Below are 90,977 nucleotides of genomic sequence, written 5' to 3' on the forward strand. Positions count from 1 at the left end.
GCCGAGTGGTGGGGCAAGAGCCCTTTTGGTTACTTTTGGGGCTCTTTTCCAAAAGTGACCCGCTGTAAGAGCGGAACCATAAGTGGCCGTTACCGCAGCAACGGATATGCCCCCAATCAGCCCCCCAATCAAACCAGATGCAGATGGTTATCCCAAAGCCCCGCCGGCAACTCCAGCGGCTTGCCCACCAACGGCACCTGCCGACAATCATAAAACCGGCAACGCCCCTGCCCGGAAGTCACCACAAACCCATCAGCCACCGCACCCACCCCGGCACAATCCGGCAACGGCCCGTCCAGCAGCAACTGCGCGCTGTCCATGTTCCAGATAAAGAATCGATTCCCCCGTGGCGCCGTCAACGCCACCAGCCGCAACTCGCTGTGCACCGCAACGCTGGCCGTGTAATGCCCCATGGCCTGCAACTGCTCATCCGCCACCGGAAACGCCACAAACGCCTGCCCCGGCCGCTTGATCGCCAGCAACTCCGAACGCTCATGGGAAGGCCCCATGAATTGCTGCCCAGCGAGGATCGTCCCGTCGCTGGCAATCCCCATATGCCGCACACTGTTCATCTGCTGGCCCAGGGTCTCCTTGCTCAACAGCGTCCCGTCGCGCTTCATCAGGACCAGGCTCGGCTCCATGGCATTCAGGTTCATCTCCACCCGGCTCTCAGCCTCAGTGCGAATCCCGCCGTTAGCCACCACCAGCGTCTCGCCATCAGGCATCCACGACACCTGGTGCGGCCCGATGCCATGGGTGGAAATCTCCCCGGTGTGCACCAGCCGCTCACCCTCGAACCGGTACACACCCAGCAAACCGCGACCCGGGTCAGACGTGTCGTTCTCTGTGGCATACAACCACTCGCCATCCTTGTGCACCACCGCATGCCCGTAAAAGTGGCGATTGGCCTTGGAGGTGATGGTTTGCAGCAGCGCCCCGTCCCGCAAGTCGATCAGGTAACTCTCGGTGCCCGGCCGGCGGGCGACAAACAGCGCAATCGGCAGCGTCGGGTGGTTGATGATGTCGTGGCAGCGCTGGCCGACCTCGGTGGCAAATACCTGCTTGCCGTCCAGGCGAAAGCCGACGGCGTAGTGCCTGCCATCACTGTCATCCCGCGCCGAGAGCAGCAGCGGGCTTTTGCCCTTCTGCTTGAACAGCGTCCAGCCGCCCAAAGTGATCGCACTGAGCAGCACGCTGCCGAGGGCCAAAGCCTGTCGCCTGAGCATCATCAGTCACCGTCGTTGGCGTTAAAGCCCAGTTGGATGCCCAGCGCCTTGGCCAGCTCGCCTTCGTGCAGGCGGTGGACGACGTTGAGGCTGTCGTAGATATCGTTGAGTTGCTGGCGCCCGGCATCGTCGGCCAGCATTTCATTCAGCGTACGCTGGTTGCTGGCGAAGAGTTTCAGGGAGGCGGCATACGCGGCGTCGATCTTGTCAGCCAGGGGCTTTTGATCGGCAGGCAACAGGCCGCGCAGGCCTTTGTTGTCGACGCCGACCCAGACGGTCTGGGCGGCAGCCAGGCTGGCTTCCAGGCTTTGCAGGGACGACTGGCTGCGCCACGCATCGGCCTGGAACGGTTGCGGTATGCCCTTGGTCTGGCGGCCCATCGGGGTGCCGAGTTTTTTCTTCAGGGTGTCCAGCGCAGTCACTTGTACCCGCAGCAGGTCAGCAATGGCTTCGTGGGAATCGGCGTAGCGCTGGTTAGGAAACTTGGTCATCTGCGCCAGCATGCCGTCGGTGCTGTTCCAGCTCGACAGGATTTCTTCGGCCAGCAGTTTCTGGCGCTCGCCGATGGCTACCAGCAACGGGCAGTAGCGAGCTTTTTGCGTCTCGTCCGCCAGATCGGTCTTGGCGTCGTAGAGGATGTATTCGTAGGCCGACAGGCCCTGCACCACGACGCTGGATTTGGCCAGGGCGGCGGCGTCGATCTGTGGTTGGGCGGTCACCAGTTGCTCGACTTGACGACCCACCAGGTTTTTCTTGTCCGGCCAGAACTGCACCTGCCACGAGCGGTTGCCCTCGGCCAGCGGGCCGATCAGCAGCGGTTGCAACTCGGCCCAGGCTTTTTGCGCATGCAGGAAGTCGGCGCGGGCGGTCTCCAGGCTTTCCTTGCCCTGGCAGTAGGCCAGGGCGCTGACGGCCAGTTGGCGGTCGGCTTCAACCCAGCGGCTGTAGGTCGGCAGGATCACTTGCTTGGCGATGGCCGCCGAGGTCACCGCTTGCGGGTCCTGGGGCGAGCACGCACCGAGGGCGAGGGCGGCCAGGCTGGTGAACAACAACTTGGGACGGAACATGTCGAGCTCCCTTCTGTAATTAGGACAAAGCTTATAAAGAATTCAGAAATGCCAGCAACGCGGCGCGCTGCTCGGCATTGAACGACAACACATGCTGCTGCGCCGCCTGGGCTTCACCGCCGTGCCACAGCACGGCCTCCATCAGGTTGCGGGCGCGGCCGTCATGCAAGAACTGGGTGTGGCCACTGACGGCTTGCGTCAGGCCAATGCCCCACAACGGCGGCGTGCGCCAGTCGCGGCCACTGGCCTTGAATTCGCTGCGGTTGTCGGCCAGGCCGTCGCCCATGTCGTGCAGCAGCAAGTCGCTGTAGGGGCGAATCACCTGGTTAGCCAATTCAGGTTCGGCGGCGGTGGGCGCCGTGGTGAATTGCGGGGTGTGGCAGCCCTGGCAACCGGCCTGGTAGAACAGGTTTTTCCCGGCCAGCACTTGCGGTGCGTTGACGTCGCGGCGGGCGGGGACGGCCAGGTTGCGGGTGTAGAACAGCACCAGGCGCAGGATGTTGTCGCTGACCTCAGGCTCGCCATCCGGGCCATTGCCGTTGGGCGCCTGTTTGCAGGCCACTTGTGCATCGGTGCAGTCATCGAACGGTCTCAGGGAGGTGGTCAGGCCCATATCACCAGAGAACGCGTGAACATTTTGTTGATTGAGGTTCGGTTGCCCGGCTTTCCAGCCAAATCGACCGAGTACGGTCTTGTGTTGCGCGTCGTCCCAGACCCAATTCGCCCGCCCGACGATGGCTTCCTTGTCGGCGGCTTTCGGGTCGGTGTTGCGCAGGATGTCGGCGTCGGGGATCGCTTCGAGCAGCCCCAGGCCGATCATCGGCGGTGCAACCCGCGCCGAGAAGCGCGTGTCGGGGTGCATCGGCCCATAACCGAGCTGGGTGATTTGCAGGGCCGGCTTGCGCAATTCGACCACGGTGCCGTCCTTGAAGCGGACGTTGACCGGCGTGTAGTCGACCCGCACCTTGCCCTCCGGGGCGACGCCGGGCACGGCCATGTCCTGCAATTGCCCACCGTAGACCGGCTCGGGGACTACACCCAGTTGCTCGATGACCTTCGCATAGGGCGGCGCATCGGGAATCGACAGGCGTACCAGCATCGACACCGCGTTGGGCGCATCGGGCAATGGTGGATGCCCACGGCCATCCTTGATATGGCAGTTCTGGCAGGCATTGGTATTGAACAGCGGCCCCAGCCCGTCGCGGGCAGTGGTGGTGGACGGGGCAATCACCCAGGGGCTGCGAAAGAAACTGTTGCCGACGCTGAAGTCCAGGCGCCGGGTGGGCGACAGGTTGGCCGAGGGCAGGGAGAAGGCGTTCTGGTCGGTCTTCCTCACCGTGGTCGCGCCACCGGCACGCGCTTCACCAGGCTCGGCCTTGGTGAATCGCGGGGCGTCATCGCAGGCACTCAGGCTCAAGGCCATCAACAGTGCAGGCAGGCGAAGGGGCGAACGGGACATCAGTCTTCCTGAACGTAGGCTGAAAATAAGGCCGCAAAGTCTAACAGGGCAGGGCGGATTGAATAAGAGCAATTATCGTTTGGTGGTATCCGATTCATTCCCGCTAGAATGACTGCACATTTTTCTCTGGAGGTGGCCAATGCAGGCTCTCGACGCTTTGCTCAACCGTGTTTCCGTGCCGCGACTGCTGGACCCGGCACCGACCCAGGAGCAGCGCGACCTGCTGTTCGCCGCTGCCATGCGCGCGCCCGACCACGGCCAGCTGCGGCCTTGGCGCTTCCTGACGGTGGAAGGTGCGGCACGTGAGCGCATGGGCACCCTGCTGGCCGAAGCCGCCCGCCTGCAGGACGCCGACGCGCCCCAGGCCGCGATCGACAAGGCGCAGAACGGCCCGCTGCGGGCGCCGTTGGTGGTGGTGGTGATTGCCCGCCTGCAGGAACATTTCAAAGTGCCAAAATCCGAGCAGCTGCTGGCGGCGGCCTGTGCGGCCCACGGGATTCTGCTGGCGGCGTACGCCCAGGGGATCGGCGCGGTGTGGCGCACCGGTGAGTTGTCGTACTCGGCCCATGTCGCCAAAGGCCTTGGGCTGAAGGCGGATGAGGAAGTGATTGGCTTCCTCTACCTGGGCACCCCACAAAACCCGCCGCGTACGGCCCCGAAAGAAGACCTGGCGCCGTTTGTGGCAGCCTGGACGGGTCAATAAGGCACCGCGACTCTAAATGTGGACGGGCTTGTGTGGGAGCGGGCTTGCTCGCAAATGCGGTGTGTCAGTCAATACATGTACCGACTGATCCACCGCGTTCGCGAGCAAGCCCGCTCCCACATTGGGTGTTCACTGGTTTCAAGCCCGGGTCAAACCCGAAACTGATCCATCAGCTTCATCTGCTGGCTGGCCAGGGCGTTGAGCTGGCTGCTGATGGCCGCCGATTCGGTGGCCTGGCCGGTCAGGGTTTCGGTCACTGTGCGGATTGCCGAGACATTGCGGTTGACCTCTTCGGCCACCGCACTCTGCTGCTCGGCAGCGCTGGCGATTTGCAGGTTCATGTCGCTGATCACCGTCACTGCATCGCTGATCTTGCCCAGGGCCTGTACTGCCTGATGAATCTGCCCGGCGTTGTTCTGCGCCTGGGTCTGGCTCGAATGCATGGTCGCCACCACTCCACGGGTGCCGGTCTGGATGCGTTCGATCACCAGGCGAATCTCCTCCACTGAATCCTGAGTGCGCTTGGCCAGGTTGCGCACCTCGTCGGCCACCACCGCAAAACCGCGCCCGCTTTCCCCGGCTCGCGCCGCTTCAATCGCAGCGTTCAGGGCCAGCAGGTTGGTCTGTTCGGCAATGCTGCGGATCACTTCCAGTACCGAACCGATCTGCTCGCTGTTCACCGCCAGGGCTTCGACTTCGGTCACGGCCTTGCTCACTTCTTCGGCCAGGGTGGTGATGTCGCGGGTGCTGCGTTCAATGATCTGCATGCCTTCGCGGGCTGACTGGTCGGCACCGCGAGCGGCGTTGGCGGCGTTGGAGGCGCTGTTGGCCACGTCGTGGGCGGTGGCGCTCATTTCATTCGAGGCGGTGGCCACCTGGTCGATCTCACGGAACTGCACCTGCATGCCTTCGCTGGTCTGGCGCGCGATTGCCGAGGACTGGTCGGCGGTGCCACGGGCTTCGGTGATGCTTTGCTTGATCTGCGCGATGGTCGGCTGCAGCTTGTCGAGGAAGCGGTTGAACCAGTTCACCAGTTCCCCCAGTTCATCCTTTTTCGTGTAGGCCAGGCGCTGGGTGAGGTCACCGTCGCCGCTGGCGATTTCCTTGAGCATGGCGGCTACGCTGTTGATTGGCCGGGTCACGCCGGTGGCAGCCAGCCAGATCAGCAACAGTCCCAGCAGGCCGGCGGCTGCGCCTACCAGCAACGCCTTGAAAGTGTCGCTGGCCTGGGCGTTGTCGAGCACGGCCTGGAGTTTGTGGGCGTCTGCCAACAGCACCTGTTTGGGCAGCTTGATTACGATGCCCCAGGATTTGGCGTCGGCAATCGGCTTGACCGGGTACACCGCGCGGATTGTGTTGTCTTCCTCGCGGATCTTGCGGGTATCGCTGGCCAACAGCTGCACGATTTCCTTGCCTTCGGCGCCAAGGGTGTCGATCAGGTTTTTGCCGACTTTGGCGGGTTCACCGCTGTAGCCGGCGATCAGCCCGGTGCTGGAGATGATCTCCAGGTGCCCGGCGCCGTCGAACAGCTCTTTCTGCACCGCGTCGGTCGCGGCTTGCAGGGTGTTGAGGGCGAGGTCGACACCCACCACGCCGATCACTTTGCCGTCGACCAGCAGCGGCAGGGAAATGGTGGTCATCAACACCGGCTTGCCGGCTACGGTGTCTTCATACGGGTCCAGCAGGCAGGTGTTTTTTGTGTCTCGTGGGCAGGTGTACCAGATGTTGTAGGGCGTGCCGCTGAGGTTGAGGGTGGTCTTGGTCAGGTCATCCTCGACCATCACGGTGTTCAGGCCTTCACCGCCGGCGCGGCTCCAGTAGCTGGAAAAGCGGCCTTTTTCGTTGGACACACGGACGGCATCATTGACGAATTCACTGTCTTTGCCATCGAGGGCGTTGGGCTCGAACGACAGCCAGATGCCGAGCACCTTGGTGTTGCGGTCGAAGGCGGTTTTCAGGCTGTGGTTGAGTTCTTCACGCAAGGCCCCGGCATCCAGCGAGCGCTTGCCGGCCAGAGTGCGCAGGTCCTTGATCTGGTCGGCCAGGGCCGTCACCACCAACAGGCTTTCACCGAAGGTCTTTTGCAGTTGTACTGCTTGTTCGGCGGCCTTGGCCTGCAGCAGGTTCTGCACACTGTCGGTGAGCATTCGCGAGCTTGAATCGCTGATGAGTTCGTCGTTCTGGTTGGTCTGGTACAGGTTCATGCCGACCACCAGGGCGATCACCCCCAGCAGGCACAGACCGGACAACAGCACGATTTTCAAGCGAATGGAGAGGGTGTCGAACATAGAAGTACCCGCGAATGGACTTATTAGTATGCAAGCTCACGCGAGTCCATTCGGCGCTATGCCCGGAACATCGGCTTGGGCCGGCAGTTCATGAGCGGGAGCCGATGAGCGGTAGTCAGGGTGTCAGGTGGGTTGCGGGAGACGTTCCGGTCGCGACCAGATCCACAGGTTGCCCATGCTCATTCCGGCGATGGCCAGGTAGATCGGCCAGCCGTGGTCAAGCATCACCAGCATCAGGCCGGCGCACAGCAGCATGCTCACGGTGGCGCTGACTTTGGCCCGGCGGGCGATGATCTTGCCATTGCGCCAATTGAACAGGATCGGCCCGAACAGCCGGTGGTTTTCCAGCCAGGCACTCAGGCGCGGCGAGCTTTTGGTGGCGGCCCAGGCGGCCAGCAGGATGAACTCGGTGGTGGGCAAGCCCGGTACCACAATCGCAATCAAGCCGATGCCCAGGCTGACGTAGGCCAGCAGGCCGAACAGGACGCGGGCGATTTTGGATGAGGATTGGGTTTTGCCGGTCATGGGTGCGGTTTGCATGGATGGATTTACGAAGGATTCAAAGTGAAATCGGATCAAAATGTGGGAGCGGGCTTGCTCGCGAATGCGGTGGTTCAGTCACCAGATATATTGACTGATCCACCGCATTCGCGAGCAAGCCCGCTCCCACATTTGATTGCATTCCAATCAGGGAATCAGGCCAGTTCAGGGGCGCTAGCGTACGCCTGTTCCAGCAACACGGTGAAGCGCACGAACGCATCAATCGCGCCTTTCTCTACTTCGGCTTCTTCTTCGGCACTGAATTCCAGCGCGTCGAGGGTGCGGGTGAAGCGCTTCCAGCCTTCAGCGCGACCACCTGCCGGCTCGCCCAGGTGACGGGCACCGAAGGTTTCGCTCAGGCCCAGGCCCACGGCGCGCTTGATCAGGAACGCGGCGCCCAGCTTGGAACCTTCGGACACGAACAGCCACCCCAGGGCTTCGGCCTTGCTCGGGTTTTTCACCGCGCCGGCCACCGGTGCCGGTACTTCGGTGTCCAGGTCGCCCAGGTCCAGCTTGGCCGCTTCGGCACGGCAGCGTTCAGCGAGGTCAGGGACGATCTTGATCAACTCGGCATCGTTGTACAGCGCCACCAGCTCCGACTGGAACAGGTATTGCGCGACCACGAAGCGGGCGAAGTTGGCCTGGGTTTCAAACGGTGCATGGGCCTTCACCAACGCATCGAGCTTGGTGTGCGGTTCGTTGGTGATCTGGTTCAGGCGCTGGGAGCGCAGGGCTGCACGTTCTGCGGTAGGGGAGGCGGTCATCGGGGAGTCCTTGAGAAGAGAAAGCGTCTGGTTGCCAGGCTGTTATGAACTAGACGAACCAGAAGACGCGTCACAGTAAAAAATCCTCACCCCGGCGCAGATTAAATCGCGCCGGGGTGAGGCTCCATGGATCAGATGTCCCAGATCAGATTGATCGCAAAGTTGCGGCCCGGCTGGGTCAGGCGGTCGAGGTTGGCCGGGCCGGTCACACCGGCTTCGCCGACGCTGTCGTAGCTGCGCACGTCATCCCAGTTCCAGTATTTCTTGTCCGTCAGGTTGTACAGGCCGCCGTTGATGGTCACGTCGTTGGTGACCTTGTAGAAGCCGGTCAGGTCGACGATGCCAAAACCCGGGGTCTTGAACGGGCCGTTGGCGCTGTTGCCGTCAGGGGCGAAGAAGGTGGTGCTGTCGACGCGGTCCTGTTTCTTGACCAGGGTCCAGCTGACCAGGGCACCGTAGTTCTGCTGGTCATAGCCCAGGCCGAACACGCCCTTGAGCGGGTTGACGCTGTTCAACGGTTCGCCGTTGTCGTCATTGCGCCCGTAGGTGTAGGCAATCGAGCCTTGGGTATACAGGCCCTGCGGTGCGCCGAATGCGTCGAGGCTCAAGCGGCCCTTGGCCTCCACGCCCTTGATGGTGGCGTGCTTGATGTTGTTGGCTTCGAACTGCTGGACGGTGCCACCGGCAACCGAGGCATCTTCGTCGATGAAATCACGGTACTTGTTGTAGTACACCGCCACATCAAACGAGCCCGAGTCGAAGTTGCCGCGAATCCCGGTTTCGACGCCCCGGCTGCTTTCCGGCTTGAGGTCCGGGTTGGGTTCGACGGTGTAGCCCTGCTGCAGGTTTTCAAAGCGGCCATACAAGGCCTTGGCCGACGGGGTGCGATAGCCTTCGGCGTATTGGCCGAACCAGGTGTATTGCTCGGTCAGGGCATAAGTGATGCCGAATTTTGGCGTTACACGGTGCCAGTTCTTTTCCGAATCGCTGTGGTCGTAGATGCGTGTCGGGTCAACGGTATTGAGGAATTCCTGGGTCAGCTTGGGTTTGAGCTGGATGTAGTCGTACCGTACGCTGGGCAGGAAGGTCCACTTGTCCCAGGCAATCTGGTCCTGGGCAAACAGCGCGTAGGAGTTGATGGTAGGGTCGGGGAAGTCGCTGGCTTTTTTCACGCTGTCGGCGGCCGACGGGCTTGGTGCACCGATGGCGGTGCAGCCTGCGCCGACCGCCAGGCAGGTCGCGGCGCCTTCACGGGAACCGGTGACTTTCTGCTGTTTGAGGGTGGTGCCGTAGGTCACGACATGGTCGGTTTCGCCGATGCTGAAGGCCTTGTCCAACTGCGCGTCGAATACCCACTGCTTCTCTTCGTACAGGGTCTCGCGGGTGCGCAATACCTTGCGCGATGGCTGGTAGATTTCTGCGGTGGTCTGGTCGGTCTTGGCGATCTGGTAGTTGAGGCTGGTCTTGATGTGATCGGCAATCGGCGAGTCGAGGGCGAACTTGTTTTCGATGCCGAAGCGTTCTCGGGTGATGGTGTCGTTGCCCGTGCGGCCGCGGTAGAAGTTGAAGCCCTGGCCACCGACAAACGGGCCACCCACTGCGTTTTTCAGGTTGGTGTCGCGATCGTCCTTGAACTTCTCGTAGGTCAGGCCCAGGCGGTTGTCTTCGCCGTAGTTCCAGCCCAGTTTGGCCAGCACGTTGGTGGTGCGCGCATCTTCCGGGTTGGCGCCGGTGCGCGCCAGGCCGGTGGCGTTATTCCCGTCGTAGGATTCCATCTCGTGACCGTTGCGCTGGCTCAGGTGCAGCAAGCCGTCGAAGTCCTGCACGCGACCGGCGACGGTGCCGGAGGTCAGCCAGCTCTCGTCGGCGGAGCTGTAGCCGGTCTTCAGGCGTGCGCCGTAGTCCTGGCCGGGCTTGATGATGTCGTTGGGGTCGAGGGTGAAATAGCTCACCGCGCCGCCGATGGCGCTGCTGCCGTACAAGGCCGAGGCCGGGCCGCGCAGGATTTCCACGCGCTTGACGATTTCCGGGTCGACGTAGTTGCGGCGGGTCTTGGCGTAGGGGCCGTTGAAGAAGTTGTCTGGCACCTCGACGCCGTCCACTTGGGTCAGGATGCGGTCGCCGTCGATCCCGCGAATGTTGTAGCCGGCATTGCCGGAGCGGGTGCCGGCACCGCCCACCGAAACACCTGGCTCATAACGCACCAGTTCGCGGATGGTGTTGACGTTCTGGCGGTCCAGTTCTTCGCGGTCGTGCACTGTCACAGTGCTGGGCACGCTGTCCACGGCCTGTTCCTGGCGGGTGGCACTGATGGTCATCTGTTGCAGGGTGATGGCGCCGACGGCGACGCGTTTTTCCAGCACGATGTTGTTGTTGCCCAGTTTGCGATAACCCAGGTTGGTCCCCACCAACAGCCGGTCCAGGGCTTTATCCGCCGGCAATGAGCCGCGCACGCCAGGGGACGACACACCCTGGCCCAGTTCTGCTGGCAGGCCGACTTGCCAGCCGGTCACCGCGGTGAAGGCGTTCAGCGCCGAGACCAGGGATTGCTGCTCGATGCTGAAGCTGTAATTGCCCTGGCTGCGGCTGGCAGGCTCGGCGGCGGTGGCGGCCATGACGGGCGCACCGGCCAACAGGATTGCGGCCGTCAGCAGCGACAAGCCCTGGCGGCGAACGGGCGAAGAGGACCGGCGGTTGAAACGAGACGACATCGAGAGCGCTCCGGAAGGTACGAATCTTATAGTTGCGCACTGAATCAAATAGGAATCAGTTGCATTGGCTATAACGAGACGTATCGTCGCTGGCTATCGAGTAAAAATAATTCTCATTTAGTTCAGGATCACCAGCGCCGGGTATTCCGAGAGCTTGGCCGAGGTGATGTGGGCCAGGGAGCGCACCACGTCGAGCGGCTGGTCGAGCCGGTAATTGCCGGTGACGGCCACGCTGGCCAGCCTGTCGTTGTTGTTGACGATCCAGCCGGGGTAGTAGCGACGCAATTCGGCGAGCACTTCGCTCATCGGGCAGTTTTCGAAGATCAGCCGGCCGTCGACCCAGGCCAGGTCCTTGGTGGTGTCGAGCTTGGCCGGTTGGCCGAAGCCCTTGGGCCCGATGCGGATACTTTCACCGGCGCTCAGGCGCACCCGCGCGTCGTCAAACGTGTTGCTCAGGTCGACATCACCGCGCTGTACCTGAACCTGGGCTTCACCGTTCAAGTAGCGCACCGCGAAAGAGGTGTCCCTCACGCTGGCGCGCACCGGGCCGGCGTCGATTTCCAGGGGCGGGCCACGGCTGGGCAGTACTTCGAAAAACGCCTCGCCCTGATACAGGCGGGCGATGCGCTGGTGGTCCTTGATGCTGCTGGAGAAGGCTGAATTGGTGTTGAGCAACACTTTCGAGCCATCGTCCAGCTGCAGGCGCTGGCGCTCGCCCACCACGGTCAGATGGTCGGCCTGCAGGCGCATAGGCAGGTTGCTGAAGCTGAACAGGCCCAGCAGCAACACGGCGGCAGTGGCCAGGGGCTTCCAGTGCGGTTTGATACGGCGCCAGGCGCTGGGTTTGCGTGGCGCATTCAGGGCGACGGCAGCGCTGTGAACCGGCGCGCCGCCCCAGGCGGTCTGGGCCTTGATAAAGGCTTCGGCGTTTAACGGGTCGTTGGCGAGCCAGGCTTCAAATTCCGCTTGCTGCCCGGGTTGCGGGCACTGCAAGGCGATCAGCCAGTCGAGGGCTTGGTCCATGGCCGCGTCTTGCAACACCTCATGAGCCAGCTCATGGGGGTGCCGTTGATTCGGTTCCGTCACGGTGTTCCTCGGGTCTTCGCCACGTTTTAATCAATAGTCCTACAGACTGTGCCGACAAAGCTTAAGGGCGATCCAGTCTTTCGGCCACACCTATGCAGATGGCCATGATCAGTTTCAGTTCCTTCTGCACGGTGCTCAGGGACACGTCGAGCTTGTCGGCGATCTCCTGATAGCTGCAACCGTGCAGGCGGCTGAGGATGAATATCTGCTGCTGGCGGGCGCTCAACTGGCCGAGGCTGACACTCAGGTGCTCGAGCAATTGCTCGGCCTGTGTCGCGTCTTCGGGGGTGCTGACGGGGGAGGCGACGCTTTGCAGGACGTCCAGCGGGACATCTTCCTGCAGGGTGCGGGCCTGAATCCTGCGGGCTCGCAGGTGGTCCAGCGCCAGGTTGCGCGCCGTCTGGTAGACAAAGGGTTCGAGGTGGTCGATCGGCCGTTCGCTCAGGGCCCGGGTAACGCGCAGGTAGGTTTCCTGCAACAGGTCCTCGGCGGTGCTGTGGTTATTCACCATCCGCTGCAAGGTGCGCAGCAAAATCACCCGCTGGGTGAGGAAGACTTGGTTGAAACGAGATTGGCTCACAGTGATACCAGACCGATTTGCAGCGAATGATAATGCTTATCATCAACGAAAATGGCAAGTGGCACTTTGGATTACTGTAGGAGCGAGCTTGCTCGCGAAGGGCGTCAACGATATCGCTGGCATCCTGAATAAACGCGGTGGTTTTGCGTTTTTCGCGAGCAAGCTCGCTCCTACAGGCCGAGCATTACTCGGCGTTGCACAGCGCCAGGCAGTTATCCAGCATCCGGTTCGAGAAGCCCCACTCATTATCGTACCAGGCCAGCACTTTCAGCAGTTTGCCGCTGACCTTGGTGTGATTGGCGTCGAAGATCGACGAAAGCGGGTTATGGTTGAAGTCACTGGAAACCAGCGGCAGGGTGTTGTAGCCGAGGATTTTCGAGTGCTGGCTGGCTTCTTTCAGCAGCGCGTTGACCTGCTCGGCGCTGGCTTCTTTTTTCAGTTGCACGGTGAGGTCCACCAGCGACACGTTGATCACCGGTACACGCACGGCCATGCCGGTCAGCTTGCCTGCCAGTTCCGGCAGCACCAGGCCCACGGCTTCGGCAGCGCCGGTCTTGCTCGGGATCATGTTCTGGGTGGCCGAGCGCGCGCGGTACGGGTCGGTGTGGTAGACGTCGGTCAGGTTCTGGTCGTTGGTGTAGGCGTGGATGGTGGTCATCAAGCCGCTTTCGATGCCCAGCTCGCGGTGCAGCACCTGGGCCACGGGCGCCAGGCAGTTGGTGGTGCAGGAAGCGTTGGAGATGATCTGGTGGGATTGACGCAAAATGTCATGGTTTACCCCGTACACCACGGTGGCATCGGCGCCCTTGGCCGGGGCCGAGATGATTACCTTGCGCGCGCCGGCGGTAATATGGGCGGCGGCCTTGTCACGGTCGGTGAACAGACCGGTGCATTCGAACACCACGTCCACCTTGTGCGCAGCCCACGGCAGGTCGGCCGGGTTGCGAATGGCACTCACGGCAATCCGGTCACCATTCACGGTCAGGCTTTCCTGATCATGAGCGACCTCTGCGTCGAAAGTACCGTGGACGGTGTCGTATTTAAGCAGGTGGGCATTGATCGAGCTGTCGCCGAGATCGTTGATGGCGACGATCTGCAAATCCTGACGGTAGCCTTGGGTATAAAGTGCGCGCAGGACATTACGGCCAATACGGCCAAAACCATTGATAGCGATACGTAGAGTCATTGGAAGGTGCCTGTCGTCGATTTGTTGTAAGAATTACAAGATTATTCGCATAAAAATAGAAAACAAGCCTTTTTAGTGGCAATATTTTGTTCAATCTACAACGAGTGACCTGAATCAACTGGTCCGATTGGTCAAGCAACACCCTGCCAACCTCTTCGCGGCGGGCTTTTGACCAGCATAGACACTCAGGTCGCCACATCCGTTAGCCTGGAGTTCTATACATGCATCCCCGCGTACTTGAGGTCACCGAACGGCTTATCGCCCGCAGCCGTGCAACCCGTGAGGCATACCTTGCGCTCATTCGCGGCGCTGCCAGCGACGGCCCGATGCGCGGCAAGCTGCAATGCGCCAACTTTGCCCACGGCGTGGCCGGGTGTGGCACCGAAGACAAAAACAGCCTGCGCATGATGAACGCCGCCAACGTGGCAATTGTTTCGTCATATAACGACATGCTGTCGGCCCACCAGCCATACGAACATTTCCCCGAGCAAATCAAAAAGGCCCTGCGTGAAGTCGGTTCTGTTGGCCAGTTCGCCGGCGGTACCCCCGCCATGTGCGACGGCGTGACCCAGGGCGAGCCAGGCATGGAGCTCAGCCTGCTGAGCCGCGAAGTGATCGCCATGTCCACGGCGGTAGCGCTGTCCCATAACATGTTCGACGCCGCGCTGATGCTGGGTATCTGCGACAAGATCGTCCCCGGCCTGATGATGGGCGCCCTGCGCTACGGCCACCTGCCGATGATCTTCGTACCGGGCGGCCCGATGCCGTCGGGGATCTCCAACAAACAGAAAGCCGACGTGCGCCAGCGCTACGCCGAAGGCAAGGCCACCCGCGAAGAGCTGCTGGAATCGGAGATGAAGTCCTACCACAGCCCGGGCACCTGCACCTTCTACGGCACCGCCAACACCAACCAGTTGCTGATGGAAGTCATGGGCCTGCACCTGCCGGGCGCCTCGTTCGTCAACCCGTACACGCCGCTGCGTGACGCCCTGACCCGCGAAGCCGCGCACCAGGTCACGCGCCTGACCAAGGCCAACGGCAGCTTCACGCCGATCGGCGAGATCGTCGACGAGAAATCCATCGTCAACTCCATCATCGCCCTCAACGCCACGGGTGGGTCCACCAACCACACCCTGCACATGCCGGCCATCGCCATGTCGGCGGGCATCATCCTGACTTGGGATGATATGGCCGACCTCTCCGAAGTGGTGCCGACCCTGTCCCACGTGTATCCAAACGGCAAGGCCGACATCAACCACTTCCAGGCGGCGGGAGGCATGTCGTTCCTGATCCGCGAACTGCTGGAAGCCGGCCTGCTGCACAACGACGTCAACACCGTGGCCGGTCATGGCCTGAGCCGCTACACCCAGGAACCGTTCCTGGTGGACGGCGAGCTGGTATGGCGTGAAGGCCCGATCGAAAGCCTCGACGAAACCATCCTGCGTCCCGTGGCCCGTGCGTTCTCTCCGGAAGGCGGCCTGCGGGTAATGGAAGGCAACCTCGGCCGGGGTGTGATGAAGGTCTCCGCCGTGGCCCTCGAACATCAAATCGTCGAAGCCCCGGCCGTGGTGTTCCAGGACCAGCAAGACCTGGCCGACGCGTTCAAGGCCGGTGAGTTGGAAAAAGACTTTGTTGCGGTGATGCGTTTCCAGGGCCCGCGCTCCAACGGCATGCCGGAATTGCACAAGATGACCCCGTTCCTCGGCGTGTTGCAGGATCGTGGCTTCAAAGTGGCGTTGGTAACAGACGGGCGCATGTCCGGCGCCTCGGGTAAGATTCCCGCCGCGATTCACGTCAACCCCGAAGCCCAGAGCGGCGGGCCACTGGCACGTGTGCGCGATGGCGATATCATTCGCGTGGATGGCGTCAAAGGCACCTTGGAGCTTAAGGTGGACGCCGAAGAATTTGCCGCGCGCGCGCCTGCCACGGGCCTTCTGGGCAATAACGTGGGGGCCGGTCGCGAGTTGTTTGCGTTTATGCGTTTGGCTGCAAGCTCCGCAGAGCAGGGCGCCAGCGCCTTTACCTCTGCCTTGGAGACACTTAAGTGAAGCTAGCGCTGGTCGGTGATATCGGTGGTACCAACGCCCGTTTTGCGTTGTGGCGGGATCAGGAGCTGCATTCGATCCGCGTCCATGCGACGGCGGATCATGCCAGCCCGGAGGAGGCGATCCAGGTCTATCTGAAGGAAGAAGGCTTGGCCATCGGCTCGATTGGCGCGGTGTGCCTGTCGGTCGCGGGGCCGGTGAGTGGAGATGAATTTAAATTCACCAACAATCACTGGCGCCTGAGCAAGACTGCGTTCTGCAAGACCTTGCAGGTGGACGAGCTGCTGCTGGTGAATGATTTCTCGGCCATGGCCCTGGGCATGACCCGCCTGAAGCCCGACGAATTCCGCGTGGTGTGCGAAGGCACGCCGGAGCCGTTGCGCCCTGCGGTGGTGATTGGCCCGGGCACTGGCCTGGGCGTGGGCACCTTGCTCGACCTCGGCCATGGCCGTTGGGCGGCATTGCCGGGGGAGGGCGGCCATGTCGACCTGCCCGTGAGCAGCCCGCGTGAAGCCCAGCTGTGGCAGCACATCTACAATGAGATCGGCCATGTCAGCGCTGAAACTGCCTTGAGCGGTGGCGGTTTGCCCAGGTTGTACCGGGCGATCTGCGCGGTGGACGGTCACGAGGCGGTTCTGGAAACTCCCGAGGCCATCACTGCCGCTGGCCTGGCGGGCGACCCGATTGCCCTGGAAGTGCTGGACCAGTTCAGTATCTGGCTGGGCCGCGTCGCCGGTAACAATGTGCTGACCACCGGCGGTCGTGGTGGCGTGTACATCGTGGGTGGGGTGATCCCGCGCTTTGCCGATTTCTTTATCAAGAGTGGTTTTGCCAGGAGTTTTGGCGACAAGGGCTGCATGAGCGACTACTTCAAAGGCATTCCGGTGTGGCTGGTGACGGCACCGTACTCAGGGTTGACAGGTGCTGGTGTGGCGCTTGAGCAGGCATTTGCGTAGGCAGTGATGGCCTCTTCGCGAGCAAGCCCGCTCCCACATTCAATCCCATTCCAACTGGATGAATGAGGTCGAATGTGGGAGCGGGCTTGCTCGCGAAGGCGGCCTCAAGGGCAACAAATGACTTAAGCTTGGCCATAACAACAAGGAGGACCCCGTGAGCGTAATCAGTAAATCCATTCTCCTGGTCGACGACGACCAGGAAATCCGCGAGTTGCTGCAAACCTACCTCAGCCGCGCCGGTTTCCAGGTGCGCGGCGTGCCGGATGGCGCGGGGTTCCGCCAGGCGATGAACGAAGCCCCGTGCGACCTGGTGATCCTTGATGTGATGCTGCCGGACGAAGACGGTTTCAGCCTCTGCCGCTGGATCCGCCAGCACCCGCGCCAGGCCCAGGTGCCGATCATCATGCTCACCGCCAGTTCCGACGAAGCCGACCGCGTCATCGGCCTGGAGCTGGGTGCCGACGATTACATCGGCAAACCCTTCAGCCCCCGTGAGTTGCAGGCCCGTATCAAGGCCTTGTTGCGGCGCTGCCAGTTTGGCCAGGAGCGCAGCGGCGGCGAGGTGCTGGTGTTTGGCGAGTGGCGCCTGGACATGGTCAGCCACCGGCTGTTCCACGTCGACGGCGAGGAAGTGATTCTTTCCGGCGCCGATTTTGCCCTGCTCAAACTGTTCCTCGATCACCCCCAGCAAATCCTCGACCGCGACACCATCGGCAACGCCACCCGTGGCCGCGACCTGATGCCCCTGGACCGGATTGTCGACATGGCCGTCAGCCGTCTGCGCCAACGCCTGCGCGACACCGAAAAACCACCCCGGCTGATCCGCACCGTGCGCGGCAGTGGCTATCAATTGGCAGCCAGCGTGGTTGCCGGCAATGCCCACTGAGCGCCTGCGTGAACTGCGCCGGCGCATCCCGGTACCGCGTTCGCTGCTGGGGCGGATGTTACTGCTGACCCTGTTGGCGGTGCTGTTTGCCCAGGCGTTGTCCAGCGTGATCTGGGTCTCGCAATTGCGCGCTACCCAGCTTGAAGGCCTGGTAACCGCCGCCCGCAGCCTGGCGCATTCGATGACCGCCAGCGTCAGTTATTTCCGCTCGTTGCCGGTGGCCTTCCGGCCGTTGGTACTGGACCAGTTGCGCAGCATGGGCGGTACCCGGTTTGTGGTGACGCTCAACGACAAGCCCCTGGACATGGCGGTATTGCCGGAAACCCCGCGCAAGCATGCAGTGCTCGGTGCTGTCGAAGAAGTGTTGCGCCAGACCCTGGGCAGCGACGTGCATGTTTCGGTGGAGTTCGTCAGCGCCGAAGACCTGCGCATCTTCAACGCCGGCTTGAAACTCGATGAATTGCCGCGCTCCTGGGCGCATTACGCGTTGACCCTGGAACCGGTGAATCCGCCGGTGTTGGTCACCCAGATCCAGCTGGCCCAGGGCGAATGGCTCTACATTGCCTCCTTGCTGCCCGAACCCTATACCAGCCTCGAAGAACAAGGCCTGCCATACCAGCAGGTGTGGTTCATCGTGCTCACCAGCGGCTTCCTGCTGCTGTTTATCGGCCTGCTGGTGCACTGGCAAAGCCGTCCACTCAAGCGCCTGGCGAGGGCGGCGCGGGACATGTCCCTGGGCGCCGACGTGGAGCCGGTGGCCGAAGGCGGCGGCAGCGAAGTGGTGGAAGTAGGCCGCGCGTTCAATGCCATGCGCGAACGCATCAGCCGTTACCTGACCGAACGCAGCCAGCTGTTCAGCGCCATTTCCCACGACCTGCGCACACCCATCACACGCCTGCGGTTGCGGGTGGAATTGCTGGAAGACGAGAACCTGCAAACCAAGTTCGGCCGCGACCTGGATGAACTTGAGTTGCTGGTCAAAGGCGCGCTGCAGTGTGTGAAAGACACCGACATTCACGAAAACATCGAACCGGTGGACCTCAACCACGTACTCGACTGCCTGGTGGAGCCGTACCTGGCGCCCAACGGCAATGGGCGCGTGACCCAACATGGTCGGGCACTTACGACGTACCCGGGCAAGCCGCTGGCGCTCAAGCGCTGTATCGGCAACCTGATCGACAACGCCCTGAAGTACGGGCAGAACGCCCATTTGCATATTGAAGACGATGGCGCGGAATTCATCCTTCACGTCGACGACGAAGGCCCGGGCGTGCCGGAACAGCGCCTGGAGCAGGTCTTCGAACCGCACTTCCGCCTGGCCGGGCAGCAACAGGGTTACGGCCTGGGCCTGGGTATCGCCCGCAACATTGCCCACAGCCATGGCGGTGAAGTGAGTTTGCAGAATCTGCGGGAGGGCGGTTTGCGGGTGACCTTGCAACTGCCTCGTGGCCTCGACTAGACACGCTGACGGCTATCGCTAAATATTCTGGGGTTATTCCAATTTTGTATAAATAACTGTCATTTCTGACAGTGGCCGATTTCGAGTGAGTTCAGCACTATCCGGGTACAGGACGCAGGATGCGTCAGGAGTGTTGTTCATGCGCAATGAAGATGCGGACATCCCCGGTCTATGGTCGGCAGTTGCTAACCCTCCGATGCAGCATCTTGCGGTCATAATGGACGGCAACCGGCGATGGGCCGCGAAGAATAACCTGCCGGTTACAGAAGGTTATCGCCAGGGCGGGGCGGCAGTTGCCACGTTTCTTTCCTGGTGCGACATGCACCATATTCCCCAGGTTACTCTTTGGCCCTTGTCCTTGGAGAACCTCAAGCGCGATGCACAGGAAATCGATGCATTACTGGGCATTATCGTTGACGTGATTGATGGTCTGGCTGCCATACGCCGCTGGCGCCTCAACTTTTTTGGCGAGCTATGTAAGTTACCCGGCGAGGTTGTTCAGTCCATCGAGCGCGCCCAGGCCTTCACTCGGGGAGAGAGCGGGATGTGGGTCAACATTGCCATTGCCTACAGTGGCCGTGATGAGATCGTTTCGGCATTCAGAAAAATTCTGATTGAGCGTGAAGCCACCGGAGAGCTTTCCAATCTGGCCGAAACATTGAGCCTTGAGGATGTGAACGCCCACCTCTACAGCGCTGGCAACCCTGACCCTGACCTGATTATTCGCACTTCCGGCGAGCAAAGGCTGTCAGGCTTCATGCCGTGGCAAAGTGCATTTTCCGAATACTATTTCTCTTCCGTGTGCTGGCCGGAATTCAGCAAGAATGATTTTGACGCAGCCATCAACAGCTATCTGCAAAGACAGCGCCGTTTTGGCGCCTGATTGCACAGTATGAGGGGCAGGCCAATGATTCCGGCAGCCAGGTTAGTGTTTCCTCGCCTGAGTTACCCTTTCGCTGCAACCATCCACCCCGCAGGCCCCCAGATGGAAGCGTCCATGGTTCGCTGGTTGACGAGCGTTGGGCTTTTGACTGATCCCGTGATGGCTCGCTCAGTGAAGTATGGCAATTTTGGAGAGTTCACCAGTCGTGAGTACCCTACCGCGACCGATGAAGGCTTGCAGTTGATCACCGATTTTTTTGGTTGGTTGTTTGCATTGGATGATGCTGTAGGAGACACGGGCATCTTCGGGCACGACGTAGCCAATCTGACCCGCCTGCATCTATGGCTCCGCGAGATCATGGATAATCCCAACGCCCGGGAGCACGACGCTTTGGGGGCAGCGGTTATTGCAGGCTGCTCGGCTCAGCAAGCCAGTCTGTGTAAAAGCATCGGTACCGCGACAATAGACAGTTGGCGGCGATTGCAAATGCTGAGTTCATCGACTCAGTACATGCGCTGCGTTGAGGCGGCTACCTACTATTTTGTTGGAACGCTGTGGGAAGCCGGTTGGCATTCCATGCGCCGCACACCGAGTCCGGTGGAGTACCTCGTGGGGCGCCGGTTAACCACTGCAACGCCATTCGGTTTGGCGTTGCAAGACGTCGCCGCCGGATATGAAGTCCCGCCGACGGAGTACCTGCGTCAAGACATTCGTGACCTGAATGCAGTGGTTACCAGTATCACTGCGCTATGCAACGACATCTTTTCGTTCCCAAAGGAAAGAGATGAGACGCGGGTAGTAGCCCTCAACTATCCAGCCGTACTCATTGCGCATGAAGGACTGAATGAGCAGGATGCGCTGGACGCTACCGCAGCGCTGCATAACCAGTTGATAGACCAGTACCTTGAGTTGGAGACCGCTGCGCGAAAGGGGGCCAGCCCTGAGTTGATACGCTTTCTGTCGTCTATGCGATCTGAGATGAGGGGGCACTACGACTGGGCGCGTCATTCGCCGCGATATCGCCTCGACTACTATTTCACCGGGCTGGATATGACTTAGCGCAGCGCGCTCCATGTGGGTTGGGTTACAGCGACTCTCGGAACGGAGCGTGCTTCCAGCTCCACATTGTCGGTCTGTGGTGCGTCAAATGCTTTGACGCAATCTGGCCAGATCTCTAAGCGGCGGCGCACCAAACAGCCGGCTGTATTCGCGGCTGAACTGCGATGGGCTCTCATAGCCCACCCGATACCCCGCCGCCGAGGCTTCCAGGCCCTCGGCGATCATCAACCGCCGAGCCTCCTGCAAGCGCAACTGTTTTTGGTACTGCAGCGGGCTCATGGCGGTCATCGCCTTGAAGCGGTGGTGCAAGGTCGAGACGCTGAGGTTCACTTCCTTGGCCAGGTCATCAATGCGCAGGGGCTGTTCGTAGTTGCCGTTCAACCAGGTGATCGCCTGGCTCACCCGATGGCTCTGACTGTTGGCGACGGCAATTTCATACAGCCGATAACCCTGCGGACCGCGCAACAGGCGATAGAGAATTTCCCGATTGATCAGCGGCGCGAGCATTGCGATGTCTTTCGGTGCGTCGAGCAATCGGGTCAGGCGCAGCACGGCGTCCAGTAACTGGCTGTCCAGGCGGTCGACATACATCCCTCGGGAGGTCGGGCGCGGGGGCACGCCCATCGGCCCGGCTTCGGCAATCAGTGCGGTGATCTGTGCCGGGTCGATATTCACCCGAATCGACAGGTTGGGGTCTTCCGGCGTGGCATCAAGGATGCGCCCGGCCACCGGCATCGCTACCGAAAACACCAGGTAATTGAGCGGGTCATAGGCGAAGACTTCATCCGCCAAACGCACTTCCTTGCGACCCTGGGCGAGGATGCACAGTGCGGGTTCCACCAGCACCGGCGTGAATTCACGCGGGGAGTTATGACGGTTGAGATACAGCGACGTGATCGCCGTGCCGTAGGAACCATCCTCCCAGGTATGCCGGCGAACGATGCCGGCGAGTTCTGCGCGCTGCTTTTCCATATCGGCGTCGAGGGGGTTGGAGCGAAGTTCGGGCGACGACATGGGACATCCTCTGGTGCTTTGACGATGGGCACAGCTTAAGGGCGGTTTTGCAAAAAGCGGTATTTCGATTCTGCACAATCCTTGCCTGATCCTGCGAAAAATCGTGAATCAGGCAAGCCGGGGCCTGTCATGCCCCTGAAATACGGCAGTCATGCCGGGAATAAACTTCGCAGGCCGATTGCTATACCTACGCATCTCGCAGGATTGTGCAATAAGCCAGCAGGAATTGACTAACCGCATCCACGCCCGCGCCCGTATCTTTGATCCTGTGGCAACACGCCCTCACAGTGCTTGCCGAGCATCACTTCTCAACGGGAGAGTCGAACATGTCCACCCCCATTCCCGCGAGCCATATGGCCTTTATCCGTGCCCGTACCGGGTACAGCACCGAACTGGGTGCACGCTTGAGCAGTTTGATCGAACCGGGCCGCCAGGCTCAGGGTTGCCTGCAATTCTCGTTGCAGCACTCCCTGGCCGACCCGGATGTGTGGTTGGTGTCGGGCTTCTGGAGCAGCGAGCAGGCGATGAGTGCCTACTTCAGCTCGCCAGCGCTGATGGTCTTCACCGAGTTGTTGAATGACATGGTGGTTCGCAGCATGGACTTCCAGACCTTCACCGACGCCTCGGCGGCCAATGCCTATGGCGAGTACCTGCAACTGGCGGGCTAGTGCTTTAGAATGGCCGCCTTTCCCATTGGCCAGGACCTGCAACATGGCACGTAAAGAGTTTGCCCACCACGAAGCCGTTTCCGCCTTGGTGCGTGAAGAAGAGGGTGGCTATAGCGCCGCCATCGCCGTCAAGGCGCTGGATGGCATGGGCGCACCGCGCTTTCACAAGATCCTCGATGGACAGACGTTCAAGACTGCCTCCGACGCCGACGATGCCGCAGCTCTGCAACTGGAGCGCTTGGTCGATGTAGATGAAGACGGTCAGCTCTCTTGGGCAACTTCCGCCAACTAAAAACACCGCTGATCCAAATCTGGGAGCGGGCTTGTGTGGGAGCGGGCTTGCTCGCGAATGCGGTGGATCAGTTGGCATATGCATTGACTGATACGCCCCCTTCGCGAGCAAGCCCGCTCCCACATTTTTATCCCGTTCCAATCAGCGTTGCGCGGCGCCTGGGCGGTACATTTTGAACAGCGCTTCCGGCCCCAACTGAAAATAATCCGCCGGGCCACCTCCACGCAGGATCGGCTGGGCGGCAGCCGTGTCGTACACCCCGTCTTTCAGCAGCCATTTGGCGATATGCACCGCGACCACCTCGCCGAGCACCAACCAGCTTGGCACCAGCTCCTTGTCGGCGCGCTGCAGCTGAATGATCTGCGTCACCTTGCACTCGAACGACACCGGGCTTTCGGCCACGCGAGGCACGGCGATCACCTTTGAAGCCACCGGCGTCAAGCCGGCCAATTCAAACTCGTTGACCTCGGGTGATACCGGCGCGCAACTCTGGTTCATCTGCTCGGCCAGCGGGCGGGTAGCCAGGTTCCACACGAATTCGCCAGTCTGTTCGATGTTGTTCAGGCTGTCTTTGCGCCCGACACTGGAAAACCCAATGATCGGCGGAATGTAGTTGAACGCGTTAAAGAAACTGTAGGGCGCCAGGTTCAGGCGGCCCTGGCTGTCGTGTGACGAAATCCAGCCAATCGGGCGCGGGCCGACGATCGCATTGAACGGGTCATGGGGCAGGCCGTGGCCGTTGGCGGGTTCGTAGAAATGAATATCGTCGGACATGGGCCGGGGTTCCTGCTGGTGGTTCGGGGAAGGGCATCATAGTGCACTCAGGTGGCGTGTTCGCCAATGAAAAAGGGGCTGTGTCATACACTGACACAGCCCCTTTTTTATCCTGGCAGAACCCTTAGTCCGTAGTAATCCGCGAATGCTTGCGGGTGTCCTTCATGGTCACATACACCAACAGCGACACTGCAATACACGCGGTGACGTACCAGTAGTAACCGGTTTCCATGCCAATGCTCTTGAACCACAGCGCGATGTATTCAGCGGTGCCGCCGAAGATCGACACGGTCAGCGCATAGGGCAAGCCAACACCCAGGGCGCGGATTTCGGTGGGGAACAATTCGGCCTTCACCACGGCGTTGATCGAGGTGTAGCCGCTGACGATGATCAGCGCCGCCATGATCAGGAAGAACGCGCCCCACCAGGTCTGGATGGTGTGCAGGGTGGTGAGGATCGGCACGGTGAACAGGGTGCCGAGGACGCCGAAGGCGATCAGGATCGGCCGGCGGCCAACCTTGTCCGACAGCCCGCCGATGATGGGTTGCAGGCACATGAACAGGAACAGCGTGGCCGCCGAAATGGTGGTGGAGTCGGAGATGCTCATGCCGACGGTGTTCACCAGGTATTTCTGCATGTAGGTGGTGTAGGTGTAGAACGCCAGGGTGCCGCCCATGGTCAGGCCAACCACGGTCATCAGTTCCTTGGGGTGGCGCATCAAGGTGCGCATTGCGCTTTCCTTGGCCTTTTCTTTCTTGGTGAACGACTCGGTTTCTTCCATGCCACGACGCAGGTACAGCGCCACTACCGCGCACAGGGCGCCGATGGCGAACGGGATACGCCAGCCCCAGTCGTACAGCTGTTCGGTGGTCAGCAATTGTTGCAGCACGATCAATACCGCCAGGGCGATGAGCTGGCCGGAGATCAGGGTCACGTACTGGAAGCTGGAGTAGAAGCCCCGACGTTCCTTGGTGGCCATTTCGCTGAGGTAAGTGGCGGAGGTGCCGTATTCACCGCCGACCGACAGCCCCTGCAGTAAGCGGGCGAATACCAGCAGGATCGGCGCACCGATACCGATGGCTTCATAGCCCGGGCTCAAGGCAATCAGCAGCGAGCCGAAGCACATCAGGTAGACCGACGCCATCAAGGCCTTTTTACGCCCGACCTTGTCGGCGTACAGGCCCATCAGCCAGCCACCAATCGGGCGCATCAGGAAGCCCACGGCGAAGATCGCGGCGGTGTTCAAGAGCTGGGCGGTGGTGTCGCCTTTCGGGAAAAAGGTCTTGGCGAAATACAGGGAGAAAGCCGCATAGACGTACCAGTCGTACCACTCGACCATGTTGCCGACCGATCCGCTGAAGATCGACCTGATACGGCTGGAGGTGGTGCGTCCTTTTGCCGGCGCAGTCGCCGACCCCAGAGGCAGGGAGTTGGAGTTATCCATTTAAGGATCCTTCATCTAATTGTTTTTGTGGAGCGCGCGGAAGCGCAGCCTGGCTGGGCTATAGCAGGAGCTGTGCCAAGCCGATGAAGGCCCGGTCTAGAAGGGTTTGCGGAAATTTTTGAGCGGAAAATTGCTGATGAATCAAGGGGGATGAGCGGAAATCCGCCGACCAAGATCGCTCCCACGCTCTGCGTGGGCGCGCATCCTGTGACGTTCCGCGTCACGATTTTAAGGGCGGACGCGGAGCGTCCAGAGCTGCATTCCCACGCGGAGCGTGGGAACGATCGGGTTAGAGGAACGTATCCCGCGCCAGGCCATGGCGCTGCATTTTTTCATTGAAGGTGCGCCGTGGCAGCTGCAGCTCGGCCAGCACCGCCTTGATATCGCCTTTGTGCCGGGTCAGCGCGGCTTTCAGGCAATGGGCTTCAAATGCTTCCTGCTGCGCCGCCAACGATTGCCCGGCTTCGATGCCTTCCGGCTCCGGTTCACCCAGCCCCAGCACCTGGCGTTCCGCGGCATTGGCCAGCTCCCGCACATTCCCCGGCCAGTCATGGCTGAGCAGGCGCCCCAGCGCGGGTCCGCTCAGCGGCGCGAAGTTGCGGCCCAGGCGCTCGGCGGCGCTTTGTGCAAAGTGCTCGAACAGCAGGGGAATGTCTTCCCGGCGTTCCCGCAGCGGTGGCAGGCGCAGTTGTGCGACGGTCAGGCGATAGGCCAAGTCCTCGCGAAAACGCCCGGCGCGAGCTTCGTCCAGCAGGTCGGGTTTGGTGGCGGCGATGATCCGCAAGTCCACCTTGATGCTTTGATTGGAACCGAGCCGTTCGAGTTTTTGCTCCTGCAACACCCGCAGCAATTTCACCTGCTGGGCCAGCGGCATGCTTTCGATCTCATCGAGAAACAGCGTGCCGCCATTGGCGTATTCCAGCTTGCCGATGCGCTTGCCCTGGGCGCCGGTAAACGCGCCACTTTCATGGCCGAACAGCTCGGCTTCAAACAGCTGCTCGGGAATCGCCGCGCAGTTCAGCGCCACAAACGGCTTCTTTGCCCGGGGGCCGAAATCATGCAGGCAACGGGCGACCAGTTCCTTGCCGCTGCCGGTTTCGCCGCGAATCAACACATTGACCGGCAAGCCGGCCAGGTCCAGGACTTGCCGGCGCAGGTTCTGCAAACCCCGGGACACCCCCAGCAGGCTCGATTCCAGTTGGGCCCGGTGATCGGCCTGCTGATGCAACCGGCGGTTTTCCAGCACCAGCCCGCGCTTGTCCAGCGCCCGGCGCAGGCTGCTGAGCAGGGCCTCGGGGCTGAAGGGTTTTTCGAGGAAGTCGTAGGCGCCATCACGCATGGCCTCGACGGCCATCGGCACATCGCCGTGACCGGTGAGCAAAATCAACGGCAGGTCGGCATCGCGCCGCTGCACTTCGGCCAGCAACTCCAGGCCATTGAGGCCGGGCATGCGCACGTCACTCAGGATCACCCCGGGAAAGTCCCGGGGCAATTGCGCCAGGCATTCCTCGGCGCGGCTGAACAACTGCACCTCAAAGCCGGACAGGCTCAGCCATTGCTCGACGGCCGTGCGAATGCTGGCTTCGTCGTCGACCACAATCACCGCATTCAACATAGGTCTGGTGTCTCCAGCGCGATGGGCAAGGTCAGGGTAAAGATCGCCCCGTCACCTTGATTGCCGGCGCTCAGGCGCCCGCCAAGTTCGTGGACGATAGCGTACGACACGGCGAGCCCCAAGCCGAGCCCGTCGCTCACCGGCTTGGTGGTGAAGAACGGGTCGAACACGCTGTTGAGGTTTTCCTCGGCGATCCCGCCGCCGCTGTCGCTGACGGTCAGGTGCCATAGCTGCTGATCGGCGTGCAGACGGATCTCCAGGCGCTTGCGTGGCTTGTCGGCCATGGCGTCGAGGGCGTTGCGCAGCAGGTTGATCAGCACCTGTTCGAGGCGGATCGCGTCGCCGCGTACCCAGGCCGGGCGGGTCAGGTCCAGTACGGTGCCGATGGCTTCGTCCCGCAGGCGCGCATCGAGCAAGTGCAGGGACTGGTCCACCACCGTCGCCAGGTCGAGGCGTTCGCGCAGGCCGCTGGGGCTCTTGCGGGCGAAGGTCTTGAGGTGGCCGGTGAGCGCGGCCATGCGTGTGAGCATGTCGTCCAGCGGGGTCAGGGCCTGGTAGGCGTCGTCCACCCGGCCGTGGTCCAGCAGCAGCCGCAGAGTCGCCAACTGCATGCGCTGGGCGGTCAATGGCTGGTTGATTTCGTGAGCGAGGGCAGCAGACATCTGCCCCAGCGCTGCCAGTTTGGCGGATTGCACCAGGCCATCCTGGGCAGTACGCAGGGCGCGGGTGCGTTCTTCCACCAGTTGTTCAAGTTCTTCGCGGCTGCGCTGGCGCAAGCGGGCGAGGCGCCAGCGCTGGGTCAGGAACAGCACCAGGAACACCAGCGCCAGCCACGAGCCGGCGGCGGCGAGGCCGGCGTTGCGTTGGTCTTCAAAGGCAAATTGTGGCTTGCGCAGCAGGTGCAAGGTCCAGCCTTCGGCCTTCAGCGGCAGGGATTCCCAAATGTAATTGGCCTTGCCGTCGGGGCCGTCGACGCGCATCAGGTGGCTGTTTTCGTCAAAGCGTTGCAAGGCTTCGGTGTCCAGCGGCAGCAATTGTTTCTTGTCGTATTGGCGGGTGGCCTTGAGTTCGGCGTGGTCGCTGTCCGACAACGGACGCAGTGCGCGGTAGCGCCAGCCCGGCTGATTGGCGATAAACACAATGCCCCGGGCATCGCTGACCAGCAGCAAGTCATTGCCCTGGGCCCACTCGCGCTCCAGTTCCGGGAACTCCAGCTTGACCACCATGGCACCGAGGAACTGTTCGTTCTCGCCGACCACCGCGCTGGAGAGGAAATACCCCGGAATTCCGGTGGTCACGCCCACTGCATAAAAACGCCCGGTGCCCTGGCTCAGGGTTTGGCTGAAGTAGGGACGAAACGCGTAGTTGTGCCCCACATAACTGCTGGGCAGGTTCCAGTTGCTGGCGGCCACGGCGAGGCCGTTGCGGTCCATCAGTTCCAGGGTCGAGGACTGGGCGGCGCCGTTGATGCGCTCCAGCTTGCGGTTGAGCAAATCCTGGGTGGCGGTGTCCAGCGGGCCCTTCAGGGCGCTGATCATTTCCGAGTCCAGGGCCAGCACGGCGGGCAGGGCGCGGTAACGTTCGATCAGGGTGTGCAGGGAGTTGCCATAAAGCATGAGCTGCTGATTGGCGCGGGCGGCGTCATCCACCAGGGCCAGGCGTTCGGCGTGGCGGGTAGCGAGGGCGGCAGCCAGTACCGCGCCGGCGATGATCAGCAAGGAGTAGAGGGTCAAACGCAGCGGGCGGGGAATCGCAATCATACGAAGATGAACAGTGCAATTGGGGGCGAGCACCATAGCATGAGGCGCATGGCTGTTGTGGCGAGGGAGCTTGCTCCCGCTGGGGCGCGTAGCGGCCCCAAAAAAATGGGAGCGCTGCGCACTGGAGCGGGAGCAAGCTCCCTCGCCACAGTGAGAGGTGCATGAAACAAAAAAAGGCGACCGTAGTGGTCGCCTTTTATCCTTGCAGGGGAAATGCTTACTGCACTTCTACCGCCAGGCTTTCACTGATCTTTTTCTGCCAGATGGCAGGACCGGTGATGTGTACCGACTCGCCCTTGCTATCAACGGCAACGGTGACCGGCATGTCTTTCACGTCGAACTCGTAGATCGCTTCCATGCCCAGCTCGGCGAACGCCACGACGCGGGATTTCTTGATGGCCTGGGCCACCAGGTAAGCCGCGCCGCCCACTGCCATCAGGTAAACCGCCTTGTGGTCCTTGATCGCTTCGATAGCGGTCGGGCCGCGCTCGGATTTGCCGATCATGCCCAACAGGCCGGTTTGCTCGAGGATCTGGCGGGTGAACTTGTCCATCCGCGTGGCGGTGGTCGGACCGGCAGGCCCCACCACTTCTTCGCGCACCGGATCAACCGGGCCGACGTAGTAGATGAAGCGACCCTTGAGGTCCACCGGCAGGGTTTCGCCCTTGTTCAGCATCTCGACCATGCGCTTGTGCGCGGCGTCGCGACCGGTGAGCATCTTGCCGTTGAGCAACACGGTTTCGCCCGGCTTCCAGCTCTGCACGTCTTCCGGGGTCAGGGTATCGAGGTTGACGCGACGGGCCGACGGGCCGGCTTCCCAGACGATTTCCGGGTAGGCGTCCAGCGGTGGCGCTTCGAGCGATGCAGGGCCCGAACCGTCGAGCACGAAGTGCGCGTGACGGGTGGCGGCGCAGTTGGGGATCATGCACACCGGCAGCGAAGCCGCGTGGGTCGGGTAGTCCATGATTTTCACGTCGAGCACGGTGGTCAGGCCACCCAGGCCCTGGGCGCCGATGCCCAGTTGGTTGACCTTCTCGAACAGCTCCAGGCGCATCTCTTCGATACGGTTGGACGGGCCGCGCTTCTTCAGCTCGTGGATGTCGATGGATTCCATCAACACTTCCTTGGCCATTACCGCGGCTTTCTCGGCGGTGCCGCCGATGCCGATGCCAAGCATGCCCGGTGGGCACCAGCCGGCGCCCATGGTCGGAACGGTCTTGAGCACCCAGTCGACGATCGAGTCGGACGGGTTGAGCATGGCCATTTTCGACTTGTTCTCGGAACCACCGCCCTTGGCGGCCACGTCCACTTCCACGGTGTTACCCGGGACGATGGAGTAGTGGATCACGGCAGGGGTGTTGTCCTTGGTGTTTTTACGCGCACCGGCCGGGTCGGCGAGGATCGAAGCCCGCAGGACGTTTTCCGGCAGGTTGTAGGCCTGGCGCACGCCTTGGTTGATCATGTCGTCCAGGCTCATGGTGGCGCCATCCCAGCGCACGTCCATGCCTACACGTACAAATACGGTGACAATCCCGGTGTCCTGGCAGATCGGGCGGTGGCCGGTGGCACACATGCGCGAGTTGATCAGGATCTGAGCCATGGAGTCACGGGCCGCTGGCGATTCTTCGCGCAGGTAGGCCTCGTGCATCGCCTGGATGAAGTCAACGGGATGGTAGTAGGAAATGAATTGCAGGGCGTCGGCAACGCTCTGAATCAGGTCGTCTTGCTTGATCACGGTCATGAGTCGCGCTCCTCTATAAGGGAACATTCAATAAAGGTGGCGTCAGTGTTGCATCGGTCGGCTGAAGCCACCTTTCCAAGGCACGCCAAAGTGGTGCAGGCGCGACGCTAAAAAGGCGCGGCAGTATAACCCGCCACGGTGGCCGATACACCCGACTATGGTCAAACTCTACGGGGCGTGATTCCCTGTAGACGCCTTTTTGATCCGAGACCCTTGATGCCTGAACTTCACGTCGGTGAACGCCACTGGTCGGTAGCCGCCGGCAGCAACCTGCTGGATGCCCTGAACCAGGCGGGCGTGGCCGTGCCTTATAGTTGCCGCGCCGGCAGCTGCCATGCCTGCCTGGTGCGTTGCCAGGGTGATATCCAGGACAACCAGCCGGATGCCCTGAGCCCGGCGCAGCGCCAGGATGGCTGGCGCCTGGCGTGCCAGTGCCAGGTCGCAGGTGACTTGCAGGTCGAAGCCTTCGACCCGCTGCGTGACGGGTTGCCGGCGACGGTGTTGAGCGTCGATTGGTTGACCCCGAGTGTACTGCGCCTGCGGCTGCAACCCGAACGCGGCTTGCGCTACCGGGCGGGGCAGCATCTGGTGTTGTGGGCCGGCAGCGTTGCGCGGCCTTATTCATTGGCCAGCCTGCCCCAGGAAGATCCGTTTCTCGAATTTCACATCGATTGCCGCCTGCCCGGCGAATTCAGCGACGCCGCCCGCCAATTCAAGGCCGGTGACAGCCTGCGCCTGGGCGAATTGCGGGGCGGCGCCTTGCAGTACGACCCCGACTGGCAATCGCGGCCGCTCTGGCTGCTGGCCTCGGGCACCGGACTCGGCCCGCTATGGGGCGTGTTGCGCGAGGCCTTGCGCCAGGATCACCAGGGCGCCATCCGGGTCATTCACCTGGCCCATGACGCGGGCGGTCATTACCTCGCCGGGCCATTGGCCCAGCTGGCTGGTGCGCATCCGAACGTGACCGTTGAGCTATGGACAGCGGCTGAGGTGACGCAGGCGTTGGCGCAACTGCGGCTTGTTTCCCGGCAAACTCTGGCTTTACTCTGCGGGCACCCGGCCAGTGTCGAGGCCTTTTCCAAGCGCCTGTTCCTGGCCGGACTGCCGCGCAATCAACTGCTGGCCGATGTGTTCCTGCCCCGTGGTTGAGCGCTGAATTTCCCAGCCGCGAGATTTGTCATGACCGATGCCATCCTGCAGCAACGCGAACGCGGGTTGCTGATTTTGCAGCTCAATCGCCCGGACAAGAAAAATGCCCTGACCCGCGCCATGTACAGCCAATTGGCCGAGGCGCTGGAGCAGGCGGATGCCGATACCAGCGTGAATGCCGTGCTGATCCAGGGCAGCAGCGATTGCTTCACCGCCGGTAACGATATTGGCGACTTCCTCGAACAACCGCCGGCGGATCTCGACAGCCCGGTCTTCAATTTCATGCGCAGCTTGCTCAACTGCCGCAAGCCGGTGATTGCGGCAGTGGCGGGCGTGGCGGTGGGAATTGGCACGACGCTGCTGCTGCATTGTGACCTGGTGTATGTCAGCCGGGATGCACGGTTGCGCATGCCGTTCGTCAACCTGGGGCTGTGTCCGGAGTTTGGGTCCAGCTTGATCCTGCCGCGCTTGCTGGGGCATGCCAAGGCGGCGGAGTTGCTGCTGCTGGGTGAAGGGTTCACCGGCGAACAGGCTGCCGCCTGGGGCATTGCCACCGAGGCATTGGGCAGCGGTGAATCGGCCCTGGCCAAGGCCCGGGAAATTGCTGGACGGTTTGAGACCCTGGCGCCGGGCGCGGTACAGGTCAGCAAGCATCTGATGAAAAGCGTTGATCGCGAGCAGTTGCGCAAGGTGATCGAGGAGGAGGGGGCGTTGTTTACCCAGAGGTTGAAGTCGCCGGAGGCGATTGCGGCGTTGTCGGGGTTTATCACTCGGAGATGAATGAGCGTTGACTGGTCGGCCGTCTTCGCGAGCAAGCCCGCTCCCACATTCGACCGTGTTTCTTCAGGATGTACGCGATCAAATGTGGGAGCGGGCTTGCTCGCGAATAGGCCAGTAAAGCCAACACACAAGCCAATTTGCAATGCAAAAAGCCCCGCCATTCACATGGCAGGGCTTTTGTTTTTCAGCGAGCGGTCAATCAGACCATTGGGTCGCCAACGTGCAGGATCTTCATGCCGTTGGTGCCGCCGATGGTGTGGTAGCTGTCGCCCTTGGTCAGGATGACCCAGTCGCCTTTCTCCACGACGCCGCGCTTGAGCAACTCGTCGATCGCGGCCTGGCTGACTTGCTCAGGCGGCAGCGATGCCGGGTCGAACGGTACGGTGTAGACGCCGCGGAACATGGCCGCACGGGCCTGGGTTTCGCGGTGCGGGGAGAACGCGTAGATCGGGATCGAGGAACGGATGCGCGACATGATCAACGGCGTGTAGCCACTTTCGGTCAGGGCGATGATCGCTTTCACACCCGGGAAGTGGTTGGCGGTGTACATGGCCGCCAGGGCGATGCTCTGGTCGCAGCTTTCGAAGACCTTGCCGATACGGTGGCTGGAGGTCTTGCTGGTCGGGTGCTTTTCAGCGCCGACGCAGATGCGTGCCATGGCCTGCACGGCTTCCAGCGGGTACGGGCCAGCCGCACTTTCAGCCGAAAGCATCACGGCGTCGGTGTAGTCGAGCACGGCGTTGGCCACGTCGGACACTTCGGCACGGGTTGGCATCGGGTTCTGGATCATCGACTCCATCATCTGGGTCGCAACGATCACCGCCTTGTTGTGGCGACGTGCGTGCAGGATGATTTTCTTCTGGATACCGATCAGCTCGGCGTCACCGATTTCCACACCCAGGTCGCCACGGGCAACCATCACGGCGTCGGAAGCCTTGATCAGGCCGTCGAGGGTTTCATCGTCGGCTACGGCTTCGGCGCGTTCGATCTTCGCCACCAGCCAGGCAGTGCCGCCGGCTTCGTCGCGCAGTTTACGGGCGTATTCCATGTCGGCGGCGTCGCGCGGGAAGGATACCGCGAGGTAGTCCACTTCCATTTCGGCGGCGAGCTTGATGTCGGCCTTGTCTTTTTCAGTCAGGGCCGGGGCAGTCAGGCCACCGCCGCGACGGTTGATGCCTTTGTGGTCCGACAGCGGGCCGCCGATGATCACGGTGCAATTCAGTTCGGTCGGGGTGGCGGTGTCGACGCGCATTACCACACGGCCGTCGTCCAGCAGCAGTTCGTCGCCCACGCCGCAGTCTTTCACCAGGTCCGGGTAGTCGATACCCACGACTTGCTGGTTGCCTTCGGTCAGGGGATGGCTGGTGGAGAAGGTGAACTGGTCACCGATCTTCAGCTCGATCCGCTTGTTGGCAAATTTGGCGATACGGATTTTCGGGCCTTGCAGGTCACCCAGCAACGCCACGAAGCGGCCATGCTTGGCGGCCAGGTCACGCACCAGCTTGGCGCGAGCCTTGTGCTCGTCCGGGGTGCCGTGGGAGAAGTTCAGACGGGCAACGTCCAGGCCAGCCAGAATCAGCTGTTCGAGGACTTCCGGCGAGTTACTGGCCGGGCCAAGGGTGGCGACGATTTTGGTACGACGGACGGACATGCACGGACTCCTGAGTTCAAGCGCTGGGGAAGGCTACTATGCTCTTTGGTTGTAGTCATTGTTCGTTTGCACTACTTATCGATGATTCGCTTGTTTTCACTCTGCATGAACAGATGAACAACCTTGAAGATTTTCGATGAAGGGTCGATACACTGCACAAGACAGGAGAACCCCCATGCGAATCGTGATCATTGCTGCCCTGGCCGTCAGTGTTGTCGGCTGCACCCGTTGGTCGATGGACCATCATTTGAACAATGCGTACCGCGCCTACGGTGTGGGCGATTGCCAGCGGGTCACCCTTGAGTTGTCCCAGGTCGACCGTGAAAGCCGTTCCCGGCGCTACGTGCAACCGGAAGTCTCGATGTTGCGCGGGCAGTGCCTGGAGCGCGAGAAGCTGTTTGTCGATGCGGCGCAAACCTATCAGTTCATCATCAGCCAGTACCCGGCGAGCGAGTACGCATTCCGTGCCCGTGCCCGTTTGGATACCCTGCAGCAACTGGGGCATTACCCCGGCGCGAGCGTTGCCCAGCCGCGGCCGGCGTCGTTGTGATGATATTTGTCATGCCATAGCTGGCTCGTTGCCAGTCTTGGGCTAATCTTTGAATGTCAGTTTGTATAAGTTTCTATTCAAACGGATGGCGTTCCCGGATTTGGCAGCTGTAAAAGTGGCAACCCGTTTGCGGTTGTCGCACCGATATCCGGGGAGAGCGGGCCCTCAGGCTCGTTTCGAATCACTGGAGCGGCCACATATATGGCCATTGGATGGCGACCTCATCATGTTTACTCACCGACGGATCGAGCGGCATCAGTTACCTTGCTTCCTTCAAGTGTTCAACCGCCTGACGGACAAGCCAATCGGCTATCTGGGCAATGTTTCCGAGCAGGGCCTGATGTTGATCAGCCAGTTACCCATGATGGTCGATGTGGATTTCGAGCTGCGCTTGAAGATCCCCGGGCCTGAGGGTGAGGTGCAGGCGGTAGACCTCACGGCCACCTGCCTGTGGTGTCATGAGGATATAAACCCCCAGCATTACGATTCCGGGTTCAGCATATCCCAGGCCCCTGCCGAATATGGGGAGGTGATCAGCGCGCTGCTGGATTACTTCAGCTTTGATCCGTTGCAGGCCTCTGCCTAGGTGCTGCATCCGGCGTTCATAGCGCGCCGGCTTTTTTCCAGCCCAGGTAGCGGGTCACCAGGGCGGCACCCAGGTCCGAAGGCAGTGTGTCCAGTACCGACAGCCCGTGGGCGTTCAAGCGGTCGTGGAGTTCGTCCCGGGTATTGAGATAGTTGATCGTGCCGCAGTAGGCCAGGGCTTCGGGCAGGGTTTGCACGGGAGCCTGGCGTAACTGGTCAAGGATCTCCTCCCGCAGGCTTGCGACCATTACCCGGTGCTGGCGGCTGATGCGCTTTACGGCGCTGAGTAACTCTTCATCTTCCTCATCCCGCAAATTGGTCACTACGATCACCAGCGAGCGACGTTTCTGCCGGGCCAGCAGTTGGCTGGCGGCCGCCTGGTAATCGGCCGTACGCCGGGACGTGTCCAGGTCATACACCGCATTCAGCAACAGGTTGAGCTGGCCACTGCCCTTGACCGGCGCCAGGTAGCGCGGCTGGTCGCAGGCAAAGGTGCACAGCCCTACGGCATCGCCCTGGCGCAAGGCTACATAACTGAGCAGCAGGCAGGCGTTGAGCGCGTGGTCGAAGTGCGACAGTTCGGCGTCCTGGCTGCGCATACGGCGGCCACAATCGAGCATGAACATGATCTGCTGGTCGCGCTCGTCCTGGTACTCCCTGGCAATGGGCGTGCGTTGCCGGGCGGTGGCTTTCCAGTCGATCTGGCGCAGGCTGTCACCTTCGCGAAACTCACGCAGCTGGTGAAACTCCAGGCCCAGCCCACGCCGTTGCCGCTGGCGTACGCCCAGCTGGTTGAGCCAGTTGTCCACCGCCAGCAACTGCGCGCCATACAGGCGTGCGAAGTCCGGGTAGACCCGGGTGGCGTCGCTGACGTCGATCAGGCGCCGGGCCGACCATAGCCCCAGGGCGCTGGGCAGATGCACTTCACAGCGGGTAAAGCTGAAATGCCCGCGCCTTTGGGGCCTTAGCCGATAACCCAGTTCACTGTGCTCGCCGGGCCGCAGTTCGATGGATTGCGGCAGGTCCTCCACCGCCAGGCCGTCAGGCACATGATCGAATACCTGGACCGCCAACGGCTGGGGATAATCGTGCTCCAGGGTTACCCGCACTTCCCCCCAGCGCCCCAGTGCCAGGCTGCCGGGCATCTGCCGTCGCACGCGCGGGGACGGCCGGCGGCGCAGGCGGCTGGCATCCAGCAGGGCCAGCAGCAACAGGGCCAGCAGCAGGCCCCACGTCACTGAGTGCAGGGCGTCTGGCACCTTGACCTGTAGCGCCACCAGTGCGCCGAGCAGGATACTCAGGCCCAGCAGTACACCGAGCCAGGTCAACAGCAGGCGGGTTGGTCTCATGGGCGTCTCATTGGCGTGGCGCCGGGACCTGGTCCAGCAATTGCCGGAGCACCTGGTCGACTTCCAACCCGTCGATATCCAGCTCCGGGGCAATACGCACCCGATGGCGCAACACTGCCAGGGCGCAGCCCTTGATGTCGTCCGGGGTCACGAACTCGCCCCCGCGCAGCAAGGCCCGCGCCCGTGCACCGCGAACCAGGGCGATGGAGGCCCGGGGCCCGGCGCCGATGGTCAGGCCCGGCCAACTGCGCGTAGTGCGGGCCAGGCGCACGGCGTAGTCGAGCACCTGCTCATCCAGCGCCAACTCGCTGGCAATCTGTTGCAACAGCAGCACGTCTTCGGCTTGCAGCACCGTGCGCAGCGGCTGTACGTCGAGCATGTCGGCTCGGGACGAGCGGGTGACTTCGCGCACCATGTCCAGTTCCTGCTGTGCCTCGGGATAGTCCATGCGCACCTTGAGCATGAAACGGTCCAGTTCGGCTTCGGGCAACGGGTAAGTACCTTCCTGCTCGATGGGGTTCTGGGTGGCCAGTACCATGAACGGCTGGCCGATGGGCAGCGCCTCGCCTTCAAGGGTTACCTGGCGTTCCTGCATGGCTTCGAGCAACGCTGCCTGGGTTTTCGCCGGGGCACGGTTGATCTCGTCAGCCAACAGCAGGTTGGTGAACAACGGTCCCTTGCGCAGCTTGAACTGTTCGGTATGCAGGTCGTATACGGCATGGCCGGTCACGTCGCTGGGCATCAGGTCCGGGGTGAACTGGATGCGCGCGAACTCGCCTCCAAAACAGCGTGCCAGCGCGCGTACCAGCAAGGTCTTGCCCAGGCCGGGAACCCCTTCAAGCAACACATGGCCGCCCGCGATCAACGCCGTGAGCACGTCATCGATCACCGGGTCCTGACCGATAACCGCCTTGCGCAGTTCGACGCGCAAGGCCTGGGCCAGTTGGCTGGCGCGCTGAATCGGGTCAGTGGCGGGAAATTCGCTCATAGGGCATTCCTGAGGGTTTGCAGGCAGGCCACCTGGCGGCTGAAATCGGCGCTGGAGAGCCGTTTCGTCGCAGGTGGGCCAAGGGCCTGGCTGATAACAAGGGAGGGTTGGCGGGTCAGGCGTTCAAGCACCCGCAATTGTTCGGCTGTATCGAGGTGTTCGAACCCGGGATGACGGCGCCGAGCGGTGCGCTGGATGTCGCGCTGCAAAGCTTGCAGCAAGCTGTCTTGCCCGCTGCGGCGCAACAGGAAGTCGGCACTGGCGTTCAAGTGTTCCTGCAATTGCCGGCGTGCCTTGGGCGCCGGTTGCCGGATCGGACCCTGGCGCAGGCTGGCGTGCCAGAGGCCCAGGGCGATCAGTGCGGCAAGTGCCATCAGTGCCTGGGGGAAGTAGCGCAACAACAGGCTGAACAGGTCCTCGACATCCGTGTTGAACAGCAGTGTGACCTGGGTGCCCTGGCTCAGGTACCAGAGCAGCCACGCGTTATCGTGCAGGCCGATGCCCGGGTTTTTCCACAGGTCGCTGTCGGTGACCACGGTCACACGCCCTTGCCCGAGGTTGACCTGCATCAGGTGCGTCGACCGGGCGCTGTTGGCCGAGAATTGTGCCAGGTGCCTGGGGTCGGTGAGGTTGAAGTCGGTGTCGAAGCTGAAATAGGCCGGCGCTGTTTCGTTGTCCACATAGAGTTTGGTCAGGTCCGGCGTTTTCTTTTTACGCGCGGGTGCCGGAGCGTCGAATTCTTCACTGAAGGATTGGTGTATCTGCACACGATCCAGCAACAGGTCGCCACTTTCACCGGTGTCCTCATCCCACAGCGCTTCGGCTACCAGCAGCAGATGGCCGCCAGCCCGGGTCCACTGCAGCAATTGATCAACCTGGGGCGGGCTCATGTTGCTGCGCTCGCCCAGCAACAGCAGGCTGTTGCCCTTGGGCGAAAGGCTGGCCAGCCGTTCGAGGCTGTTGGCATGTTCCACCACCAGGCCCTGCCGGCGCAGAAAGTGTTCAGCTGCCAGGTAGGGGTTGGCCAGGGCTTCGGGTGAAGGGCCGCGATCGACCACTTCCTGATAAGGAATCGCCTTGTGCCAGGCATAAAAACCGCCTGCTGCCAGCAAGCCCGCGACCAGCAGCCCGACCCACAGCAACGGCCGATTCATTGCGCCGCTCCCGAGCCGAACAGGGTTCGCCAATCGCTGCATAGCTGTTGTTGCACCAAGGCAGGCGGCAGGCGATGGCCATAGGCAAGGTTTTGCCAGTAACGGGTCAGCTCACCGCTGAATGCCAGCAGCTGCGGTTGTTGCAGTTGGCGGATACGTTCCAGGACTTCACCTTCCGTGTCGGCACTTTTCAGCGGCAGGTTGAAGTCGTGCAGCAAGCGGCTGAGCAACCCACGGTAGAGCAGGCCGAGGGCTTCCCGGGGCTGTGTTGCCCACAGCTGTTCGGCGGCGTCTGCGATGTCTTCGGGCAAGGTGTCAGCCCCCAGTTCAAGGCCGAACAGCTGCGAAGGCACGGGTTTGGCAGCCTTGGGTTTGCGCGGGCTGCGGCGGCTGACAAAGGCATGCAGCCAGTCGCGGTAGCGCCAGATCACCAGTGCCAGGCCACCTGCCAGCAATCCCCAGAGCAGTACTTCAAGGCCCTTGGCGATGTGCTTGAACGAATCACTGTTGAGGTTTTTCAGCAATGCTTCCAGCCAGGCTGGCAGCTTGGCATCACCTGCCGCTTTGTTTTTGTCGGCTGCTTTATCCTCGCCGAAGCGGTAGCGAGTGAGCGTTTCCGGGTTCTTGAACGGTGGCTGCTCCAACAGCGTCTTGATCGAGTGACTGGCCGATTGTGTAGTCAGCGGCGTTTGGGGAACCGGTTCATCAGCCCATGCCGATGGGATCGGCGGAATCAGCGTCAGCCCGGCCACCAGCAACAGCAGCGACGCCACACCGCTCAGGCGCTGGCGCATTCGGCGGAACACCAGTTCCAGGTCCCAGGCTTCCAGCACCGTGCGGCGGTTCAGGTAAAGGCTGAAGCCACAGGCGACATAGATCGGCTCCCAGAACACCAGGATCAAGGCGTAGAACATGTTGGTCAGGTGCTCCAGCCAACGCCAGTCGTGGCCGGCGGTGAGCACCAGTTGCTGCCAATCCCAGTCGCGTTCGACCTCTTGCGGCAGGAAGAAATAGAACACGGCCATCAACCCGAACCACAGGGCGATTTCCAGGTGCACCCCGATCAGGGTCAGCCAGCGCGCGGCGCCTGCGTTGCGCTGCTGCAACACCCCGAGACGTTGTTGGCGCGCCTGGCCTTGCAGCCCTTCGAGCTGGACCACCGGTATCTCGAAGCTACGGCTGAGGCTGAAGCGCCGCCAGGTCAGGCTGGCCAGCAGTTGGCCCTTGAGCAGCCGCGGCGATTGGCGCAGCGCTTGTTTCAGGCTGGGTGTTTCGCCGAACAGGGCCTTGGACAGGATATACAGTGGCAGGCGGTCGAATGCCGGTTTCAACCACCAGAACAGCAACAGCGCGGTGGTGGGGTGATTCCACAGCAGCACGCTGAACAGGGCGAAGACCGGCAAGGTCACGATGGCCCAACTGCTCATCAACAGCAGCCGATGTTCCCGGGCCAGCAGGATGCCGAGGTCCATGGCCTCCCAGGAGGTACGCGGGCGGATCACGACGCTGGCATCACTCAGGCGCATGGCGATTCCGTCCGGCAAACAGCAGGTAGGCCGCCATCAGCAACCACAGGGCGGTGCCGACCAGGTACTTGACCCACGGCGCCACGGCATTGGTGGACGACCAGTACGCCTCGATAAACGCGGCGATCAGCAGGAACACCATCACACCACAAATCATTTGCACACTTTTGCGCGCGGCCAGGCGCAGGGATTCGCCTCTGGTGAGGGGCCCCGGTGCAATCAGCGCCCAGCCCAGTTGCAGGCCAGCCGCGCCAGCCAGGGCAATTGCGCTGAGCTCGAAGGCGCCATGGCCGATGACAAATGACCAGAACGTTTGCCCGTAGCCGATTTGCGTCAGGTGCCCGGCAACGGCGCCAATGATCAGGCCATTGAAGAACAGGAAAAATACGCTGCCCAGGCCGAACAGCAGCCCGGCGGCAAAGGTCTGGAAGGCGATACCGATGTTGTGCATCACGTAGTAGCCGAACATCATCCAGTCTTCGCTGGAAGCGCGCTCGGCTGCCCGGCCCAGGCGGCTGGCATCGGGGTTGTACATGGACTGCATCTCGGCCACCTGCCGAGGGCTGACGATGCTGTAGATCAAGTCCGGAAACAGGTACACCAGCAAGGCAATGCCGAGCAGGCTGCCAAAGAACAGCAGGCCGGCAGCCAGCACAAATGGCCATTGCGCGCGAACCAGCCTGGGGAAATCGGCCAGCAGGAAGCTCAGCACGTTTGCCCCCATCCGGCTGCGATGACGATACAACTGTTGATGGCCGCGCAAGGCAAGCTGCTGCAACGGGTCCACCAGGTAGCTGCTGTAGCCGCGCTCCTGGGCCAGGGCCAGGTGCTGGCACAACTGCCGGTATTGATGAGGGAAGTCGACGAAGTCGGCGCCTTTGGCTTTGCCTTTCTCCAACTGCGTCAATTGCTCGGCAAAGGCTTGCCATTGTGGCTGATGACGGCTTTCGAAAAGACTCTGTTTCATGCTGGCCCCAACAATCCGCGGGCCACACCGTTGAGTTCTGCCACGGCGCGGGCAGGGGAGACCTGCAGGGGCGTGGCCAGGATAGCGGCCAGTTCGTTGACCCGTTCGGCCGACAGCTCGCCCTGGCGTTCGGCGAAGCTGAGAATCGCCCGTTGTTCGTTCAGCTCAAGGGCGAACGGCAGGCGCAGCGCCGGGGCCTGGGGCACTTGCGGGCGGGAAAGCGGTTGTTCGCGGTAGATCACCAGGGTCCCGGCCGCCAGGTCGCCCAGGCGCTTGAAGTTTGGGTGTTGCAGGCAACTGATGGCGCCGAGAAAATAGCCGAAGGGCAGCATGTCGACAAAGCGCAGCAGGTTACGGATCAGCGAGGCGGACCAGCCGATGGGCGTGCCGTCGTCCTGTACCACCCGCAGGCCCATGACCTGCTTGCCGGGCGAGCAGCCCTGGTTGAGCACTTCGAAAAGCACCATGTACCACCAACTGACGAGGAACAGCAGCAGCGAACCCAGGCCAATGCCCAGGTTGCCGAGAAAGGCCAATGCGATAAACAGGATGCCGAGAATCAGGCCGCGCAAACCCAGGTCGAAGGCAAAGGCCAGTGAGCGTACCAGCAGGCCGGCCGGGCGCAGGGGCAGGTCGATACCCTCCGGGGTCTCGATCTGGTAGCGGGTATCCAGTGGCGCAGGTGGCATCGCGGTCCTTGGCAGTGCGGCGCTGGCGCCTGGGCGGCAGCGGCGGGGTTGGAAAGACCGATGCTAGCAGTGTCGACGGTGGAAGCAACCACTCAACGATTTACTGAATGTTTGTACAGGGAACACAGCGCTGGCCCCCGATGCCTGCAAGCGCCTAGACTTTGCCGGTCTTCAGCACAGGAATAGCCCGTGACCACCATTTTCTGGTACGACTATGAAACCACCGGCATCAATCCGCGTACCGACCGCCCGCTGCAGGTAGCCGGTATTCGCACCGACCTCGAGCTTAACGAGGTCGGGCCGCCGGTCAATCTCTACTGCCACCCCAGCGACGATATCCTGCCGCATCCGGCAGCGTGCGCGATCACTGGCATCACTCCCGGCGTGCTGGCGGAAAAAGGCCTGGCCGAAGCCGACTTCATGACCCGGGTGCACGCCGAGCTGGCCACCCCGGGCACTTGCGGGGCCGGCTACAACACCTTGCGTTTTGACGATGAGATGACGCGCTACAGCTTGTACCGCAATTTCTTCGATCCCTATGCCCGGGAATGGCAAGGCGGCAACAGCCGCTGGGACCTGATCGACGTGGTGCGCACTGCCTACGCCCTGCGCCCTGACGGGATCGTCTGGCCGGAACAGGACGGGCGCGTCACCCTCAAGCTTGAGCGGTTGACGGCCGCCAACGGCATCGACCACGGCCAGGCCCACGACGCCTTGTCCGATGTGCGCGCCACCATCGCCCTGGCCCGGTTGATCCGCGAGAAGCAACCCAAGCTCTATGACTGGCTGTTTCAACTGCGCAGCAAACAACGGGTCATGGACCAGGTGCGGTTGTTGCAGCCGATGGTGCATATTTCCGGTCGTTTTTCTGCCGAGCGTCATTACCTGGGGGTGGTGCTGCCGCTGGCGTGGCACCCGCGCAATCGCAATGCATTGATCGTCTGCGACCTGGGGCTCGATCCGCAAGGGCTGTTGGACGAGGACGCCGATACCTTGCGCCGGCGCTTATATACCCGCCGCGACGAACTGGCCGAAGGTGAATTGCCGGTACCGCTCAAGTTGCTGCACATCAATCGTTGCCCGGTGGTCGCACCGTTGAGCGTGCTTCGGCCGCAAGACCGCGAGCGTTTGCAGCTGGATATGGATGAGTGTGATGCGCGGGCCCTGCGGCTAAGCGACGCACAGGAACTATGGCGCGATAAACTGGCGGCGATTTACGCCGAGGAAGATTTTGCGTCAAGCGCCGATCCCGAGCAGCAGCTATACGATGGTTTTATCGGGGATCGTGATCGACGTTTATGTGAGCAAGTGAGAGTCGCCGAGCCGGCGCAACTAGCGCGCCAGCAATGGCCTTTCGATGATGAACGTTTGCCTGAATTATTATTTCGCTATCGTGCACGCAACTTTCCAGACACCTTGAATAGTGAAGAGCAACAACGCTGGAGAGTTTTCTGTCAGCAACGTTTGTCAGACCCTCAATGGGGCGCGCCAAACACCCTTGAGGGTTTTAAGCAGGCGTGTCTTGAGTTGGCTGTTAGTGCCACACCGTTTCAGCGCCAGGTGCTTGATGAATGGCAGGAGTATGTTGATGCCTTAGCGACTCGAATGAGTCTGTAATCAGCTTCCCGGTAAAATACGGACAATAAAAAACGCCAGCAAGCTGGCGTTTTTTATTGCGTTGCGTATCACGCAGCGTCCTGGCGAGGCTTAGCCCAGCAGGGTAGCCCAGCCTTCAACCACGTCGCCGCCCCACTTGGCTTTCCACTCTTTCAGAGTCTTGTGGTTGCCACCTTTGGTTTCAATCACTTCGCCGTTGTGCGGGTTTTTGTATTGTTTAACCTTGCGTGCACGCTTGGTGCCGGTAGTTTTTACGGCGCCACGTGGAGCCTTAACTTTCGAATCCGGATCCAGCAGCGCGATGATGTCACGCAGGGATTTGGAGTATTCGCCCATCAGGGTGCGCAATTTGCCTTCGAATTCCAGCTCGGTTTGCAGTTTGTCGTCTTGGGACAGGTTCTTCAAACGGGCTTGCAGCTCTTTGATAGCTTCTTCGGTGGCGCGATATTCGTTGATCAGGGACATGGGGACTACCTTATGCAGGGCGCTGGGTGAAAGGGGATAGTGGCTCAATAATAGTCAGACAGTTTGCCCAAGTAAACATTTAAGGCCGCATTTATGTAATTTACTTTGGTTGTTTGTGGCAAAAGCGTGGAATTGAGTTAATTAGTAAGGGGGATGGCCTAAAGATACTCTGGTTAAGTCTTGGCTTACTGCCGGAGTCCACGCGTTTGCACACATAGTGGGGAAAAACCCTACGCTATTAAGGGGCAGGGTTGACGCAGCCGATCAGAATAAGCGTTGAGGAATACTGCAGTTTTTCTGCGCAATCGCTAGAATGGCGGCCTTTGCGAAGTTCTGGAGTTTCCCCCTAATGCGCACTTTTCGGCTGGTGATTGCTTGCCCGGACCGGGTTGGCATCGTTGCCAAGGTCAGTAACTTTCTGGCTTCCCACAACGGCTGGATCACCGAAGCGAGCCATCACTCGGACAATCTCAGCGGCTGGTTTTTCATGCGTCACGAAATTCGTGCCGATACGCTGCCCTTTGGTCTAGAGGCATTTCGCGAGGCATTTGCGCCGATCGCTGAAGAGTTCTCGATGACCTGGCGCATCACCGACACGGAACAGAAAAAACGCGTGGTCCTGATGGCCAGTCGTGAGTCCCACTGCCTGGCAGACCTGCTGCACCGCTGGCACAGCGATGAACTGGACTGCGAGATCTCCTGCGTGATCTCCAACCACGACGACCTGCGCAGCATGGTCGAGTGGCATGGCATTCCGTACTACCACGTCCCGGTCAACCCGCAGGACAAGGAGCCGGCCTTTGCCGAGGTCTCGCGCCTGGTCAAGCAGCACGATGCGGACGTCGTGGTACTGGCGCGCTACATGCAGATTCTGCCGCCGGAGTTGTGCAGTGAATACGCTGGCAAGGTGATCAATATTCACCACAGTTTCCTGCCATCGTTTGTGGGTGCCAAGCCGTATCACCAGGCATCCCTGCGTGGCGTGAAGCTGATCGGTGCAACGTGCCACTACGTCACCGAAGAGTTGGACGCCGGTCCCATCATCGAGCAGGACGTGGTGCGTGTCAGCCATAGCGACAGCATCGAAGACATGGTCCGTTTTGGCCGTGACGTCGAGAAGATGGTGCTGGCTCGCGGCCTGCGCTATCACCTGGAAGACCGGGTACTGGTGCACGGCAACAAGACTGTCGTGTTCTGATTGAAGTGTTTTGATTGAAGAATGAAGGGCCTGGGCGTTAAATCGCTACAGGCCCTTTTTTTGAGCGCGGGTGAGGACTGGAGCATGAGCGATCCACTGGACAAGGCGACTTCCAAAGCCCCCGCGACGCTGGGAGAGGGTTGTTTGAGTCGATATGACCCGGATGACCTGAGCAGTGAGGACGGCACCGAGTTTCCAGGCGCCGCCGAGTTGTGGGAACAATTGCAGGACACATCCGAATTGCCTGAAGAAAAGGCGTCAGCGGCTGTGCAAGGCAGCCGCTGACCCGGCGGGATCAAATCCGGAAACTACCCACCAGTTGTTTCAAGCGCGCCGCTTGCTGTTCCAGGTCGGAACAGGCCCGCAAGGTTGATTGCAGGTTTTCCACACCTTCCTGATTGAGGGTGTTGATCTCGGTGATGTCCATGTTGATTGACTCCACCACCGAGGTCTGTTCCTCGGTAGCGGTGGCTACCGACTGGTTCATCCCGTCAATTTCGCCGATGCGCTGGGTCACGCTGTTCAGGCGCTCGCCCGCCAGGTTGGCGATTTCCACACTGTCCTGGCTGTGCCGCTGGCTTTCGCTCATGGTGCTGACCGAATCCCGGGCGCCGACTTGCAGCTCCTCGATCATCTTCTGCACCTGCTGCGCCGACTCCTGGGTGCGGTGCGCCAGGTTGCGCACTTCATCGGCCACCACCGCAAAGCCGCGCCCGGCTTCCCCGGCCCGTGCGGCTTCAATCGCCGCGTTGAGGGCCAGCAGGTTGGTTTGCTGGGAAATGCTGGTGATCACTTCCAGAATCTGCCCGATGTTCACTGTCTTGCTGTTAAGCGCTTCGATATTGGTGCTGGAGGCGCTGATCATCTGCGACAACTGGTTCATCGCCTTGATATTGCGTTCCACCACTTGCTGACCGTCTTCGGCCAAGTGCCGGGCATCGCTGGCCTGGTTGGAGGCCTGTGCGGCGTTGCGGGCGATTTCCTGGGCGGCGGCCCCCAGCTCGTTGATCGCGGCCGCGACGCTGTTGGTCCGGTTGGCCTGCTCGTCGGAATTGACCATTGAGGAATTGGAGGCGCTGACCACCCGCAGGGCCACTTCATTGACCTGCTCGGTGGCCGAGGAAACTTCGCGAATCGAGGTGTGAATCCGCTCCACGAAGCGATTGAAAGCGCTGCCAAGCACGCCGAATTCGTCGTGGTTCTGGATGGTCAGGCGGCGGGTCAGGTCGCCTTCACCGTCGGCGATGTCTTCCATGGCGCGGGTCATGATGTGCAGTGGCTGCAGGAGGATGCGAATCAGCATGCCCAGCAGGGCGATGATGATGACCACGGCGATGATCGTGGCGATGATCGCCGAGGTGCGGAATTCGCTGAGCATGGCGAAGGATTTATCTTTATCCACCGACAGGCCGAGGTACCAGTTCACCGAGGGCAGGCCCTTGATCGGGGTAAAGGTGACGATACGTGTCTTGCCGTTTACCTCGACTTCACTGAAGTCGCTGCTGATTCGGGGGGTGTTGTTCGGATAGACGTCGGCCAGGGTTTTCATCACCAGGCTCTTGTCCGGGTGTACCAGCACTTTGCCGTCGGCACTGACCAGGAAGGCATAACCCATGCCGCCGAAGTTCAGGGCACCGATGTTGTCTACCAGGGTTTGCAGGCTCAGGTCGCCGCCCACCACGCCGACACTCTGGCCGGCCTTGCTGCTGGGGGTGGCGATGGAGATGATCAACTGGCCGGTGGCCGCGTCAATGTAGGGTTCGGTCAGGGTTGAGCCGTTGCTGCCCTGCGCGCCCTTGTACCAGGGGCGTACCCGTGGGTCGAAGCCGTCGGGCATCTTGGTATCGGGGCGGATGACGAAGCCGCCCTTGCTGTCGCCAAGGTATGTGGCCATGAACGAGGACGTCAGGGCCTTCTGTTCCAGAAGGCTGGCGACGCTGGTTGAATCCGGGTTGATGGCGATGTTCTGTGCGGCGCTTTCTATCAGCACTATGCGCCCGGTAAGCCAGGTCTGGATGTTGCTGGCAGTGACATCGCCCATTTCATGCAGGTAGTTGTTCAGGTCGTCGCGAATCGCATTACGCTGCAAGTAGTCGTTGTAGAGGGTAAACAACGCAAAGGCGGCAATGACGACAAGAGCGGCGGCAAGCAGGATTTTATGGCTGAAACGCAGATTTTTATTCATGGCTTGTGGGGTCCGCTATGGTCTTAATATCCGATGCACGTCCTTCTGGGGCGCGCGGAATGGCTGCGTCAAAAAAAGTGTGATATTTCCATCTGCTCCTGCAGGAATTATCCGGCCTGTTTTTCCAAGACTTTTTGGGTCTCTCGCTTTATCTGTATCGACCATTCAGCGCCAAAGATTAACCATGGGTGACAAAATGCCTGACTCCTCGCAACTCATTATTGGTGCAGATCTTCAGGGCCAGCCGATTGCCCAGTCGATGCGCCTGGCCAACCGCCACGGCCTGATCGCAGGCGCCACCGGCACCGGCAAGACCGTGACCTTGCAGCGCCTGGCGGAAGCCTTCAGCGACGCCGGCGTCGCGGTATTTGCCGCCGATATCAAGGGTGACCTGTGTGGCCTGGGCGCTGCGGCCAACCCTCAGGGCAAGGTCGCCGAGCGCATAGCCGGCATGCCTTTCCTTAATTACACGCCCAAGGCGTATCCGGTGACGTTGTGGGATATCCACGGCCAGTCCGGTCATCCGTTGCGCACCACCATGAGTGAAATGGGCCCGCTGTTGCTCGGCAGCCTGTTGGAGCTCACCGACAGCCAGCAATCGGCCCTCTACGCAGCCTTCAAGGTGGCCGATCGTGAAGGCCTGTTGTTGCTTGACCTCAAGGATCTCAAGGCGCTGCTGAACCATTTGCGCTATCACCCGGAGTTGCTCGGGGAAGACGCGGCCTTGATGACCACCGGTTCCAGCCAGGCGCTGTTGCGGCGCCTGGCGGTGCTGGAGCAGCAGGGTGCCGAAGCGTTGTTCGGCGAGCCGGCGCTGCAACTCGAAGACATCCTGCAACCGGCCAGTGACGGCCGCGGGCGTATTCATCTATTGGACGCCAGCCGGCTGGTGCATGAGGCGCCGAAGGTCTACGCGACCTTCCTGCTTTGGCTGTTGGCCGAACTGTTCGAGCAACTGCCGGAACGTGGCGATGCCGACAAGCCGCTGCTGGCGCTGTTTTTCGACGAGGCGCATCTGTTGTTTGCCGACACCCCCAAGGCCCTGCAGGATCGCCTGGAGCAAGTGGTGCGGCTGATTCGCTCGAAAGGCGTCGGTGTGTATTTCGTCACCCAGTCTCCCGGGGACTTGCCGGACACCGTGCTGGCGCAACTCGGCTTGCGCATCCAGCACGGGCTGCGGGCGTTCACCACCAAGGAGCAGAAGTCCCTGCGGGCGGTGGCCGATGGTTTTCGGCCCAATCCGGCATTTGATGCGCTGGCGGTGCTGACCGAGTTGGGTACAGGTGAGGCATTGGTGGGAACCTTGCAGGAAAAGGGGACGCCTGAAGTAGTCCAACGCGTACTCGTAGCACCGCCGCAATCGCGGATCGGGCCACTGAGCGAAGCTGAGCGGGCAGCACTGATTGCCAGTTCGCCATTGCAGGGGCGTTATGACAAGCCGATTGACCGTGAGTCGGCGTACGAAGTGTTGATGGCGCGCAAGGACTTGGGCCCGCAAGAGGATTCGACGCCCGCCGCTGAAGAGCCAAGCTTTACCGACAAGGCCGGTGCTTTCCTCGGTACTACGGCAGGCAAGGCACTGAAATCGGCGATGCAACAGGCGGCCAATCAGATGGGCCGGCAGTTGGTGCGCGGGTTACTGGGGTCTTTGTTAGGCGGCAGCAAACGTAAATAACGATGGGATCAAATGTGGGAGCGGGCTTGCTCGCGAAAGCGGTGGATCAGTCAATATATCCAGTGACTGACACGCCACCTTCGCGAGCAAGCTCGCTCCCACACTTGGTTCTGCGCCGGTCTCAGGTTTTGGGTTTGGCGTGAGCGGCCAGCCGCTCCAGCGCAGCGCGTAAGTTCGGATCGGTAATCCCGTCTGCGGTGGCCTGAATGGTTTCGGCGGCGATTTCCGACAAATCCATCGTATGCCCCACCGCACCTTGCGGCACGGTCGGCGGTTGCACCTTGAACTGGATGCGCGTCAGGCTGGCGAATTCGTCGAAGGCCATCAATTGGCGCTGCAAACGTTTCTGCTGGTAGCGCAGGCGCGTCGCCCAATGGCCGTCGGTGACGATCAGCAGCAGATTGCCTTCGCGCCACGAGGCCACATGGCAGTGTTCGCGAGCGGCGGGCTGCAGTTGGCTTTCTACCAGGCGTTGCAGATGACCAAGGCGTTGCGCATGGCCGAAGATGGCTTTTAAAGGCTTGGCTTCGCGAAGCAACACGGCGGGAGCTCGGGCCGTAAGAGGGCGAAATGCCATGACTAGACACCTTAAGTAACAGAGAGGCCATGGTAGCAGAAAGCGTCTGCGACACCGCCGCCATTGCATTACCGGCAGTTTATCCATTAAATCAACGAGTAACTTATTGCCCGAATGGGTTGAAGTTCAGCAAAAAGCCCTTATTTTAAACAAGCCCTCCAAGAGCGCCGTGCCAGCATCGTGGAATAACGCCACTTTCCTCACCCACGTTTCCGGGTAGAATGCTCGTTCGCATGCGGCCGTGAGGGCTGCTCGGGCGACTCACGGGGCGCCCTCCATCCCTATGTGTGGAAGAACCTGCCGATATGTTTGCGCCTTTGTTAAAGAAACTTTTTGGAAGCAAGAATGAGCGCGAAGTCAAACGCATGCTCAAGACGGTGCAGCTGGTCAATGCCTTCGAAGAGCAGATGGTTGCCCTTTCGGACGAGCAATTGCGCGCCAAGACCGAAGAGTTCAAGGCCCGCATAGCCAAAGGTGAAACCCTCGACAAGCTGCTTCCCGAAGCCTTTGCGGTCGCCCGCGAAGCCGGTAAGCGTGTCATGGGCATGCGCCACTTCGACGTCCAGTTGATCGGCGGCATGACCTTGCATGAAGGCATGATTGCCGAAATGCGTACCGGTGAAGGCAAGACCCTGGTAGCTACCCTGGGCGTTTACCTCAACGCATTGTCCGGCAAGGGCGTGCACGTTGTGACGGTGAACGACTACCTCGCCCGCCGGGATGCCAACTGGATGCGTCCGCTGTACGAATTCCTCGGCCTGACCGTCGGCGTTGTCACGCCGTTCCAGCCGCCGGAAGAGAAGCGCGCCGCCTACGCTGCCGACATCACCTACGGTACCAACAACGAATTCGGTTTCGACTACCTGCGCGACAACATGGCGTTCAGCATGGAAGAAAAATTCCAGCGCGAACTCAATTTTGCCGTGATCGACGAAGTCGACTCCATCCTGATCGACGAAGCCCGTACCCCGCTGATCATTTCCGGCCAGGCCGAGGACAGCTCGCGCCTGTACACCGAGATCAACAAGCTGATCCCGCGCCTTGAGCAACACATCGAGGAAGTGGAAGGCGTGGTGACCAAAGAAGGTCACTTCACCATCGACGAGAAGACCCGCCAGGTCGAACTCAACGAAGCCGGTCACCAGTTCGTCGAAGACATGCTGACCCAGATCGGCCTGCTGGCCGAAGGCGAGAGCCTGTACTCGGCGCACAACCTGGGCCTGTTGACCCACGTATATGCCGGCCTGCGTGCCCACAAGCTGTTCCATCGCAACGTTGAATACATCGTGCAGGACGGCCAGGTCGTACTGGTCGACGAACACACCGGTCGTACCATGCCGGGTCGCCGTTTGTCGGAAGGCCTGCACCAGGCGATCGAAGCCAAGGAAGCCCTGAACATCCAGGCTGAAAGCCAGACCCTGGCCTCGACCACCTTCCAGAACTACTTCCGTCTGTACAACAAACTGTCCGGCATGACCGGTACAGCCGACACCGAAGCGTTCGAGTTCCACCAGATCTACGGTCTGTCGGTGATGGTTATCCCGCCGAACAAGCCGCTGGCGCGTAAAGACTTCAACGACCTGGTGTTCCTGACCGCCGACGAGAAATACGCTGCAATCGTCGCCGACATCAAGGAATGCATGGCCCAGGGCCGTCCAGTGCTGGTGGGTACTGCCACCATCGAAACTTCCGAGCACATGTCCAGCTTGCTGGCCAAGGAAGGCATCGAGCACAAGGTCCTCAACGCCAAGTTCCACGAAAAAGAAGCCGAGATCATTGCCCAGGCCGGTCGCCCGGGCGCACTGACCATCGCCACCAACATGGCCGGTCGTGGTACCGACATCCTGTTGGGCGGTAACTGGGAAGTGGAAGTTGCGTCCCTGGACAACCCGACCCCTGAGCAGATCGCGCAGATCAAGGCCGACTGGCAGAAGCGCCACCAGCAAGTGCTGGAGTCCGGCGGCTTGCAGGTGATCGCGTCCGAGCGTCACGAATCGCGCCGTATCGACAACCAGCTGCGTGGTCGTGCCGGTCGTCAGGGTGACGCCGGTTCCAGCCGTTTCTACCTGTCCCTGGAAGACAGCCTGATGCGCATCTTCGCCTCGGATCGGGTGAAGAACTTCATGAAAGCCCTGGGCATGCAGTCCGGTGAGGCGATTGAACACCGCATGGTGACCAACGCCATCGAGAAGGCCCAGCGCAAGGTAGAAGGCCGTAACTTCGACATTCGTAAGCAACTGCTCGAGTTCGATGACGTCAACAACGAACAGCGTAAAGTGATTTATCACATGCGTAACAGTTTGTTGGCTGCCACCAACATCGGCGAGACCATTGCCGATTTCCGCCAGGACGTGCTCAACGCCACCGTCAGCGCCCATATCCCGCCACAGTCCCTGCCTGAGCAGTGGGATGTTGCCGGCCTGGAAGCTGCGTTGAAGAGCGACTTCGGTGTCGACTTGCCGGTCCAGCAATGGCTCGACGAAGACGACCACCTGTACGAAGAAACCCTGCGCGAGAAGCTCATGACCGAGCTGCTGGCCGCGTACAACGAGAAAGAAGAGCAGGCGAGTGCCGAAGCACTGCGCACCTTCGAGAAGCAAATCGTACTGCGCGTGCTGGACGACCTGTGGAAAGACCACCTGTCGACCATGGACCACCTGCGTCACGGCATCCACTTGCGTGGCTACGCCCAGAAGAACCCGAAGCAGGAGTACAAGCGCGAGTCGTTCACGCTGTTCTCCGAACTGCTGGATTCGATCAAGCGCGATTCGATTCGTGTGCTGTCCCACGTTCAGGTGCGTCGCGAAGACCCGATCGAGGAAGAAGCCCGCCTGCGTCAGGAAGCCGAGGCACTGGCTGCGCGCATGCAGTTCCAGCACGACGAAGCGCCTGGTCTTGAGGCTCCGGAAGTATTGGGCGAAGAGGTCGATGTGGCCCTGGCCCAGGCCCCGGTGCGCAACGAACAGAAGCTGGGCCGCAACGAACTGTGCTGGTGCGGTTCGGGCAAGAAGTTCAAACACTGCCACGGCGAAATCAACTAAGATTTTCGCCTGACGCTGCAACACCCCCGCGCCGCGACCGGCATCAGCCGTCGCGGCGTTTTGCCATTTCGTCACCGTCGATAGCGACGGGGTACACACCCAATATTTTTAGGAGCGCATTCATGGCTGTTGGTCTTGGTCCTTTGCCCACGTTGCACCCGGTTGCCGGTTTTGAACTCGGTATCGCTTCGGCGGGCATCAAGCGCCCGGGGCGCAAGGATGTGGTGGTGATGCGCTGTGCCGAAGGCTCGACCGTCGCGGGTGTGTTCACCCTGAACGCGTTTTGCGCCGCGCCCGTGATTCTGGCCAAGCAGCGTGTCGAAGGCCCGGTGCGTTACCTGTTGACCAACACCGGCAATGCCAACGCCGGGACCGGCGAGCCTGGCCTGGCCGCCGCTGCCCGCACCTGCGCCAAGCTGGCGGAGCTGACCGGCGTAGACGCCAGCCAGGTGCTGCCGTACTCCACCGGTGTGATCGGTGAGCCGCTGCCGGTAGAGAAAATCGAAGGCGCGTTGCAAGCAGCGCTGGATGACCTGTCGGTGGATAACTGGGCGGCTGCGGCTACCGGGATCATGACCACCGATACTCTGCCAAAAGGCGCCAGCCGTCAGTTTGTGCACGAAGGCGTGACCGTTACCGTCACGGGCATCAGCAAAGGCGCCGGCATGATTCGCCCGAACATGGCGACCATGCTGGGCTATATCGCCACCGACGCCAAAGTCTCCCGTGACGTGCTGCAAAACCTGATGCTCGACGGCGCCAACAAGTCCTTCAACCGCATCACCATCGACGGCGACACCTCGACCAACGATTGCTGCATGTTGATCGCCACCGGCCAGGCTGACCTGCCGGAAATCACCTCGTCCAACGGCGCGTATTTCGCAGCGTTGAAGCAGGCGGTGTTCGAAGTGTGCATGGACGTGGCCCAGGCCATCGTGCGCGACGGCGAAGGCGCCACCAAGTTTGTGACGGTTGAAGTCAACGGCGGCGGTAACCACCAGGAATGCCTGGATGTCGGTTACACCGTGGCTCACTCGCCGCTGATCAAGACCGCGCTGTTTGCCTCCGACCCGAACTGGGGCCGTATCCTGGCCGCTGTGGGCCGTGCCGGCGTGCCGAACCTGGACGTGAGCAAGATCGACGTGTTCCTCGGCGAAGTGTGCATCGCCAGTCGTGGCGCCCGGGCCGAGACGTACACCGAAGCCCAGGGTTCGGCGGTGATGCAGCAGGAAGAAATCACCATCCGGATCGAATTGGGTCGCGGTGAGTGCAGCGAAACCATCTGGACCACTGACCTGTCCCACGAGTACGTGAAGATCAATGCGGAATACCGCACCTGATACCAGGCAGGTCTTCAAACCGATTCAGAGGAAATAGTGCGGTGAAACGAGTTCATGTAGCAGCAGCGGTCATCCGGGGTGTCGACGGCAGGATTCTGCTGGCGCGCCGCGCCGATACCCAGCATCAGGGCGGCCTCTGGGAGTTTCCCGGTGGCAAGGTGGAGGCCGATGAGTCGGTCGCTACCGCGCTGTCCCGTGAATTGCAGGAGGAGCTGGGCATCCAGGTCACGGCGGCTCGCCCGTTGATCAAGGTGCAGCATGATTACCCGGACAAACAGGTGTTGCTGGATGTCTGGGAAGTCTCGGCCTTTACCGGCGAGCCCCACGGTGCCGAAGGCCAACCCCTTGAGTGGGTGGCCCAGCGGGACCTGCCGAACTATGAGTTTCCGGCAGCCAATGCGCCGATCGTTGCGGCGGCGCGTTTACCGGCTGACTACTTGATCACTCCGGGCGAGCTGGAGACACCCGTCCTGCTGCGCGGTATTCAAAAAGCCATCGCTGGTGGCATCAAACTGGTTCAGCTGCGTGCCCCCAACGGTTACGACCCCAAGTACCGTGACCTGGCGGTGGACGCCGTGGGCCTGTGTGCGGGCAAGGCGCAACTGATGCTCAAGGGGCCGTTTGAATGGCTGGGGGATTTTCCCGCGGCCGGCTGGCATATGACCTCGGCGCAACTGCGCAAGTACGCCAGCAAGGGACGTCCTTTGCCGAAGGATCGCTGGTTGGCGGCGTCTTGCCACAATGCTGAGGAATTAGCCTTGGCGGAGTTGATGGACGTGGATTTCGTCACCTTGTCGCCGGTGCAGCCGACCCAGACTCATCCTGATGCCGAGCCGTTGGGCTGGGAGCAGGCACAGCAGTTGATCAGTGGGTTCAGCAAGCCGGTGTTCTTGCTCGGTGGGGTGGGTCCTGCTGAGCGGGAAAAGGCCTGGGAGGCTGGTGCTCAAGGTGTGGCGGGGATTCGGGCGTTCTGGCCTGAGGTTTAGGCATAACCCTGGCGAGTGGCGAGGGGAGCTGTTGTGGCGAGGGAGCAAGCTCCCTCGCCACAGGTTGCAATCGGTCAGTAAGCGTCAGTGCGGCTTTGCCGCCGCCTGCCACAAGATCTCTGCAACGCCCTGGCGCTTGGCAATCACCCTGGCTGCCACAAAGAGCAAGTCCGACAGCCGGTTGATGTACGCCAACCCGACGCCTTCCAGCGGTTCCTCTGCATTCAGGTGCTGACACCGGCGCTCCGCACTGCGAGCCAGGCTTCGGCATACATGGGCCTGGGCAATCAACGCCGAACCACCCGGCAGAATGAAGTTCTCCAGCGGCCCGACCTCTTCATTCCAGCGATCGATCGCCGCCTCAAGCCGGTCGACTTCCGCCGCGTTCAGCGCCTTGTACACCGGCATCGCCAATTCGCCGCCCAGGTCAAACAGACGATGCTGGCAAGGTGTCAGCACCTCGATCACATCCTTCAACGCTGGATGCTGCCCGCTTTGTTCCTCCAATCCCGCCAGCAACAAACCCAACTGGCTGTTCAGCGCATCCACCTCGCCAATCGCCTCCACCCGTGGATGGTCCTTGGGCACGCGGCGGCCGTCGCCCAGGCCGGTTTCGCCCTTGTCGCCGGTACGGGTGTAAATTTTCGACAGGCGAAAGCCCATGGTTAGCGCTCCAGTTGAGTGAGTTCGTTGGGTGGCAATTGGCTGCCCGCCAGGGGCAGACGCAAGGTGAAGCAGGTACCCTGGCCAAGGGTCGAATGCACTTCCATCTGCCCCTTGTGATTGTTGGTGATGATGAAATACGAAACCGACAACCCAAGCCCGGTGCCCTGGCCGATTTCCTTGGTGGTGAAGAATGGCTCAAACGTGCGTTTGCGCACGTTCTCGCTCATGCCGATGCCGTTGTCTTCCACCTGGATTTCTGCCCACGGCGGGTTGAGCCGGGTGCGCAGGATGATCCGGCCGGGCTCGCTGCCGTCTTCGCGCTGGTGAATCGCCTGGGCGGCGTTTTTCAGCAGGTTGAGCAGTACTTGCTCCAGTTCGTTGGCGGTGCCGGGGACCGGGCCCAGTTGCGGGTCGAACTGGCGGATGATCGCCTGGCCCTTGAAGTCGAAGCCGACGGTGAGGTCGAAGTCGTTGCCGGCAATTTCCACGGCCTGATCGATCAAGGCCGGCAAGTCGCACGGCGCCATCTGCCGGTTGCTGCGGCGGCTGAAGCTGAGCATATGAGTGACGATTTTCGCCGCCCGGGCGCCAGCCTGCTGGATGCCGTCGAGCAACTGTGGCACTTCGCGGCTTTGCAGGTAGCGGTTGACCGAGTCCAGGTCTATGCCCGCCTGTTCGGCGTGCTCGAGGTTTTTCGGCAGTTCGTTGGACAACCGGCGGCGAATGTTCTGCACGTTATGCAGGATCGCTCCCAACGGGTTGTTGATTTCGTGCGCCATGCCGGCGGCCAGGCCACCGACCGAGAGCATTTTCTCTGACTGCACCATCATTTCTTCCAGGGACAGGCGCTGGGTGATGTCGTCGATCCGGATCACCACGCCGCGTCCGGCACCGCCCATCAACGGATAGAAGGTCAGGGCGTAGTGCTTGGGTTCGTCATCCTTGACCCAGGTAACGCGCTCGATCCGCTCTACGGTGTGTTGCTCTACCGTGGCCTTGATCTGCGGCAGGAACGGCTTGAGCGGCTGGAAGGCGAGGAAAATCGGCTGGTTCAGCGCCTCGTCCAGGCGGGTCCCGGAAAGTGCGCTGGCTTCCTGGTTCCACTGGGTGACGTAGAGTTGTTCGTCGAGGGCGATCAGCGCCGAGGGCATCGAGTCGATGATGCTGTTGAGGTAGTTCTGGAAGCCGGTGAGCTTTTTTTCGATCTTGCTGCGCACCTGCACTTCCAGTTCCAGCTTGCGATTGGTGTGGCGGGTTTCTTCCGCCAGGCCCTGGGCTTGATCGTAGGCGGCCTGGGAATCGTCTCGCGCGCGCTTGAGTTGCTGCTCACGGGCTTCAATGCGCGAGAGCATGGTGTTGAAAGCTTCGGCGAGGCTGCCGATTTCATCATGGTTGCCGCGACCGGCGCGCAGGGCGTAGTTCTCTTCCCGGGTGACCTGGCGCGACAATTCTTCCAGTTCGTGGATCGGCCGGGTAATCAGGCGCTTGATCTGCCGGGCGATCACCAGCCACAGCAGCACGCTGAAGATCAGGATACCCAGGCTGGCGGTGAAGGTCCCGGTATAGAAAGCCACCGGCAGTTCGCTGCTGGCCACCAGCAGCAAGTGCCCGGACGGTTTGCCGGCACGGGGCAGGGTGATCACCTGGTTGCTGCGAAATTCGGTGGTACGCCAGGTTTCAATGTCCCGGAAATTATCTGGCAGGTGCAGGCGATTGGCATGTTGCAGCTGGGCCAGGCGCGTGCCGTCTCCGTCGTATAAGGCCGCAGCCCGCAATGGCGAGTAGCTGGTCAGTTCATCCAGCAGGGTTTGCGCCTTGAGCGGTGAGTCCAGGGACTCGGCGGCGAGCGACGGGTTGGACACCAGCCGACCGATGGCCTGCAAGGCCTGGGGCGCCATGCTTTCCTGGGAGATCCAGTAGGCGGCGCTGATAAAGGTCAGGTTGGCCACCAGCAAGACGGTGGTCAACAAAACCAGCAGGGCCGCCAGCAGTTTCTGCCCAACCGGTAGATTTTCGAGACGCTGGCGCAGTGGCATCAAGGTTTTCGCTGCAAAGGAACAAGCAGGCAGGGTAGCGCGTGCTTCAGTCGCTGGGCAATCCGCGCGCAGACAGTTGCCGTACCAGGCGCGCCTGGAGTTGTTGCAGGTGCGGCAAGCTCAGTTGGTGACGGGCGGCCGCCTGGCAGGCGTAGCCCAGCAAATAGCTGATTTCGGTGCGTCGGGCACCGGCCACGTCCTGGTACATCGAGGAGTAATTGGCCGCCGTGGCCTGGATTACCCGTTCCACTTCGCTGTGCAAATCCTCTGCGGCGGCGGGTTGGCCGCAGCATTCCAGCAGGTCGGCGAGTTCGGCGCACAGGGTGGCCACTTCGCACTGATGGGCTTGCAGCTCGCCATTGCGACATTGGTAAAGCACGGTCAGCGGGTTGATGGCGCAGTTCAGGGCCAGTTTGCGCCACAGGCGGGTGAGGATGTCGGTGCTCCACTCATGGGGAATGCCGGCGGCTTGCAGGTCATCCAGCCACAGCGGCGGAGTAGGGTGCCGAGCATCCCCCAGCCAGGTGTAGCCATGGCCGGCAAACACTACTCGCCAGTCACTCTCGCGAAACGCGCCTTCGGTGCTGGAGGCGAAGATGCAGCGTGCCTGGGGCAGTTGGGCGGCGACTGCGTCCTGGCTGCCGAGGCCGTTTTGCAGCAGGATCAGTTCGGCGTCCGGCACCAGTCGATGTTCCAGCTGTGCGACGGCTTCCTGGGCGTCGTAGGCCTTGCATGCCACCAGCAGGCGATGAATTGGCCCAGGGCTGTCGGAGGTTTCGCCGACGACCGGGTAGGTGTGAGCCACGCCTTGCTCGACCAGGGTCAGGCCATTGGCCGTCTGATAGCTCGCCAACCGCCTGTGATCCCGCAGGATCAGGCGCACGGGCAGCCCGGCGCGGGCCAGGCGGGCGGCCCACAGTGTTCCGAGGCTGCCGGCGCCGAGGACGTGCCAGGTGGTCGACATCAGTTTTTACTCCGTAAGGCTGCCCGCAGTGAACGAGGCGAAAGAACCGCTATAATGCCCGGGCATTTTAGCCCGGGCGTGCTCCATCTCTACTGAGCCGCGCCCCTTTTTTATTGGAGAAATTACATGCCGTCGTTCGACGTGGTATCCGAACTGGACAAACATGAAGTCACCAACGCCGTCGAGAACGCCGTCAAGGAGCTGGATCGCCGCTATGACTTGAAGGGCAAGGGCAGCTTCGAGTTCAAGGAAAAGGAGCTGACCGTCAACCTGACCGCGGAAGCCGACTTCCAGCTGGAAGCGATGATTGAGATCCTCAAGCTGTCTCTGGTCAAGCGCAAGATCGATGCACAGTGCCTTGAAATCAAGGATGCCTATGCGTCCGGCAAGCTGATGAAGCAGGAAGCCGTGCTCAAGGAAGGCATCGACAAGGAGCTGGCGAAGAAAATCGTCGCTCACGTCAAGGACGCCAAGCTCAAGGTCCAGGCCGCCATCCAGGGCGAGCAGGTGCGTATCACCGGCAAGAAGCGTGACGATTTGCAGGAGGCCATTGCTGCCCTGCGCGCCAAGACCTTCGACATGCCGCTGCAGTTCAATAACTTCCGCGACTGAGTGGACCCCTCGGGAACCTGTGGACGTTTTTGACGTCCCACGCCCAGAACCTGCAGAAACGATTGAGCCCTTCGGGGCTCATTTGTTATGTGGGGAGTGATAAGGCCGCACATCCGGCAAACAGGAGAATGTAGATGGACTTGAACGCTGAAGTGGATCACTTGATCAAGACCTCGGAGTCGTGGTTACCGATGATCATGGAATACGGCAGCCGATTTTTGCTGGCCGTGGTCACCCTGGCCATTGGTTGGTGGCTGATCAACGTCTTGACCCACCGGGTAGGGCGTTTGCTGGCGTTGCGTAATGCTGACCTGGCGCTGCAACACTTCATTACCAGCCTTGCGAACATTGCGCTCAAGGTCATGCTGGTGGTCAACGTGGCCTCGATGATCGGCGTCGCAACCACCTCGTTCGTTGCCGCGATCGGCGCCGCCACCCTGGCCATCGGCCTGGCCTTGCAAGGCAGCCTGGCGAACTTCGCCGGCGGCGTGCTGATTCTGTTGTTCCGTCCGTTCCGCATTGGTGACTGGATCGAAGCCCAGGGCACTTCCGGTACCGTCGACAGCATCCAGATCTTCCACACCGTGTTGCGCACCGGCGACAACAAGACGGTGATCATCCCGAACGGCAGCCTGTCCAACGGCCTCATCACCAACACCAACCGTCAGCCGACCCGCAAGGTGGTGTTTGACGTGGGGGTCGACTATGAAGCCGACCTGCAGAAAGCACGTGAAGTGCTGCTGGAACTGGCCAAGGATCCACGTGTATTGGCTGATCCTGCGCCGGCAGCGGTAGTTTCGACCTTGGGCGACAGTTCGATCACGGTATCCCTGCGAGTCTGGACCAAGACTTCGGATTACTGGGATGTGATGTTCATGTTCAATGAACTGGCACGTGACCGTTTGAAAGCGGCGGGGATTGATATTCCGTTTCCACAACGGGTTATTCGCGTCATGCAGGAAAGTGCTGGGAAGTAATAGTGTGACTGGATGATTAAACCTGGCCGATGTGTCAGGTTTGTTACGCAGGATTAAACTAGATAGTTAGCTTGCTAGTTATCCGGTTGTTGAGATTAAGTTGCAATAAAAAAGCCGCTCACTTGCGAACAAGTGAGCGGCTTTTTAGTTAGGGCCGAAACCCTAAGTCATCGTTGTAATCAAACTGCCAATTACAAGATGTTCAGCGGGTATTGCGCGATCAGACGCAGTTCGTCGATGGACGCCGAACCGTAGTACACACCATCGCTGGAGCGATAAGTGGCTTGACGCACGCGCAGGCTCAGGTCTTTTGCCGGGCCGCTCTGGATCACGTACTTGGCTTCGATGTCACGTTCCCACTCTTTGCCGTTCGAGGTGTCGGCGGTGTTGGCGCCGGTACCTTTGACGTAGCGAGTCATGAAGCTCAGGCCTGGTACGCCGAAAGTCGCCATGTTCAGGTCGTAGCGAGCCTGGAACGACTTCTCGTCTTCAGCGTTGAAGTCGGAACGAGCGATGGAGTTGGCAAGGAAGATCGTGCCGCCGCCGTCTACGCCGTAGCCGTAGTCACCGTCACCGCTGACCTTCTGGTAGGCCAGGGTAAAGGTGTGAGCCTGGATGGTGTACGCGCCTTGCAAGCTGTAGGCACGGTTGTCCAGTTTGGTGGTGCCGTCTTTCTCAGCCCGTTGCAGGCCAGCGCCATCACTTTTGGTGCTGTAGATGTTGAAGTCGACCGCCAGGGACTGCTCATTGCTGAGCGCATGGGTCCAGTTCAGGTTGGCGTAGGTTTTCTTCCAGTAGTCTTCGGTCTTCGCGTAGTAGAGGCTGGCGCTGACTTCTGGAGTCAGGGCGTAGACACCACCGATGAAGTCGGTTTTTGTCAGGCCCAGGCTGTCGCGGTAGGTCTGGGCTTGTGCCACGCTCGAAGTGAAGTGACCGCCTTCAAGTTTCAGGCCTTTGATCTCGTTGCTGGTCAGCGAGATACCCTGTGGCAATTCAGGAAGCAGACGGCTGTCATCGGAAGCGAATACAGGCGCGGTGGTGTACTGGTCGCCGATTTTCAGGACCGTATCGGAGATACGGAACTTAACTGCGCCGCCGCCCTTGGAGTAATCATCCTGAGCGCGACCGTCGGAGCCAGTTGGAAACAGGCCAGTGCCGGAACGACCCTTGCCGCTGTCCAGTTTGACGCCCAACAGACCGATGACGTCGACACCCACACCGATGGTGCCTTGGGTGAAGCCCGACTGGTACAGGCCGTTGAAGCCCAGACCGGTTTCGTCGACGCGGCTCTTGCCGGTGTCATTGTTACGGAAGTCGCGGCTAAAGTTCAGGAGGCGAGTGTTGATGCTGAAAGTGCTGTCTTCAACAAAGCCCTTGGAATCGTCCTGGGAGGACGCCATTGCGAACTGCGAGGTGCCTGCTGAAACAGCCAGGGCGATCATGCTCCACTTCATCACGCGCATCGTGATTTGCTCCTTTGGTTTTAGGAAGAGTACTGCCGTCCCACCTATATTTTTGTCTGGGCGGCTCTTTCTTTTTTGTGTCGGCGCAAAGTTATATCACGCAGACATTATTGACGATACTTGCACATCTATCCTTTCAGCTTCTTTACGGGCCTGTCGTAAATTGCTAGCTCCATGTCGCAAATTCACAGTCCACTTGTAACCGGACTGACAACTTCAATGCTGTTTTAAAACCTTGGAAGCGGGGTGGAAAAGTCACCCCTGAAAGTTTCAACTCATCCCTGTCAGGCATTGAACCGCTGTTATTTTCCGTCGCGAAACACCTGCTTCCCGCCGGTGCCGTTGTCGACGATATGGGTGTGAATGCAACAAGCGTGCACAAACCCGTAACCGAATGTGATTTTTTCGTGAAAAGTGTCAACGGCCTGTAAAAACCGCATAAGCACGGGCTTTTTACGCCGTTTGGTTTGGCCTTGACGCGCCTGCCGTACTCCGGTTTGGTGGCGCATAAAACCTGTACCAGAGCAAAACGTTACCGGTTCACCCCGTTCGGTGGGTAGTTGGCGGATCCCTTTGAAGCACAAATGGGTCATTTTGGTGCAGTGCTTCACTGACTGCGTTTCTGCTCCCGTTCAGCCTTCGCCTTTTGAAAGCCGTCTGGCTCAAGGTCTTGAAGCATGTTCTGCGTCCCGACTTTGACCGGAATTGGATACATTGGTCATTTAGCGTAGCTGAAATATTGGCCTGTCTCGAAATGGTGCGCTTTTTTTCGTGGCGTCCTGTTTGGGCGCGTATTCGGCCACGCGCATTCGCCGTGAAGCGACTGGCATTCGCAGGTATGCTGGGCGCCTGAAACCTGACCCGCCGAACGGGAGTGACTGCTGTGTTCGCCTTAGATCCACGTCTTCAACAAGACACCTTGCCTATCGGGGATTTCCCCCTGTGTCGGCTGCTGCTTTCCAATGACTCGAATTACCCCTGGTTCATCCTGGTGCCGCGCATTGACGGTATCAGCGAAGTGTTTCAACTGGATGTCGCCGACCAGCAGCGGGTGTGGCAGGAAAGCACGGCACTGGCACAGTGGCTGAACGAAGGGTTCGGCGCCGACAAAATGAATATCGGTGCCTTGGGTAATGTGGTCAGCCAACTGCACGTGCATGTGATCGTACGCAAGCGCGACGACGCGGCCTGGCCTGCGCCGGTCTGGGGCAAGCACCCGGCGAGGCCCTACAGTGACGAGCAAGTGGTGGCAATTCGTGCGCGCCTGCGCGAGATCCTGCCGGCCGACTTCACGTTCCTGGAGGCTTGAGCCATGGATCTTCAAGCCCGCGTGACCGACCTGGAAAGCCGCCTGGCCTTTCAGGACGACACCATCGAGACCCTGAATGACATCCTGGTCACCCAGCAGCGTGCCGTGGAACGCCTGCAGTTGCAGATGACTGCGTTGCTCAAGCGCCAGGAAGAAATGGGCGGCCAGTTCGAGTCGTCCGAGGAAGAGGCGCCGCCGCCTCATTATTAATAAGGCAGGGGTTGAACCCCCGGGCATAAAAAAACCGCGATGCAGCCAGGCTGCATCGCGGTTTCTTTTTTTCGGGGTGCTGGAATCAGCGACGCGGCAATGCGGCGATCACATCTTCAGCTTGCAGCCCCTTGTCACGGTTCATGACGGAGAACTCCACGCGCTGGCCTTCCACCAGTACGCGATGGCCTTCGCCGCGAATCGCCCGGAAGTGGACGAAGATATCGTCGCCCGAATCCCGGGAAATAAAGCCGAAGCCCTTGGAGGTGTTGAACCACTTGACGGTCCCGGTATCCCGGTTGGTCATGTCGTAGCTTTGCGACGCAGCGGCCGGGGAGGAGCGGTAAAAACTGATGGCCAGATGAAGAACGATGGCTACCAGTGCTATTGCCAGGCTGAGCAGGACGGCCGGGTGGCCACCGACTTCAGGCATAGGCGCCAGCAGGGTGAGGGTTTGCACGACAACAGCCAGGACCAGCAGGGCGCTGACCAGGTTTTGCAGTTGATGACGCGGGCCTTTGTTCCAGTATGGAATGACTGGAGCCAGTGTCAGGTTAAGAAGACCAAAGAAGGTCAGGTAGAGAGCGTCAGGTTGCTGCAGGTAAGGCAGGGTCTCTGATCGCAGGCTGGGGATAAAGGACAGCAGCAAAGCTGCAGCGCCCGTTAGCAGGTGGACGATTTTCAACATTTTGATTAACTCACGTTAAGACGGATCACAAGGAAGAGCTGACGGGCACGGTTCGCTTCTGAACAATGGGAGGCGTTGGGCACGTGCACGGGTATCAGCCTATGCCGCTTGCCGCGAAAAATATCGGCGGCGACACGCTGCCTATTTAACAGCAAAGCCTGTGCCTACTCAAATCAAGCATTTCAGGCTGTTACAAGGGGCACGGCATTTCTGCGTCAAACACTTGTCCTAGACAGGTGCAGGCTTTTTCGCAGGTGCTGGGTAATTTTTCCGGTAGCTGTTGAAGCCTTGCCTGTCGGGCAAGCCCGCTCTGCAAGGGGCGATTTGCCGCACCTCGAAAGGGTCAGCCAGGCTGCGCACGGCCGGCACTCTTGCTAGAGTGGTCCTGCACCTGATCAATGAATTTTTATCAATTGAAGGGGAAACACATGGCAATCGATATTGGTATCAGTGAAGAAGACCGTAAATCAATCGTTGATGGACTTTCGCGACTGCTTTCCGATACCTATGTACTTTACCTGAAGACCCACAACTTCCATTGGAACGTAACGGGGCCCATGTTTCGTACACTGCACTTGATGTTTGAAGAGCAGTACAACGAACTGGCGCTGGCGGTGGATTCAATCGCAGAGCGTATTCGTGCCCTGGGCTTTCCCGCACCGGGTGCCTACTCGGTGTATGCGCGACTTTCTTCGATCAAGGAAGAAGAGGGTGTGCCAAGCGCTGAAGACATGATCAAGCAACTGGTCGAAGGCCAGGAAGCGGTGACTCGCACAGCCCGGGGTATCTTCCCGTTGTTGGATAAAGTCAGTGATGAACCGACGGCGGACTTGCTGACCCAGCGTATGCAAGTGCATGAAAAGACCGCATGGATGTTGCGTTCCCTGCTCGAAAACAAATAACACCGGTGGCGGGAGGGCGTCGAGCTGACGCCCCTCGCATGCCTGCTTTCCGGCGATTTCCGCGATTCCGCGAGCTTCCTGATACGCGCGTTGGCTTGTCCTACGGTGATCGGCTCCCTGTCTTCTGGCTGCACTTGTCGTCTTGATGTTTTATAGCTCAACGGCCAACGAGAACATGAGTGGCCGTCAGGCAATGGAGTGTCAAGTGTATGTCACGCGGAGCAGGTAATGGAGTTATGGAAACGTGCGGATTGCACAAGATAAAGGTAGATCCCTTTGCCAAGGGGTTCGATATGAACTTGGCCAGGCCATTGTCCCGATCGGTTCGGCTTAATGGTTTTTCGACGTGTTTGCGGCTCGAAGAGGTGTATTGGAATATCCTCGCGGAGATCGCCAGGATCAATACGTGTTCGGTCAGTGCGCTGCTGTCTTACGTGGACCGGGAAGTGCACTTGCGTTATGGCGGTGTAAAGAACTTCAGCGGTCTGGTCAGGGTGGTTTGCGTGGTGCATGTATTGAAAGGGCGGCTTGTCGCGCCCAGTGTCCAGCCGGACCCTGCATGAACCTTGTGCCGGGCGCCCGTCCCGGGATTGCCCCGGGTCGGGCGCCCGGCAGAAGCCTGCTGCAGTCATCTATATAAAGAGCAGCGCGCCGCTACGGCTGCACAGCCTCGATTTACCAGATATAATCCCGGGCTTTGCTGCGCATGCCGGGACTTTCCCACAGGATAGAGCCAGGGCAGGGCGTGGCGCAGTAATGATCTGATCGCCGAGACATCTCCATGCCCATGTACGACTATCAATGCGCTTCCTGTGGTCATCAGTTGGAAGCCATTCAAAAGATCAGCGCAGCGCCGCTGGTCGATTGCCCTGCCTGCCAGGCACCGGAGCTCAAGAAGATGTTGTCCATGCCGGGCTTTCGCCTGAGTGGCAACGGTTGGTACGAGACCGACTTCAAGACCGGTTCGAAGAAGAATCTGGCCGGCGGCGACAAAGCAGACTGAGTTGAACTCTACGCGCAGGCTCCTGCATTATCCGTCACCTGACTTAGCTGTACGGTGATGAGGCGGGCCTCCACCGAATTTCGAATTACGAGAAGCGAAACCACTATCATGATGCGCAGCCACTATTGCGGCCAACTGAACGAGACCCTGGAAGGTCAGGAAATCACCCTTTGCGGATGGGTTCACCGTCGCCGCGACCACGGCGGGGTGATCTTCCTCGATATCCGTGATCGTGATGGTCTGGCCCAGGTGGTGTTCGATCCGGACCGCGCCGAGAGCTTCGCCGCCGCCGATCGCGTGCGCAGCGAGTACGTCGTGAAGATCACCGGCAAGGTTCGCCTGCGTCCGGCCGGTGCCACCAACGCCAACATGGCGTCGGGCATGATCGAAGTGCTGGGTTACGAACTGGAAGTGCTGAACGAGTCGGAAACTCCGCCGTTCCCGCTGAACGAGTTCTCTGACGTTGGCGAAGAAACCCGCCTGCGTTATCGCTTCCTGGACCTGCGTCGCCCGGAAATGGCCGAGAAGCTGCGCCTGCGTTCGCGCATGACCACCAGCATCCGTCGCTTCCTCGACGAGAACGGCTTCCTCGACGTCGAGACGCCGATCCTGACCCGTGCTACCCCGGAAGGCGCCCGCGACTACCTGGTGCCGAGCCGTACCCACGCCGGTTCCTTCTTCGCCTTGCCGCAATCGCCACAGCTGTTCAAGCAACTGCTGATGGTCGCCGGCTTCGACCGTTACTACCAGATCGCCAAGTGCTTCCGTGACGAAGACCTGCGGGCCGACCGCCAGCCGGAATTCACCCAGATCGACATCGAGACCAGTTTCCTCGATGAAAAAGAGATCATGGGCATCACCGAGCAGATGATCCGCAACCTGTTCAAGGAAGTGCTGAACCTGGAGTTCGGCGAATTCCCGCACATGACCTTCGAAGAAGCCATGCGTCGTTACGGTTCCGACAAGCCAGACCTGCGTAACCCGCTGGAACTGGTTGACGTTGAAGACCAACTGAAAGATGTCGACTTCAAGGTGTTCAGCGGCCCGGCCAACGACCCGAAATGCCGTATCGCCGCACTGCGCGTGCCTGGCGCTGCGAGCATGCCGCGCAAGCAGATCGACGACTACACCAAGTTCGTTGGCATCTACGGTGCCAAGGGCCTGGCGTACATCAAGGTCAACGAGCGCGCCAAGGGCGTTGAAGGCCTGCAGTCGCCAATCGTCAAGAACATCCCTGAAGCCAACCTCAATGTGATCCTGGATCGTGTTGGCGCAGTTGACGGCGACATCGTGTTCTTCGGTGCCGACAAGTCGAAGATCGTCAGCGAAGCGCTGGGTGCACTGCGGATCAAGGTCGGCAACGACCTGAACCTGCTGACCTGCCAGTGGGCGCCGATGTGGGTTGTCGACTTCCCGATGTTCGAAGAAAACGACGACGGCAGCTTCAGCGCACTGCACCACCCGTTCACCGCGCCGAAGTGCACGCCGCAAGAGCTGGAAGCCAACCCGGCTGGCGCTCTGTCCCGTGCCTACGACATGGTGCTCAACGGCACCGAGCTGGGTGGCGGTTCGATCCGTATCCACCGCAAGGAAATGCAGCAATCGGTCTTCCGCCTGCTGGGCATCAACGAAGATGAGCAGCAAGAGAAGTTCGGCTTCCTGCTCGACGCCCTGAAATACGGCGCGCCACCCCATGGCGGCCTGGCCTTTGGCCTGGACCGTCTGGTGATGCTGATGACCGGTGCCCAGTCGATCCGTGAAGTGATTGCCTTCCCGAAAACCCAAAGTGCTGCCGACGTCATGACGCAAGCACCGGGTGTGGTGGATGCCAAGGCACTGCGCGAGCTGCATATCCGTCTGCGCGAGACACCAAAGGCTGAGTAAGGCCGCAGCGTGAAAGCGCGATAAGGTTTTACATTGTCAGCTAAGGGCGCATCTTCGGATGCGCCTTTGCGTTACAAGGGCTGCACGTTAAAGAGGGAAGTCCCGCCTGGGGCGGGATCGACAGGTTTCTACAGAATTTCGGAGTTGTGTTATGGCTGGCCATTCCAAGTGGGCGAACATCAAGCACCGCAAAGAGCGTCAGGATGCCAAGAAAGGCAAGATCTTCACCAAGTGGATTCGCGAGCTGACCGTTGCCGCGCGCCAGGGTGGCGGTGACCCGGGTTCCAACCCGCGCCTGCGCCTGGCCCTGGACAAGGCCCTCGGCGCCAACATGAGCCGCGACATCATCGACCGCGCCGTGGCCCGTGGTGCCGGTGCGGCCGATACAGACGACATGGTCGAGTTGAGCTACGAAGGCTACGGCCCGGGTGGCGTGGCGGTGATGGTCGAGTGCATGACCGACAACCGCAACCGTACCGCGGCTGCCGTGCGCCATGCGTTCAGCAAATGTGGCGGCAACCTCGGCACAGACGGTTCGGTAGCCTACCTGTTTGAGCGCAAGGGGCAGATTTCCTTCGCGCCGGGCGTGGATGAAGATGCGCTGATTGAGGCGGCAATGGAGGCCGATGCCGACGACGTGGTGACCAACGAAGACGGCTCCATCGACGTGTTCACCTCGTTCGCGGGCTTCTATTCAGTGCGTAACGCCCTGGAAGCGGCTGGTTTCAAAGGCACCGACGCGGAAATCGTGATGCTGCCGACCACCAGCGCCGAGCTGGACCTGGACGGGGCGCAGAAGGTACTCAAGATGCTCGACATGCTTGAAGACCTGGATGACGTGCAGAACGTCTATTCCAATGCCGATATTCCGGAATCGGTGGCTGAACAGCTAGGCTGACGGATGATGCAGATCTAATGTGGGAGCGGGCTTGCTCGCGAAGGCGGCGTGTCAGTCAGTCAATACGGTGACTGATACACCGCCTTCGCGAGCAAGCCCGCTCCCACATTTTGATCTTGGCTATATCAAGAATTTTTTATCCAACTGCAGGCGTTATGACTCTAATCCTAGGTATCGACCCCGGTTCGCGAATCACCGGCTTTGGCGTGGTCCAACAGACCCCGCGAGGCTGCGTGTACGTGGCGTCGGGCTGTATCCGTACCGGCGCCGGCGAGTTGGCCGAGCGCTTGCAGATCGTGTATCGCGGCGTGCGCGAAGTGATCCAGACCTATGGGCCGGTGACCATGGGCATCGAAAAAGTGTTCATGGCGAAAAACGCCGACTCCGCCCTGAAGCTCGGCCAGGCCCGCGGTGCGGCCATCGTGGCCGGAGCCGAGGAGGGCATGGAGATCGCTGAATACACCGCGACCCAGGTCAAGCAAGCCGTGGTCGGTACCGGTGCTGCCAATAAAGAGCAGGTGATGATGATGGTCATGCACATGCTCAAACTCACCGCCAAACCGCAAATCGATGCCTCCGACGCCCTGGCCATTGCCATTTGCCATGCCCATACCCGTTCCAGCCTGATGCCCCATGGCTTGGGGACCGCACGCAGTCGTGGCGGCCGGCTGCGTCTCTGATAGCATCAGCGCATTCATTCTGCGTGGGGTGCATGAACGGCCTGTGCTGTCGGCCGGCATGCCCGCGTTATTACCGGCCAGGCCTTGATTTGAGCCGATTCTTAAGGATTCGAACGTGATTGGACGCTTGCGCGGCACCCTGGCTGAGAAACAGCCACCGCACCTGATTCTGGATGTAAACGGGCTGGGTTATGAGCTTGAAGTGCCCATGACCACCCTCTACCGCTTACCGTCGGTCGGTGAACCGCTGACCCTGCACACTCACCTGGTGGTGCGCGAAGACGCGCAATTGCTCTATGGGTTCGTTGGCAAGCGTGACCGGGATTTTTTCCGTGAGCTGATCCGCCTCAACGGCGTGGGGCCGAAGCTGGCGCTGGCGCTGATGTCGAGCCTGGAAGTGGATGAATTGGTGCGCTGTGTGTCGGCCCAGGACACGTCCGCGCTGACCAAGGTACCGGGCGTTGGCAAGAAAACCGCCGAGCGCCTGCTGGTGGAGCTCAAAGACCGCTTCAAGGCCTGGGAGGTTGTGCCGAGCATGTTTGCCCTGGTGCCCAACCAGCCTGATGCGCCGGGTGTGCCGGTGGCCAGCGCTGAAAGCGATGCGGTCAGCGCGCTGATCTCCCTGGGCTACAAGCCGCAAGAGGCGAGCAAGGCCGTGTCAGCCATCAAGGACAAGAACCTGAGCAGCGAAGACATGATCCGCCGCGCCCTGAAGGGAATGATTTAAGTGATTGAAGCTGATCGTCTGATCGCGGCCACCGGGCCTCGTGATCGTGAAGAAATCCAGGACCGGGCGATTCGCCCCCTGAGCCTTGCCGAATACATCGGCCAGCCCACCGTGCGCGAGCAGATGGAGCTGTTCATCCAGGCCGCGCGCGGGCGCAGCGAGTCCCTGGACCACACGTTGATCTTCGGCCCGCCCGGGCTCGGCAAGACCACCCTGGCCAACATCATCGCCCAGGAAATGGGCGTGTCGATCAAGTCCACCTCCGGCCCCGTGCTGGAGCGCCCGGGCGACCTGGCGGCGCTGCTGACCAACCTGGAGCCCCACGACGTACTGTTTATCGACGAGATCCACCGGCTTTCGCCCATCGTCGAGGAAGTACTGTACCCGGCCATGGAAGACTTCCAGCTGGACATCATGATCGGTGAAGGCCCGGCGGCGCGCTCGATCAAGCTCGACCTGCCACCGTTCACGCTGGTGGGTGCGACCACCCGTGCGGGCATGCTGACCAACCCGCTGCGAGACCGTTTCGGGATTGTTCAACGTCTAGAGTTCTATAGCACGGCGGATCTGGCCACCATCGTCAGCCGTTCGGCGAGCATCCTTGGCTTGCCCCTGGACCCGGAAGGCGCCTTTGAAATCGCCCGCCGCGCCCGTGGTACCCCGCGGATTGCCAACCGTCTGCTGCGCCGGGTGCGCGACTTTGCCGAAGTGCGGGCCAAGGGGCATATCACCAAGCCCGTGGCAGACCTGGCGCTGAACCTGCTGGATGTGGATGAGCATGGCTTTGATCACCAGGACCGGCGCCTGCTGTTGACCATGATCGAGAAGTTCGACGGCGGCCCGGTGGGCGTGGACAGCCTCGCCGCCGCCATCAGCGAAGAGCGGCATACGATTGAGGATGTACTGGAGCCGTATCTGATTCAGCAGGGCTACATCATGCGCACGCCAAGGGGGCGTGTGGTCACCCGGCATGCGTATCTGCACTTTGGGTTAAACATTCCGTCACGATTGGGCGAGATGCCCGTAGTAGACGAATTCCTCGATGCAGTAGACGATTAAAAACGCTTGGCGATTCGATTTATTCGGAGTTTGTGCTGTCCTAGTGGCTGGCGTCGTCATTCTTTCGTTAGAAATGTGCCACAGAATGAAAAACAGTTGCCTGGCCGGATTGGCAACCTGAGGAGTAAGCACTAGAGTATGCGCGCGCAAAACGGGGATCAGTCGTTCGCACATCGCTGTCGCGTTTATTACGAGGACACCGATGCTGGCGGCATCGTTTATTACGTCAATTACCTAAAGTTCATGGAGCGGGCTCGAACCGAGCGGCTACGGGAGCTGGGCTTTGCCCAATCCCAGCTGGCAGGGGAGGACCTGTTGTTTGTCGTGCATTCCAGCGAGGCGCGTTACCACGCGCCGGCGCGACTGGACGATGAACTGCTGGTCAGCGCAGAAATAACCGAATTGAACCGTGCCAGCCTGCGCTTTAAACAGCAGGTCAGGCGGGCTACGGATGCAACGCTGCTCTGTGAGGGGCAGTTCCTGGTGGCCTGTGTTCGCACCAATAGTTTGAAACCCCGGGCCATTCCCGAAACTCTACGCGCGGCCTTTGCCGGCGTGAGCGGCGCGGGTAAACATTCAGAGCAGGAGATTTAGCGTGGAACCTACCGTCGTCGACCATTCCTCCATGTGGAGCCTGGTCAGCAATGCCAGTGTCGTGGTTCAACTGGTGATGCTGGTCCTGGTAGCCGCATCGGTTACCTCTTGGGTCATGATTTTTCAGCGCAGCAACCTGCTGCGTGCTGGTCGACGTGCCCTGGAGAGCTTCGAAGAGCGCTTCTGGTCGGGTATCGACCTGTCCAAGCTGTACCGCCAGGCGGGCAGCAACCCGGACCCGGATTCGGGCGTCGAGCAGATCTTCCGCGCCGGCTTCAAGGAATTCTCCCGTCTGCGCCAGCAGCCAGGCGTTGACCCGGAAGCGGTCATGGAAGGCGTGGCCCGTGCCATGCGCGTCGCCATCTCCCGGGAAGAAGAAAAGCTCGAGCAAAGCCTGCCGTTCCTCGCCACCGTAGGTTCCGTCAGCCCGTATATCGGCCTGTTCGGTACCGTATGGGGGATCATGAACTCCTTCCGCGGTCTGGCCCAGGCCCAGCAAGCGACCCTGGCCACCGTGGCCCCGGGTATCGCCGAAGCGCTGATCGCCACCGCCATCGGCCTGTTCGCAGCTATTCCCGCAGTAATCGCCTACAACCGTTTTGCCGCTCGTGGCGAAACCTTGATCAGCCGTTACTACACCTTCGCCGATGAATTCCAGGCGATCCTGCACCGTAAAGTGCACACCAGCGAAGAATAAGCAGGTAATTCCCAATGGCTTTAATCGCTCGAGCTCGCAAAAAGCGCAAGCCGGTCGCCGAGATGAACGTAGTGCCTTACATCGACGTGATGCTGGTGCTGCTGGTTATCTTCATGGTGACCGCGCCGATGCTCAATCAGGGCGTGAAGGTTGATCTGCCCAAGGTTTCCAGCGAAGCCTTGCCGCAGGACAACAACACCCAGGTCCTGACCATTTCGATCAAGGCTGACAAGACCTATTACTGGAACCTTGGCAGCGAAGTCGACACTCAGAAACAGCAGGACAAGGCCATGACCTTGCCGCAGATGACTGATGCCGTGACCAAGATCATTCGCGCCGGCAACGAAGGTGGCAAGCACACCCAGGTGTTCATTCGCGGCGACAAGGTCGTCGACTACGGCTCCGTCATGGGCGCCATGGGCGGGCTGCAGAAGGCCGGGGTCGGTAATGTTGGCTTGATTACCGAGGCGCCCTGATGCACCAACAGCGAGAGCCGTCCGCCTCGGAAAGCTACTTCTGGCCTAGCGTCTGGGCAATTGCCCTGCACGTCCTGGTGTTTGGCATGCTGTTCGTCAGCTTTGCCATGACCCCGGACCTGCCGCCAGCCAAGCCGATCGTGCAGGCGACCCTGTATCAGCTGAAATCGAAAAGCCAGGCCACCACCCAGACCAATCAGAAGATTGCGGGTGAGGCCCAGAAGTCGGCTGCGCGCCAGACTGAAGTCGAGCAGATGGAACAGAAGAAGGTCGAGCAGGAAGCGGTGAAGGCTGCTGCGGAACAAAAGAAAGAAGAGGCGGCTCAAAAGGCCGAGGAATCGAAAAAGGCTGACGAGGCGAAGAAAGCTGCAGAGGCGCAAAAGGCTGATGAAGCCAAGAAAGCCGATAAAGCTGCCGAAGCCAAGAAGGCTGAAGAGAAACAATTGGCTGATATAGCCAAGAAGAAATCTGAAGAAGAAGCCAAGAAGGCTGCCGAAGAAGAGGCCAAGAAAAAGGCCGCTGAAGACGCGAAGAAAAAGATAGTCGAAGACGCGAAGAAGAAAGCCGCGGACGACGCCAAGAAGAAAGCTGAAGCTGACGAGGCGAAGAAGAAGATCGCCGACGATGCGAAGAAGAAAGCTGCCGCCGATGCCTCCAAGAAAAAGGCCCAGGAAGCAGCGCGTAAATCGACCGAAGACAAAAAGGCCCAGGCCTTGGCCGATTTGCTTTCCGACACGCCGCAGCGCCAGCAAGCCTTGGCCGATGAACGTGGTGATGAAGTCGCGGGCAGTTTCGACGACCTGATTCGTTCACGGGCAGCGGAAGGGTGGACCCGTCCTCCTTCGGCACGTAAAGGCATGACAGTAGTGCTGCAGATCGGCATGTTGCCGGACGGTACGGTGACTTCGGTCAGCGTGGCCAAGTCCAGTGGCGACGGTTCGTTCGACAGTTCGGCGGTAGCAGCGGTCAAGAACATTGGCCGGTTGACCGAGATGCAGGGAATGAAACCAAGCGACTTCGCTCCCTACCGTTCATTCAAGATGACATTCACACCTGAGGATCTAGCCTTGTGAGAAACCTTCTTCGAGGAATGCTTGTCGTTATTTGCTGCATGGCAGGGATAGCGGCGGCGGATGAAAAGAACATCCTGGTCACCAGCGGTAGCGATCGGGCCACCCCGATCGCCGTTGTGCCGTTTGGCTGGCAGGGCGGCAGCGTGCTGCCGGACGACATGTCGCAGATTATCAGCGATGACCTGCGCAACTCCGGCTACTACGCACCGATCGACAAAGGCAACATGATCAGCCAGCCGACCCAGGCCAGCGAAGTCATCTTCCGTGACTGGAAAGCGCTGAACGCCCAGTACCTGATGGTGGGCAGCATCACGCCCGCCGGCGGTCGCCTGCAGATCCAGTACACCCTGTTCAACGTCGCGACCGAGCAGCAAGTGCTGACCGGCAGCGTGTCGGGCACCACGGATCAGCTGCGGGACATGGCGCACTACATCTCCGACCAGTCGTTTGAAAAACTGACCGGGATCAAGGGTGCCTTCTCCACGCGCTTGCTCTATGTAACGGCCGAGCGTTTTTCGGTAGACAACACTCGTTACACTTTGCAGCGTTCCGACTATGACGGCGCGCGTGCAGTGACGCTGCTGCAATCCCGTGAGCCGATCCTGTCGCCGCGTTTCGCGCCAGATGGCAAGCGTATCGCCTACGTGTCCTTTGAACAGAAGCGTCCACGGATCTTCGTCCAGCACATCGATACCGGTCGCCGTGAGCAGATCACCAACTTCGAAGGCCTGAATGGCGCGCCAGCCTGGTCGCCGGATGGTTCACGCCTGGCATTCGTGCTGTCCAAGGATGGCAACCCGGACATCTACGTGATGAACATGGCTTCGCGCCAACTGAGCCGTGTTACCAGCGGCCCGGGTATCAACACCGAACCGTTCTGGGGCAAGGATGGCTCGACCATCTACTTCACCTCCGACCGTGGCGGCAAGCCGCAAGTCTACAAAACCAGCGTCAACGGCGGCGGCGCCGAACGAGTGACCTTTATTGGTAACTACAACGCTGCACCTAAGCTTTCGGCTGATGAAAAGACGTTGGTGATGATTCACCGTCAGGATGGTTTCACTAATTTCCGGGTTGCGGCCCAGGATTTGCAGCGTGGAACCGTAAAAATCCTTACAGATACCAACCTTGATGAGTCAGCTACTGTTGCGCCCAACGGCACCATGGTAATCTACGCCACCCGCCAGCAGGGCCGGGGAGTCTTGATGCTCGTGTCCATTAATGGACGCGTAAGGCTCCCGCTTCCTACCGCTCAAGGCGAAGTCAGAGAACCGTCCTGGTCCCCTTACCTGAACTGACGCGGCGCTACAAAAAGAAGTACTTAACACACTGGGGTTCATTAGGAGTTTCACGATGGAAATGCTGAAGTTTGGTAAGTTTGCTGCTCTGGCTCTGGCTCTGTCCGTAGCCGTTGGTTGCTCGTCTAAAGGCGGCGACAATGCCGGTGAAGGCGCAGCTGTTGATCCAAACGCTGGTTACGGCGCTAACACTGGTGCAGTTGACGGCTCCCTGAGCGAAGAAGCTGCTCTGCGCGCTATCACCACTTTCTACTTCGAATACGACAGTTCGGACCTGAAACCAGAAGCCATGCGCGCTCTGGACGTTCACGCGAAGGACCTGAAAGCTAACGGCGCTCGCGTTGTTCTGGAAGGTAACACCGACGAACGTGGTACTCGTGAGTACAACATGGCACTGGGCGAGCGTCGTGCGAAAGCCGTTCAGCGCTACCTGGTTCTGCAAGGTGTTGCTCCAGGCCAACTGGAACTGGTTTCCTACGGTAAAGAGCGTCCAGTTGCTACTGGCCACGACGAGCAGTCCTGGGCTCAAAACCGTCGCGTCGAACTGCGTAAGTAATTCGTCATGCGAACGTGCCGTCGTGCTCTAACTGTATTGGCTCTCAGCCTGGCACCGCTTGCGGTGTGGGCTGCGGTTCCTGTGGAAGATAGCAACTCTGGCTATAACAATAGCGGGAGCAGTTATCCGCCAGCGGGTTATGGCACGAACGGCGCCTATGCCGGGGGCGCGGCAACTGCCGCGCCTTCGGCACAGGGCGAACTGTTCAACCAGCTGCAACGCATGCAGGATCAATTGTCGCAGCAACAAGGCACGATTGAGGTTCTGCAGAATCAAGTGAACCAGCTGAAGCAAGAAGGCCTGGAGCGTTACCAGGATCTTGATCGACGCATTGGAGCCGGCGTTACACCAGCCGCCACTCCTGATAATTCTTCTGCCGGTGGCGCCGCAAGCGCCGCCGGTGGTGCAGCGGCAGGGGCCGCGGCTGCGAGCCAAGCCCCTGCCGCCAGCAGCGAACCGGGTGATCCGGCGAAGGAAAAGCTGTATTACGATGCAGCCTTCGACCTGATCAAAGCCAAGGATTTCGATAAGGCCAGCCAGGCTTTTACCGCATTCCTGCGCAAATACCCGAACAGCCAGTACGCGGGCAACGCCCAGTACTGGTTGGGTGAGGTGAACCTGGCCAAGGGTGATCTGCAGGGCGCAGGCCAGGCATTTGCCAAGGTCAGCCAGCTGTACCCCAAGCACGCCAAGGTGCCGGATTCGCTGTACAAACTGGCTGACGTAGAACGCCGCCTGGGTCATACCGACAAGGTCAAAGGCATTCTGCAGCAGGTGGTGGCCCAGTATCCGGGTACCTCTGCGGCCCAGTTGGCTCAGCGGGATCTGCAACGCATGTAAGCGTCGCAACCCGTTCAGAAGAAACCCGCGCCCTGCGCGGGTTTTTTCGTTAGAATCCACGCCCTTTTATGAAACACGCTTCCTGGGGTTTACGCGTTGGCGCAATTCCTTGAAGTGCCTGACGGAGGCGGACAGCCTGTTTAGCTGTTACGCCCGTGGCGACTATGCAAGACACATTACGTATCACCGAAGTTTTTTACTCGTTGCAGGGTGAAACGCGCACTGCCGGGCTGCCCACTGTATTTGTGCGCCTCACCGGTTGCCCGCTGCGTTGCCAGTACTGCGACAGCGCCTACGCCTTCAGCGGCGGCACCGTGCGCACCCTTGAAGACATCCTTGAGCAGGTGGCCGGTTACCGGCCGCGTTATGTCTGCGTCACGGGTGGCGAGCCACTGGCGCAGCCCAATGCCATTCCCTTGCTCAAGCAGTTGTGCGATGCCGGTTACGAGGTGTCCCTGGAAACCAGCGGCGCCCTCGATATCTCTGCAGTCGACCCTCGGGTCAGCCGAGTCGTCGACCTCAAGACCCCAGGCTCCAAGGAAGTGCACCGCAACCGCTACGAGAACATTGAGCTGCTGACGGCCAACGACCAGGTCAAGTTCGTCATCTGTTCCCGTGAAGACTACGACTGGGCGACCTCCAAGCTGATCCAGTATGGCCTGGACCGCCGCGCCGGCGAAGTGCTGTTTTCCCCCAGCCATCATGACCTGAATGCTCGCGACCTGGCCGACTGGGTCGTTGCAGACAACCTTCCGGTGCGTCTGCAACTGCAGCTGCACAAGTACCTGTGGAACGATGAGCCGGGGCGCTGAGATGACTGATCAAAAACGTGCGGTGATCCTGCTGTCCGGCGGCCTCGACTCCGCGACCGTGGTCGCCATGGCCCGTGCAGAAGGCTACAGCTGCTACACCATGAGCTTCGACTACGGCCAGCGTCACCGTGCCGAACTGAACGCTGCCGCCCGTGTCGCCCGAGACCTGGGCGCGGTGGAGCACAAGGTGATCGGCCTGAATCTCGACGGCATGGGTGGCTCGGCGCTGACCGACAGCTCCATCGACGTGCCGCAAGGCCCCAGCGAAGGCATTCCGGTGACCTACGTGCCGGCACGTAACACGGTCTTCCTGTCCCTGGCCCTCGGCTGGGCCGAGGTGCTCAATGCCCGCGACATCTTCATTGGCGTCAACGCCCTGGACTACGCCGGATACCCGGACTGCCGTCCCGAGTACATCGAGTCGTTCGAGCGCATGGCCAACCTGGCGACCAAGGCCGGTGTAGAAGGGCAGGGCTTTCGCATCCTGGCGCCGCTGCAGAACCGCAGCAAGGCCGATATCGTGATGGCTGGCGTAGGGCTTGGCGTCGATTACTCGCTGACTGTTTCCTGCTATCAGGCAGACACTGATGGTCGCGCTTGTGGGAAATGCGACAGCTGCCGACTGCGTGCAGAGGGCTTCCAAGCGGCCGGAATTACTGACCCAACGCGTTATTTCTGATTTATTTTAAATAAGGTGTTGAATAATCCTTAGAAATCAGTATTATACGCGCCACCACACAGCGGGTCGTTAGCTCAGTTGGTAGAGCAGTTGGCTTTTAACCAATTGGTCGTAGGTTCGAATCCCACACGACCCACCATTTTTGGCGGTTTAGAAAATCCGGAAGGCCCACGCAAGTGAGGATTTCCGGGTTTTTTTTTGCCCAGTAAAAAGCCGATCACTCTCGCGACAGAGAGTGATCGGCTTTTTTGTTAAAGCTAGCCAAACCGCCCGGTGATGTAGTCCTCGGTCTGTTTCATCTTCGGCTTGGTGAAGATCTCATCCGTATTGCCATGCTCAATCAGTTCGCCCATGAACATGAACGCCGTGCTGTCCGACACCCGGGCGGCCTGCTGCATGTTGTGGGTCACGATGATCACCGTGTATTGCTCTTTCAGCTCGGTGATCAACTGCTCGATACGGCCGGTGGAAATCGGGTCGAGCGCCGAGGTCGGTTCATCCAGCAACAATACCTGTGGGCGCAGCGCAATGGTGCGGGCGATGCACAGGCGTTGCTGTTGTCCGCCGGAAAGACTCTGGGCGCTCTGTTTGAGTTTGTCCTTCACCTCATCCCACAGCGCGCCGCCGCGCAAGGCTTGCTCGACTCGATCATCCATTTCCCGGCGCGACAGCTTTTCGTGGTGACGCACGGCATAGGCGATGTTGTCGTAGATCGACATCGGGAACGGCACCGGCTTCTGGAAGACCATTCCGACGTGGCTGCGCAGGCGGTTCATCGAATAGCCGGGGGCGAGGATGTTTTCGCCATTGAGCAGCACTTCACCGCGGGCTTCCTGCTTCGGGTACATCGAGTAGATACGGTTGAACACCCGCAGCAAGGTCGACTTGCCGCAGCCCGATGGGCCGATGATCGCGGTGATGCGTTTTTCCGGAATGTCGATGTCGATGGATTTCAGCGAACGTTGGTTGTTGTAGAAAAACTCCAACCCACGGACACGGATTTTGGTTTTTTCAGGATCAAGGCGGGTCGATTGCATCAGTGGGACCTATTGCGCAAAAGAATCAGGCGAGACAGCAAGCTCAGCACCAGCACGAACATCGTCAGTACCAAGGCGCCTGCCCATGCGAGGGAGTGCCAGTCATCGAAGGGGCTCATGGCGTACTGGAAAATAACCACCGGCACGCTGGCAATCGGCTTGAGCAGGTTGCTGCTCCAGAACTGGTTGCCGAAGGCGGTGAACAGCAGCGGCGCGGTTTCCCCGGTAATCCGCGCCAGCGCCAACAGGATGCCGGTCACCACGCCGGCCTTGGCCGCTCTCAACACGATCTGCAACGTCAGTTTCCACTGGGGTACGCCCAGGGCCAGGGCCGTCTCGCGCATGGTGGAAGGTTGCAGTTGGAGCATCTCGTCGGTCGTGCGCACCACCACCGGAATCACCAGCAAGGCCAGCGCCAGGGCACCGGCAATGGCGGAGAAACCTACCTGGTGATTGGTCAGCAGGTTCAGCGGCAGGATCACCCCGGTGTAGATGAACAGGCCCAGCACGATCGACGGCGCGGACAGCAGGATGTCGTTGATGAAACGCACCGTGGTACCCAGGCGCGAGTGCCGTGCGAATTCCGCCAGCCAGATACCGGCCATCAGTCCGATGGGCGTGCCAATCAGCAGCGCAATCCCGGACATCAGGGCGCTGCCATAAAACGCGTTGGCCAGGCCGCCGTCTGTTCCGGGTGGCGGCGTCATCTCGGTAAACAGGCGCAGGTTGAGCGCCTGAAAGCCGTTGATGATGGTGGTCAGCAGAATCCACGCCAGCCACAGCAGGCCAAAGACTGTCGCGCCACAACTGAGCAGCATGGCCACCCGGTTCTTCAAGGCACGCTTGCGGTACAGGCGTTCGTTGCTGCTCATAGGCCCTCCTTGCGGGACAGGCGCATGAGCATCAGCCGCGCCAGTGCCAGCACCACGAATGTCACGATAAACAGCAGGAAGCCCAGGGCGATCAGCGCCGAACGATGCAGGTCGGTGTACGCCTCGCTGAACTCGTTGGCGATGACGGACGCGATGGAACTGCTGGGCATCAGCAACGAGGCAGAGAACTGTTGCGCGTTGCCCAGCACGAAGGTGACGGCCATGGTTTCACCCAGGGCGCGACCGAGGCCGAGAAAGATCCCGCCGACCACTGCCGAACGGGTGTAGGGCAGGACGATGTCCCACACCACTTCCCAGGTAGTACTGCCCAGTGCGTAGGCCGACTCCTTCAATTGAGTCGGCACACTGCGGAAAACCTCATGCATCACCGACGTGATGAACGGCGTGATCATGATCGCCAGCACGATGCCGGCGGTCAGCATCCCGATGCCCAGCGGTGGCCCCTGGAACAGCGAGCCAATAAACGGAAGCGCACCCAGGTAGTCATTGATCCAGGGTGACAAGTGTTCAGCCATAAAGGGCCCGAAAACAAACAGGCCCCACATGCCATAGATAATCGAGGGAATGCCCGCGAGCAATTCAACGGCGGAGGCGACCGGCATTCTGAGCCAGGGCGGCGCCACTTCGGTGAGGAAAATCGCGATGCCGAAACTCACCGGCACCGCAATCAGCAACGCCAGCAACGAGGTGACCAAGGTGCCGTAGATCGGTACCAGGGCGCCAAAGTGGTTGTTGACCGCATCCCACTCGGTGCTGGTGATGAAACCGAAACCGAAGGTCTTGAAGGCCAGGCCACCGCCCCACAGGGTGGAGGCGGCGATGCTTGCCAAGAGCAGCAGCACCAGCATCGCGGCCCCGAACATCGAGCGTTTGAACCACAGATCGTGGCGCTGATCGCGAGCGGCGCGGCTATCACCCGACACGTCGCTTGCGTGAGTAGTCATAACCAAGGGTTGCACGGTGTCGTTCATATCAGAAGTGCTCACCCGCCTCCATCAAGCATGCAGATGCTTGAGGAAGGGGGCTATAGAGGCGGATCAGTGGGCGAAGTCAGACTTCCAGTAACCTTCGATCCGGGTCACGAGGGAATCGGGCAACGCTACGTAGTCCAATGCCGCAGCCTGCTGCTGACCTTTCTCCAACGACCATTTGAAGAAGTTGAAAGCGGCCTGGCTTTGCTCGGCGTTTTTTGCCTGCTTGTACATGATGATCCAGGTGGTCGCCGTGATCGGCCACGCGTTCTCGCCCGGTGCGTTGGTCATGATCAGGTTGAAGTCATGGGCGTTGGCCCAATCGGCAGTATCAGCCGCTGCCTGGAAGGCCTTGGCGTTGGGCTCGACGAATTTGCCGGACGCGTTCTTCAGTGAGGCGTAGGTCATCTTGTTTTGCAGGGCGTAGGCGTATTCAACAAAGCCGATGGAGTTCTTGATCTGCTTCACGTAGGCCGAAACACCTTCGTTACCCTTGCCGCCCACACCGACCGGCCACGGCACGGTGGTGCCGAAACCGATTTTGGTTTTCCAGCCATCACTGACCTTGGAGAGGTAGTTGGTGAAGTTGTACGAAGTGCCCGAGCCGTCCGAGCGGTGGACCACGGTGATATTCGCGCCCGGCAGTTTCAAGCCGGGGTTGAGGGCGGCAATCGCCGGGTCGTTCCAGGCCTTGATGTCACCGAGGAAGATCTTCGCCAGCACATCACCATCGAGTTTCAGCTGGCCAGCTGCAACGCCCTCGACGTTCATCACCGGCACGATGCCGCCAATCACGCTTGGGAATTGGCCGAGGCCGCCGGCCTTCAGTTCATCCGCCGACAGCGGCGCGTCGGACGCACCGAAGTCCACGGTAGCCGCCTTGATCTGGGCGATACCACCACCGGAGCCGATGGACTGGTAGTTGATCCGGTCACTGGAGCTTTTGCTGTATTCCTGGGACCACTTGGACAGCACCGGGTAGACGAAACTGGAGCCTGCGCCCGTGACGTCAGTGGCGTGAGCGACACCACTCAGGCACAGGGCAGTGAACAACACTGACAGACTCTTTTTGGTCAGCAACATCACGACGACACCTCAAAGGAAGGGGGCAGGTGGAGGGCTCCACCTGCCTGGGACGTGACGATTTAATTCCTGAAATGTGTCTGTTTAATGACGGTTTGGCTTTATGAAGAAACATTTAGAAATATCTGTGGGCGACCCCGGAAGGGATGTTCCGAGGTCGCTGCACTGATCAACCCTGGCTGCGCACCAGGATCGATTCATCGATCTGGGCGATCGACGTGACTCCGGTCAACGTCATGGCCACGCGCATTTCCTTGGCGAAGATATCCAGCAGGTTCTCCACGCCACGCTGTCCGTCGGCGGCCAGTGCGTAAGCCTGTGCACGGCCCAGCAGAACGCCCTTGGCGCCCAGCGCGAGCATGCGCACCACGTCCAGCCCCGAGCGTACGCCGGAGTCCACCAGCACCGTCAGATCGCTACCCACGGCTTGTACGATAGGCGCCAGTGCCTTGGCTGTGGACAGCACGCCATCCAGCTGGCGCCCGCCATGGTTGGAGACGACGATGCCGTCGGCACCAAAGCTCACCGCGTCCTTGGCATCCTGTGGGTCGAGGATGCCTTTGATGATCATCGGGCCTTTCCAGAATTCGCGGATCCACTCCAGGTCTTTCCAACTGATGGAAGGGTCGAAGTTGTTGGCCAGCCAGCCGATGTAGTCCTTCAGTTGGGTGGGCTTGCCCAGGTACTTGGAAATGTTGCCCAGGTCGTGGGGGCGACCCAGCAGGCCCACATCGAAGGCCCAGGCCGGTTTGGTCATGGCCTGCAGGATTTGGCGTTGCGGCCCGTAGGCACCGGACATACCCGAATGGGCGTCGCGATAACGCGCGCCGGGGGTGGGCATGTCGACCGTGAACACGAGGTTTTTCACCCCGGCGGCCTGGGCGCGCTCCAGGGCGTTTTTCATGAAGCCGCGGTCTTTCAGCACATACAGCTGAAACCAGATCGATTGCGGGCTCTGGGACGCCACTTCCTCGATCGGGCACACGGAAACGGTCGACAGGCAAAACGGAATGCCCTTGTTCGCTGCCGCCTTCGCCGCCTGGACTTCACCACGCCGGGCAAACATGCCGGTCAGGCCCACCGGGCTGAGGACCACCGGCATCGCCAATGGCTGGTCGAACAACGTGGTTTCAAGGCTCAGGCTTTCGACGTTGCGCAGGATGCGCTGGCGCAGGCTGATATCCGACAGGTCGGAGCTGTTGGCCCTGAGGGTGTGTTCGGCGTAGGCGCCGCCGTCGATGTAGTCGAACAGGAAGCGCGGCAGTTTGCGGCGGGCGGCTTCGCGGTAATCCGATGCAGACGAAATGATCATGAACAGTGATGCCCCGAGTGAAGAAAACGGTGGGGTGAGGATAGACAAAGGCCTTTCATGGTAAAAACAACTTTTCCAACTTGAATCAAGTCGCAAACGGAATACTCATGAACCTTCGTACGTTGCTGGCCTTTGTCGAAGTAGTTCGCCAGGGCAGCTTCTCACAAGCAGCCGAGGTGGTTTCGCTCACCCAGTCTACCGTCAGCAAGGCGGTCAAGACTCTGGAAGATGAATTGGGCACGCCGCTGTTCAATCGCATCGGCCACAAGAGCGAGCTCACGGCCGCCGGCGAAATTGCCTACCGCCGAGCGCTGGTGTTGCTGGCGGAGCGCAGTGACCTGGTGGCCGAGATCAACGACTTGCTGGGGCTCAAGCGCGGTGTATTGCGCATCGGCTTGCCGCCGGTGGGCAGTGGGGTGCTGTTTGCGGCGATGTTTGCCTTGTATCGACAGCGTTATCCGGAAATCGAGATCGAGCTGATCGAGCATGGCAGCAAGAAGTTGGGCGAATGCCTGGAGGCCGGGGAGGTGGACCTGGCCGCGTTGCTGGTACCGGTGGCGGGAGAATTTGAATATCAGGATGTGCGCGTCGAGCCACTGATGGTGGTGATGCCGATCGACCATCCTTTGGCCGGGCGTAAAAGCGTCGATTTTTCCGACCTGGCTGACTCGCCCTTTATTCTGTTCGAGGCCGGGTTTGCGCTTAACCGGATCATTCTCACAGCCTGCGAGCGCAGAGGCGTAGTCCCGCGTATCACCGCCCGCAGTGCCCAGATCGACTTTATCGTCGACCTGGTTGCCGCAGGCCTGGGTGTCGCGTTTCTACCGAGCATGCTGGCTTACAAACACCTGCACGCCGGCATCGCCCTGATCCAGCTGGACGAGCCCCAGACTGATTGGCACATCGCCCTGGCCTGGCGGCGACAGGCGCACTTGCCACCGGCGGCGCGGGCCTGGCTGGATCTGGCCCTGGAGATGGGGAATGTTCCGGACACGACCCGGCCTGCGGTCTAGCCTTGTGCGACCAGGGGCAGGCGGCTCTTGACGACTTTTTGCAGCAGCAGGGCCAGCACCTCGGTGGAATACGGCTTCTGCAGCAAGACAAAACGGCTGGCCTCTTCCTGGGCGATACGCGCGTATTCATCGTTGTAGCCGGTGGTGAGCACCACCGGCAGCCATGGGTACAAGGCTTCGATTGCGTCCAGCAACTCCAGGCCACTCATGCCGGGCATGGAGATATCGGAGAACACCACCTGGAAGCTTTCCGGGTTGGGGGCCAGGGCTTCCAGCGCGCTGTTCGCATCCGGCACCCACAGCACGTGAAAGCCCATCTGTTCCAGGGTTTGCGAGGTGTACAGGCCCACATCGGCGTTGTCCTCGACCATCAGCACGCACAAGCCTGAGATGATGGGCGAAGCGCTGGTGTCTTGAGGTACCGGCATGGCACTTGGCTCGAGCTTGGGCAGGTACAGCGTAAATTGGCTACCCCTGCCGCACTCGCTCTGTACCAGGATTTCCCCGCCTGATTGCTTGGCGAAGCCGTACACCTGGGACAAGCCCAGGCCGGTGCCCTGGCCGATACCCTTGGTGGTGTAGAAGGGCTCAAAGATCGCGTCGAGTTTTTCCGGCGGGATACCCGAGCCGGTGTCCGCCAGTTCGATGGTCACGTAATCGGCGACACGTACCGGGTGAGCGCGAACCGAGGGTAGCCAGCTTGCCGTCGAAACGGTGATGGTCAAATGCCCGTTGCCGGCCATGGCATCCCTGGCGTTCACCACCATGTTGACCAGCGCGGTATCGAACTGGCTTTCGTCGGCGTTGATAAAGCAGGCGTCGTCAGGCACCTGGATGCTTACCTTGACCCGCGAGCCGGTCAGGCTGTCCATCATCTCGCCCACCCGCTTTACACTTTCGCCGACGTTGAACACCTCGGGTCGCAAAGCCTGGCGGCGGGCGAATGTGAGCAACTGGGCCGTCAGGCGGGCCGCGCGATCGACCGTGCTGGCGATGGCTTCCACGTATTTCACGCGGCGTGCTTCGCTCAGGGCAGGTGGCTTGAGCAAGTCGGCACAGGACTTGATCACCGTCAGCAGGTTATTGAAATCATGTGCGACACCGCCAGTGAGTTGGCCGATGGCTTCCAGTTTCTGTGACTGACGCAGGGCGTCTTCCGACAGTCGCAGGGCTTCCTTGGCTTCTTCCTCAGCCTGGATATCACGGCCCACGGCGTGGATGTAGTCGCTGTCGGGCACGGCCGTCCAGGCGATCATGCGGTAGCTGCCGTCCTGGTGGCGGTAACGGTTCTTGAAATTGGGGAAGTTCTTGCCATCGCCCAAACGGCTGACCGCCGAGGATGAGACGGCCAGGTCGTCGGGGTGAACCAGGGCCAGCAACTGGCTGCCCACCAGGTCGTTTTCGGCGTGGCCGAGCATGCGTGTCCAGGCCGGGTTCACGGCGGAGATCACACCGTCGAGTTGTGCCACCAGCATCAGGTCCGGCGACAGGCGCCAGATACGGTCGCGATCGCGAGTGCGTTCGACCACCCGCTGTTCCAGGGACTCGTTGAGTTTGCGCAGGGACTCTTCGGCTTCGCGCAGGGGCGTGATGTCCCGGGACACGCAGAGGATTTTCTCCGGCAGGCCGTCACTGCCCATGATCGGGCTGACGTTCACGTGCCACCATTTAAGGTTGCCGGCCAGGGTGTGGGCAGCGCCGACAAAGCTGGCATTGCGACCGGCCTTGGCGGCCTCAACGGCGGCCTTGGCATCGAGATTGCCCTGGTCGTGCCAGAAGTCGGGCCAGGGGCAGCCGCGGATCGCATTGAAGTCGCTGACTTCCATGATCTGCTTGCCGCCTTCGCTCATGAAGGTCAGGCGGGCGTCGAGGTCCAGCACCTTGATGCAATCGTTGATGCTGGCAAGCACGCGTTCGGTGAAGGCTTCGCTGTGGTTGAGGCCCGCGGCGGACAAATCACTCTCGCCAGATTCAGGTGGGCTGTTTGTCTCAGGCCCCGTCCCGATAGTGCTATTCATTTGAGTGCTGCCACGCGTGTTAAATGGCCGTCATCATGTCATTGCGACACTTATATCACCAGCGCCTTCACGCATATTCGATGGCAGGCAATCCGGCCTGCTGCAAGCGTGACGGCGAGATTAAAACCCGTCAGTCATATTCAGGTTCCGGGGTCTGAATAAGTGCTGGAAAAACCGTCGAAGTCTTTGAAAGAAATAGGATTGTCGGACAATTTTGCGCATGAAAAACTCTTCATAATTTGCCCGCTCGAAGATTGGTAGCTTCCTATCGCTGCCCAATAATTCGAGTTCTAATAATGAATAAAAAACTCTTCAAGAGCGCTTTGGCGCTGTCGATTTCCCTTGCCTCCACTTCCTTGTTTGCCGGTGGTTTCGCCCTCAACGAACAAAGCATCAGTTCAATGGGGACCGGTTACGCCGGGCGTTCCTCCTCCGCGGATGACGCCAGCACGGTGTTCGGCAACCCGGCGGGCATGTCTCGCCTCAAGCAGAATGAAGTGAGCATCGGGGCGACCTACCTGGATGCCAAGTCGAACATCAAGGATGCCAGCTCCAGCCAAGGTGGCGTGGACAACCCCGGCACCAACAAAGGCGATATGGTCCCCGGCATCGCCGTACCGATGGGCTACCTGGTGACGCCGATTGATGAACACTGGGCGTTTGGCCTGGGAATCTACGCGCCGTTCGGCCTCGTGACCGACTATGAACACAGCTTCCAGGGCAATGGCTTTGGCAACAAAAGCAAGGTTCAAGTCATCACGGTGCAGCCAACCGTCAGCTATGCCTTCAACGACAAGGTTTCGGTGGGCTTCGGTCCGACCTTCAACCGTATCAGTGGCGAACTGGACTCCAAGGTCCCGGCATTTGGCCTCGGCACGGAAAGCGTAAAGGTCAAGGGCGACGACACCGCCACCGGTTTCAACGCCGGTATCCTGGTGCAGCCGATTGAAAGCACGCGCATTGGTGTGACCTACCACTCGCAGGTTGTGTATCACCTGTCGGGCAAAACCAACGCCTCGGGGGTGCTCACCGACCTGGTGGATGGCGGCCCGCAGCGGTATGACGCCAAGCTGGATGTCACCACGCCGTCGTCCGTGGACTTCTCGGTCACCCATAAACTCAACGATGACTGGACCCTGTACGTCGGCAGCACCTACACCCGCTGGAGCCAGTTGAAGAAGATTACGATCAACAACAGTGGCGTCTCTGACCTCGCCACCGAACTGGCCGGCCTGAACTCCATCACCGAAGAACAGCACTGGCATGACACCTGGTCTCACGCCATCGGCCTGTCGTACCAGTTGAACAAGCAACTGGTGCTGCGTACCGGCTTTTCGGTGGACCAGACGCCCACCAACAACACCGACCGGTCCGTACGTATTCCTACGGGCGATCGCACGGTGTTCAGCTTGGGCGCTGGCTGGACGCCAGTGGATAACCTGACCTTCGACGTCGCTTATTCCTACCTGAAAGAAGAGCCGATCAAGGTCCGCGACAATAATCCGCAACTGGCGCTGACCTACGACGCCAAGTATGAAAACAGCGCCAACGGTTTCGGCGGTTCGGTGACTTACCGCTTCTGATGCACCGGAAGAGGGCAAAGAGTCAGTTTTCTGACATGGCTCTTTGCTAGCAATTGTATCGGTCGCGCTACCAAACCTTCCCTGTCTTGGTTAAATTGGCTGCAATCCAGCTCAAGACAGGGATCGTCATGACTACGCTTTCGCCGATCAGCTCCGCCATCGCCCTTACCAATCGACCCGCCGTTACCCCGCCAGCTACGCAGGCGCCAGAAACGGACGCCGCTGCCGTGCGACCTTCCTCGGTGGTCAGCCTTGGCAATGTCACGGTGGACGTTCAAGCCGAGACGTATTCCCGCAACGGCCAATTGCCCGGCCATGGGCCGATCAATGCCTGGGAAAGTGACAGCGACGATGCGGTCACCAAAGCGATCAGCACGAATTTCCCTGCACTGCCCAGAGGCACAGGCTTCAGCGGCCTGGGCGCCACCCTGATTGAGCAATTTGCGAAGAGCGGTACCGACATTTCCCAGTCGGCGCTGAGCACCAGCTCTTCCAGGACCCAAAGCCCCGCCGAACTCAAGGTTCAACAGGCGCTGCTGCACAGCAGGGCCGACAACCTGGTCAGCCTGACCGTCAAGACGGCCAGCGGCAAGACCGTCACCTTCAGCCTGGCCAGCCAGTTGGGAGGCTTGGCCGCGCAGGCGAAGGTGGACGGTGGCGCCCTCAGCGCCGCCGAACTCAAGGAAGTCGCCAAGTTGGGCGAAGCCTTCCAGGACGCGATCGACGGCCTGGCCGCCCAGCCGCCGAAACTCGAGCTGAGCAAGCTGACGCAGTTTGATTCCAGCGTATTGGCTTCGGTGGACCTCAGCGGCAAATTGAAAGTGAGCAATACTGACGACCTCACGCTTGCATTCCATGCGGACAGCCAGGGCCGCACCACGCGCATGAGTAGCCCGGCGGGGGAAGTGAATCTCTCGGTCGACCTGAAGAACGCCGGCATCCTCGGCAACGCCAAGCAACAGGCAATCGCGCTGAAAAGCTACCTGGCCCAGTTCGACAAGGCCCAGGCGCGGGGCAAGGCCAATGCTGACCTGATGGCGATGTTCAAGGATGCGTTTACCGCCATGAACAGCAACTACCCGCAGAGCGCCAAAGCGCCTGCGCCGCTGACCCGCAGCGCGGCAGATCAAGGCCTGCTGACGGGCCTGGCGGATTTCAAGGCCTCCATCAGCCAGGCGGCCAGCTCCCCCAACCCGGCGCGCCCAGGGGAAACCGATACGTTTGCCTATGGGATTTCCCAGAAAACGCGCATCGGCGGCAATGACCTCTCCAATCGCACGATCGATCAGGTCCAGCGATCAAGCCTCAAGGCCAGTTTCCATCAGGGCCTGGATGGCGGGAAGCCGCCGGCTTTCGATACCAGGCGCGAGTCGCAGAACTACCTCTATGTGCAGGTCGACGACAAGGCCAGCAGTGCGGCGAACATCACCTACAAGGATGGCTTCCTGACCAACGCCTCCGTGGACCAAAGCGCCAGCCAGAACACCCGCACCCAGCGATACGAGATGGCTCGACTGGTTAAAGACAGCGTGGTACCGAACGAGGCCACCGGCCATCGCGACTACCTGGTACTGCTGGAATATGCGGCGCGGGAAGGCAAGAGTGCCAAGGGCGCCGATGAAACCATCCTGAAGGATGCCCTGGCGAACATGCATCAGTGGGCGTTGCTGCAAGACGATCCGTCCGCTTTGCCCGGTTAAACCGGTCGTTGTAAAAAAGGGAAACCCCTGGCCGGGTTTCCCTTTTTCATGCCTGGCCGAATCCCAGATTAGGCTTTTGAAACCATTCGATATTCTGTAGCCTTGCGCAGCTTCACCGTGCTTGATGAACACAATCACTTCGTCCGGCGGCGCCCGAAAGGCTCCAGAGCCGGTGGTACACTCGACTTTCGCGCAACTGCGCCTGCAGGTCTTGCGAACATGACGCAAATTTCCGAACGCCTTCTGGTCCAAGCCCACCTCGACGCCAAGCAGCCCAAGGTGCTGAGCGCCGAAGAAGAGGCGGGCTACCGCGCCGCCATCGCCGCCGAGCTCAAGGCTCAGGACGCGGTGCTGGTGGCACACTTTTACTGCGACCCGGTGATTCAGGCCCTGGCCGAAGAAACCGGTGGTTGTGTGTCCGACTCCCTGGAAATGGCCCGCTTCGGCGCCGCGCACCCGGCCAAGACCGTATTGGTGGCGGGCGTGCGATTCATGGGGGAGACGGCCAAGATCCTCACGCCTGAAAAACGCATCCTGATGCCGACACTGGAAGCCACGTGCTCTCTGGACCTTGGCTGCCCGGTGGATGAGTTCTCGGCATTCTGTGATCAGCACCCTGAGCGCACGGTGGTGGTATATGCCAACACGTCGGCGGCGGTGAAAGCCCGTGCTGATTGGGTGGTGACTTCCAGTTGTGCGCTGGAGATTGTCGAAAGCCTGATGGATAACGGCGAGACGATTATCTGGGGGCCGGACAAGCACCTGGGCACCTATATCCAGCGTCAGACGGGTGCAGACATGTTGCTGTGGGATGGTGCGTGCATCGTGCACGAGGAGTTTAAGTCCAAGCAGTTGGAGGACATGAAAGCGCTGTATCCGGATGCAGCGATTCTGGTGCACCCGGAGTCGCCCACTTCGGTGATCGAGTTGGCGGATGCGGTGGGGTCGACCAGCCAGTTGATCGCGGCGGCGCAGCGGTTGCCGAACAAGACGTTTATCGTGGCCACCGACCGCGGCATTTTCTACAAGATGCAGCAGCTGTGCCCGGACAAGGTGTTTGTCGAGGCGCCGACGGCGGGGAATGGGGCGGCGTGTCGCAGTTGTGCGCATTGCCCGTGGATGGCGATGAATACCCTGGAACGTACGCTGCAGTGCTTGCGTGAGGGGAGTAATGAGATTTTTGTTGAGCCTTCGGTGATTCCGCAGGCGGTTAGGCCGCTGAAGCGGATGTTGGATTTTACTCAGGCGGCTCGGTTGAGGTTGGCGGGGAATGCTTGATTTGCGGTGGGTTGGTTTGTGTACATATCCGTTGCTGCGGTAACGGCCACCTATGGTTCCGCTCTTACAGCGGGTCACTTTTGGCAAACGCCCCAAAAGTAACCAAAAGGTCTTTGCCCCACCACTCGGTGCCTCGCCTAGGCTCGGCATGCCCGCACTCCGGCACGGCTCCGCGGGCCGCCGCGACGGGCCATCCATGGCCCGGCGCGGCTAAATCGGCATCCTTGCCGATTTACCCGCTCCACCGTGCCTACTTGCGGCCATCGTGGTTGACGGGGCCCGCAGATCAAAATCAAAAGCAAGAGCAC

General features: G+C 60.5%; 82 protein-coding genes, 1 tRNA gene and 2 pseudogenes. 46 read left to right on the forward strand and 39 right to left on the reverse strand.

Translation table 11 applies throughout. The features are described 5' to 3' along the window. Positions 1-128: 128 nt before the first annotated feature. Genes HX818_RS00555 through HX818_RS00565 form a run of 3 tightly spaced genes read right to left on the reverse strand, consistent with a single transcriptional unit; the run spans position 129 to position 3,752 of the window. Positions 129-1,226, reverse strand: coding sequence for a DUF1513 domain-containing protein (locus HX818_RS00555; protein ID WP_087694475.1), 1,098 nt, complete (start codon positions 1,224-1,226; stop codon positions 129-131). A 2-nt stretch (positions 1,227-1,228) separates the two neighbouring features. Then, entirely contained in the window at positions 1,229-2,293 is a 1,065-nt protein-coding gene (locus HX818_RS00560) for an imelysin family protein (RefSeq protein WP_102606236.1), read from the reverse strand. 31 nt (positions 2,294-2,324) lie between these two features. Further along, entirely contained in the window at positions 2,325-3,752 is a 1,428-nt protein-coding gene (locus HX818_RS00565) for a di-heme oxidoredictase family protein (RefSeq protein WP_177019286.1), read from the reverse strand. Positions 3,753-3,891: 139 nt separating this feature from the next. Between HX818_RS00565 and HX818_RS00570 the strand changes: the two genes are divergently transcribed. Next, positions 3,892-4,455, forward strand: coding sequence for an NAD(P)H nitroreductase (locus tag HX818_RS00570; RefSeq protein WP_003214103.1), 564 nt, complete (start codon positions 3,892-3,894; stop codon positions 4,453-4,455). A 149-nt stretch (positions 4,456-4,604) separates the two neighbouring features. Here HX818_RS00570 and HX818_RS31400 read toward each other — a convergent pair whose 3' ends face one another. The 8 genes and pseudogenes from HX818_RS31400 to gap all read right to left on the reverse strand — a co-directional run bounded on the left by HX818_RS31400 (position 4,605) and on the right by gap (position 13,610). Continuing rightward, on the reverse strand, positions 4,605-5,360 hold the full coding sequence (locus tag HX818_RS31400) for a methyl-accepting chemotaxis protein (protein ID WP_371132407.1): 756 nt from the start codon (positions 5,358-5,360) through the stop codon (positions 4,605-4,607). Between the two features lie 102 nt (positions 5,361-5,462). Then, positions 5,463-6,743: pseudogene (locus HX818_RS31405) on the reverse strand (HAMP domain-containing protein); the annotation flags it as partial. 123 nt (positions 6,744-6,866) lie between these two features. Further along, positions 6,867-7,268: a YbaN family protein gene (locus HX818_RS00580; RefSeq protein WP_008435511.1), complete on the reverse strand. Its 402-nt coding sequence runs from the start codon at positions 7,266-7,268 to the stop codon at positions 6,867-6,869. A gap of 170 nt (positions 7,269-7,438) precedes the next feature. Next, positions 7,439-8,047: a biliverdin-producing heme oxygenase gene (locus HX818_RS00585; protein WP_177019288.1), complete on the reverse strand. Its 609-nt coding sequence runs from the start codon at positions 8,045-8,047 to the stop codon at positions 7,439-7,441. Between the two features lie 131 nt (positions 8,048-8,178). Next, positions 8,179-10,758, reverse strand: a complete 2,580-nt coding sequence (locus tag HX818_RS00590; RefSeq protein ID WP_177019289.1) for a TonB-dependent receptor — start codon at positions 10,756-10,758, stop codon at positions 8,179-8,181. Positions 10,759-10,875: 117 nt separating this feature from the next. Next, positions 10,876-11,844 carry a FecR domain-containing protein gene (locus HX818_RS00595; protein ID WP_177019290.1) on the reverse strand — a complete coding sequence of 323 codons (969 nt, stop codon included), beginning with the start codon at positions 11,842-11,844 and terminating at the stop codon, positions 10,876-10,878. Positions 11,845-11,905: 61 nt separating this feature from the next. Further along, the gene (locus HX818_RS00600; protein WP_003214115.1) at positions 11,906-12,424 is read right to left on the reverse strand and encodes an RNA polymerase sigma factor; all 519 of its coding nucleotides are present in this window, start codon (positions 12,422-12,424) and stop codon (positions 11,906-11,908) included. Positions 12,425-12,608: 184 nt separating this feature from the next. After that, positions 12,609-13,610 (reverse strand): type I glyceraldehyde-3-phosphate dehydrogenase, encoded by a 1,002-nt coding sequence (gene gap, locus HX818_RS00605; protein WP_003214117.1) that lies wholly within the window; start codon positions 13,608-13,610, stop codon positions 12,609-12,611. Positions 13,611-13,831: 221 nt separating this feature from the next. On the opposite strand from gap, the gene edd reads away from it, so the two are divergent. The 6 genes from edd to HX818_RS00635 all read left to right on the forward strand — a co-directional run bounded on the left by edd (position 13,832) and on the right by HX818_RS00635 (position 20,898). Next, entirely contained in the window at positions 13,832-15,658 is a 1,827-nt protein-coding gene (gene edd, locus HX818_RS00610) for a phosphogluconate dehydratase (RefSeq protein ID WP_003214119.1), read from the forward strand. Next, the gene (locus tag HX818_RS00615) at positions 15,655-16,611 is read left to right on the forward strand and encodes a glucokinase (protein WP_003214122.1); all 957 of its coding nucleotides are present in this window, start codon (positions 15,655-15,657) and stop codon (positions 16,609-16,611) included. The genes edd and HX818_RS00615 overlap by 4 nt, the downstream gene beginning before the upstream one ends. 154 nt (positions 16,612-16,765) lie before the next feature. Further along, positions 16,766-17,497: a response regulator gene (locus HX818_RS00620; RefSeq protein ID WP_003214124.1), complete on the forward strand. Its 732-nt coding sequence runs from the start codon at positions 16,766-16,768 to the stop codon at positions 17,495-17,497. After that, positions 17,487-18,956 (forward strand): ATP-binding protein, encoded by a 1,470-nt coding sequence (locus HX818_RS00625; RefSeq protein ID WP_087694634.1) that lies wholly within the window; start codon positions 17,487-17,489, stop codon positions 18,954-18,956. The genes HX818_RS00620 and HX818_RS00625 overlap by 11 nt, the downstream gene beginning before the upstream one ends. A 139-nt stretch (positions 18,957-19,095) precedes the next feature. Beyond that, positions 19,096-19,839 carry a polyprenyl diphosphate synthase gene (gene uppS / locus HX818_RS00630; RefSeq protein ID WP_177019291.1) on the forward strand — a complete coding sequence of 248 codons (744 nt, stop codon included), beginning with the start codon at positions 19,096-19,098 and terminating at the stop codon, positions 19,837-19,839. A 114-nt stretch (positions 19,840-19,953) separates the two neighbouring features. After that, positions 19,954-20,898 carry a hypothetical protein gene (locus HX818_RS00635; protein WP_177019292.1) on the forward strand — a complete coding sequence of 315 codons (945 nt, stop codon included), beginning with the start codon at positions 19,954-19,956 and terminating at the stop codon, positions 20,896-20,898. An 84-nt stretch (positions 20,899-20,982) separates the two neighbouring features. Here HX818_RS00635 and HX818_RS00640 read toward each other — a convergent pair whose 3' ends face one another. Beyond that, the gene (locus HX818_RS00640) at positions 20,983-21,912 is read right to left on the reverse strand and encodes an AraC family transcriptional regulator (RefSeq protein ID WP_177019293.1); all 930 of its coding nucleotides are present in this window, start codon (positions 21,910-21,912) and stop codon (positions 20,983-20,985) included. 326 nt (positions 21,913-22,238) lie between these two features. Between HX818_RS00640 and HX818_RS00645 the strand changes: the two genes are divergently transcribed. Together HX818_RS00645 and HX818_RS00650 are read left to right on the forward strand one after the other, a co-directional pair. Next, the gene (locus tag HX818_RS00645; RefSeq protein ID WP_003214130.1) at positions 22,239-22,580 is read left to right on the forward strand and encodes an antibiotic biosynthesis monooxygenase family protein; all 342 of its coding nucleotides are present in this window, start codon (positions 22,239-22,241) and stop codon (positions 22,578-22,580) included. A 43-nt stretch (positions 22,581-22,623) separates the two neighbouring features. Continuing rightward, entirely contained in the window at positions 22,624-22,872 is a 249-nt protein-coding gene (locus HX818_RS00650; RefSeq protein ID WP_003214132.1) for a hypothetical protein, read from the forward strand. Positions 22,873-23,013: 141 nt separating this feature from the next. Here the strand turns inward: HX818_RS00650 and HX818_RS00655 are convergent, their stop codons facing one another. The 5 genes from HX818_RS00655 to HX818_RS00675 all read right to left on the reverse strand — a co-directional run bounded on the left by HX818_RS00655 (position 23,014) and on the right by HX818_RS00675 (position 30,206). After that, positions 23,014-23,646 carry a flavin reductase family protein gene (locus HX818_RS00655; RefSeq protein ID WP_008435502.1) on the reverse strand — a complete coding sequence of 211 codons (633 nt, stop codon included), beginning with the start codon at positions 23,644-23,646 and terminating at the stop codon, positions 23,014-23,016. A gap of 124 nt (positions 23,647-23,770) precedes the next feature. Beyond that, positions 23,771-25,090 (reverse strand): MFS transporter, encoded by a 1,320-nt coding sequence (locus HX818_RS00660; RefSeq protein WP_003214136.1) that lies wholly within the window; start codon positions 25,088-25,090, stop codon positions 23,771-23,773. Between the two features lie 289 nt (positions 25,091-25,379). Continuing rightward, positions 25,380-26,705 carry a sigma-54 dependent transcriptional regulator gene (locus tag HX818_RS00665; RefSeq protein ID WP_177019294.1) on the reverse strand — a complete coding sequence of 442 codons (1,326 nt, stop codon included), beginning with the start codon at positions 26,703-26,705 and terminating at the stop codon, positions 25,380-25,382. Further along, on the reverse strand, positions 26,699-28,465 hold the full coding sequence (locus HX818_RS00670) for an ATP-binding protein (RefSeq protein WP_177019295.1): 1,767 nt from the start codon (positions 28,463-28,465) through the stop codon (positions 26,699-26,701). Before HX818_RS00670 ends, HX818_RS00665 begins: the two co-directional genes overlap by 7 nt. Before the next feature lie 217 nt (positions 28,466-28,682). After that, entirely contained in the window at positions 28,683-30,206 is a 1,524-nt protein-coding gene (locus HX818_RS00675) for a fumarate hydratase (RefSeq protein WP_003214142.1), read from the reverse strand. A gap of 216 nt (positions 30,207-30,422) precedes the next feature. On the opposite strand from HX818_RS00675, the gene HX818_RS00680 reads away from it, so the two are divergent. Together HX818_RS00680 and HX818_RS00685 are read left to right on the forward strand one after the other, a co-directional pair. Further along, a complete protein-coding gene (locus HX818_RS00680; RefSeq protein WP_102605688.1) occupies positions 30,423-31,355 on the forward strand; it encodes an iron-sulfur-binding ferredoxin reductase in 933 nt (310 codons plus the stop codon). 30 nt (positions 31,356-31,385) lie between these two features. Beyond that, positions 31,386-32,135 carry an enoyl-CoA hydratase-related protein gene (locus tag HX818_RS00685; protein ID WP_177019296.1) on the forward strand — a complete coding sequence of 250 codons (750 nt, stop codon included), beginning with the start codon at positions 31,386-31,388 and terminating at the stop codon, positions 32,133-32,135. 199 nt (positions 32,136-32,334) lie between these two features. On the opposite strand, the gene pyk is transcribed toward HX818_RS00685, so the two are convergent. Then, a complete protein-coding gene (gene pyk, locus HX818_RS00690; protein ID WP_003214149.1) occupies positions 32,335-33,786 on the reverse strand; it encodes a pyruvate kinase in 1,452 nt (483 codons plus the stop codon). Between the two features lie 175 nt (positions 33,787-33,961). Here pyk and HX818_RS00695 point away from each other — a divergent pair, with 175 nt between their 5' ends. Continuing rightward, positions 33,962-34,336, forward strand: a complete 375-nt coding sequence (locus HX818_RS00695; protein WP_003214151.1) for a tol-pal system YbgF family protein — start codon at positions 33,962-33,964, stop codon at positions 34,334-34,336. 226 nt (positions 34,337-34,562) lie between these two features. After that, positions 34,563-34,922 carry a PilZ domain-containing protein gene (locus tag HX818_RS00700; RefSeq protein WP_177019297.1) on the forward strand — a complete coding sequence of 120 codons (360 nt, stop codon included), beginning with the start codon at positions 34,563-34,565 and terminating at the stop codon, positions 34,920-34,922. Between the two features lie 16 nt (positions 34,923-34,938). Here the strand turns inward: HX818_RS00700 and HX818_RS00705 are convergent, their stop codons facing one another. The 6 genes from HX818_RS00705 to HX818_RS00730 are packed head-to-tail and all read right to left on the reverse strand — an operon-like array spanning position 34,939 to position 41,594. After that, positions 34,939-36,270 carry a DUF58 domain-containing protein gene (locus HX818_RS00705; protein WP_177019298.1) on the reverse strand — a complete coding sequence of 444 codons (1,332 nt, stop codon included), beginning with the start codon at positions 36,268-36,270 and terminating at the stop codon, positions 34,939-34,941. A 7-nt stretch (positions 36,271-36,277) separates the two neighbouring features. Further along, positions 36,278-37,258 (reverse strand): MoxR family ATPase, encoded by a 981-nt coding sequence (locus HX818_RS00710; protein WP_008432346.1) that lies wholly within the window; start codon positions 37,256-37,258, stop codon positions 36,278-36,280. After that, on the reverse strand, positions 37,255-38,412 hold the full coding sequence (locus HX818_RS00715; RefSeq protein ID WP_177019299.1) for a DUF4350 domain-containing protein: 1,158 nt from the start codon (positions 38,410-38,412) through the stop codon (positions 37,255-37,257). Before HX818_RS00715 ends, HX818_RS00710 begins: the two co-directional genes overlap by 4 nt. Next, complete coding sequence (locus HX818_RS00720) at positions 38,409-39,938, reverse strand: DUF4129 domain-containing protein (protein WP_177019300.1); 1,530 nt, start codon at positions 39,936-39,938, stop codon at positions 38,409-38,411. The genes HX818_RS00715 and HX818_RS00720 overlap by 4 nt, the downstream gene beginning before the upstream one ends. Then, positions 39,925-40,905 (reverse strand): stage II sporulation protein M, encoded by a 981-nt coding sequence (locus HX818_RS00725; protein WP_087694641.1) that lies wholly within the window; start codon positions 40,903-40,905, stop codon positions 39,925-39,927. Before HX818_RS00725 ends, HX818_RS00720 begins: the two co-directional genes overlap by 14 nt. Continuing rightward, a complete protein-coding gene (locus tag HX818_RS00730; RefSeq protein WP_003214165.1) occupies positions 40,902-41,594 on the reverse strand; it encodes an RDD family protein in 693 nt (230 codons plus the stop codon). The genes HX818_RS00725 and HX818_RS00730 overlap by 4 nt, the downstream gene beginning before the upstream one ends. Before the next feature lie 189 nt (positions 41,595-41,783). Between HX818_RS00730 and sbcB the strand changes: the two genes are divergently transcribed. Further along, positions 41,784-43,211 carry an exodeoxyribonuclease I gene (gene sbcB, locus HX818_RS00735; RefSeq protein ID WP_177019301.1) on the forward strand — a complete coding sequence of 476 codons (1,428 nt, stop codon included), beginning with the start codon at positions 41,784-41,786 and terminating at the stop codon, positions 43,209-43,211. Between the two features lie 90 nt (positions 43,212-43,301). Here sbcB and mvaT read toward each other — a convergent pair whose 3' ends face one another. Further along, positions 43,302-43,676: a histone-like nucleoid-structuring protein MvaT gene (gene mvaT, locus HX818_RS00740; protein ID WP_008432352.1), complete on the reverse strand. Its 375-nt coding sequence runs from the start codon at positions 43,674-43,676 to the stop codon at positions 43,302-43,304. 349 nt (positions 43,677-44,025) lie between these two features. Between mvaT and purU the strand changes: the two genes are divergently transcribed. Both purU and HX818_RS00750 read left to right on the forward strand, forming a co-directional pair. Then, positions 44,026-44,874, forward strand: coding sequence for a formyltetrahydrofolate deformylase (purU, locus tag HX818_RS00745; protein ID WP_003209762.1), 849 nt, complete (start codon positions 44,026-44,028; stop codon positions 44,872-44,874). 84 nt (positions 44,875-44,958) lie between these two features. Continuing rightward, on the forward strand, positions 44,959-45,159 hold the full coding sequence (locus tag HX818_RS00750; protein WP_023659227.1) for a hypothetical protein: 201 nt from the start codon (positions 44,959-44,961) through the stop codon (positions 45,157-45,159). Between the two features lie 10 nt (positions 45,160-45,169). On the opposite strand, the gene HX818_RS31410 is transcribed toward HX818_RS00750, so the two are convergent. Next, on the reverse strand, positions 45,170-45,934 hold the full coding sequence (locus HX818_RS31410; RefSeq protein WP_371132408.1) for a methyl-accepting chemotaxis protein: 765 nt from the start codon (positions 45,932-45,934) through the stop codon (positions 45,170-45,172). Positions 45,935-46,027: 93 nt separating this feature from the next. Next, positions 46,028-47,059 (reverse strand): annotated as a pseudogene (locus tag HX818_RS31415) (cache domain-containing protein); the annotation flags it as partial. A 196-nt stretch (positions 47,060-47,255) separates the two neighbouring features. On the opposite strand from HX818_RS31415, the gene HX818_RS00760 reads away from it, so the two are divergent. After that, on the forward strand, positions 47,256-48,734 hold the full coding sequence (locus HX818_RS00760; protein WP_008432355.1) for a helicase HerA-like domain-containing protein: 1,479 nt from the start codon (positions 47,256-47,258) through the stop codon (positions 48,732-48,734). Between the two features lie 121 nt (positions 48,735-48,855). Here HX818_RS00760 and HX818_RS00765 read toward each other — a convergent pair whose 3' ends face one another. Next, on the reverse strand, positions 48,856-49,311 hold the full coding sequence (locus HX818_RS00765) for a DUF721 domain-containing protein (protein WP_008432358.1): 456 nt from the start codon (positions 49,309-49,311) through the stop codon (positions 48,856-48,858). A 305-nt stretch (positions 49,312-49,616) separates the two neighbouring features. Here HX818_RS00765 and secA point away from each other — a divergent pair, with 305 nt between their 5' ends. The 3 genes from secA (at position 49,617) to HX818_RS00780 (ending at position 54,678) form a co-directional block, all read left to right on the forward strand. Continuing rightward, positions 49,617-52,352: a preprotein translocase subunit SecA gene (gene secA / locus HX818_RS00770; RefSeq protein WP_003209775.1), complete on the forward strand. Its 2,736-nt coding sequence runs from the start codon at positions 49,617-49,619 to the stop codon at positions 52,350-52,352. A 122-nt stretch (positions 52,353-52,474) separates the two neighbouring features. After that, positions 52,475-53,692 (forward strand): bifunctional glutamate N-acetyltransferase/amino-acid acetyltransferase ArgJ, encoded by a 1,218-nt coding sequence (gene argJ / locus HX818_RS00775; protein ID WP_003209777.1) that lies wholly within the window; start codon positions 52,475-52,477, stop codon positions 53,690-53,692. A 41-nt stretch (positions 53,693-53,733) separates the two neighbouring features. After that, positions 53,734-54,678: a Nudix family hydrolase gene (locus HX818_RS00780; RefSeq protein ID WP_102369787.1), complete on the forward strand. Its 945-nt coding sequence runs from the start codon at positions 53,734-53,736 to the stop codon at positions 54,676-54,678. 84 nt (positions 54,679-54,762) lie between these two features. On the opposite strand, the gene HX818_RS00785 is transcribed toward HX818_RS00780, so the two are convergent. The 3 genes from HX818_RS00785 to HX818_RS00795 are packed head-to-tail and all read right to left on the reverse strand — an operon-like array spanning position 54,763 to position 58,344. Then, positions 54,763-55,341: a cob(I)yrinic acid a,c-diamide adenosyltransferase gene (locus tag HX818_RS00785; protein WP_008432363.1), complete on the reverse strand. Its 579-nt coding sequence runs from the start codon at positions 55,339-55,341 to the stop codon at positions 54,763-54,765. 2 nt (positions 55,342-55,343) lie between these two features. Continuing rightward, positions 55,344-57,380 carry an ATP-binding protein gene (locus HX818_RS00790; RefSeq protein ID WP_003209782.1) on the reverse strand — a complete coding sequence of 679 codons (2,037 nt, stop codon included), beginning with the start codon at positions 57,378-57,380 and terminating at the stop codon, positions 55,344-55,346. A gap of 46 nt (positions 57,381-57,426) precedes the next feature. Continuing rightward, a complete protein-coding gene (locus HX818_RS00795; RefSeq protein WP_177019303.1) occupies positions 57,427-58,344 on the reverse strand; it encodes a putative 2-dehydropantoate 2-reductase in 918 nt (305 codons plus the stop codon). Between the two features lie 126 nt (positions 58,345-58,470). Here HX818_RS00795 and HX818_RS00800 point away from each other — a divergent pair, with 126 nt between their 5' ends. Together HX818_RS00800 and HX818_RS00805 are read left to right on the forward strand one after the other, a co-directional pair. Continuing rightward, a complete protein-coding gene (locus HX818_RS00800) occupies positions 58,471-58,956 on the forward strand; it encodes a YajQ family cyclic di-GMP-binding protein (protein ID WP_003209785.1) in 486 nt (161 codons plus the stop codon). A 134-nt stretch (positions 58,957-59,090) separates the two neighbouring features. Next, the gene (locus HX818_RS00805; protein WP_003209787.1) at positions 59,091-59,933 is read left to right on the forward strand and encodes a mechanosensitive ion channel family protein; all 843 of its coding nucleotides are present in this window, start codon (positions 59,091-59,093) and stop codon (positions 59,931-59,933) included. A gap of 191 nt (positions 59,934-60,124) precedes the next feature. Here the strand turns inward: HX818_RS00805 and HX818_RS00810 are convergent, their stop codons facing one another. Further along, positions 60,125-61,396, reverse strand: coding sequence for an OprD family porin (locus HX818_RS00810; RefSeq protein ID WP_003209790.1), 1,272 nt, complete (start codon positions 61,394-61,396; stop codon positions 60,125-60,127). Between the two features lie 883 nt (positions 61,397-62,279). On the opposite strand from HX818_RS00810, the gene HX818_RS00815 reads away from it, so the two are divergent. Further along, positions 62,280-62,705, forward strand: coding sequence for an HIT domain-containing protein (locus HX818_RS00815; RefSeq protein ID WP_177019304.1), 426 nt, complete (start codon positions 62,280-62,282; stop codon positions 62,703-62,705). Between the two features lie 3 nt (positions 62,706-62,708). Next, the gene (locus HX818_RS00820) at positions 62,709-62,915 is read left to right on the forward strand and encodes a SlyX family protein (RefSeq protein WP_003209796.1); all 207 of its coding nucleotides are present in this window, start codon (positions 62,709-62,711) and stop codon (positions 62,913-62,915) included. Positions 62,916-63,000: 85 nt separating this feature from the next. Here the strand turns inward: HX818_RS00820 and HX818_RS31370 are convergent, their stop codons facing one another. After that, positions 63,001-63,603 (reverse strand): cold-shock protein, encoded by a 603-nt coding sequence (locus tag HX818_RS31370; RefSeq protein WP_003209798.1) that lies wholly within the window; start codon positions 63,601-63,603, stop codon positions 63,001-63,003. 428 nt (positions 63,604-64,031) lie between these two features. On the opposite strand from HX818_RS31370, the gene HX818_RS00830 reads away from it, so the two are divergent. The 18 genes from HX818_RS00830 to HX818_RS00915 all read left to right on the forward strand — a co-directional run bounded on the left by HX818_RS00830 (position 64,032) and on the right by HX818_RS00915 (position 77,920). Beyond that, positions 64,032-64,505, forward strand: a complete 474-nt coding sequence (locus HX818_RS00830; RefSeq protein WP_003209800.1) for a Dps family protein — start codon at positions 64,032-64,034, stop codon at positions 64,503-64,505. Between the two features lie 209 nt (positions 64,506-64,714). Beyond that, positions 64,715-65,068, forward strand: coding sequence for a ribbon-helix-helix domain-containing protein (locus HX818_RS00835; protein WP_043225921.1), 354 nt, complete (start codon positions 64,715-64,717; stop codon positions 65,066-65,068). A gap of 218 nt (positions 65,069-65,286) precedes the next feature. Further along, positions 65,287-65,508 (forward strand): FmdB family zinc ribbon protein, encoded by a 222-nt coding sequence (locus HX818_RS00840; RefSeq protein ID WP_003209804.1) that lies wholly within the window; start codon positions 65,287-65,289, stop codon positions 65,506-65,508. 108 nt (positions 65,509-65,616) lie between these two features. Further along, entirely contained in the window at positions 65,617-67,392 is a 1,776-nt protein-coding gene (gene aspS / locus HX818_RS00845) for an aspartate--tRNA ligase (protein WP_003209808.1), read from the forward strand. A gap of 151 nt (positions 67,393-67,543) precedes the next feature. After that, complete coding sequence (locus tag HX818_RS00850) at positions 67,544-68,290, forward strand: YebC/PmpR family DNA-binding transcriptional regulator (RefSeq protein WP_003209810.1); 747 nt, start codon at positions 67,544-67,546, stop codon at positions 68,288-68,290. A gap of 155 nt (positions 68,291-68,445) precedes the next feature. Then, a complete protein-coding gene (gene ruvC / locus HX818_RS00855) occupies positions 68,446-68,970 on the forward strand; it encodes a crossover junction endodeoxyribonuclease RuvC (protein WP_003209812.1) in 525 nt (174 codons plus the stop codon). A 115-nt stretch (positions 68,971-69,085) separates the two neighbouring features. Next, a complete protein-coding gene (gene ruvA, locus HX818_RS00860; protein ID WP_003209814.1) occupies positions 69,086-69,697 on the forward strand; it encodes a Holliday junction branch migration protein RuvA in 612 nt (203 codons plus the stop codon). Then, positions 69,698-70,756 (forward strand): Holliday junction branch migration DNA helicase RuvB, encoded by a 1,059-nt coding sequence (gene ruvB, locus HX818_RS00865; RefSeq protein WP_003209815.1) that lies wholly within the window; start codon positions 69,698-69,700, stop codon positions 70,754-70,756. A 138-nt stretch (positions 70,757-70,894) separates the two neighbouring features. Next, positions 70,895-71,350, forward strand: coding sequence for a tol-pal system-associated acyl-CoA thioesterase (gene ybgC / locus HX818_RS00870; RefSeq protein ID WP_008432379.1), 456 nt, complete (start codon positions 70,895-70,897; stop codon positions 71,348-71,350). Position 71,351: 1 nt separating this feature from the next. Further along, positions 71,352-72,047 (forward strand): protein TolQ, encoded by a 696-nt coding sequence (tolQ, locus tag HX818_RS00875; protein ID WP_003209819.1) that lies wholly within the window; start codon positions 71,352-71,354, stop codon positions 72,045-72,047. Between the two features lie 23 nt (positions 72,048-72,070). After that, positions 72,071-72,523, forward strand: coding sequence for a protein TolR (tolR, locus tag HX818_RS00880; RefSeq protein ID WP_161635741.1), 453 nt, complete (start codon positions 72,071-72,073; stop codon positions 72,521-72,523). Further along, positions 72,523-73,596 carry a cell envelope integrity protein TolA gene (tolA, locus tag HX818_RS00885; protein ID WP_003209823.1) on the forward strand — a complete coding sequence of 358 codons (1,074 nt, stop codon included), beginning with the start codon at positions 72,523-72,525 and terminating at the stop codon, positions 73,594-73,596. Before tolR ends, tolA begins: the two co-directional genes overlap by 1 nt. A gap of 17 nt (positions 73,597-73,613) precedes the next feature. Continuing rightward, entirely contained in the window at positions 73,614-74,894 is a 1,281-nt protein-coding gene (tolB, locus tag HX818_RS00890) for a Tol-Pal system beta propeller repeat protein TolB (protein WP_032868196.1), read from the forward strand. Between the two features lie 55 nt (positions 74,895-74,949). Beyond that, the gene (pal, locus tag HX818_RS00895; RefSeq protein ID WP_003209827.1) at positions 74,950-75,450 is read left to right on the forward strand and encodes a peptidoglycan-associated lipoprotein Pal; all 501 of its coding nucleotides are present in this window, start codon (positions 74,950-74,952) and stop codon (positions 75,448-75,450) included. Positions 75,451-75,456: 6 nt separating this feature from the next. Then, positions 75,457-76,290, forward strand: a complete 834-nt coding sequence (gene ybgF, locus HX818_RS00900; RefSeq protein WP_023659229.1) for a tol-pal system protein YbgF — start codon at positions 75,457-75,459, stop codon at positions 76,288-76,290. 164 nt (positions 76,291-76,454) lie between these two features. Continuing rightward, positions 76,455-77,102 (forward strand): 7-carboxy-7-deazaguanine synthase QueE, encoded by a 648-nt coding sequence (gene queE, locus HX818_RS00905; protein ID WP_003209831.1) that lies wholly within the window; start codon positions 76,455-76,457, stop codon positions 77,100-77,102. 1 nt (position 77,103) lies between these two features. Next, positions 77,104-77,781: a 7-cyano-7-deazaguanine synthase QueC gene (gene queC, locus HX818_RS00910; protein ID WP_177009706.1), complete on the forward strand. Its 678-nt coding sequence runs from the start codon at positions 77,104-77,106 to the stop codon at positions 77,779-77,781. Positions 77,782-77,844: 63 nt separating this feature from the next. Continuing rightward, positions 77,845-77,920: transfer RNA gene (locus HX818_RS00915), tRNA-Lys, on the forward strand. A 118-nt stretch (positions 77,921-78,038) separates the two neighbouring features. Here HX818_RS00915 and pstB read toward each other — a convergent pair. The 5 genes from pstB to lldD form a co-directional block, all read right to left on the reverse strand. Continuing rightward, a complete protein-coding gene (pstB, locus tag HX818_RS00920; protein ID WP_003209835.1) occupies positions 78,039-78,818 on the reverse strand; it encodes a phosphate ABC transporter ATP-binding protein PstB in 780 nt (259 codons plus the stop codon). Continuing rightward, positions 78,818-79,690 carry a phosphate ABC transporter permease PstA gene (pstA, locus tag HX818_RS00925; protein ID WP_177019305.1) on the reverse strand — a complete coding sequence of 291 codons (873 nt, stop codon included), beginning with the start codon at positions 79,688-79,690 and terminating at the stop codon, positions 78,818-78,820. Before pstA ends, pstB begins: the two co-directional genes overlap by 1 nt. Continuing rightward, on the reverse strand, positions 79,687-80,682 hold the full coding sequence (pstC, locus tag HX818_RS00930; protein ID WP_003209839.1) for a phosphate ABC transporter permease subunit PstC: 996 nt from the start codon (positions 80,680-80,682) through the stop codon (positions 79,687-79,689). The genes pstA and pstC overlap by 4 nt, the downstream gene beginning before the upstream one ends. Positions 80,683-80,748: 66 nt before the next feature. After that, positions 80,749-81,765, reverse strand: coding sequence for a phosphate ABC transporter substrate-binding protein PstS (gene pstS / locus HX818_RS00935; RefSeq protein WP_003209841.1), 1,017 nt, complete (start codon positions 81,763-81,765; stop codon positions 80,749-80,751). Positions 81,766-81,934: 169 nt separating this feature from the next. Then, complete coding sequence (gene lldD / locus HX818_RS00940) at positions 81,935-83,077, reverse strand: FMN-dependent L-lactate dehydrogenase LldD (protein WP_003209842.1); 1,143 nt, start codon at positions 83,075-83,077, stop codon at positions 81,935-81,937. Positions 83,078-83,184: 107 nt separating this feature from the next. Here lldD and HX818_RS00945 point away from each other — a divergent pair, with 107 nt between their 5' ends. After that, complete coding sequence (locus HX818_RS00945) at positions 83,185-84,090, forward strand: LysR family transcriptional regulator (protein WP_003209844.1); 906 nt, start codon at positions 83,185-83,187, stop codon at positions 84,088-84,090. On the opposite strand, the gene HX818_RS00950 is transcribed toward HX818_RS00945, so the two are convergent. Further along, entirely contained in the window at positions 84,087-86,045 is a 1,959-nt protein-coding gene (locus HX818_RS00950; RefSeq protein WP_177019306.1) for a PAS domain-containing sensor histidine kinase, read from the reverse strand. The two genes, HX818_RS00945 and HX818_RS00950, sit on opposite strands and share 4 nt — an antisense overlap. A 359-nt stretch (positions 86,046-86,404) precedes the next feature. Here HX818_RS00950 and HX818_RS00955 point away from each other — a divergent pair, with 359 nt between their 5' ends. The 3 genes from HX818_RS00955 (at position 86,405) to nadA (ending at position 90,669) form a co-directional block, all read left to right on the forward strand. Next, positions 86,405-87,691: an OmpP1/FadL family transporter gene (locus HX818_RS00955; RefSeq protein WP_008432395.1), complete on the forward strand. Its 1,287-nt coding sequence runs from the start codon at positions 86,405-86,407 to the stop codon at positions 87,689-87,691. Positions 87,692-87,819: 128 nt separating this feature from the next. After that, positions 87,820-89,391 carry a lactate dehydrogenase gene (locus HX818_RS00960; protein ID WP_218173858.1) on the forward strand — a complete coding sequence of 524 codons (1,572 nt, stop codon included), beginning with the start codon at positions 87,820-87,822 and terminating at the stop codon, positions 89,389-89,391. Between the two features lie 219 nt (positions 89,392-89,610). Continuing rightward, positions 89,611-90,669: a quinolinate synthase NadA gene (gene nadA / locus HX818_RS00965; RefSeq protein WP_003209852.1), complete on the forward strand. Its 1,059-nt coding sequence runs from the start codon at positions 89,611-89,613 to the stop codon at positions 90,667-90,669. The last annotated feature ends 308 nt before the right edge of the window (positions 90,670-90,977 follow it).

Origin of the sequence: Pseudomonas sp. F9001 (assembly GCF_013385435.1) — a bacterium.
In the GTDB taxonomy this organism is placed as follows: Bacteria; Pseudomonadota; Gammaproteobacteria; order Pseudomonadales; family Pseudomonadaceae; genus Aquipseudomonas.

Bases quoted from the DNA above. Each gene is read 5' to 3' on its own strand.
- HX818_RS00655 (WP_008435502.1), bottom strand. From the start codon at position 23,646: ATGTCCGACGATATTCATTTCTACGAACCCGCCAACGGCCACGGCCTG.
- HX818_RS00665 (WP_177019294.1), bottom strand. From the start codon at position 26,705: ATGTTGAATGCGGTGATTGTGGTCGACGACGAAGCCAGCATTCGCACG.
- HX818_RS00790 (WP_003209782.1), bottom strand. From the start codon at position 57,380: ATGCCACTGCGCCAGCGTCTCGAAAATCTACCGGTTGGGCAGAAACTG.
- HX818_RS00785 (WP_008432363.1), bottom strand. From the start codon at position 55,341: ATGGGCTTTCGCCTGTCGAAAATTTACACCCGTACCGGCGACAAGGGC.
- HX818_RS00635 (WP_177019292.1), top strand. From the start codon at position 19,954: ATGGTTCGCTGGTTGACGAGCGTTGGGCTTTTGACTGATCCCGTGATG.
- pstC (WP_003209839.1), bottom strand. From the start codon at position 80,682: ATGAACGACACCGTGCAACCCTTGGTTATGACTACTCACGCAAGCGAC.
- HX818_RS00585 (WP_177019288.1), bottom strand. From the start codon at position 8,047: ATGACCGCCTCCCCTACCGCAGAACGTGCAGCCCTGCGCTCCCAGCGC.
- queC (WP_177009706.1), top strand. From the start codon at position 77,104: ATGACTGATCAAAAACGTGCGGTGATCCTGCTGTCCGGCGGCCTCGAC.
- HX818_RS00955 (WP_008432395.1), top strand. From the start codon at position 86,405: ATGAATAAAAAACTCTTCAAGAGCGCTTTGGCGCTGTCGATTTCCCTT.
- HX818_RS00715 (WP_177019299.1), bottom strand. From the start codon at position 38,412: ATGAATCGGCCGTTGCTGTGGGTCGGGCTGCTGGTCGCGGGCTTGCTG.
- gap (WP_003214117.1), bottom strand. From the start codon at position 13,610: ATGACTCTACGTATCGCTATCAATGGTTTTGGCCGTATTGGCCGTAAT.
- secA (WP_003209775.1), top strand. From the start codon at position 49,617: ATGTTTGCGCCTTTGTTAAAGAAACTTTTTGGAAGCAAGAATGAGCGC.
- argJ (WP_003209777.1), top strand. From the start codon at position 52,475: ATGGCTGTTGGTCTTGGTCCTTTGCCCACGTTGCACCCGGTTGCCGGT.
- HX818_RS00720 (WP_177019300.1), bottom strand. From the start codon at position 39,938: ATGCGCCTGAGTGATGCCAGCGTCGTGATCCGCCCGCGTACCTCCTGG.
- HX818_RS00760 (WP_008432355.1), top strand. From the start codon at position 47,256: ATGCCTGACTCCTCGCAACTCATTATTGGTGCAGATCTTCAGGGCCAG.
- pal (WP_003209827.1), top strand. From the start codon at position 74,950: ATGGAAATGCTGAAGTTTGGTAAGTTTGCTGCTCTGGCTCTGGCTCTG.
- HX818_RS00565 (WP_177019286.1), bottom strand. From the start codon at position 3,752: ATGTCCCGTTCGCCCCTTCGCCTGCCTGCACTGTTGATGGCCTTGAGC.
- purU (WP_003209762.1), top strand. From the start codon at position 44,026: ATGCGCACTTTTCGGCTGGTGATTGCTTGCCCGGACCGGGTTGGCATC.
- HX818_RS00700 (WP_177019297.1), top strand. From the start codon at position 34,563: ATGTTTACTCACCGACGGATCGAGCGGCATCAGTTACCTTGCTTCCTT.
- HX818_RS00560 (WP_102606236.1), bottom strand. From the start codon at position 2,293: ATGTTCCGTCCCAAGTTGTTGTTCACCAGCCTGGCCGCCCTCGCCCTC.
- HX818_RS00625 (WP_087694634.1), top strand. From the start codon at position 17,487: ATGCCCACTGAGCGCCTGCGTGAACTGCGCCGGCGCATCCCGGTACCG.
- uppS (WP_177019291.1), top strand. From the start codon at position 19,096: ATGCGCAATGAAGATGCGGACATCCCCGGTCTATGGTCGGCAGTTGCT.
- HX818_RS00710 (WP_008432346.1), bottom strand. From the start codon at position 37,258: ATGAGCGAATTTCCCGCCACTGACCCGATTCAGCGCGCCAGCCAACTG.
- HX818_RS00695 (WP_003214151.1), top strand. From the start codon at position 33,962: ATGCGAATCGTGATCATTGCTGCCCTGGCCGTCAGTGTTGTCGGCTGC.
- nadA (WP_003209852.1), top strand. From the start codon at position 89,611: ATGACGCAAATTTCCGAACGCCTTCTGGTCCAAGCCCACCTCGACGCC.
- HX818_RS00705 (WP_177019298.1), bottom strand. From the start codon at position 36,270: ATGAGACCAACCCGCCTGCTGTTGACCTGGCTCGGTGTACTGCTGGGC.
- HX818_RS00555 (WP_087694475.1), bottom strand. From the start codon at position 1,226: ATGCTCAGGCGACAGGCTTTGGCCCTCGGCAGCGTGCTGCTCAGTGCG.
- HX818_RS00765 (WP_008432358.1), bottom strand. From the start codon at position 49,311: ATGGCATTTCGCCCTCTTACGGCCCGAGCTCCCGCCGTGTTGCTTCGC.
- pstA (WP_177019305.1), bottom strand. From the start codon at position 79,690: ATGAGCAGCAACGAACGCCTGTACCGCAAGCGTGCCTTGAAGAACCGG.
- HX818_RS00730 (WP_003214165.1), bottom strand. From the start codon at position 41,594: ATGCCACCTGCGCCACTGGATACCCGCTACCAGATCGAGACCCCGGAG.
- HX818_RS00660 (WP_003214136.1), bottom strand. From the start codon at position 25,090: ATGGATAACTCCAACTCCCTGCCTCTGGGGTCGGCGACTGCGCCGGCA.
- tolA (WP_003209823.1), top strand. From the start codon at position 72,523: ATGCACCAACAGCGAGAGCCGTCCGCCTCGGAAAGCTACTTCTGGCCT.
- ybgC (WP_008432379.1), top strand. From the start codon at position 70,895: ATGCGCGCGCAAAACGGGGATCAGTCGTTCGCACATCGCTGTCGCGTT.
- pstS (WP_003209841.1), bottom strand. From the start codon at position 81,765: ATGTTGCTGACCAAAAAGAGTCTGTCAGTGTTGTTCACTGCCCTGTGC.
- HX818_RS31400 (WP_371132407.1), bottom strand. From the start codon at position 5,360: ATGCAGGTGCAGTTCCGTGAGATCGACCAGGTGGCCACCGCCTCGAAT.
- tolB (WP_032868196.1), top strand. From the start codon at position 73,614: ATGCTTGTCGTTATTTGCTGCATGGCAGGGATAGCGGCGGCGGATGAA.
- HX818_RS00795 (WP_177019303.1), bottom strand. From the start codon at position 58,344: ATGTCGACCACCTGGCACGTCCTCGGCGCCGGCAGCCTCGGAACACTG.
- HX818_RS00750 (WP_023659227.1), top strand. From the start codon at position 44,959: ATGAGCGATCCACTGGACAAGGCGACTTCCAAAGCCCCCGCGACGCTG.
- HX818_RS31370 (WP_003209798.1), bottom strand. From the start codon at position 63,603: ATGTTGAAAATCGTCCACCTGCTAACGGGCGCTGCAGCTTTGCTGCTG.
- HX818_RS00670 (WP_177019295.1), bottom strand. From the start codon at position 28,465: ATGATTGCGATTCCCCGCCCGCTGCGTTTGACCCTCTACTCCTTGCTG.
- HX818_RS00835 (WP_043225921.1), top strand. From the start codon at position 64,715: ATGTCACGCGGAGCAGGTAATGGAGTTATGGAAACGTGCGGATTGCAC.
- HX818_RS00960 (WP_218173858.1), top strand. From the start codon at position 87,820: ATGACTACGCTTTCGCCGATCAGCTCCGCCATCGCCCTTACCAATCGA.
- HX818_RS00820 (WP_003209796.1), top strand. From the start codon at position 62,709: ATGGATCTTCAAGCCCGCGTGACCGACCTGGAAAGCCGCCTGGCCTTT.
- HX818_RS00840 (WP_003209804.1), top strand. From the start codon at position 65,287: ATGCCCATGTACGACTATCAATGCGCTTCCTGTGGTCATCAGTTGGAA.
- ybgF (WP_023659229.1), top strand. From the start codon at position 75,457: ATGCGAACGTGCCGTCGTGCTCTAACTGTATTGGCTCTCAGCCTGGCA.
- HX818_RS00810 (WP_003209790.1), bottom strand. From the start codon at position 61,396: ATGCGCGTGATGAAGTGGAGCATGATCGCCCTGGCTGTTTCAGCAGGC.
- HX818_RS00680 (WP_102605688.1), top strand. From the start codon at position 30,423: ATGCCTGAACTTCACGTCGGTGAACGCCACTGGTCGGTAGCCGCCGGC.
- lldD (WP_003209842.1), bottom strand. From the start codon at position 83,077: ATGATCATTTCGTCTGCATCGGATTACCGCGAAGCCGCCCGCCGCAAA.
- HX818_RS00850 (WP_003209810.1), top strand. From the start codon at position 67,544: ATGGCTGGCCATTCCAAGTGGGCGAACATCAAGCACCGCAAAGAGCGT.
- mvaT (WP_008432352.1), bottom strand. From the start codon at position 43,676: ATGTCCCTGATCAACGAATATCGCGCCACCGAAGAAGCTATCAAAGAG.
- HX818_RS00640 (WP_177019293.1), bottom strand. From the start codon at position 21,912: ATGTCGTCGCCCGAACTTCGCTCCAACCCCCTCGACGCCGATATGGAA.
- HX818_RS00580 (WP_008435511.1), bottom strand. From the start codon at position 7,268: ATGACCGGCAAAACCCAATCCTCATCCAAAATCGCCCGCGTCCTGTTC.
- HX818_RS00570 (WP_003214103.1), top strand. From the start codon at position 3,892: ATGCAGGCTCTCGACGCTTTGCTCAACCGTGTTTCCGTGCCGCGACTG.
- ruvC (WP_003209812.1), top strand. From the start codon at position 68,446: ATGACTCTAATCCTAGGTATCGACCCCGGTTCGCGAATCACCGGCTTT.
- HX818_RS00945 (WP_003209844.1), top strand. From the start codon at position 83,185: ATGAACCTTCGTACGTTGCTGGCCTTTGTCGAAGTAGTTCGCCAGGGC.
- aspS (WP_003209808.1), top strand. From the start codon at position 65,617: ATGATGCGCAGCCACTATTGCGGCCAACTGAACGAGACCCTGGAAGGT.
- HX818_RS00650 (WP_003214132.1), top strand. From the start codon at position 22,624: ATGGCACGTAAAGAGTTTGCCCACCACGAAGCCGTTTCCGCCTTGGTG.
- HX818_RS00805 (WP_003209787.1), top strand. From the start codon at position 59,091: ATGGACTTGAACGCTGAAGTGGATCACTTGATCAAGACCTCGGAGTCG.
- HX818_RS00675 (WP_003214142.1), bottom strand. From the start codon at position 30,206: ATGACCGTGATCAAGCAAGACGACCTGATTCAGAGCGTTGCCGACGCC.
- HX818_RS00590 (WP_177019289.1), bottom strand. From the start codon at position 10,758: ATGTCGTCTCGTTTCAACCGCCGGTCCTCTTCGCCCGTTCGCCGCCAG.
- HX818_RS31410 (WP_371132408.1), bottom strand. From the start codon at position 45,934: ATGGTCAATTCCGACGAGCAGGCCAACCGGACCAACAGCGTCGCGGCC.
- pyk (WP_003214149.1), bottom strand. From the start codon at position 33,786: ATGTCCGTCCGTCGTACCAAAATCGTCGCCACCCTTGGCCCGGCCAGT.
- HX818_RS00685 (WP_177019296.1), top strand. From the start codon at position 31,386: ATGACCGATGCCATCCTGCAGCAACGCGAACGCGGGTTGCTGATTTTG.
- HX818_RS00830 (WP_003209800.1), top strand. From the start codon at position 64,032: ATGGCAATCGATATTGGTATCAGTGAAGAAGACCGTAAATCAATCGTT.
- edd (WP_003214119.1), top strand. From the start codon at position 13,832: ATGCATCCCCGCGTACTTGAGGTCACCGAACGGCTTATCGCCCGCAGC.
- queE (WP_003209831.1), top strand. From the start codon at position 76,455: ATGCAAGACACATTACGTATCACCGAAGTTTTTTACTCGTTGCAGGGT.
- pstB (WP_003209835.1), bottom strand. From the start codon at position 78,818: ATGCAATCGACCCGCCTTGATCCTGAAAAAACCAAAATCCGTGTCCGT.
- HX818_RS00645 (WP_003214130.1), top strand. From the start codon at position 22,239: ATGTCCACCCCCATTCCCGCGAGCCATATGGCCTTTATCCGTGCCCGT.
- HX818_RS00725 (WP_087694641.1), bottom strand. From the start codon at position 40,905: ATGAAACAGAGTCTTTTCGAAAGCCGTCATCAGCCACAATGGCAAGCC.
- HX818_RS00800 (WP_003209785.1), top strand. From the start codon at position 58,471: ATGCCGTCGTTCGACGTGGTATCCGAACTGGACAAACATGAAGTCACC.